The sequence below is a fragment of the Cellulosimicrobium cellulans genome (assembly GCF_024124905.1).
Classification (GTDB): Bacteria; Actinomycetota; Actinomycetes; order Actinomycetales; family Cellulomonadaceae; genus Cellulosimicrobium; species Cellulosimicrobium cellulans_G.
In genome coordinates this window covers 56,730-169,821 of sequence record NZ_JAMXST010000007.1, presented here as the reverse complement: position 1 = coordinate 169,821, position 113,092 = coordinate 56,730, and the positions used below count along the sequence as shown (strand labels likewise).

Annotated in this window: 102 protein-coding genes, 4 tRNA genes and 4 riboswitches (1 of these 110 running past the window's edge); of the genes, 40 read left to right on the top strand and 66 right to left on the bottom strand. The window is 74.0% G+C overall.

Features of this window, described 5'->3' with window-relative positions; translation table 11 throughout:
* The first annotated feature begins 164 nt into the window (after window positions 1-164).
* From mshD to NHH00_RS19965, 3 genes are read left to right on the top strand one after another with little or no spacing between them, the layout of a single operon-like run.
* Window positions 165-1,184 (top strand): mycothiol synthase, encoded by a 1,020-nt coding sequence (mshD, locus tag NHH00_RS19975; RefSeq protein WP_253055271.1) that lies wholly within the window; start codon window positions 165-167, stop codon window positions 1,182-1,184.
* 43 nt (window positions 1,185-1,227) lie between these two features.
* On the top strand, window positions 1,228-3,492 hold the full coding sequence (locus NHH00_RS19970; protein WP_253055270.1) for an RNA degradosome polyphosphate kinase: 2,265 nt from the start codon (window positions 1,228-1,230) through the stop codon (window positions 3,490-3,492).
* A 3-nt stretch (window positions 3,493-3,495) separates the two neighbouring features.
* Complete coding sequence (locus tag NHH00_RS19965) at window positions 3,496-4,533, top strand: NUDIX hydrolase (RefSeq protein WP_253055269.1); 1,038 nt, start codon at window positions 3,496-3,498, stop codon at window positions 4,531-4,533.
* Window positions 4,534-4,633: 100 nt separating this feature from the next.
* On the opposite strand, the gene NHH00_RS19960 is transcribed toward NHH00_RS19965, so the two are convergent.
* From NHH00_RS19960 to NHH00_RS19950, 3 genes are all read right to left on the bottom strand, one after another.
* Window positions 4,634-5,635, bottom strand: coding sequence for an inorganic phosphate transporter (locus tag NHH00_RS19960; protein WP_253055268.1), 1,002 nt, complete (start codon window positions 5,633-5,635; stop codon window positions 4,634-4,636).
* 5 nt (window positions 5,636-5,640) lie between these two features.
* Entirely contained in the window at window positions 5,641-6,261 is a 621-nt protein-coding gene (locus NHH00_RS19955) for a DUF47 domain-containing protein (protein ID WP_047231395.1), read from the bottom strand.
* A 1,051-nt stretch (window positions 6,262-7,312) separates the two neighbouring features.
* The gene (locus tag NHH00_RS19950) at window positions 7,313-7,912 is read right to left on the bottom strand and encodes a hypothetical protein (protein WP_253055328.1); all 600 of its coding nucleotides are present in this window, start codon (window positions 7,910-7,912) and stop codon (window positions 7,313-7,315) included.
* Between the two features lie 265 nt (window positions 7,913-8,177).
* Here NHH00_RS19950 and NHH00_RS19945 point away from each other — a divergent pair, with 265 nt between their 5' ends.
* The 5 genes from NHH00_RS19945 (at window position 8,178) to NHH00_RS19925 (ending at window position 13,308) form a co-directional block, all read left to right on the top strand.
* Complete coding sequence (locus tag NHH00_RS19945) at window positions 8,178-9,632, top strand: sugar porter family MFS transporter (RefSeq protein ID WP_253055267.1); 1,455 nt, start codon at window positions 8,178-8,180, stop codon at window positions 9,630-9,632.
* A 172-nt stretch (window positions 9,633-9,804) separates the two neighbouring features.
* Window positions 9,805-10,308 carry a MarR family winged helix-turn-helix transcriptional regulator gene (locus tag NHH00_RS19940; RefSeq protein WP_253055266.1) on the top strand — a complete coding sequence of 168 codons (504 nt, stop codon included), beginning with the start codon at window positions 9,805-9,807 and terminating at the stop codon, window positions 10,306-10,308.
* Window positions 10,309-10,459: 151 nt separating this feature from the next.
* Window positions 10,460-12,169: an MDR family MFS transporter gene (locus NHH00_RS19935; protein ID WP_253055265.1), complete on the top strand. Its 1,710-nt coding sequence runs from the start codon at window positions 10,460-10,462 to the stop codon at window positions 12,167-12,169.
* A gap of 151 nt (window positions 12,170-12,320) precedes the next feature.
* Entirely contained in the window at window positions 12,321-12,824 is a 504-nt protein-coding gene (locus NHH00_RS19930) for a MarR family winged helix-turn-helix transcriptional regulator (protein WP_253055264.1), read from the top strand.
* Between the two features lie 19 nt (window positions 12,825-12,843).
* On the top strand, window positions 12,844-13,308 hold the full coding sequence (locus NHH00_RS19925; protein ID WP_253055263.1) for a ribosomal maturation YjgA family protein: 465 nt from the start codon (window positions 12,844-12,846) through the stop codon (window positions 13,306-13,308).
* Here NHH00_RS19925 and msrB read toward each other — a convergent pair.
* Both msrB and NHH00_RS19915 read right to left on the bottom strand, forming a co-directional pair.
* Complete coding sequence (gene msrB / locus NHH00_RS19920) at window positions 13,277-13,705, bottom strand: peptide-methionine (R)-S-oxide reductase MsrB (RefSeq protein WP_253055262.1); 429 nt, start codon at window positions 13,703-13,705, stop codon at window positions 13,277-13,279. The two genes, NHH00_RS19925 and msrB, sit on opposite strands and share 32 nt — an antisense overlap.
* Before the next feature lie 138 nt (window positions 13,706-13,843).
* Complete coding sequence (locus NHH00_RS19915; protein ID WP_253055261.1) at window positions 13,844-15,355, bottom strand: DEAD/DEAH box helicase; 1,512 nt, start codon at window positions 15,353-15,355, stop codon at window positions 13,844-13,846.
* Between the two features lie 375 nt (window positions 15,356-15,730).
* On the opposite strand from NHH00_RS19915, the gene NHH00_RS19910 reads away from it, so the two are divergent.
* Window positions 15,731-16,447, top strand: a complete 717-nt coding sequence (locus NHH00_RS19910; RefSeq protein WP_253055327.1) for a M50 family metallopeptidase — start codon at window positions 15,731-15,733, stop codon at window positions 16,445-16,447.
* 150 nt (window positions 16,448-16,597) lie between these two features.
* Here NHH00_RS19910 and NHH00_RS19905 read toward each other — a convergent pair whose 3' ends face one another.
* Window positions 16,598-16,879: a HesB/IscA family protein gene (locus tag NHH00_RS19905; RefSeq protein ID WP_253055260.1), complete on the bottom strand. Its 282-nt coding sequence runs from the start codon at window positions 16,877-16,879 to the stop codon at window positions 16,598-16,600.
* Between the two features lie 368 nt (window positions 16,880-17,247).
* Between NHH00_RS19905 and NHH00_RS19900 the strand changes: the two genes are divergently transcribed.
* Window positions 17,248-17,320: transfer RNA gene (locus NHH00_RS19900), tRNA-Lys, on the top strand.
* 38 nt (window positions 17,321-17,358) lie between these two features.
* Here NHH00_RS19900 and NHH00_RS19895 read toward each other — a convergent pair.
* Window positions 17,359-17,709, bottom strand: a complete 351-nt coding sequence (locus NHH00_RS19895) for a hypothetical protein (protein WP_253055259.1) — start codon at window positions 17,707-17,709, stop codon at window positions 17,359-17,361.
* A gap of 114 nt (window positions 17,710-17,823) precedes the next feature.
* Between NHH00_RS19895 and NHH00_RS19890 the strand changes: the two genes are divergently transcribed.
* Window positions 17,824-18,063 (top strand): three-helix bundle dimerization domain-containing protein, encoded by a 240-nt coding sequence (locus NHH00_RS19890; RefSeq protein ID WP_253055258.1) that lies wholly within the window; start codon window positions 17,824-17,826, stop codon window positions 18,061-18,063.
* A 73-nt stretch (window positions 18,064-18,136) separates the two neighbouring features.
* Complete coding sequence (locus NHH00_RS19885) at window positions 18,137-18,424, top strand: DUF4287 domain-containing protein (protein WP_064316845.1); 288 nt, start codon at window positions 18,137-18,139, stop codon at window positions 18,422-18,424.
* A 172-nt stretch (window positions 18,425-18,596) separates the two neighbouring features.
* On the opposite strand, the gene NHH00_RS19880 is transcribed toward NHH00_RS19885, so the two are convergent.
* Window positions 18,597-20,246 (bottom strand): glycoside hydrolase family 64 protein, encoded by a 1,650-nt coding sequence (locus tag NHH00_RS19880; RefSeq protein WP_253055257.1) that lies wholly within the window; start codon window positions 20,244-20,246, stop codon window positions 18,597-18,599.
* Window positions 20,247-20,444: 198 nt separating this feature from the next.
* Between NHH00_RS19880 and rlmC the strand changes: the two genes are divergently transcribed.
* The gene (gene rlmC, locus NHH00_RS19875; protein ID WP_253055256.1) at window positions 20,445-21,569 is read left to right on the top strand and encodes a 23S rRNA (uracil(747)-C(5))-methyltransferase RlmC; all 1,125 of its coding nucleotides are present in this window, start codon (window positions 20,445-20,447) and stop codon (window positions 21,567-21,569) included.
* Window positions 21,570-21,673: 104 nt separating this feature from the next.
* Here rlmC and NHH00_RS19870 read toward each other — a convergent pair whose 3' ends face one another.
* Window positions 21,674-22,285 carry a DinB family protein gene (locus NHH00_RS19870; protein ID WP_253055255.1) on the bottom strand — a complete coding sequence of 204 codons (612 nt, stop codon included), beginning with the start codon at window positions 22,283-22,285 and terminating at the stop codon, window positions 21,674-21,676.
* Between the two features lie 48 nt (window positions 22,286-22,333).
* On the opposite strand from NHH00_RS19870, the gene NHH00_RS19865 reads away from it, so the two are divergent.
* Window positions 22,334-22,960 (top strand): pyridoxamine 5'-phosphate oxidase family protein, encoded by a 627-nt coding sequence (locus NHH00_RS19865; RefSeq protein WP_253055254.1) that lies wholly within the window; start codon window positions 22,334-22,336, stop codon window positions 22,958-22,960.
* 43 nt (window positions 22,961-23,003) lie between these two features.
* Here the strand turns inward: NHH00_RS19865 and NHH00_RS19860 are convergent, their stop codons facing one another.
* A complete protein-coding gene (locus NHH00_RS19860; RefSeq protein WP_253055253.1) occupies window positions 23,004-23,600 on the bottom strand; it encodes an ASCH domain-containing protein in 597 nt (198 codons plus the stop codon).
* A gap of 117 nt (window positions 23,601-23,717) precedes the next feature.
* Window positions 23,718-25,328 (bottom strand): methyltransferase, encoded by a 1,611-nt coding sequence (locus tag NHH00_RS19855; protein WP_253055252.1) that lies wholly within the window; start codon window positions 25,326-25,328, stop codon window positions 23,718-23,720.
* Window positions 25,329-25,539: 211 nt separating this feature from the next.
* Here NHH00_RS19855 and NHH00_RS19850 point away from each other — a divergent pair, with 211 nt between their 5' ends.
* Window positions 25,540-25,722, top strand: a complete 183-nt coding sequence (locus NHH00_RS19850; protein WP_253055251.1) for a hypothetical protein — start codon at window positions 25,540-25,542, stop codon at window positions 25,720-25,722.
* Here NHH00_RS19850 and NHH00_RS19845 read toward each other — a convergent pair.
* Window positions 25,709-26,854, bottom strand: coding sequence for a VanZ family protein (locus tag NHH00_RS19845; RefSeq protein WP_253055250.1), 1,146 nt, complete (start codon window positions 26,852-26,854; stop codon window positions 25,709-25,711). The two genes, NHH00_RS19850 and NHH00_RS19845, sit on opposite strands and share 14 nt — an antisense overlap.
* Window positions 26,855-27,161: 307 nt before the next feature.
* On the opposite strand from NHH00_RS19845, the gene NHH00_RS19840 reads away from it, so the two are divergent.
* From NHH00_RS19840 to surE, 5 genes are all read left to right on the top strand, one after another.
* On the top strand, window positions 27,162-28,220 hold the full coding sequence (locus NHH00_RS19840) for a 2,3-butanediol dehydrogenase (protein WP_253055249.1): 1,059 nt from the start codon (window positions 27,162-27,164) through the stop codon (window positions 28,218-28,220).
* A 140-nt stretch (window positions 28,221-28,360) separates the two neighbouring features.
* Window positions 28,361-28,924 (top strand): TIGR03086 family metal-binding protein, encoded by a 564-nt coding sequence (locus tag NHH00_RS19835; RefSeq protein WP_253055248.1) that lies wholly within the window; start codon window positions 28,361-28,363, stop codon window positions 28,922-28,924.
* Window positions 28,925-29,015: 91 nt separating this feature from the next.
* Window positions 29,016-29,879, top strand: a complete 864-nt coding sequence (locus NHH00_RS19830; RefSeq protein WP_253055247.1) for a glycerophosphodiester phosphodiesterase — start codon at window positions 29,016-29,018, stop codon at window positions 29,877-29,879.
* Window positions 29,880-29,888: 9 nt separating this feature from the next.
* Complete coding sequence (locus NHH00_RS19825; RefSeq protein WP_253055246.1) at window positions 29,889-30,899, top strand: 1-phosphofructokinase family hexose kinase; 1,011 nt, start codon at window positions 29,889-29,891, stop codon at window positions 30,897-30,899.
* 66 nt (window positions 30,900-30,965) lie between these two features.
* A complete protein-coding gene (gene surE / locus NHH00_RS19820) occupies window positions 30,966-31,733 on the top strand; it encodes a 5'/3'-nucleotidase SurE (RefSeq protein WP_253055245.1) in 768 nt (255 codons plus the stop codon).
* Between the two features lie 45 nt (window positions 31,734-31,778).
* Here the strand turns inward: surE and NHH00_RS19815 are convergent, their stop codons facing one another.
* A complete protein-coding gene (locus tag NHH00_RS19815; RefSeq protein ID WP_253055244.1) occupies window positions 31,779-33,437 on the bottom strand; it encodes a mechanosensitive ion channel domain-containing protein in 1,659 nt (552 codons plus the stop codon).
* Window positions 33,438-33,522: 85 nt separating this feature from the next.
* On the opposite strand from NHH00_RS19815, the gene NHH00_RS19810 reads away from it, so the two are divergent.
* From NHH00_RS19810 to NHH00_RS19800, 3 genes are all read left to right on the top strand, one after another.
* A complete protein-coding gene (locus tag NHH00_RS19810; RefSeq protein WP_253055243.1) occupies window positions 33,523-33,939 on the top strand; it encodes a hypothetical protein in 417 nt (138 codons plus the stop codon).
* A 32-nt stretch (window positions 33,940-33,971) separates the two neighbouring features.
* Window positions 33,972-35,273: a threonine/serine exporter family protein gene (locus NHH00_RS19805; protein ID WP_253055242.1), complete on the top strand. Its 1,302-nt coding sequence runs from the start codon at window positions 33,972-33,974 to the stop codon at window positions 35,271-35,273.
* Window positions 35,274-35,630: 357 nt separating this feature from the next.
* Window positions 35,631-37,094, top strand: coding sequence for a M15 family metallopeptidase (locus NHH00_RS19800; RefSeq protein ID WP_253055241.1), 1,464 nt, complete (start codon window positions 35,631-35,633; stop codon window positions 37,092-37,094).
* Between the two features lie 87 nt (window positions 37,095-37,181).
* On the opposite strand, the gene NHH00_RS19795 is transcribed toward NHH00_RS19800, so the two are convergent.
* From NHH00_RS19795 to NHH00_RS19755, 9 genes are all read right to left on the bottom strand, one after another.
* Entirely contained in the window at window positions 37,182-38,051 is an 870-nt protein-coding gene (locus NHH00_RS19795; RefSeq protein WP_253055240.1) for a prenyltransferase, read from the bottom strand.
* Window positions 38,048-38,374, bottom strand: a complete 327-nt coding sequence (locus tag NHH00_RS19790) for a lycopene cyclase domain-containing protein (protein WP_253055239.1) — start codon at window positions 38,372-38,374, stop codon at window positions 38,048-38,050. The genes NHH00_RS19795 and NHH00_RS19790 overlap by 4 nt, the downstream gene beginning before the upstream one ends.
* Window positions 38,371-38,712: a lycopene cyclase domain-containing protein gene (locus NHH00_RS19785; protein ID WP_253055238.1), complete on the bottom strand. Its 342-nt coding sequence runs from the start codon at window positions 38,710-38,712 to the stop codon at window positions 38,371-38,373. The genes NHH00_RS19790 and NHH00_RS19785 overlap by 4 nt, the downstream gene beginning before the upstream one ends.
* Window positions 38,709-40,385 carry a phytoene desaturase family protein gene (gene crtI / locus NHH00_RS19780; RefSeq protein WP_253055237.1) on the bottom strand — a complete coding sequence of 559 codons (1,677 nt, stop codon included), beginning with the start codon at window positions 40,383-40,385 and terminating at the stop codon, window positions 38,709-38,711. The genes NHH00_RS19785 and crtI overlap by 4 nt, the downstream gene beginning before the upstream one ends.
* Entirely contained in the window at window positions 40,382-41,296 is a 915-nt protein-coding gene (locus NHH00_RS19775) for a phytoene/squalene synthase family protein (protein ID WP_253055236.1), read from the bottom strand. The genes crtI and NHH00_RS19775 overlap by 4 nt, the downstream gene beginning before the upstream one ends.
* An 88-nt stretch (window positions 41,297-41,384) precedes the next feature.
* The gene (galE, locus tag NHH00_RS19770) at window positions 41,385-42,404 is read right to left on the bottom strand and encodes a UDP-glucose 4-epimerase GalE (protein WP_253055235.1); all 1,020 of its coding nucleotides are present in this window, start codon (window positions 42,402-42,404) and stop codon (window positions 41,385-41,387) included.
* 67 nt (window positions 42,405-42,471) lie between these two features.
* Window positions 42,472-43,395, bottom strand: a complete 924-nt coding sequence (locus NHH00_RS19765; protein WP_253055234.1) for a cation diffusion facilitator family transporter — start codon at window positions 43,393-43,395, stop codon at window positions 42,472-42,474.
* A 92-nt stretch (window positions 43,396-43,487) separates the two neighbouring features.
* Entirely contained in the window at window positions 43,488-43,805 is a 318-nt protein-coding gene (locus NHH00_RS19760; protein WP_204539642.1) for an ArsR/SmtB family transcription factor, read from the bottom strand.
* A gap of 40 nt (window positions 43,806-43,845) precedes the next feature.
* On the bottom strand, window positions 43,846-44,190 hold the full coding sequence (locus NHH00_RS19755; RefSeq protein ID WP_170227325.1) for a metallopeptidase family protein: 345 nt from the start codon (window positions 44,188-44,190) through the stop codon (window positions 43,846-43,848).
* Between the two features lie 186 nt (window positions 44,191-44,376).
* On the opposite strand from NHH00_RS19755, the gene NHH00_RS19750 reads away from it, so the two are divergent.
* From NHH00_RS19750 to NHH00_RS19730, 5 genes are all read left to right on the top strand, one after another.
* Window positions 44,377-44,449: transfer RNA gene (locus tag NHH00_RS19750), tRNA-Glu, on the top strand.
* A gap of 163 nt (window positions 44,450-44,612) precedes the next feature.
* A tRNA-Asp gene (locus tag NHH00_RS19745) sits at window positions 44,613-44,686 on the top strand.
* 50 nt (window positions 44,687-44,736) lie between these two features.
* Window positions 44,737-44,809: transfer RNA gene (locus NHH00_RS19740), tRNA-Phe, on the top strand.
* A 159-nt stretch (window positions 44,810-44,968) separates the two neighbouring features.
* On the top strand, window positions 44,969-45,391 hold the full coding sequence (locus tag NHH00_RS19735) for a phage holin family protein (protein ID WP_253055233.1): 423 nt from the start codon (window positions 44,969-44,971) through the stop codon (window positions 45,389-45,391).
* A complete protein-coding gene (locus NHH00_RS19730) occupies window positions 45,388-45,696 on the top strand; it encodes a DUF3618 domain-containing protein (RefSeq protein WP_253055232.1) in 309 nt (102 codons plus the stop codon). The genes NHH00_RS19735 and NHH00_RS19730 overlap by 4 nt, the downstream gene beginning before the upstream one ends.
* Before the next feature lie 100 nt (window positions 45,697-45,796).
* Here the strand turns inward: NHH00_RS19730 and NHH00_RS19725 are convergent, their stop codons facing one another.
* The gene (locus NHH00_RS19725) at window positions 45,797-46,009 is read right to left on the bottom strand and encodes a BldC family transcriptional regulator (protein ID WP_024839011.1); all 213 of its coding nucleotides are present in this window, start codon (window positions 46,007-46,009) and stop codon (window positions 45,797-45,799) included.
* Between the two features lie 397 nt (window positions 46,010-46,406).
* Between NHH00_RS19725 and NHH00_RS19720 the strand changes: the two genes are divergently transcribed.
* Window positions 46,407-46,616 (top strand): DUF3073 domain-containing protein, encoded by a 210-nt coding sequence (locus NHH00_RS19720; RefSeq protein WP_047231363.1) that lies wholly within the window; start codon window positions 46,407-46,409, stop codon window positions 46,614-46,616.
* 286 nt (window positions 46,617-46,902) lie between these two features.
* Here the strand turns inward: NHH00_RS19720 and purM are convergent, their stop codons facing one another.
* Window positions 46,903-48,036, bottom strand: coding sequence for a phosphoribosylformylglycinamidine cyclo-ligase (gene purM / locus NHH00_RS19715; RefSeq protein WP_253055231.1), 1,134 nt, complete (start codon window positions 48,034-48,036; stop codon window positions 46,903-46,905).
* A gap of 82 nt (window positions 48,037-48,118) precedes the next feature.
* On the bottom strand, window positions 48,119-49,666 hold the full coding sequence (gene purF, locus NHH00_RS19710) for an amidophosphoribosyltransferase (protein WP_253055230.1): 1,548 nt from the start codon (window positions 49,664-49,666) through the stop codon (window positions 48,119-48,121).
* Between the two features lie 322 nt (window positions 49,667-49,988).
* On the opposite strand from purF, the gene NHH00_RS19705 reads away from it, so the two are divergent.
* Genes NHH00_RS19705 through NHH00_RS19685 form a run of 5 tightly spaced genes read left to right on the top strand, consistent with a single transcriptional unit; the run spans window position 49,989 to window position 55,217 of the window.
* Window positions 49,989-51,050: a sulfate ABC transporter substrate-binding protein gene (locus NHH00_RS19705; RefSeq protein WP_253055229.1), complete on the top strand. Its 1,062-nt coding sequence runs from the start codon at window positions 49,989-49,991 to the stop codon at window positions 51,048-51,050.
* A 3-nt stretch (window positions 51,051-51,053) separates the two neighbouring features.
* A complete protein-coding gene (cysT, locus tag NHH00_RS19700; protein WP_253055228.1) occupies window positions 51,054-51,953 on the top strand; it encodes a sulfate ABC transporter permease subunit CysT in 900 nt (299 codons plus the stop codon).
* On the top strand, window positions 51,946-52,806 hold the full coding sequence (locus NHH00_RS19695; RefSeq protein WP_253055227.1) for a sulfate ABC transporter permease: 861 nt from the start codon (window positions 51,946-51,948) through the stop codon (window positions 52,804-52,806). Before cysT ends, NHH00_RS19695 begins: the two co-directional genes overlap by 8 nt.
* Window positions 52,803-53,834 (top strand): sulfate/molybdate ABC transporter ATP-binding protein, encoded by a 1,032-nt coding sequence (locus NHH00_RS19690; protein ID WP_253055226.1) that lies wholly within the window; start codon window positions 52,803-52,805, stop codon window positions 53,832-53,834. The genes NHH00_RS19695 and NHH00_RS19690 overlap by 4 nt, the downstream gene beginning before the upstream one ends.
* A 60-nt stretch (window positions 53,835-53,894) precedes the next feature.
* Window positions 53,895-55,217 (top strand): hypothetical protein, encoded by a 1,323-nt coding sequence (locus NHH00_RS19685; protein ID WP_253055225.1) that lies wholly within the window; start codon window positions 53,895-53,897, stop codon window positions 55,215-55,217.
* A gap of 32 nt (window positions 55,218-55,249) precedes the next feature.
* Here NHH00_RS19685 and NHH00_RS19680 read toward each other — a convergent pair whose 3' ends face one another.
* The 11 genes from NHH00_RS19680 to gdhA form a co-directional block, all read right to left on the bottom strand.
* Entirely contained in the window at window positions 55,250-55,735 is a 486-nt protein-coding gene (locus tag NHH00_RS19680; RefSeq protein WP_253055224.1) for a hypothetical protein, read from the bottom strand.
* A gap of 176 nt (window positions 55,736-55,911) precedes the next feature.
* Window positions 55,912-60,672 (bottom strand): ExeM/NucH family extracellular endonuclease, encoded by a 4,761-nt coding sequence (locus NHH00_RS19675; protein ID WP_253055223.1) that lies wholly within the window; start codon window positions 60,670-60,672, stop codon window positions 55,912-55,914.
* 300 nt (window positions 60,673-60,972) lie between these two features.
* The gene (locus NHH00_RS19670) at window positions 60,973-61,344 is read right to left on the bottom strand and encodes a sterol carrier family protein (protein ID WP_253055222.1); all 372 of its coding nucleotides are present in this window, start codon (window positions 61,342-61,344) and stop codon (window positions 60,973-60,975) included.
* 29 nt (window positions 61,345-61,373) lie between these two features.
* Complete coding sequence (locus NHH00_RS19665) at window positions 61,374-62,948, bottom strand: RNB domain-containing ribonuclease (protein WP_308202351.1); 1,575 nt, start codon at window positions 62,946-62,948, stop codon at window positions 61,374-61,376.
* 219 nt (window positions 62,949-63,167) lie between these two features.
* On the bottom strand, window positions 63,168-64,052 hold the full coding sequence (locus tag NHH00_RS19660) for an ABC transporter ATP-binding protein (RefSeq protein ID WP_253055221.1): 885 nt from the start codon (window positions 64,050-64,052) through the stop codon (window positions 63,168-63,170).
* A complete protein-coding gene (locus NHH00_RS19655) occupies window positions 64,049-64,978 on the bottom strand; it encodes an ABC transporter ATP-binding protein (protein ID WP_253055220.1) in 930 nt (309 codons plus the stop codon). The genes NHH00_RS19660 and NHH00_RS19655 overlap by 4 nt, the downstream gene beginning before the upstream one ends.
* On the bottom strand, window positions 64,975-66,141 hold the full coding sequence (locus NHH00_RS19650) for an ABC transporter permease (protein WP_253055219.1): 1,167 nt from the start codon (window positions 66,139-66,141) through the stop codon (window positions 64,975-64,977). The genes NHH00_RS19655 and NHH00_RS19650 overlap by 4 nt, the downstream gene beginning before the upstream one ends.
* Entirely contained in the window at window positions 66,134-67,132 is a 999-nt protein-coding gene (locus tag NHH00_RS19645) for an ABC transporter permease (protein ID WP_047231353.1), read from the bottom strand. Before NHH00_RS19645 ends, NHH00_RS19650 begins: the two co-directional genes overlap by 8 nt.
* Before the next feature lie 46 nt (window positions 67,133-67,178).
* A complete protein-coding gene (locus NHH00_RS19640) occupies window positions 67,179-68,858 on the bottom strand; it encodes an ABC transporter substrate-binding protein (RefSeq protein WP_253055218.1) in 1,680 nt (559 codons plus the stop codon).
* A 252-nt stretch (window positions 68,859-69,110) separates the two neighbouring features.
* Window positions 69,111-69,905 carry a copper homeostasis protein CutC gene (locus NHH00_RS19635; protein ID WP_253055217.1) on the bottom strand — a complete coding sequence of 265 codons (795 nt, stop codon included), beginning with the start codon at window positions 69,903-69,905 and terminating at the stop codon, window positions 69,111-69,113.
* 82 nt (window positions 69,906-69,987) lie between these two features.
* Complete coding sequence (gdhA, locus tag NHH00_RS19630) at window positions 69,988-71,325, bottom strand: NADP-specific glutamate dehydrogenase (RefSeq protein ID WP_253055216.1); 1,338 nt, start codon at window positions 71,323-71,325, stop codon at window positions 69,988-69,990.
* 284 nt (window positions 71,326-71,609) lie between these two features.
* Window positions 71,610-71,743: riboswitch (SAM riboswitch) on the top strand.
* Window positions 71,744-71,763: 20 nt separating this feature from the next.
* Between gdhA and NHH00_RS19625 the strand changes: the two genes are divergently transcribed.
* Window positions 71,764-72,354 carry an NADPH-dependent FMN reductase gene (locus NHH00_RS19625; protein ID WP_253055215.1) on the top strand — a complete coding sequence of 197 codons (591 nt, stop codon included), beginning with the start codon at window positions 71,764-71,766 and terminating at the stop codon, window positions 72,352-72,354.
* Window positions 72,351-72,923, top strand: coding sequence for a flavin reductase family protein (locus NHH00_RS19620; RefSeq protein ID WP_253055214.1), 573 nt, complete (start codon window positions 72,351-72,353; stop codon window positions 72,921-72,923). Before NHH00_RS19625 ends, NHH00_RS19620 begins: the two co-directional genes overlap by 4 nt.
* Window positions 72,924-73,022: 99 nt before the next feature.
* Here NHH00_RS19620 and NHH00_RS19615 read toward each other — a convergent pair whose 3' ends face one another.
* Window positions 73,023-73,427 (bottom strand): hypothetical protein, encoded by a 405-nt coding sequence (locus tag NHH00_RS19615; protein WP_253055213.1) that lies wholly within the window; start codon window positions 73,425-73,427, stop codon window positions 73,023-73,025.
* A 163-nt stretch (window positions 73,428-73,590) separates the two neighbouring features.
* Between NHH00_RS19615 and NHH00_RS19610 the strand changes: the two genes are divergently transcribed.
* Entirely contained in the window at window positions 73,591-74,052 is a 462-nt protein-coding gene (locus NHH00_RS19610) for a hypothetical protein (protein WP_253055212.1), read from the top strand.
* A gap of 28 nt (window positions 74,053-74,080) precedes the next feature.
* On the opposite strand, the gene NHH00_RS19605 is transcribed toward NHH00_RS19610, so the two are convergent.
* From NHH00_RS19605 to NHH00_RS19570, 8 genes are all read right to left on the bottom strand, one after another.
* The gene (locus NHH00_RS19605) at window positions 74,081-75,322 is read right to left on the bottom strand and encodes an aminotransferase-like domain-containing protein (protein WP_253055211.1); all 1,242 of its coding nucleotides are present in this window, start codon (window positions 75,320-75,322) and stop codon (window positions 74,081-74,083) included.
* Entirely contained in the window at window positions 75,319-76,098 is a 780-nt protein-coding gene (locus tag NHH00_RS19600; RefSeq protein ID WP_253055210.1) for a class II aldolase/adducin family protein, read from the bottom strand. Before NHH00_RS19600 ends, NHH00_RS19605 begins: the two co-directional genes overlap by 4 nt.
* A complete protein-coding gene (locus tag NHH00_RS19595) occupies window positions 76,095-77,429 on the bottom strand; it encodes an NtaA/DmoA family FMN-dependent monooxygenase (protein WP_253055209.1) in 1,335 nt (444 codons plus the stop codon). The genes NHH00_RS19600 and NHH00_RS19595 overlap by 4 nt, the downstream gene beginning before the upstream one ends.
* Window positions 77,430-77,465: 36 nt before the next feature.
* On the bottom strand, window positions 77,466-78,275 hold the full coding sequence (locus NHH00_RS19590) for an ABC transporter ATP-binding protein (protein WP_253055208.1): 810 nt from the start codon (window positions 78,273-78,275) through the stop codon (window positions 77,466-77,468).
* Entirely contained in the window at window positions 78,272-79,384 is a 1,113-nt protein-coding gene (locus NHH00_RS19585; protein WP_253055207.1) for a FecCD family ABC transporter permease, read from the bottom strand. Before NHH00_RS19585 ends, NHH00_RS19590 begins: the two co-directional genes overlap by 4 nt.
* Entirely contained in the window at window positions 79,381-80,538 is a 1,158-nt protein-coding gene (locus NHH00_RS19580; protein ID WP_253055206.1) for an ABC transporter substrate-binding protein, read from the bottom strand. Before NHH00_RS19580 ends, NHH00_RS19585 begins: the two co-directional genes overlap by 4 nt.
* 73 nt (window positions 80,539-80,611) lie before the next feature.
* Window positions 80,612-80,738, bottom strand: a riboswitch (SAM riboswitch).
* 176 nt (window positions 80,739-80,914) lie between these two features.
* Window positions 80,915-82,147 carry an LLM class flavin-dependent oxidoreductase gene (locus NHH00_RS19575; protein WP_253055205.1) on the bottom strand — a complete coding sequence of 411 codons (1,233 nt, stop codon included), beginning with the start codon at window positions 82,145-82,147 and terminating at the stop codon, window positions 80,915-80,917.
* Window positions 82,144-83,175, bottom strand: a complete 1,032-nt coding sequence (locus NHH00_RS19570) for an aldo/keto reductase (protein ID WP_253055204.1) — start codon at window positions 83,173-83,175, stop codon at window positions 82,144-82,146. Before NHH00_RS19570 ends, NHH00_RS19575 begins: the two co-directional genes overlap by 4 nt.
* A gap of 260 nt (window positions 83,176-83,435) precedes the next feature.
* On the opposite strand from NHH00_RS19570, the gene NHH00_RS19565 reads away from it, so the two are divergent.
* Complete coding sequence (locus NHH00_RS19565; protein WP_253055203.1) at window positions 83,436-83,921, top strand: Dps family protein; 486 nt, start codon at window positions 83,436-83,438, stop codon at window positions 83,919-83,921.
* A 76-nt stretch (window positions 83,922-83,997) separates the two neighbouring features.
* Here the strand turns inward: NHH00_RS19565 and NHH00_RS19560 are convergent, their stop codons facing one another.
* The 19 genes from NHH00_RS19560 to NHH00_RS19470 all read right to left on the bottom strand — a co-directional run bounded on the left by NHH00_RS19560 (window position 83,998) and on the right by NHH00_RS19470 (window position 106,675).
* Entirely contained in the window at window positions 83,998-85,536 is a 1,539-nt protein-coding gene (locus NHH00_RS19560; RefSeq protein WP_253055202.1) for an MFS transporter, read from the bottom strand.
* A gap of 25 nt (window positions 85,537-85,561) precedes the next feature.
* Complete coding sequence (locus NHH00_RS19555) at window positions 85,562-86,980, bottom strand: M20/M25/M40 family metallo-hydrolase (protein WP_253055201.1); 1,419 nt, start codon at window positions 86,978-86,980, stop codon at window positions 85,562-85,564.
* The gene (locus NHH00_RS19550; RefSeq protein WP_253055200.1) at window positions 86,977-88,794 is read right to left on the bottom strand and encodes a dipeptide ABC transporter ATP-binding protein; all 1,818 of its coding nucleotides are present in this window, start codon (window positions 88,792-88,794) and stop codon (window positions 86,977-86,979) included. Before NHH00_RS19550 ends, NHH00_RS19555 begins: the two co-directional genes overlap by 4 nt.
* The gene (locus NHH00_RS19545) at window positions 88,791-89,864 is read right to left on the bottom strand and encodes an ABC transporter permease (protein WP_253055199.1); all 1,074 of its coding nucleotides are present in this window, start codon (window positions 89,862-89,864) and stop codon (window positions 88,791-88,793) included. Before NHH00_RS19545 ends, NHH00_RS19550 begins: the two co-directional genes overlap by 4 nt.
* Window positions 89,861-90,814: an ABC transporter permease gene (locus NHH00_RS19540; protein WP_253055198.1), complete on the bottom strand. Its 954-nt coding sequence runs from the start codon at window positions 90,812-90,814 to the stop codon at window positions 89,861-89,863. Before NHH00_RS19540 ends, NHH00_RS19545 begins: the two co-directional genes overlap by 4 nt.
* Before the next feature lie 70 nt (window positions 90,815-90,884).
* Window positions 90,885-92,510 carry an ABC transporter substrate-binding protein gene (locus tag NHH00_RS19535; protein WP_253055197.1) on the bottom strand — a complete coding sequence of 542 codons (1,626 nt, stop codon included), beginning with the start codon at window positions 92,508-92,510 and terminating at the stop codon, window positions 90,885-90,887.
* 104 nt (window positions 92,511-92,614) lie between these two features.
* Window positions 92,615-92,728: riboswitch (SAM riboswitch) on the bottom strand.
* 180 nt (window positions 92,729-92,908) lie between these two features.
* Window positions 92,909-94,006, bottom strand: a complete 1,098-nt coding sequence (locus NHH00_RS19530; RefSeq protein WP_253055196.1) for an LLM class flavin-dependent oxidoreductase — start codon at window positions 94,004-94,006, stop codon at window positions 92,909-92,911.
* 151 nt (window positions 94,007-94,157) lie between these two features.
* Window positions 94,158-95,273, bottom strand: coding sequence for an LLM class flavin-dependent oxidoreductase (locus NHH00_RS19525; protein ID WP_253055195.1), 1,116 nt, complete (start codon window positions 95,271-95,273; stop codon window positions 94,158-94,160).
* A gap of 100 nt (window positions 95,274-95,373) precedes the next feature.
* The gene (locus NHH00_RS19520; protein ID WP_253055194.1) at window positions 95,374-95,781 is read right to left on the bottom strand and encodes a rhodanese-like domain-containing protein; all 408 of its coding nucleotides are present in this window, start codon (window positions 95,779-95,781) and stop codon (window positions 95,374-95,376) included.
* Between the two features lie 95 nt (window positions 95,782-95,876).
* Entirely contained in the window at window positions 95,877-97,130 is a 1,254-nt protein-coding gene (locus tag NHH00_RS19515) for an LLM class flavin-dependent oxidoreductase (protein WP_253055193.1), read from the bottom strand.
* Window positions 97,131-97,240: 110 nt separating this feature from the next.
* Complete coding sequence (locus NHH00_RS19510; protein WP_253055192.1) at window positions 97,241-98,266, bottom strand: NADPH-dependent oxidoreductase; 1,026 nt, start codon at window positions 98,264-98,266, stop codon at window positions 97,241-97,243.
* Complete coding sequence (locus tag NHH00_RS19505; protein ID WP_253055191.1) at window positions 98,263-99,444, bottom strand: FAD-dependent oxidoreductase; 1,182 nt, start codon at window positions 99,442-99,444, stop codon at window positions 98,263-98,265. Before NHH00_RS19505 ends, NHH00_RS19510 begins: the two co-directional genes overlap by 4 nt.
* Window positions 99,445-99,451: 7 nt before the next feature.
* The gene (locus NHH00_RS19500) at window positions 99,452-100,486 is read right to left on the bottom strand and encodes an ABC transporter substrate-binding protein (protein WP_253055190.1); all 1,035 of its coding nucleotides are present in this window, start codon (window positions 100,484-100,486) and stop codon (window positions 99,452-99,454) included.
* 151 nt (window positions 100,487-100,637) lie between these two features.
* Window positions 100,638-101,432 (bottom strand): amino acid ABC transporter ATP-binding protein, encoded by a 795-nt coding sequence (locus NHH00_RS19495; RefSeq protein WP_253055189.1) that lies wholly within the window; start codon window positions 101,430-101,432, stop codon window positions 100,638-100,640.
* The gene (locus tag NHH00_RS19490; protein ID WP_253055188.1) at window positions 101,429-102,520 is read right to left on the bottom strand and encodes an amino acid ABC transporter permease; all 1,092 of its coding nucleotides are present in this window, start codon (window positions 102,518-102,520) and stop codon (window positions 101,429-101,431) included. The genes NHH00_RS19495 and NHH00_RS19490 overlap by 4 nt, the downstream gene beginning before the upstream one ends.
* Complete coding sequence (locus NHH00_RS19485) at window positions 102,517-103,050, bottom strand: GNAT family N-acetyltransferase (RefSeq protein WP_253055325.1); 534 nt, start codon at window positions 103,048-103,050, stop codon at window positions 102,517-102,519. The genes NHH00_RS19490 and NHH00_RS19485 overlap by 4 nt, the downstream gene beginning before the upstream one ends.
* Before the next feature lie 86 nt (window positions 103,051-103,136).
* Window positions 103,137-104,039 (bottom strand): DUF1684 domain-containing protein, encoded by a 903-nt coding sequence (locus NHH00_RS19480; protein WP_253055187.1) that lies wholly within the window; start codon window positions 104,037-104,039, stop codon window positions 103,137-103,139.
* 55 nt (window positions 104,040-104,094) lie between these two features.
* Complete coding sequence (locus NHH00_RS19475; protein ID WP_253055186.1) at window positions 104,095-105,501, bottom strand: NtaA/DmoA family FMN-dependent monooxygenase; 1,407 nt, start codon at window positions 105,499-105,501, stop codon at window positions 104,095-104,097.
* Window positions 105,502-105,520: 19 nt separating this feature from the next.
* Window positions 105,521-106,675 (bottom strand): LLM class flavin-dependent oxidoreductase, encoded by a 1,155-nt coding sequence (locus tag NHH00_RS19470; protein WP_253055185.1) that lies wholly within the window; start codon window positions 106,673-106,675, stop codon window positions 105,521-105,523.
* A 344-nt stretch (window positions 106,676-107,019) separates the two neighbouring features.
* Window positions 107,020-107,129, bottom strand: a riboswitch (SAM riboswitch).
* A 170-nt stretch (window positions 107,130-107,299) separates the two neighbouring features.
* Between NHH00_RS19470 and NHH00_RS19465 the strand changes: the two genes are divergently transcribed.
* Both NHH00_RS19465 and NHH00_RS19460 read left to right on the top strand, forming a co-directional pair.
* The gene (locus NHH00_RS19465) at window positions 107,300-107,998 is read left to right on the top strand and encodes a TetR/AcrR family transcriptional regulator (RefSeq protein WP_253055184.1); all 699 of its coding nucleotides are present in this window, start codon (window positions 107,300-107,302) and stop codon (window positions 107,996-107,998) included.
* Window positions 107,999-108,087: 89 nt separating this feature from the next.
* The gene (locus NHH00_RS19460; protein ID WP_253055183.1) at window positions 108,088-110,712 is read left to right on the top strand and encodes an MMPL family transporter; all 2,625 of its coding nucleotides are present in this window, start codon (window positions 108,088-108,090) and stop codon (window positions 110,710-110,712) included.
* 82 nt (window positions 110,713-110,794) lie between these two features.
* On the opposite strand, the gene NHH00_RS19455 is transcribed toward NHH00_RS19460, so the two are convergent.
* Both NHH00_RS19455 and purL read right to left on the bottom strand, forming a co-directional pair.
* Window positions 110,795-111,802 carry an endonuclease/exonuclease/phosphatase family protein gene (locus NHH00_RS19455; protein WP_253055182.1) on the bottom strand — a complete coding sequence of 336 codons (1,008 nt, stop codon included), beginning with the start codon at window positions 111,800-111,802 and terminating at the stop codon, window positions 110,795-110,797.
* Window positions 111,803-112,047: 245 nt separating this feature from the next.
* Window positions 112,048-113,092, bottom strand: partial view of a phosphoribosylformylglycinamidine synthase subunit PurL gene (gene purL / locus NHH00_RS19450; protein ID WP_253055181.1) — the end only. 1,331 nt of this gene lie beyond the right edge of the window; 1,045 of the gene's 2,376 nt are visible here — the last part of the coding sequence; its start codon lies off the right edge, out of view; the stop codon is at window positions 112,048-112,050.

The following is a 113,092-nucleotide window of genomic DNA, read 5'->3' as shown; positions in this document are numbered from 1 at the left end:
CCGCCGAACCTTCCCCGCCACCCAGCAATGTGCCGAACACGACATGAGGGGCGTTGTCGAGCCGATGGCGTCCTCCATGTCGTGCTCGACGACGGGCAACGTCGGGTTCGGCACGGCACGGGCCGGGTTCGGCCGGTCGCGGGCGCCGGGGGCAAGATGGGGCGGTGGAGACCGCGATCCTCTGGCACACCGGGCCGCTCATCGACGACGTCGAGATCACGCAGGTCCACGAGCTCGCCGCCGCGGCCGAGAGCGCGGACGGCGTCGCCCCCCTCTCCGAGCAGCCGCTGCTCAACCTGCGCGAGGCGACCGACGACGTCGTGCACCTCCTCACGTGGCGCGCGGGCGAGCTCGCGGGCTACGCACAGGTGGACAAGCGTGGCGACGCACCGAGCGCTGAGCTCGTCGTCGCCCCCGCGCACCGCCGGCACGGGCTCGGGTTCCACCTGCTCGGCAGCGCCGCGGACCGCGCTGCCGAGCCGCGGCCGAGCGACCGGGGCGCCGACCACGACGGGCAGCCGCACCCCGGCGCGGAGACCGACGGCGAGCCCGCCCGCGCGCCGCGCCCCCCGCTGCGGGTGTGGGCCCACGGCGACCTCCCCGCGGCCCGCGGCCTGGCCGCGCGGGCGGGCTACGCCGTCGTGCGCGAGCTGCTGGTCCTCGAACGGCCGCTCGCCGGGCCGCAGGAGCGCCCCGCCGTCCCCGACGGCCTGCGGCTGCGCGCGTTCGTGCCCGGGGACGACGACGACGCGTGGGTCCGGGCGAACGCGCTCGCCTTCGCGCACCACCCGGAACAGGGCCGGCTCACGGTCGACGACCTACGCGCCCGGATGCGCGAGGACTGGTTCGACGCGGCCGGGCTCCTGCTCCTCGAGCGCGACCCGGCGCCCGGCGACGGGGCGCCCGAGCTCGTCGGGTTCGTCTGGACCAAGATCCCGACCGGCCAGCCCGACGGCGCGCGCGAGGGCGAGATCTACGTCGTCGGGGTCGTCCCGACCGCCCAGGGCGAGGGTCTCGGCCGGCTGCTGACCGCCGTCGGGCTCGCGCACCTCGCCGACCGGGCCGCCACGACCGCGGTCCTCTACGTGGACGGCGACAACGTGCCCGCCGTCCGCACGTACGAGCGCGCGGGCTTCACGCGGCGCGCCGTGCACGTGCAGTACGCGCGCCCGGCCGCGCGGTGACACGTGTCACGCACCGTTCACCAACTGGTGCCACCATGAACCCATGACCGACACGTCCACGCAGCGCACGCTCGACCCGGACCTGGCCGCGCACATCGCCGAGCACATCGCGGAGGAGCCGGAGATCGAGCCGGTCGGCACGGGGCTCGACCTCGGTCCGCTGCCCGACGACCGGTTCGCCGACCGCGAGCTGAGCTGGCTCGCGTTCAACCAGCGCGTGCTGGAGCTCGCGGAGGACCCGAGCCAGCCGCTCCTGGAGCGCGTGCGGTTCCTGGCGATCTTCGCGTCGAACCTGGACGAGTTCTTCATGGTCCGCGTGGCCGGCCTCAAGCGCCGCATGGCGACGGGCATCGCGGTCACCGCGGCGTCCGGCCTGTCGCCGCGCCAGGTGCTCGACGCGATCAGCGAGCGCGCGCACGACCTCATGGCGCGGCACGCGCGCGTCTTCGCCGACGAGGTCCAGCCCGCGCTCGCGGCGGAGGGCATCACGCTCGTGCACTGGGACGAGCTCGAGACCCGCGAGCAGGAGCGCCTGCACAAGTTCTTCCGCAAGCAGATCTTCCCCGTGCTCACGCCGCTCGCCGTCGACCCGGCGCACCCCTTCCCGTACATCTCGGGGCTGTCGCTCAACCTCGCGGTCGTCGTGGCGAACCCGACCACGGGCAAGGAGCACTTCGCCCGGGTCAAGGTGCCGCCGCTCCTGCCGCGGTTCATCGCCGTGGACGCGCGGGGCCGCCCGAGCGCACCGACGTCGCAGACGGCCGCCCCGGACCGCGGGCCGACGTCGTTCGTGCCGATCGAGGAGGTCATCGCCCAGCACCTCGACCACCTGTTCCCCGGCATGGAGGTGCGCGAGCACCACCTGTTCCGCGTCACGCGCAACGAGGACGTGGAGGTCGAGGAGGACGACGCCGAGAACCTGCTCCAGGCGATGGAGAAGGAGCTCCTGCGCCGGCGGTTCGGCCCGCCCGTGCGGCTCGAGCTCACGCCCGGGATCAGCCCGCGCATCCGGGCGCTGCTCGTGCGCGAGCTGGGCGTCGTCGAGGAGGAGGTGTACGAGATCCCCGAGCCGCTCGACCTCACGGGCCTCAACCTCATCGCCGACCTCGACCGCGCGGACCTGCACTTCCCGCCGTTCGTCCCGACGACGCACCGGCTCCTCGCAGAGGTCGAGAGCGCGTCGCCCACGGACGTGTTCGCCGCGATCCGCGAGCGCGACGTGCTGCTGCACCACCCCTACGACTCGTTCTCGACGTCGGTGCAGACGTTCCTCGAGCAGGCGGCGGCCGACCCGGCGGTGCTCGCGATCAAGCAGACCCTGTACCGGACGTCGGGCGACTCGCCGATCGTCGACGCGCTCATCGACGCCGCCGAGGCGGGCAAGCAGGTGCTCGCGCTCGTCGAGATCAAGGCCCGGTTCGACGAGCAGGCCAACATCTCCTGGGCGCGCAAGCTCGAGCAGGCGGGCGTGCACGTCGTGTACGGGATCGTCGGGCTCAAGACGCACTGCAAGCTCTCTCTCGTCGTGCGCCAGGAGTCGGACGGCCTGCGCCGCTACTGCCACGTCGGCACCGGGAACTACCACCCCAAGACGGCACGCCTCTACACCGACCACGGCCTGCTCACGTGCGACCCCGACGTCGGGCAGGACCTCACGCGCCTGTTCAACCAGCTCTCCGGGTACGCGCCGCAGTCGCGGTTCCACCGCCTGCTCGTCGCGCCGCGCACCGTCCGCTCCGGCCTCGTCGAGCGGATCGACCGCGAGGCGACCGCCGCGCGCGAGGGCCACGAGGCGTGGGTCAAGATCAAGGTCAACTCCGTGGTCGACGAGACGACGCTCGACGCGCTCTACCGCGCGTCGCAGGCGGGCGTGAAGGTCGACCTCGTCGTGCGGGGCATCTGCGCCGTGCGCCCCGGCGTCCCCGGCCTGAGCGAGAACATCCGGGTGCGCTCGATCCTCGGCCGCTTCCTCGAGCACTCGCGCATCTACGCGTTCGCGAACTCCGCGGGCCCAGCGATCGGCGAGGGCCCGGACAGCGGGCCCGAGGTGTTCATCGGGTCGGCCGACCTCATGCACCGCAACCTCGACCGCCGCGTCGAGGCGCTCGTGCGCATCACGGACCCCGACCAGGTCATCGAGCTGCTCGACCTGCTCGACGCGTCGATGTCCGAGCGCACCGCGTCGTGGCACCTCGACGCCGACGGCACGTGGCACCGGCCGGAGTCCGGACCCGACGGCACGCCCCTCGTCGACCTCCAGGCGAGCCTCGTGCAGCGACAGCGCCGCCGGCTCGTCGGGAGGCGGTAGCGGATGGGTGTGCCCTCCCCCGCCCTGCGCAGCGGTCTGCCCCTCGTGGACGCCCTCGGCCCGACGCACGTCTCGCACGCCCCGGTCATCGAGTCCGCCGGGGCCCTCGTGTGGCGCGTGCGCGACGACGACCTGCAGGTCCGCCTCGTCCACCGGCCCCGGTACGACGACTGGTCGTGGCCCAAGGGCAAGCTCGACCCCGGCGAGACGTTCCAGGCCGCCGCGGCGCGCGAGGTCGCCGAGGAGACCGGCAAGCCGGTCGTGCTGGGCGTCCCCCTGCCGGGCCTGCAGTACCTCACGCCCGAGGGCCGCGTGAAGCGCGTGCACTACTGGGCGGCGCGCAGGGCGTCGCGGAAGGCGGACGCCGGTGCGCTCGCCGCGCGCGCGCCCGTCCCGCCGGTGTCGCCGCAGGAGATCGACCGCGCGGCCTGGCTCTCGGCCGACGACGCCGCGCAGCGCCTCACGCGCCAGGCCGACCGTGCCCCGCTCGAGGCGCTCGTGCGCGAGCGCGAGGAGGGCCGGCTGGCGACGCACGTCGTCGTCATCGCGCGGCACGGCAAGGCCGTCGCACGCTCGGCGTGGCACGGCGACGAGCAGGACCGGCCGCTCACGCCGGCGGGGCACGCCCAGGCCGTCGCCCTGGTGCCGGTGCTCGCGGCGTACGGCGTCGAGACCGTCGTGACGAGCCGCTGGGACCGGTGCGCGCAGACGATCGCGCCCTACGCCGGCGCGTCGGGGCTGGAGACCGTGAGCATCGACCACCTCACGGAGGCGCAGCACGAGCGCTCCCCCGCGCGCGTCGCGCGGACCGTCCGCGAGCTCCTCGAGGCCGAGCGGTCCTCGGTGCTGTGCACGCACCGGCCCGTGCTGCCCACGGTGCTCGACGTGCTCGGCCAGCACTCGCGCCGACCCGTCGCGAACGCCCTGCCGACGCACGACCCGTTCCTCGAGCCGGGCGAGATGATCGTCGCCCACGTGGCCCGCACCCCCAAGGGACCGCGCGTCGTCGCGGCGGAGAAGGTCGCCCCGCCGCTGCACTGAGACCAGGACGAGGACGGCGCCCCGTCGATCCGGGCGGTACCCGGGTCGGCGGAGCGCCGTCTTCGTCGTCGTGTGCGGTGTGCGCGCCCGGCGCGCGGCGTCAGAGCAGGATCGGGCTGAGGATCCAGTAGACGACGGCCGCCACGAGCGCGGCCGCCGGGATGGTCAGGACCCACGCGACCCCGATGTTCTTCGCGACGCCCCAGCGGACCGCGGACAGCCGCTTGGTCGCACCGACGCCCATGATCGCGGAGGTGATCGTGTGGGTCGTCGACACCGGAGCGTGGAAGATGAACGCGTTGGCGTACAGCACGACGGCGGAGACCGACTCGGCGACGAAGCCGCGCGCCGGGTCGAGCTCGATGATCTTGCGGCCCAGCGTGCGCATGATGCGCCACCCGCCGGCGTACGTGCCGAGGGAGATCGCGGTCGCCGCGGACAGCTTGACCCACAGCGGGATCGTGTTGTCGTCCTGGAACCCGCCCGCGACGAGCGCGAGCACGATCACGCCCATCGTCTTCTGCGCGTCCTGGAGGCCGTGGCCCAGGGCCATCGCCGCCGCCGACGCCGTCTGCGCGATGCGGAAGCGACGGAACGCCCGGGCGGGCGCCGCGTTCCGGAACACCCACAGCAGCAGCACCATGATCGCGAACGCGAGCCCGAAGCCGATGAGCGGCGAGAAGACCATGGGCAGCACGACCTTGTCGAGGATCGCGTCCCAGTGGACCGTGATGCCCGACGCGATCCCGACGCCGGCGAGACCGCCGATGATCGCGTGCGTCGAGGACGACGGCAGCCCCAGCCACCACGTGATGAGGTTCCACGTGATCGCGCCGACGAGGCCGCACAGCACGATCACGAGTCCCTGATGGGGTGGGACGTCGTTGACCGCGACGATGTCCTCGGCGATGGTCTGCGCGACGGCCGTGCCCAGCAGGGCGCCGATGAGGTTGAACACCGCCGCCATGAGGAGCGCGGCGCGCGGCGTGAGGGCCCTGGTCGAGACCGAGGTCGCGATGGCGTTCGCGGCGTCGTGGAACCCGTTGGTGTAGTCGAACGCCAGGGCGAACGCCACGACGACGACGACGAGCACAGCCTCCACGGGGCTCAGGACTCCTTGAGCGCGATGGTCTCGACCGTGTTCGCGACCTTCTCGAAGGCGTCGGCCGCCTGCTCGAGGACCTCGACGATCTCCTTGAGCTTCATGAGGAGGACCGGGTCGGACACGTCGTCGAACAGCTCGGCGAGCAGCTTGCGGTGGACCTTGTCCGCCTGGTTCTCCAGGCGGTTGACCTCGACCCAGTACTCGGGGAGGTCGTCCATGGAGCGCAGGCGCGGCATCGCCTCGGCCGTGAGCTCCGACGCGCGCTGGAGCACCTGGACCTGCTCGGACACGCGGGCCGGGAGCTCGTCCACCTTGTAGAGGACGATGAGGTCGGCCGCCTCCTCCATGAAGTCCATGCAGTCGTCGAGCGCCGACGCGAGGGCGTAGATGTCGTCCCGGTCGAACGGGGTGACGAACGTCTGGTTGAGCCGCCGCATGATCGAGTGCGTCGCGTCGTCCGCGAGGTGCTCCGTCTCGCTGAGCTGCTTCGCGAGCTGCTTGCGCGTCGGGCGGTCCGCGCCCAGCAGCTCCGCCAGGAGCGTGGACCCTGTGACCAGGTGCTGCGCCGAGGCGGCGAGAAGGTCGAAGAACGAGGTGTCGCGCGGTGTCAGGCGCAGGCGCACGGGAGGCTCCGGAAGGGACGCGGGGTAGGGGCTGAGCTGGCGTCGGCCACAGGGGCCGCTCGGCCGCCGGACGGGGCCGGTCAGCCGGGGTGGTCACGATCTCGGGTCGGATGATCTCTGGATGAACGCACGTCGAACTCTCGTCAAATGTATCCGACGCACGGCGCGATGCTGGAATCGTCGGGGCGAAGGTCCCGGATCCTCAGGACACCCGCAGCCCGCGCCCGGCGTCCTCGCCGGGGCGACCACCCGTCCCGTGCGCGACGACGCGGGCGCGACGGGCGGGGAAGGCGGGAGAAGTTGGCGACGCCGGACCGGGAGCGCCTCTCGGCGCGTGGCCGCTCGTAGCGGCTGAGTGTGGAGCCCGGGGCTACCGCGGCCCGGCGTCGTGAACCATCGTACGTGCCGACCGCCCCCCGAGATACCTCGCCGACCCCGTGTTCGCGCTCCGCGAGAACCCCACCCCCCGACGTGCGCACCACCCCCGCACCCCGCACCCTCCGCCCAACCAGCCGAAGCAGACCCCCCGCCCCCCGGAGATAGTCCCCTGGTCGCGCGAGGTAGAGCCATGGTCGACCGAGGTAAAGCCATGGTCGGCGGAGGTAGAGCCATGGTCGCGCGAGGTAGAGCCCTGGTCGGCCGAGGTAGAACCGTGGTCACGACCCACGACGACGGCCCGCGCCCCGACCGCCTTCTCGACACGCCGGCGGCAACATCGAGACTCCGTCGGACAGCGGAACAGCGAACGCAACGACGACCGGCCGCACGGCAAGTCGTGAACGACCACCGCGGGCCGTCGCCCGGGCGAGGACTGACCAGGGCGAGACGACATAGGGCGGGGTGGGTGGTGGTGCCGCGTCGTGGTCGGGCCTGGCGGGAGCCGCGAGGAACGAGCGGCGGATGGTAGACGCGGCACCACCACCCACCCCGCCCACCCAAGGCAACCACTCGCCGTCGAACACAAGAACCACGGCTCTACCTTGTCCAACCAGGCCTCTACCTCGCGCGACCAGGGCTCTACCTCACGCGGTCGGCGGTCTCCCTCGGGGGTTCAGTCGAGGCGGTCGGCGCGCCAGAGCTCGGCGGCGTGCTCGAGCTCTTGGGCGGTGCGGAGGAGCGACCCGGCGCCGCGGGTCGTGCGGAGCGCGCCGTCGGGGTCAGCGACCTCGCGCGCGTCGGCGTCGAACGCGGCGCCGGTCGCGAGGATGCGGCAGAACGACCCGGCCCGCTCGAGCGCGACGGCGAGGTCGCCGGTGAACACGCCGGAGAGCACGGCATCGACGAGGTCGCGCACGTCCTGGGGGCCGGGTGGTCGGGGGACGCCGGCGATGGCCTCGTGGACGGGGGCGGCGTCGACCCCGAGGCGGTACCGCAGCGTCACCGTCTGCGGGTCGCGGCGGACCCACTCGCGCAGCACGTAGAGCCGCCAGAGCGCGCCCGGCAGGGAGTTCGGGGCGGCGTCGGACCACAGGCCGGCGACGACGTCGAGCCCCTCGGTCTCCACGAGGTGGACCAGGCGCTCGACGACCTCCGGGTCCTCGGTGTCGCGCGCGCGGTGGACGATCGCGTGCGCGGTCGTGTGCGCGACCTGGTCGCGGAGCGCGGGGTCGAGCTCGCCGGGGAGCTCGTCGGCGTCGCGGGGGTCGAGCATCGCCGGGCGGCGGGGTCGTTGCGTGCGGTCGGACCGACCGGGGTCGGGCCGGCCTGCGGGGGTGGCGGGGACGTCGTCGGGCACGCGCCCAGTGTCCACCCGGTGGGGGCCCGGTCGCACCGTCCCGGTACCCCCGCCGTGGCGGACGACCAGCGACCCGAGGCCCCGGCGAGGCGGCACCCCCGTTCGCCGCGCCGCCGAAAGCACCCCGCCCTACAGTGACGAGAGGGGCCTCGACCGGCTCCGGGACGGAGCGGAGGACGAGATGTCGAGCAGCGACGCAGCAGGTCACGCGACCGTGAGCGCACGCAGCGCGCACCGGAAGGCGATCGGTCTGGCCGTCGCCGCCGCCGTCGGCGGGTTCCTCTTCGGCTTCGACAGCTCGGTCATCAACGGGGCCGTCGCTGCGATCGAGGGCCAGTTCGACCTCGACTCGGCCGTCACGGGGCTCGTCGTCGCGATCGCGCTCCTCGGCTGCGCGCTCGGAGCGTGGTCGGGCGGCCGGCTGGCCGACCGCTGGGGCCGCACGCGCGTGATGGTGTTCGGCGCGATCCTGTTCTTCGCGTCCTCGATCCTGTCCGCGATCGCGTGGTCGGCGTTCGACCTCGCGATCTGGCGCTTCATGGCGGGTGTCGGCATCGGCATCGCGTCCGTCATCGCCCCGGCCTACATCGCGGAGATCGCGCCGGCGCGGCTGCGCGGTCGCATGGGGTCGCTGCAGCAGCTCGCGATCACGGTCGGCATCTTCGCGGCGCTGCTGTCCGACCAGCTCCTCGCCGAGACGGCGGGCGGCGCCTCCAACGAGCTGTGGTTCGGGTGGGAGGCGTGGCGGTGGATGTTCCTCCTCTGCGTGATCCCGGCCGCCGTGTACGGCATCCTCGCGATGCGCATCCCGGAGTCGCCGCGCTACCTGGTGGCGAAGGGTCGCGACGACGAGGCGCGCGCCGTGCTGGAGTCCGTCCTGGGCCCGGACGAGGACGTCGACGACCGCATCGCACAGATCCACCGTTCGATCGCGGTCGACGAGAAGAACGCCCAGGAGGGGACGCTCAAGGGCTCGACGTTCGGGCTCAAGCCGATCGTGTGGGTCGGCATCCTGCTGTCGGTGTTCCAGCAGTTCGTCGGGATCAACGTGATCTTCTACTACTCGACGACGCTGTGGCAGGCGGTCGGGTTCGACGAGAGCCAGTCGTTCCTCGTCTCGACGATCACGTCGGTGACGAACGTCGCGGTGACGTTCATCGCGATCGCGCTCGTGGACAAGGTGGGTCGTCGTCCGATCCTGCTCATCGGCTCGGCGGGCATGACGCTGTCGCTCGGCATCATGGCGCTCGCCTTCACGCAGTCGAGCGGGACCGGTGACAACATCACCCTGCCCGACCCGTGGGGCCCCATCGCCCTGGTCGCGGCGAACGCGTTCGTCGTGTTCTTCGGGGCGTCGTGGGGGCCGCTCGTCTGGGTGCTGCTCGGCGAGATGTTCCCGAACCGCATCCGTGCGGCCGCGCTCGGCGTCGCGGCCATGGCGCAGTGGCTCGCGAACTTCGCGATCACCCTCACGTTCCCGCCGATGCTGTCGGCGTTCGGTGCCTCGATCCCCTATCTCATGTACGCGGTCTTCGCGGCGCTGTCGTTCGTCTTCGTCTTCAGCAAGGTCCCGGAGACGAAGGGTGTCGAGCTCGAGGACATGGGCGACGAACGCGTAGGCCGCACGGCGCACTAGCCCTCCTGCCGAACCCGGGGTCGCTCCCCACGGCGTCCGCCACCTGAGGAGCGACCCCGGGTTCGGCCGTGTCCGGGTCCTGTGAGCCCGGTCGGGAATTCCTTGCTCCGCACAATGGTTGCTGAAAGCAACTGCGAGGAGTATGCTTGCCTGCAGCAACCAAGGAGTGCCCGTGCCCGTCATCACCCCCGCCGCGACCACCGCGGACCCCGAGCTCGCACCCGACCCGTCCCCCGCGGCGGGCCTCATCCGCGCGCTCGACGAGCTGGCCCGCGCCCAGCGCGAGTCGGCCGTCCGCATCGCGCGCGACCTCGACATCCCGCGTTCGTCGTTCGGCCTGCTCCGCATGCTCCAGCGGTGCGGTCCCGTCCAGCTCGGGGACATCGCCGCGAAGCTCCGCGTCGACCTCTCCGTGGCCAGCCGCCAGGTGAGCCACCTGGTCGACGAGGGCCTCGTCCGCCGCACGGTGGACGACGACGACCGGCGCGCCCGGACCGTCGAGCTCACCGACGCGGGGCGCGGGCTCGTCCTGCGGGCGTACGAGCACATCGACTCCCTCGCCGCCACGACGTTCGCCGAGTGGCGCGACGAGGAGATCGTCGAGGCCACGCGCCAGATCGAGCGCGTGGCCTCCGCGGTCGTCGCCGGCCACGCCGCACCCCGCACGACCGGGTGACCGACGGCGCCCGGCGGCACCACCGCCGTCGGGCACGTCCCCCGACCGCCGCCCGCGCCGCCGCGCGGACCGGCCACCAGACCACCTGACACCGCCCCACGACACGCCGGCCCTCCGACACGGCCCCGTGAGCAAGGAACCTCAGCGCCTCATGACCAGCACCACCCCAGAACGCACCGCCCCGCCCGGCGGCGCCGAGTCGTCCATGACCCGTCGCGAGGTCATGGAGTCCCTCTCCGGGATCCTCCTCGGCATGTTCGTCGCGATCCTCGCGAGCTCGATCGTCTCCAGCTCGCTCCCCAAGATCGTCAGCGACCTCGACGGATCGCAGTCGTCCTACACCTGGGTCGTCACCTCGACCCTGCTCGCCATGACGATCTCGACCCCGATCTGGGGCAAGCTCGCCGACCTCACCAACCGCAAGGTCCTCATTCAGGTCGCGCTCGTCGTCGCGGTCGTGTCCTCCGCCCTCGCCGGCCTGTCGCAGAACGTCGGGACGCTCATCGCGCTCCGCGCCTTCCAGGGCATCGGCGCGGGCGGCCTCATGGCCCTCGCCACCGTGCTCATCACGGACATCATCTCGCCGCGCGAGCGCGGCAAGTTCATGGGGCTCATGGGCGGCATCATGGCCGTGAGCCAGATCGGCGGACCGCTCCTGGGCGGCGTCCTCACCGACGCCGTGAGCTGGCGCCTCAACTTCTTCGTCGGCCTGCCGTTCGCGATCGCCGCGATCATCGTGCTCCAGCGCACGCTGCACCTGCCGAAGGTCGCGCGCCGCGTCGTCCGGATCGACTACTGGGGCGCGATCCTCATCAGCGCCGGCGTGTCCTCGCTCCTGCTGTGGGTGACGTTCGCCGGGCAGAACTTCGAGTGGCTCTCGTGGCAGACCTTCGCCATGGTCGGCGGCGCGGTCCTCGCGCTCGTCGGTGCCGTGCTCGTCGAGCGCGTGACCCCCGAGCCCCTCATCCCGCTGCACCTCTTCAAGAACCGCACGTTCGTCCTCGCGGTCGTCGCCTCGGTCGCGGTCGGCGTCGCGATGTTCGGCACCGCCGTGTTCCTCAGCCAGTACATGCAGGTGGCGCGCGGCAAGACGCCGACCGAGTCGGGTCTCCTGACGGTCCCGATGATCATCGGCACGTTCGTCGCGTCGACCCTGTTCGGCCAGCTCATCACGCGGTACGGCCGCTACAAGGCCTTCATGGTCACGGGTGGCGCGGTCCTCGTGGCGTCGCTGTTCGCCCTGTCGACGATCGACTACCACACGAGCTTCACGCTCATCAGCGTCTACCTGTTCTTCCTCGGCGTCAGCATGGGCATGCTCATGCAGAACCTCGTGCTGGCCGTGCAGAACACGCTCGACGTCGACGAGATGGGCGCCGGCACCTCGACGGTCGCGTTCTTCCGCAGCCTCGGCGGCGCGATCGGCGTGTCCGTGCTCGGCGCGGTGCTCGCGACCAAGGTCACGACGTCGATCCAGGACGGCCTGACCACGCTCGGCATCCCGGCCGACTCGATGGGCGGCGGCAACGCCGTGCCCGACGTCTCGACCCTGCCGGCGCCGATCAAGGACCTCGTCGAGAAGTCCTACGGCGACGGGATCGCCGAGATCTTCCTCGTCGCGGTGCCGCTCGCGCTGATCGCGCTGATCGCCGTGGCGTTCCTCAAGGAGGTGCCGCTCGGGACCAAGACCGGCCTGCAGGAGCGCCTCGAGAAGGAGGCTGCGCTCGCCGGCAGCGAGGCCCCCGTCGACGCGACCCCGGACCGCGTGACCCTCACCGAGGAGACGGAGTCCACCCTCCTCGAGGCGTTCGAGCCGGCGGGCGTGGTCGACGACGAGCGGACGGTCCGCTCGTCCCGCTGAGCCACCCCGCACGCTGGGTGCAGGGAATATGCGGTCTCGAATCGGTTCGGGGCCGCATATTTCCTGCACTCGGCGTGTTGGTCGGCCGTCCAGCGGGTGAGGTTTTCGGACGGGCGTGACCGTTGGCCGTCCCGGGCGTCATGATGGGCGTGTGCCCGCCGAGACCGCTCCCACCCGCACCGTTCCCGACGCCACGCGCGACGCAGAGCCGGACGTCGCGTACGTCGACCTCGAACGTGAGCTGCGGGTCCTCCTGCGCCGCGGCGGGGCGGCCGCGACCGCCATGGCACGCCGGATCCACCCGGACCTCGAGGCCAGCGCCTACCCGCTGCTCGCGCACATCGCCGACCACCCGGGTGTCCGCGGCTCGGAGCTCGCCGCGCACTTCGGCGTCGGGCGGGCGACGATCTCGCGCCAGCTCAGCCGGCTCCACGCCCTGGGCCTCGTCGCGCGCGAGGTCGACCCCGACGACTCGCGCGGACAGCTCATCACCCTCACGCCCGACGGCGAGACGCGGCTCCACGCCGCGCACAGCGGTCGGGTCACCTCGATCACCGAGGCGCTGGAGGGATGGGACCGGCGCGACGTCGCGACGCTCGCGTCGCTCCTGCACCGCTACTCCGAGGACGTCGTGCGCTGGTCCGCGAACCGGTGACGGCTCGCACCCCCGCGGCGTGACCGTGCCCGACGGCGACCGTCCGGCCCGCGGCCTCGTCGCGCCCGCGATCTCAGGGCCTCGGCGACGGCGTCGGATCCTCGTCGCCCTCGTCCTCGGGCTGGTCGTGCTCGCGGGGCTCGTCGTCGCGACGCGCGTGCCCGACCCGTGGGGGGACGTCGGCGGTGACGTCCTGTACGCCGTCGCGACGTACGTCCTGGTGGTCCTGGTCCTCGCGCGCGTCCGCCCCGTCGTCGCGGGCGCCGTCGCGCTCGGCTGGTGCTGGGCGGTCGAGGCGCTGCAGGCGACGGGCCTGGCCGCGGCCGTGAACGACGCGGTCCCGCCCGCGGCGTGGCTGCTGGGCAGCACGTTCGCGGTGCGGGACCTGGTCTGCTATCTGGTGGGCGTCGGGCTCGCGTGCGCGGTCGACACGGGGGCCAGCGCCCGGTCGGCTACTCCGACGCGGCCTGGAAGGTCAGGCTGACCGAGTTCATGCAGAACCGGTCGCCCGTCGGGGTCTGGGGCGCGTCGTCGAACACGTGGCCCAGGTGCGACCCGCAGCGCGCGCAGCGCACCTCCGTCCGCACCATGCCGAGGCTGCGGTCGGTGAGGAGCTCGACGCGGTCTCCCGCGAGCGGGCTGAAGAAGCTCGGCCACCCGCAGTGCGAGTCGAACTTGGTGTCCGACCGGAACAGCTCGTTGCCGCACGCCCGACACGCGTAGACGCCGACGCGCTTCTCGTCGAGCAGCTCGCCCGTCCAGGCGCGCTCCGTCCCCGCCTGCCGCAGCACGGCGAACTCCTGCGGTGACAGCTCGGCGCGCCACTCGTCGTCGGTCTTGACGACCTCGTAGGGCTGGTTCTCGTGGGTCTGGCTGGTCATGATCCACCTCCGACCATCCCAACCCCGCGCCCCGCCGCGCTGTTCCCGACCGTCACCCTCCGTTGTGGGCGTGAAATGGGCCCGGTCTCGACGAGGAGACCGGGCCCATCTCATGCCCACAACCGGGTGGGCGACGAGTCAGCGCGGGCTGGACGTCGAGTAGACGGTGCTCGAGCCGCCGGCCGGGCGCTGCGCGCGGCCGCGGCCGCCGCGGCGGCGACCTGCGGACTGGCCCGTCGAGCCGTTCCCGGTGCCCGAGGCGCCGCGTCCGTCCCGGCCGCCGCCCTCGGGGCGACCCGCACCCGACGCGCGCTGGCCGCCCTGGCCGCGCTGCGCCGTCGTGCCCTGGCCGGCGCCCTGGGCCGCGGGACGGCCGCCGCCCTGCCCGCCGCGGTTGCGGCGCGACGCGCGAGACCCGCCGTTGGTGGACGTGGTGCCGCGCTTCGCCTGCGTCTGCGGCGGTGTGATGTCCGCCGGGCGCACGTACTCCGCGACCTCGCCGACGAGGCCCTTGATCGTCGCGTCGCCGGGCGCGACCGGCTTCGGCTGGGCGGTGATCTTCGCCTTGCGCGTGAGGTCGCGCACGTCGCCGCGCTGCTCCGGGAGCATGACGGTGACGACGACCCCCTCCGACCCGGCGCGCGCGGTGCGGCCCGAGCGGTGCAGGTACGCCTTGTGCTCGGCCGGCGGGTCGACGTGCACGACGAGCTCCACGTCGTCGACGTGGATGCCGCGCGCCGCGATGTCCGTCGCGACGAGCACCTTGACCGCGCCCGAGGAGAACGCCTCGAGGTTGCGCTCGCGCGCGCCCTGGCCGAGGTTGCCGTGCAGGTCGACGGCCGGGACGCCGTTCGCGGTGAGCTGCTTCGCGAGCTTCTTCGCCTGGTGCTTGGTGCGCATGAACAGCACGCGGCGGCCCGTGCCGGACGCGAGCTCGTGCACGATCTGCTTCTTCGCGTCCGCGTCGCGCACCGCGAGGATGTGGTGCGTCATCTGCGGGGGCGCCGCCGCGGCGTCGTCCACCGAGTGGCGCACCGGGCTGCTGAGGTAGCGCTTGACGAGCTGGTCCACGCCGTTGTCGAGCGTCGCGGAGAACAGCATGCGCTGACCCTGCTTCGGCGTCTTGTCCATGATGCGCTTCACGCCGGGCAGGAACCCGAGGTCGGCCATGTGGTCGGCCTCGTCGAGCACCGTGATCTCGACGCCGTCGAGCGTGAGCAGGCGCTGGTTGAGGAGGTCCTCGAGGCGGCCGGGGCACGCGATGACGATGTCCACGCCCTTGTCGAGCGCGGCGACCTGCCGCGACTGCGCGACGCCGCCGAAGATCGTCGTCGTCACGAGGCCGAGCGCCTTCGCGACCGGCTCCATCGTGGCGTTGATCTGGTTGGCGAGCTCGCGCGTCGGGCACAGCACGAGGGCGCGCGGCCGGCGCGGCTGGCGCGACGACTTGGCCCACGACAGGCGCGAGACGGTCGGCAGCGAGAACGCGAGGGTCTTGCCGGAGCCCGTGCGGCCGCGGCCGAGGACGTCACGGCCCTTCAGCGAGTCGGGCAGCGTGGCGGTCTGGATGGGGAACGGGGAGTCGATGCCCTGGCGAGAGAGCTCGCGCACGACAGGGGTGGGCAGGCCGAAGTCGGCAAAGGAAGTCACAGGTGATGGGCCTCTCGGGGCTCAAGGTCGGGGTCCGCCGCACGCAATCCGGGGGGATCTCCACGACGCGGGGCGCGCGGGATCGCGCTGCCCTCGAACCTCCAGTGTCTCATGCCGGACGCCGGAGCACGGGTGAGGTGCGTCTCGTCGCCGGTGGCACGCGCCGGGTCCGCCGCCGAACACGACATGGAGGACGTCAACGGCGTCTTCGCGACCGCCATGTCGTGCTCGACCGCGCGCGGAGTCGTTCTCGGCGGGCTCCGAGCCGTCTGTGGTGGAATGGCGCGCGTGCACGCGCCGACGCCCTCCCTCGCCGTAGCCCGAGCCGTGCTGTCCGACGGCGGGACCACCTCCGGAGGCGACGTCGCCTCCTCCGTGGGGGACGTCGTCGGGCAGGTGTGGGAGGCCGCGACGACGCCCGTCGCTCCCCCGGCGACCGCCGTCGTCGTGGCGATGGGCGTGCTCGCCCTGGCGGTCGTGCTGGTCACGCCGGTCTGGCGCGTCGCGCGGCACGTCGTGACGATCGCGCACGAGGCCTCGCACGCGCTCGCCGCGCTGCTCACCGGACGGCGCCTCTCGGGCATCCGGCTGCACTCCGACACCTCCGGCCTCACCGTGTCGTCTGGCCGGCCGCGCGGGTTCGGCATGATCCTCACCGCGTTCCTGGGGTACGTCGGACCGGGCCTCATCGGGCTCGGGGCCGCCGCGCTCCTGCGCCAGGGCTACGCCGTCGGGCTGCTGTGGCTGCTCGTCGTGCTGCTCGCCCTCATGCTGCTGCAGATCCGCAACTGGTTCGGGCTGTGGTCCGTGCTCGTCACGGGAGCCGCGCTCGTCGGCGTGTCGTGGTGGGCGTCGCCCGACGTGCAGAGCGCCGTCGCCTACGCCGTCACGTGGTTCCTGCTGCTCGGGGCGGTCCGGCCCGTGCTGGAGCTGCAGAGCGAGCGGTCGCGCGGACGGGCGGCGACCTCCGACGCCGACATCCTCGCGCGCCTCACGCACCTGCCCGGGCTGTTCTGGGTCGGGGTGTTCCTCGTCGTCACGCTGGGCGCCGCCGTGCTCGGCGGCTCGTGGATCGTGGGGCGGGCGGCCTGAGGACGGCGCGAAGAGGCTGCCGCCGCCCGGCACGACGACGGGCCGCCCGCCGGAGCGGACGGCCCGTCGTGCGACCAGAGACGCGCCTGGAGGAGGAGGAGGACGCGTCGTCGAGATCGTCCGGCGCGGGCGCCGGGAGAACTGGTGGTGTCAGCCCTGAGGAGTCAGGACGAACGCCGGGCCCTGCGCGTTCGGGTCCGTGTCGAGCGTGAGGTTCGCGAGGGTCGGGGCCGTGGCGGACTCCACGAACACCTTCGCCTCACCGTCCTCGACCACCGTGTCGTCAGGCTGCGGGCCGGGCACGAGCGCGAGCTCGAAGCTGCCCGCCTGGTCCGCGGACTCGGCGATCCGCAGACCGCCTCCCTCCGGGACACCGGCCTGGGTCTGCAGGTCGTGGACAGCGGTACGGGCGTTGTCGGTCAGGGTGAGCACGAGAGCTCCTCTCGTCGCCGGGCGGGGCCTGCGGGACACGTCCGTGCGGCTCACGCCTGGCCGGCGTGACCTGCCGTCGGTGCACCCTCCCGCGGGCCCCTCGGTCCACTCCACCGAAACAAGAACGGGCTCGACTCGCAAGCGAATCGCCCGATTCTCACCGAATTTCTCACGGACCAAGACCGCGCGTGACAGCGCCCGACGACGCGCGTAGGGTCCGCGCCCGCGCGCCCGCTACACCCGCGGTCGGCAGCTCCTGCCGAGATCGGCGCTCCCGGTTGCCGATATCGGCAGGGACCGCCGACGTCGTGGCGAACTGCCGACCCGGGCGCGCGGGTAGCCTGTGCCTGGACGCCGCCGGGCGTCCAGGGCCTCTAGCTCAATTGGCAGAGCTGCGGACTTTTAATCCGTAGGTTGTGGGTTCGAACCCCACGGGGCCCACTCTCCGCGCGCGCCGCCCCGCGGGCGAGCGACCGCGGTCAGCGTGCACGACGGCGGACCACGACGTGCTCCGCTGCCACCAGTGCCGCGCACCCGAGCAGCACGACGGCGATCGTCGTCCAGCTCGCCTGGACGCACGCGTCGGTCGCGTCGGACGACAGCGGGTTCAGCCCGCCGAGCGGCTCCTCGATGCACGTGTACCGCTGTCCGTCGTCGGTGACGTCGCGAGGCGCCACGGTCACGAGCATCAGGCCCAGGACGAGCGTCGCGGTCGTGGCTGCGAGGACGGCACGGAACCGACGACCCGGGGCACCACGGCGCCGCACCGCCGGCCACACCGCGGCGGCCAGGAGTGCGAGGAACGCGCACAGCACGAGGATCGTCCACATCGGTTGCCCGAGCGTACCGGGATCCGAGGACCGCATGCGGGCGGCGCGGCGCGTGCGCCTCGTGTTCATCCGCTGTTGGTTGTGCCCCGCACCGTAGGGCCGGAACGTCGGGTCATGGCGATGGAGGACGAGGACCGCGAGATCGACGTCGTGGTCGAGCGGATCAGTGCGCGCTTCCCGGAGGTGCCGGTGGACGACGTCCGCGACCAGGTGCTCGCGGAGCTCGGGCGCTACCAGACAGCGCACGTGCGCGACTTCGTGCCGGTCCTGGTGGAGAACGCGGTGACGGACGTGCTGCGGTCGGGCAGCCGACCGCCCCGGCCCGCGCGGAGGACGCCGCCGCCCGGCCGATGAGTCCGGGTGTGGGCGGCCGTCGGTAGGTTCACCGGCGGGTCGAGCGGCCCCCCCCCGACGACGAGGAGCACGCATGTCCTTCCAGGCCTATCTCGACGCGGTCGAGGACAAGACCGGCCTCACCCCGCGCCAGCTCGTCGACCTGGCGCACGAGCGCGGGTTCGACGAGTCCACGAAGGCGACGCCGATCCTCGAGTGGCTCAAGGACGACTACGGGCTCGGGCGCGGGCACGGCATGGCGATCGTGCACGTCATCACCAAGGGCCCGCAGATCTCGTCGAAGCACGTGGGGTCCGACGGCACGCACCGCGACGAGTCCGACACCCTGTGGCTCGACGGCAAGGCGACCAAGCCCGCCTGACGCACCGCGGACACCGCCCGGGTCGCCCCGCGCACCGCGGGCAGGGAGACCTCGGGGTCGCCCGTCGCCGGCCCCGGTGCACGCTCGACGAAGCCCCGGGTGCCCGACGACGTCCCGCGAGCGGGCGGCGTCGGGCACCCGGGCGTGCTGCCAGGTCAGGGACGGGGCGGCGTCAGAACGACCAGCGCTGGGCCTCGGTCTGGTTGCAGGTCCAGAGCTGGACCTTCTGGCCGTCGTGGAGCGGCGCCCCACCCTGGGCGTCGAGGCACTTGCCGGACTGCGGGTTGCGCAGGGCCTGGGTGCCGGAGTCGTAGACCCACTGCTGGGCGCCCGTGCCGTTGCACGTGTAGATCCACACGACGGTGCCGTCCGCGGTCCCGCTGCGGGCGACGTCGAGGCACTTGCCCAGCGCGCGCACGGTCCCGTCGGACCCGCGCGTCCACTGCTGCGCCGCGTTGCCGCTGCAGTTCGCGAGCTGGACCTGGTTGGTGTCGGTCGGGTCGGCCCACGGCACGTCGAGGCACAGCGCGGCGCCGGCGCGGATCGTCCCGGTGCCGGTCGGCAGGCCGCCGCCGGGGTTCGGCTGCTCGGTGCTGCCACCGTTGTCGCCGATGGGCGTCGCGGCGCCCGTGAACGGGTCCAGCTTGATGAAGGCGGCCTGGGGGTTGCCGTCGTGGACGAGCGACTCGTGCGCGCCGACGTCGTCGAACGCGAAGGCGTACGCCCGGCCGTTCGCCATCTGCTGGTGCGCGAGCTTGGCGTAGACGTTGGTGCGCGCGTCCTGGTAGAAGCCGGCGTCGCTCGCGTCGGGCTGGTTCGGGTTCGTCAGCGCCGTGGTGCGGATGAGCGCCGCGCACAAGGTGCGGGCGATCGGCCCGACGACGTGGTCGTTGGGCGCCTGGAGGTCCTTGTGGCACCCGTACACGCTCGACGCGTCGGGCTTCTTGAAGGCTGCGACCTCCTGCCCGGACGCGTTCCTGAACCGGAACCAGTCGCCGTCGACCCGCCCGCGGAACTGCGTGCCGGGCTCGTGGGAGAACGGCGTGACGACCATGTCGCGCGTGCGGTAGGAGTTCCACACCTCGGTGACGTACGAGTCGATCGACGCCGAGGAGATCTTGCCGACGTCGATCCCGTGCGACGGGTTGAGCGCGCGCAGGCGGCTCCCGTCAGGGGCGCGCTGCACGAGCCCGCCCCACCCCGCGCTCTCGAGGGCCGTGTAGAACGCCTCGTAGCCGTTCGGCGTGAGCATGCCCGTGCTGAGGACCTGCCCGTCGGCGCGCTGGACGCCCACCTGGTACGGCGCGGACCAGTGGTCCACCTGCGTGCTGTTGATCCACAGCCCGCCGTCGTTGAGCGTGTACTCGGTCCAGTTGAAGAGGATGTTCCGGTTGGGGTCGGAGTCGTTCTGGACCGCGGGCTGGACGAGCCGCCCGTCGAGCACGATCTGGAACGTCATCTTCTGGCCGTACGAGTAGTAGACGCGCCCGGACAGCTTCGGGAGCCGGATCGTCACGGACTGGCCGGGGCCGGGGCCCGCGATCGACGCGTCGGGCGCCGGGACGGGCACGGGCCCCACCCCGCCGGGCCACGGGTGGAACGTGCCGCCCGCGTCGGCCCAGCCGGCGACGCCGTCGCGCTCGCCGAGGACGTACAGGTAGATCGGCCCCTTGCCCGAGTCGTTGGTGATCGTGAGCGGGATGGTCGCCGGGACCGCGCTCGCGGGGGCCGCCGCACCGACGACCGCCCCGCTCACCGCGAGGACCGCCGCGCACAGGGCGGCCCACGCTCGTCTGCTTCTTCTCCGCCTGTCGAGACTCATGCCAGGTCTGCTCCTTGTTCGGTTGCTCCGTCGAAACCGCACTCGCCGGACGGCCCGGCGACGGCACTGCCGCACGAGGTGTGGGAGCGCTGCCACGACCGTAGCGGACGCCACGCCAACGCGCCAGGGAGCGCTCCCACGACGTCGCCGCACGGCCCCCACCGCACCCGGGCCTGCCCGGCACCTAGACTCGAACGAGTGCAGTGCCACCACTACGACGCCGGCCGGTGCCGGTCGTGCAGCCTCCTCGAGCTCGCTTACCCGGCGCAGCTCACCGGCAAGCAGGAGCACTGCGCCGACCTCCTCGCGCCGCTCGCGCCCGACCTGACCTGGCTGCCCACGGTCGACTCGGCGGAGTCGGGCTTCCGCAACAAGGCGAAGATGGTCGTGACCGGCACGACGGACGCCCCGGTGCTCGGCATCCTCGGCGAGGGCGGCGGCGTCGACCTCACCGACTGCCCGCTCTACCCGGCCGCGCTCCAGGCGTCGTTCCCGGCGTTCGCGGACTTCGTGACCCGCGCGCGGCTCGTCCCCTACGACGTGCGCGCCCGTCGCGGCGAGCTCAAGTACGTGCTGGTGACGCTGTCCCCCGACGGCGACCTCATGGCACGGTTCGTCCTGCGGTCCACCGAGTCGCTCCCCCGGGTCCGCAAGCACCTGCCGAGCCTGCTCGACGCGCTGCCGGCGCTGCGCGTCGTCTCGGTGAACCTGCACCCGGAGCACAAGGCCGTGGTCGAGGGCGAGACGGAGATCCTCCTCACGGACGCCGAGACGCTGCGCATGCGCGTCAACGGGATCGACCTGCACCTGCGCCCTCAGAGCTTCTTCCAGACCAACACCGACGTCGCCGCCGCGCTCTACCGCCAGGGCCGCGAGTGGGTCGACGACGCCGCGCCCGCCACGGTCTGGGACCTCTACTGCGGGGTGGGCGGGTTCGCGCTGCACGTCGCGGGACCGGGCCGGGACGTCGTCGGCGTCGAGACGAGCGCCGAGGCCGTCGCGAGCGCGCGGCTCACCGCGCGCGACGCCGGCCTCGACCGCGCGACGTTCCTCGCGCAGGACGCGACGGCGTTCGCGCTGTCGCGGCACGTCGCGCCCGACCTCGTCGTCGTCAACCCGCCGCGGCGCGGCATCGGGGAGACGCTCAGCATGTGGCTCGAGGAGTCCGGCGTCGGGCACGTCGTCTACTCGAGCTGCAACGCGACGTCGCTCGCGCGCGACCTCGCGCGCATGCCGTCGCTGCACCCGCGCGCCGCCCGGGTGCTCGACATGTTCCCGCAGACGTCGCACTACGAGGTCGCGGTCCTGCTCGAGCGCGGCTGACCGCGCTCGTACGGGTGCCGTTCACCCCGGCGCCGAGATCGACCCGAGCGTCCGAGATCGACCCTCCGGAGGCCGATCTGGCGACGGGCGGGCCGATCTCGCGGTCAGGGGCGCTCGCCCGCGCGCCGCGCAGCCTCGACGGCGGACGCCTCCAGCCGCTCCCGGTAGGCCGCCCACTCGGCCTCGTCGAGCGCGGGCAGGTTGCCCCGGCCGTCCCCCGCAGCGCCGTCGACGAGCTCCCGCACGATGTCCGCGTGGCCGGCGTGGTGCGCCACCTCCGCGAGCACGTGCACGAGCACCTGGTGGAGCGTGACGTCGCGGTTCTCCGGGCGCCACCACGGCACGTGGCCGGGCGCGTCGAGGTCGAGCGACGCCACGGTCGCGTCGCACAGCTCCGACGACCGGCGGAAGAGCTCCAGGATCTCCTCCCGACTCTCGTCCGCCGTGGCCCACATGTCGGCGTTCACGTCCGCACCGTCGGCGAACCAGGGCAGCTCCAGGTCGTGCGTGCCGCCGAACGCCTCGTGGAGATAGCCGAGCTGCACGCTGCCCACGTGCTTCACGAGTCCCAGGACGTTCGTGCCGGTGCGCGTGAGCGGACGGCGGACGTCGTACTCGCTCAGCCCCTCCGCCTTGGCCAGCAGCGCGTCCCGCTCCCGCCCGAGGTACCGCAGCAGCGTCGCCTTGGGGTCGTCAGGTGCCGTCCTCGTGCTCATCCACCGGACACTACCGACGCCCTCCCACGCCGGTGCCAGACTCGCCCCATGGGCACCGTCCACGCAGAGATCACCGACCGGCTCGCGTCGTTCGTCCTCGCGCAGCCGGTGTTCTTCGTCGGGACCGCCCCGCTCGCGGCGGACGGCCACGTCAACGTCTCGCCCAAGGGCATGGCCGGCACGTTCGCCGTGCTCTCGCCGCACCGCGTCGCCTACCTCGACTACACCGGGTCGGGCGCGGAGGCTCCCGCGCACCTGCGGGAGAACGGGCGCATCGTCGTGATGTTCTGCGTGTTCTCCGGGCCGCCCACCATCGTCCGGTTCCACGGCACGGGCCGGTACGTCGAGGCCGGGAGCGCGGAGTTCGACGCGCTGCGCGGGCACTTCGCCAAGACGGAGACCGCCGGGCAGCGCGGCGTCGTCGTCGTGGACGTCACGCGCGTCTCCGACTCGTGCGGGTTCTCCGTCCCGCACCTCGAGCTCGTCGAGGACCGCGACCTGCTCGACCGCTGGGCGGGTCGCAAGACGCCCGAGCAGCTCGACGACTACCGGGTCACCAAGAACTCGACGAGCATCGACGGCCTCCCCGCGATCGGCGAGCCCGCCGATCCTGTCGGCCCGTCGTCGCCGTCGAGCGCGACCTCTCGCCGACCGGTCGAGGCGTCCGCCACCTGACGTCGCGCGACGGCGCGACGGAGGCTGACCGCCCACCGGCCCGTCAGGAGCCGGGCGAGGTCGCGTCGAGGTAGGCCCGGCCGCGCGGGGAGAGACGGTAGCCGACGTCCAGGCTCTCGGTGAGGCCGAGCTCCTTGAGCCGGCGCACGCGAACCTTGAAGTCGTCGCGCGCCATCCCGAGGCCGGCGGCGAGCTCGCGCGCGACGACGCCCTCGTTCGCCGCGACCAACTCGAGGTACTGCCGGGTCCACGGCGCGGCGGCGGCGCGGTCCTTGCGGTCCAGCGCCGCGCGGATCTGCTCGACGGCGGCCGCGTCCAGGTCGGCGTCCTCGCGCAGCGCGACGCGCGGGTCGGGACCCGCCAGGCGGATGCCCACGCGGTAGAGGTCGCCCTCGCGCGCGGCTCCCCGGGCGAGCACGCGCTCCAGTGAGGCCATCCCCGCGAGGCGCGCCTCGTCGTCGGACACGAGCGGTGCGCCGTCCGGCCCGACCGCGACGCGCTCGACGGACGTCACCTCGACGACCCCGATCCGCGTCCGCTGGAGCGTCCCCACCTTCACGCGCGGCGTCGTCCAGCGGCGGAACGCGAGCGTCACCGTCCCGTCCTGGAGGCCGCGCAGCGTGCGGGCGTCGAGGAGCACGTCTCCGAGCGTACGACGCCGCCGCCCCGATCTCCCGAGGTAGAGCCCTGGTCATGACCAGGGCTCTACCTGGGTGCACCAGGGCTCTCCCTCGGCGGGGTCGGGCCCGGGGCCGGGTCAGGCGAGCTCGGGGCGGCGGGCGACGGTGAGGACGTGGGTGTCGGGCCAGTCGACGGGCTCGCCGGTCGCGGCGTCGTGCAGCGCGGCGACGGGCGCGAGGGCGTGCTCGACGACCCACTCGTTGCGCCACGCGCCGCTGCCCGGCTCGAGCTCGAAGCCGGTGTCGGCGAGCAGGTCGGCCCACCGCGGGCCGCTGAGGTCGCAGAACCGCTCGTGGCACTCGGACAGCCAGTTGTCGACGTAGTCCTTGCGGGTCAGGAACTCCATCGCCTCGCGCAGCGTGAGCCGCCACGACCCCGGCGCCAGGCGCTCGGGCGCGAACGCAGCGCCGGACAGGCGCGGGAAGTCGTGCGCGAACTGGACCAGGCGCGCGTCGGTGGACAGCGCGCCGACCCACGCGGCGACGTCCGCGCGCGCGAGGCCGTCGAGGTCGGCCCGCGCCCCGCCCGGCCCGTCCCCGGTGGCGGCGGCGCCGTCGTCGGTCCGCAGGGTGAGCACGACGACGCGGTCCGGCTCGGCCGGGCCGCACACGTCGGAGTTGATCCACACCCCGCCGGGCCGGGTGTGGGCGTGGACGCGGCGCGCGAACGTCTCAACGTCGCGCACGCCGTCCCCGTACGACGAGACCTCGTGCGTGAGGGCGATCGTGAGGGTCGTGTCGACCGTCGCGTCGGGCATCACGGACCGGTCGAGGATGTTGGCCTGCACGAACCACACGTGCGGGTTCGCGAACGCGCCCTGGGCCTTCTTGTGCTCGGCCTCGGCCACGAGGTGCCGCGCGACGTCGACCCCGAACAGGTCGGACTCGTGCAGGCGCGGCTCGCGCGCGACGTGCTCCAGGAGGCCGCCGGTCGCGCAGCCGATGTCGACGATCCGCCCGGGCCGCACGTGCGGCGCCACCTGGGCCCACTTGCGCGCCGACGCATCCTCGAACGCGGCGGCGTACGTGCGGTAGTCGCGCGTCGAGGTGAGGTCGCCGTCGCCCGAGACGACGGGGTCGGCGAAGATCCGCCGCACGTCCTCCACGAACCGGTAGCGCGCGTAGAACTCCGGGACGGCCGGGTGCGCGACGTCGCGCCAGCGCTCGTCGCCCGCGGCGATCTGCTCGACGACGTCCCACGGGCGGGCGGGCAGCTCACCGCCCGGCTCGGCGGCGTCGAGCTCCACGCCCGCGACGCGGTAGCCGAGCGCGCGGTACGCGTCGACGAGCGCGGGCGTCGAGCACGCGACGACGGTGTCGGCGGGGTCGGGCGCGACGCCCGTCGCCGTGGCGACGCTCGTGACGACGAGGTGCGCGAACCGGTCGTCCGGCGCCACGTCGGGCACCGGCACGACGACGGACCGGAGCCCCTCCCGGGTCGTCACGTTCTCGACGAGCGCCTCGCGCCGGTGGCCCGGCAGCGGGTTGCGGCGCGTGCCCGCGTGGTTCGCGGACGTGACCACCCAGACCACCTCGACGTCGGGCGCGCACCGCACGCGGTGCCCGTCGAGGTCGCGCACGAGCCCGGCGCGCAGCGCCCGGAGGTAGTCGACCTGGTAGCGCGTGACGACGTGGTGACGCCCCGGGAAGAGGACGCGACGGACCGGCGGGGACGCAGGAGGGTGCACGCGCACACCGTGCGGGGCGTCACCCCCTCGACGCAACCCGTCTCACCGCTCGGTCCCCCTCGGCGACCGCGTGTTCGCTCTCCGTGAAGGCCGCCGAGCGGGGAAACCCGCTGGTCGCCGGGGCGCCCGCCCCTGAGCGCTCCCCGATCCGGCTGGCCTGGACGCCCGTCCACGATGCGGAGCACAGGGGACGTATGGGACGGTGTTCGCGATGTTCTGGATCGTGGCAGGGGCTGTGCTCGTCGTGTCCGGCCTCGCGATCGCCGCGACGGCCGCCCGCGGCGCGCGCCGAGCCGGGTCGACCGGGGCGAACGGGATGGCGATCGCCGTCGGCGGCGGGCTCGTGATCTGGGGCGCGATCGCCCTGACCGTCGGGCTCCTCACGCAGGACTGAGCGCCGCCTCCCGCGCGTCGACGACCTCCGCCCCGGTCACCGCCCCGGAGAGCCCGCGCCGTCCGCGCGTGAACGGGACCGCGGCGACCGACACCACGGCGAACAGCCACGCGACCGGCGCGGCCACGTCGCCCACCACCGCGAGCGCCGCCGGGACGTCCGTCGGCAGGTCGGCGAGCAGGCCCAGCGCCCCCCACAGCGCGCCCCCGGCCGCCGCGCGGGCGACGCGCTGCGCCGTCGTGCCGGGCCGGCCCGCCCAGCGCGGCGCGAGCCACACGGTCCGCTGCCCCCAGGACGCGCCGCTGCCGAGGAACGTCGGCACGACGAACACGAGCGCGAACGGGACGAGCGTGCCGAGCAGCCACTGCGGCCAGTCCGTCCCGTCGGGCAGCGGACGCCCGAGCAGGAGGAGCACCGTGCGGTAGCCCACCTGGAGCACCACCCCGAGCGCGGTGACGAGCAGCGCGTCGAGCAGCATCCCGAGCCAGCGGCGCCACACCGTCACGGGTCGCGCCTCGTCCCGGCGCGCCTCGAGCTCCGCGGCGCGCGGCATCCACCGCAGCACGAGCGGCGCTGCGAGCGCCCCGAGGAACGCGCCGAGCGTGTTGGTCAGGACGTCGTCGACGTCCGCGACGCGGTACGAGCACGGGATGAGCCCGAAGATCCCCGTGTACTGGGTGGTCTCGACGAGCACCGACGCGGCCAGCCCGGAGAGCGTCGCGACGACGACGCCGCGCCCCAGGTAGCGCCGCACGAGCAGCCCCCACGGGACGAACAGGACGACGTTGAACACGACCTGGAGCACGGCCGCGCTGCGCAGGGTCGCGCCGGCGCCGAGGCCGGCGGTGTCACGCCGGATGTCGACCAGGGAGTGGAACGGCACGAGCTCCGCCCCCGCGACGCCGTACCGGGCGCACCACGCGGCGAGGTCGCCGCCGGGCAGCGGTAGGAGCGTGTACGCGACGAGCGCCACCCCGTAGACGGCGACGGCCGCGGCCCCGACCAGGCGGCGGCCGCTCAGGCCGCCGTACCGGCGCGACTGCCACGCGAGGGCGGGCACGAGGAACGCCGCGAAGACCAGCGCGCCGCCGATGACGCCGACGTACGCCGGCCACGTCCACCTGTCGATCACGCGCGGCTCCCGCCGTGCTGAGGGGCGGGTCGGCGTGCGCGGGTGCGGGTCGTGGTCACGGGCTCCAGTATCGCGGCGGCGCCCGCGGCGCCGCCCTCCGGCGCCCGCTGCCCGCCTCCCGGACGAGCGCCGACGACGACCGGCCTCGTCCCCGAGGACCTTCGGCGCGGCGTGCGGGCCGGACCGCGGCCTAGCGTGGAGGTGCGGTCGGTCGCCACGGCCCGCCGAGGGCTCACCGAGGACCGGTCCGGGGACCGCCCGCCGCGCACCGACCGGTGCGCGCGGCCCGACGGACGAGGTGAGGACGATGAAGGCGGCGCGGTACCACGGCAAGGAAGACCTCCGGATCGAGGACGTCCCGGAGCCCGAGACCAGGCCGGGCACCGTGAAGATCCGGCCCGCGTGGACGGGCATCTGCGGGTCCGACCTGCACCTGTACCTCGAGGGCCCCTTCCCGCCCGCGCCGTCGGAGACCGAGCCGCACCCGCTGTCGGGCGAGACGCTGCCCGTCGTGTTCGGCCACGAGTTCTCCGGGGTCGTGGAGGAGCTCGGCGAGGGCGTCGACGGGCTCGCGGTCGGGGATGCCGTGGTGGTCGAGCCGTTCATGGTGTGCGGCGAGTGCCCGCCGTGCCGCGACGGCCTGTACAACGCGTGCGTGAAGATGGGGTTCATCGGGATCTCCGGCCGCGGCGGCGGGCTGTCCGAGCACATCGTCGTCGAGCGCCGGTGGGTGCACCCGGTGGGCGACGTCCCGCTGGACCAGGCCGCGCTGATCGAGCCGCTGGCCGTCGCGTACCACGGCGTGCGGCTGTCCGGGGCTCAGGCGGGCGACACCGTCCTCGTGGGCGGGGCGGGGCCGATCGGCCTGCTGACGTGCGCCGTCCTGCACGCGATCGGGGCGCGGACGATCGTCACGGAGGTGAGTGGGGCGCGCAAGGCCAAGGCGCTGGAGACGGGCGTGGCCGACGTCGTGCTCGACCCGCGCGAGGTCGACGTCGCCGCGCGCGTGCTCGAGCTCACCGACGGCCGCGGCGCGGACGTCGCGATCGAGTGCTCGGGCGCACAGCCGGTGCTCGACACCCTGACCCACGCGCTCAAGGCGGGCGGCACGCTCCAGATCGTGGCGCTGTTCTCCGCGCGGCCGACGCTCGACGTCATGACGGTGCTGCTGCGCGAGCTCACGATCAAGGGCGCCATCGGGTACGCCGACGACCACCCGGCGGTCATCCGGCTCGTGCAGGAGGGCAAGGTCGACCTCGCCCCGTTCGTCACGAGCCGCATCGCCGTCGAGGACGTCGTGGAGAAGGGGTACCGCGAGCTCATCGACCACAAGGACGACCACGTGAAGATCGTCGTGTCGGTGTGAGACGGCGGCCCGCGGCCCTCCCCGTCCCCGGGGGCCGCGGGCCGCGCTCGACCCGTGCTCGTCGACGCGCCGCGCTCGACCTGCGGCGCGCCGCCCGGCGTGCCACGGTGGAGGCTCACGAGGCCCCCGGGAGGTGCCGCATGGACGTCCTCGCCGCCCACGGCGACGCGATCGGCGCGTTCGACGCGCTCGTCCGCCCGCTGCGCGACGACCAGTGGGCGCTGCCCACCCCGGACGCCGACTGGACGGTGCGCGACCTCGTCAACCACCTCACCGCCGAGCAGCTCTGGGCCCCGGAGCTGCTCGCCGGGCGCTGGATCGAGGACGTGGGCACCGTCTTCGAGGGCGACGTGCTCGGCGACGACCCGGTGGACCGGTGGGTCGACGCGTCCGTCCAGGCCCGCGAGGCGTTCCTCGCTCCCGACGCCCTGGACCGCCGCGTGCACCTGTCCTACGGCGACGAGTCGGGCGCGGAGTACTGCGCCCAGATGACGTTCGACCTCGTGGTGCACGCGTGGGACCTGGCCCGCGCCGTCGGGGCGGACGAGGCGGGCGAGCCCGCCCTGGTCGCGTGGGCGCTGCACTACGCGGAGTCGCGCTCGACGTTCCTCGAGCCGGGCCCGCTGTTCCGCGGCCCGCTCGACGTCGACGACGGCGCCGACGACCTCACGCACCTCCTCGCGCTCACGGGCCGCCGCCGCTGACGGTCGCACGCCGGGTGAACGTTCGCGGAACGGTCTGCCCGGAGGCGGCCCCGGCAGGACGGGCGCGCGGGTCGCGCGCGAGACTGACCCCATGCCACCCACCGCTCCGGGTCGCACCCCGGACCAGCGCACGACGCACGCGCCGCCCCTGCTCCGGGCCGCGGCCGACCGCGGGGGCCGACCCCTCGTCGTCGGGCACCGCGGCAACTCGTCCGTCGCGCCGCAGAACACGCTCGCGGCGTTCGAGGCCGCGGTGCGCGCGGGCGCCGACGCGATCGAGCTCGACGTGCACCTCACGGCCGACCGGCAGGTCGTCGTGCTGCACGACGACGTCGTGGACGAGACGACGGACGGGACCGGCCGCGTGGACGGGCTCACGCTGGCCGAGGTGCGCGCTCTCGACGCCGGGTCGTCGTTCTCGCGCGCGTTCGCGGGCCAGCGCGTCCCGACGTTCGCGGAGGTCGCGCGGTTCGCCGTCGCGCACCCGGGTGTCGGGCTCCTCGTCGAGCTCAAGGGCGTCTGGTCGGTCGAGGACGTCCTGCTCGTGACCAAGCAGGTCGACGACGCCGGGCTTGCGGACCGGGTGCTCGTCCAGTCGTTCTGGCCCCCCACGGTCGCCGCGCTGCGCGACGCCGCCGGGCACCTCGACCGCGCGCTCCTGCTCGCGCTGCACCCCGACAGCCTCGCCGAGCTCGTCAGCGTGTGCGCGGACCTGGGGGTCGTGGCCTGCAACCCGGAGGTCGCGCTCCTCGCGCACGAGCCGGGCCTCGTGGACACGCTCCGCGGCGCGGGGCTGCGCGTGCACGCCTGGACCGCGAACACGACGGACGAGTGGGACGACCTCCTCGCGCAGGGCGTCGACGGCATCATGACCGACCGGCCGGACCGGCTCGCCGGCTGGCTCGACGCGCGGTTCGAGGATCCTCGGCGGGTGAACCGGCCGCCGCGCCCCTAGCGTGGACGGATGAGCGCCACCCCGACGCCCTCGCCCGGTCCGCTCCCCACCCCGCCCGACCCGTCCGACCCCTCCGGCCCGGGAGCCGCGCGCGCCCCGGCGGTGTGCGTGCTCGCGCTGACACCGCTGCTCACCGTGGAGATCGAGCCCGCCGGGCCGTACGAGACCTCGCCCGAGGTGCACGTCCACCCCGGCGGCCAGGGGCTGTGGCTCGCGCGCATGGCGTACTCGCTCGGCGCGCAGGTCGTGGTGTGCGGCCCGTTCGGCGGGGAGACGGGCACGGTCGCGGCGCACCTCGCGCGCGCCGAGCACCTCGACCTGCGCGCGACGACGACCGGCGGCAACGGCGCGTACGTCCACGACCGGCGCAGCGGCCACCGGGAGGAGGTCGTGACGATGGACCCGTTCCCGCTCAACCGCCACGAGGTCGACGACCTGTACGGCACCGTCCTCGTCTCCGGGCTCGACGCCGCGGTGACCATCCTCACCGGGTCGGAGACCGCGATCGGGGTCCCGGCGTCGTTCTTCGGGCGGCTCGCGCGCGACCTGCACGCCTCGGAGCGCCAGGTGGTCGCCGACCTCTCCGGGGAGCAGGCGCGCGCCGTGGCCGACGCGCCCGGCGCGGTGCTCAAGATCAGCCACGAGGAGATGGTCGACGGCGGGTTCGCCGACGACGACACCGAGGCGGCCCTGCTCGCCGCCGCGCGCGGCATGGTCGACGCCGGGCCGCGCGCGGTCGTCGTGTCGCGCGCGCACGACCCCTCGCTGCTCGTGACGCGCGAGCACACGTACACCGTGCGCACTCCGCGCATCACGACCGTCGACCACCGTGGCGCGGGCGACTCCATGACGGCCGGCATCGCCGTCGGGCTGGGCCGCGGCCTCGAGCTCCCGGACGCCGTGCGCCTGGGCGCCGCGGCGGGCGCGCTCAACGTCACGCGGCGCGGGCTCGGCACGGGCCGCCGCGACCAGATCGAGCGCCTCGCGCGCCGCATCACGGTGCGCGAGGCCCGCACCTGAACCCGGCCGCCGGGCCGGCTACCCCCACCCCCCGACCCCGACCCCCGACGACAGAGGAGAACCACCGTGCGCGCCCTCGTGACCAACGACGACGGGATCGACTCCCCCGGCCTGGCGGTCCTCGCCGGGGCGGCGCTCGACGCCGGCTACGAGGTCGTCGTCGCGGCCCCCGCCCGCGAGTCGTCGGGCGCCAGCGCGTCCCTGCTCGGCGCCGAGCGCGACGGGCGGCTCGCCGTCGAGCCGCGCCGCGCGCCGGGCCTGCCCGACGACGTGACCTCCTACGCCGTCCGCGCCGCCCCCGCGCTCATCGCCTTCGTCGCCGCCTACGGCGGGTTCGGACCCCGGCCGGACCTCCTGCTCTCGGGGGCGAACAAGGGCGCCAACACCGGCAACGCGATCCTGCACTCCGGGACGGTCGGCGCGGCGCTGTCGGCGATGACGCACGGGATCCGGTCGCTCGCCGTCTCGGTGGACGCGGCGGAGCCGCAGCACTGGGACACCGCGCGCCTCGTCACCGACCACGTGCTCGCGTGGATGGACGACGCCGCGTCGCGGGACGTCCCGCTCGACCGCCGCACGCTCAACGTCAACGTCCCCGACGTCCCGCCGGACCGGCTGCGCGGTCTGCGCCAGGCGCCGCTCGCGACGTTCGGGCTCGTCCAGGCGAACATCCACGAGGACGGCGACCGGCACCTGGTGCTCCAGTACTCCGGCACGGAGCGGCACTCCGAGCCCGACTCCGACACCGGCCTGCTCACGCGCGGGTGGGCGACCACGACCCTCCTCGTCGCGCCGTACGCCGACGTGACGGTCGAGGTCCCCGGCCTGACCTGATCCGCTCGCCGTCGGGCGCGCCGGGGACGCGTCCGGGTCCCGTCCTCAGGTACCGGGTCGGCGGTCGTCGTCCTCGCGGACGCCGTCCCCGTCGTCGGCGGGGTCGCGCGGCGCCCCCGCGTCGGGTGCGTCGCCCGGCGCGTCGTGGTCCGGCACGGCGCCGTGCTCGGCCGTGCGCTCGCGCTCGTCGATGACGTCCTGACCCGGCCCGGCGAACGCGCGCGACCGTTCCTCCCCCTCGGGCGTCCCGCTGAAGAAGGCGGACTCCGCGGCCTCGGGAGTCGCGTCGCCGTGCACGTCGTGCCCGACGGCGGGGAGCGGCCGGGTCCCGCCCGGCACCTCGGCGTCGTGGCCGGCGCGGTCGTGACCGGCGCCGGCGTCCACGTCCCGCTCGTCCGGGCGCCCCGCCGGGCCGGGCACGACCCCGACGAGCCGCGTCGGGTCCTCGCTCGGCGCCGCGCCGGCGCCCTTCCCCGCGCGCCGGATCGTCCCGAGGACCACGGGCGCGTCGGCCCGCCGCGACCCGCGCTCCGCGGGGAGGCGCGGCGGTCGCGCCGGGGCCACGGGGACCCCGTCGCCGCCCGTGCCGGTCCCGTCGGGCCGCTCGGCGTCCGCCGCGGCGGGCTCGCCCGGCTCCCCCGGCAGGAGGTCGGCGGCGTCCGCAGCGCGCTCGAGCCGGGTCCGGGGCAGGCCCTGCGGGGCGGCGCGCTGCAGCCAGTCGACCAGGCCCTCCCGGACGAAGCACCGCAGGTCGAACAGCGTCGGGGCGTCGTGCGCGCTGACGAGGGCGCGGACCCGCACGAGGCCCCCGACAGCGTCGGTCACCTGGAGGATGCCGACGCGCTCGTCCCACAGGTCGGTGAGCGCGAGGAGACGCCGCAGCTCGGCCCGCATCGGCCCGACCGGCACCTCGAAGTCGAGGTCGAGCTCGACCGTGCCCAGCAGGTCGGCGGCGCGGCGGGTCCAGTTCTGGAACGGCGTCGTCGTGAAGTACGTGGACGGCATGATGAGGCGGCGGTCGTCCCAGAGGTGCACCACGACGTACGTCATGGTGATCTCCTCGATCCGCCCCCACTCGCCCTCGAGCACCACGACGTCGTCCACGCGGATGGCGTCGGTGAACGCGATCTGCATGCCCGCGAACACGTTCGCGAGCGACGTCTGCGCGGCGAGGCCCGCGACGATCGAGATGAGCCCCGCCGACGCGAGCAGGCTCGCCCCGGCGGCGCGCGCGGCGGGGAACGTGAGCAGGATGCCCGCGACCGCGCACACGACGATCACCGCGACGGTGAGCCGGCGCAGCACCGTGATCTGCGTCCGGACGCGGCGCGCGTGCCGGTTGTCCGCGGTGTCCATGCGGTAGCGCTGCAGCGCGGAGTCCTCGAGCACGAACGCGATGGCGCCCACCCACCACGCACCGGCCAGGATGAGCGCGATGAGCAGGAGGTGCTCGACCGCCGGGCGCCAGGGCGTCGAGGCGTCGGTCGTCAGACGGACCGCCACCCACACCGCGACGACGGTCAGGACCGCGCGGTCCGGTCGGCGCAGCCGCCGCGACAGGTCGCGCGCGAGCTCGCTGCGCCGGCCGGCCCGCCGCACGACGGCGGAGATCACGGTCCCCAGGACGAACGCGACGACGACTCCCGCCGCGACCGCGCCCAGCGTGACGAGCACGTCGGTCGTGTTCTCCAGCTCCGTGTCCATCACCTCAGGCTAGGCAGGGCGACCGGGGGTCACCTCCGGGCGGTCGCTCGTGCGGGCCGCGCGGGCCGGGCCTACCGTGGCAGGCATGATCTCGTGGGAGCTCGCGCTCGCGCTGCGCGACGCGGGCGTGCGGTGGTCGCCGGCGTCGGGCGACCGCTTCCGCCTCCTCGCCACGGGCGGCGACGGCGACGTCTTCACCGTGAGCGACATGACGATCGAGCCGCACGAGTTCGACACCGGCGTCGTGCTCGGCTTCAACGGGACGACCGAGTGGGCGCTCGACTCGGTCGCGCTCGAGGACGCGCTGTGGCACCCGCTCGAAGAGCAGCTCCGGGAGCTGCTCGGGGGCACCTTCCGCGCGCTCGAACGGTCGGACGCCGGGTACGTCGTCCGCACCGAGGTGCTCGACGACCTCGGCACGTTCGCCGCGGCGGACGCCGCCGACGCGTACGCGCGGGCCCTGCTCGCGCTCGTCGCCGCGAGCACCGGGGACCCGCCCTGACCCGCGGGCGCAGGGCGAGCTGGCTCGACGACGTGCGACGCGCCCCGTCCGTCGTGCGCCGCGTGCTGCGCGCGCTGGGCGACGAGCCGCCCCCCGCGGTCGATCCCGAGCCGCCCGAGGTGTCCCCCGACCTCGTCCCGCTCCTGCGCGAGCTGGGGACGGCGCTGCTCGACTCCGGACGCTCCGTGACCGACGTCGAGGACGACCTGGAGGCCGTCGCGCGACGCTCGGGCGCGTCCACCGTGGGCACGCTCGTCCTCCCCACGGGTGTCTTCGTCCGGGTGAGCACGGCGGGCGGCACGGTCGCCGACTTCGCGGGTGCTGCCGCGAGCGGTCTCAACCTCGACCAGATCGGGGCGCTCACGACCCTCGTGCGCCGCCTGCGCACGACCGACGTCCCGCTCGCCGACGCGCGGGCCGAGCTGCGCGCGATCGTGGAGCGGCCGCCCCGCTTCGGCGCGGTGCTCACGATCGTCGGCCACGGGCTGCTCACGGTCGGGTTCGGCCTCGTGCTCAACCCCACCGCCCGGCTCCTGCCGGTCTACCTCGCGCTCGGGATCCTCGTCGGCGCCCTCCGCTGGCTCGGGACGCGGTGGCCGACGCTCGCCACCGCCCTGCCCGTCGTCGCGGCGTTCGTCGTGACGCTCCTGGCGGTCGACGTCGTCCACCCCTGGCTCGGCGACGACCCGCTGAGCGTGCTCGTGCCGCCCCTCGTGTCGTTCCTGCCCGGCTCGGTGCTCACGGTCGCCGCGATCGAGCTGACGGGCAACCAGATCGTCGCCGGCGCGAGCCGGCTCGTCTACGGGGTCGCGCAGCTCCTGCTGCTCGTGTTCGGCGTCGTCGCGGGGGCCGCGGTCGCGGGCCCGCTCGTCGCCGCCCCCGCCGCGGACCAGCTCGGGTGGTGGGCGCCGTGGGTGGGGATCCTCGCCGTCGGGCTCGGGCAGATGTACTTCGCCTCGTCGCCGCGGGGCTCGCTCCCCTGGGTGCTGCTCGTCCTGCTCGGCGCGTACGCGGCCCAGCTCGCCGGGGCGCTCGCCGCCGCCCCGCTCGCGGGGTTCGTGGGTGCCCTCGTCATCGCGCCGCTCGCCGCGCTGGTCGAGCGGACGCCGCACGGACCGCCCGCCGCCGTCACGACCCTCCCGGCGTTCTGGCTCCTCGTGCCCGGGGCGCTCAGCCTGCTGGGCCTCTCGGACCTGGTGAACGGCGGCCCGGAGGCGGCCCAGGAGATCGCCAACGCGGTCGTCGCCGTGTTCGGGATCGCCCTCGGCACGCTCGTCGGGTCGGCCGTCACGCGGGACGCAGGACGGGTGACACGTACCCTCTTCACATCCTGACCACACGGTCGGCACCCCATTCCCGAGGCTTCCCCCCGTCAGGGGGTCCCGCTGGACGCACGTCTAGTTGAAGATGGAACAGCCGACCGGTCTCCGTGGTCCACCCTGCGACCAGACCAGCCGGCGTCGTGGTGAGAGGGCGCACGCGTCCCGCCCCGACCGCACGCCGTCGTGGTCACCCAGCGCTCCGTCCTGCGCAGGTGCACCAGGGATGGGAGCGCTTCCGCGCTCGACCGCCCGCGACCACGACCCGATGATCGGATCGCTCGCTTGACCACTGCACAGCACCAGAAGACCGCACCGCACACGTCCAGCACCACCGGCGCGTGCCCCGCCGCCCCCGGCGAGGCACGCTAGATGGGCCGCCACACCGCGAGCCGGGCCTCGCTCCCCGCAGCCCTCGCCTCCGCCGCGCGCCGCGGCGCGCAGGGCGCTGCCCGCGTCGCTCCCGGCCGTCGCCGGACCCTCGGGACCGGTGCCGCCGTGGCGGCCGTCGCGCTCACCGCGAGCACCGCCGCGGCCGCCTTCGCCGACGGCGGTGCGCCGTCGGCGGACGTGCCCGCCGACTCCTCGTCCGCGGCACCGACCACGTCGACCGCTGCCGGCACGGCGCCGGTGACCCTGGGCGCGATCGCGGCCGACCCCGCCACCGTCGACGCGGCGAGCGACGCCCTCGTGCGGGCACAGTTCCTCACCGGGGAGGGCGCCGCCGGGCTGACGCCCGAGCAGATCGCCCAGATCGAGGACGCGCGCACCCGGCTCAGCACGGCCGTCACCGCGGCCTCCCCGACCGACGGCTCGTCGGCGTTCGCCGGCCTGCCCTCGCTCGCCGACTCCGGGCTGGGCGGGACCGCCGACGACACGGCAGCCGACACCGCCGACGACGGGTCCGCCGACGACAACGCCGCGGTCGACACCGAGGGCGACGCGCTGCTGACCGCGTCCGACACCCTCGAAGCGAGCGTGCCTCACCTCGCCGAACGCGGCTCCGACCGTGCGAGCCGATCCTCGGCCCGCACGTCCCTCGAGGACCTCGCCGCCCTCCCGACGCTCGAGCCGACCGTGCCGGACCTGGCCACGGCGTCGGACGAGTCGTCGGACGAGGCGGAGACCGCGGCGGCACCCGACGCCGCGACGAGCGCTGACACCTCGACCGAGTCCCCCGAGGAGGACGCGGCGGCCTCCGAGGCGGCGACCGCGTCGCCCGACCTCACCACCGGGACGGCGACGGACGCCACCACCGACGCCGCCGAGACGCCGGCGCCCGCGGGGTCCACCGAGGAGATCGCCGCGCTGACGGCCGAGCTCTCCACGCTGCTCGACGCGGCCGGCTCGGGCGTGACCGTGCAGGTCGTGCCCGGTCCGCCGTCGGCCGAGGAGATCGCGGCACAGCTCGACCAGTGGGCCGCCTCCACGGCGGGCTTCGGCAACGGGCAGATCCCCGCGAGCGCCCTGTGCGAGCTGTCGTTCGCGCCGGGCGAGCAGCTCCGCTGCGACGCCGCCCACCAGATCGAGGCGCTCAACCAGAAGTTCCGCGAGACGTTCGGCGCGGACCTCTCCGTGACGGACTCGTACCGCTCCTACGCCTCGCAGGTCGCGGTCAAGGCGTCGCGCGGCTACTTCGCCGCGCCCCCGGGCATGTCGAACCACGGCTGGGCGCTCGCGCTCGACCTCGGCGGCGGCATCCAGGGCTACGGCACCGCGCAGTACGAGTGGATGCGCGCCAACGCGCCGGCCTACGGCTGGGACAACCCCGAGTGGGCCCGCGCCGGCGGCTCGAAGAACGAGCCCTGGCACTGGGAGTACGGCGACCTCTCCTGACGAGCCGCTCCCCCGACGACGGCCCCGGCACCGCGACGACCTCGCGGACCGGGGCCTCGTCGTCCGTGCCCGGCGACGCGGGGCGCGTCAGGTGAGGGCGTCCGCGAGGAGCAGCATCGTCACGAGGAACCCGGTGACGAGGTTGAGCCACAGGAACGCGCGCCAGCCCGCGTTGGCGCGCTCGCAGTCGTCGTCGCGCACGTCGCGGAACCGCAGCACATTGACGGCGTACGGCAGCGGGAGCAGCGCGGCGAGGACGCCGGGCCACGGGAGCACCGCGAGCACGACGGCCGCCGCGACGTACGCCGCTGCGGCGGCGAGCACGGTCGCGTGTGCGCCGATCGCCGTCGCGACGGACGCGATGCCGCCCTCGCGGTCCGCGCGCACGTCCTGCACCGCGCCGAACGCGTGCGACGCCATGCCCCAGAGCACGAAGCCGGCGAGCACGGGCCAGACGGACCGCGCGGAGAGGTCCGCGTCGACGAGCACGAGCGCGTACAGCAACGGCCCGACGAAGTGCATCGCCGACGTGAACGAGTCGAGGAACGGGCGCTCCTTGAACCGCAGCCGCGGCGCCGAGTACGCGACGACGCCGAACACCACGAGCGCGAGGACCGCGCCCGCGAGCGGGTCGCCGAGGAGCAGGAGCGCGACGAGGAACGGCACGTTGGTCGCGACGCACGCGCGCAGGATGCGGCGGTGCGTGACGCGGGCCGTCGCCGGGTCGGCCAGCGCGCCCTCGATCCCGCCCTTGCGCGGGTTGCGCAGGTCGCTCGCGTAGTCGAAGACGTCGTTCACGCCGTACATGAGCAGGTTGTACGGGACGAGGAAGTACAGCGTCCCGACCACGAGCGCGAGGTCGGCGCGCCCGCCGGTCGCGACGAGGTACCCCGCGGCGAACGGGTACGCGGTGTTGATCCAGGAGAAGGGCCGCGACGCGGCGAGCACGTCCTTCACCGCTCGTCCTCCGCGGCACGACCGTGCTCGGACCCGGTGCGCTCGCGACCGAGCACCGTCCACAGCCCCGGCATCCCGAGCGCGGCGGCGAGCGCGTACGCGAAGTCCTCGAGCGGCGCCCCCCACAGGTAGACGCCGAGGATCTTGTCCGGGTGGTAGACGTACAGGTCGGCGGCGATCATCAGCGTGTCGAACACGAGGGTGAGCACGCACATCACGACGGCCGTCCACACGAGCGGCCCGGGTCGCAGCCGGCGCAGCACGCGCCACGACACCGCGACGAGCACCGCGAGGACGACGACGTTGAGCACGAGGTTCGTCACGCGTCGCCCTCCGCCCGGCTCCGTCGCGCGGCGAGCACGCGCTCGGCGCCGCGCCAGCCCAGCAGCGCGGTGTAGCACAGCAGCGTCAGGAAGACCGCCTCCTCGACGGGGAGGTCGGGCGCGAGCAGGAGCCCCGTCATCCACGGGCTCTCCCCGCGCGCGAAGATCCCGAGCGCGAGGCCTGCGACGTCCCACGCGAGGAAGCCGACGACGCCGAGACCGACCGTGAGCGCGGCACGGCGCCGCTCCGCCCAGAACGCGAGGCGGAAGCGCCGGTCGAGCACGGCGAGGCCGCCGAGCGAGACCGCGAGCGCGCCGAGGTAGACCAGACCCGTCACCGGCGGACCTCGACCGGTCGCGCACCCGACGGCCGGATCCGCTCGGGCCGACGGCTCGCCGCGAGGTAGCCGGGGCGCAACGGCGTCGGCAGCGGGCGTGCCGACGTCTCGCCGAGCAGGCGCTTCGCGACGAGCTCGGCGCTGATGAGGCACATCGGCAGTCCCACGCCCGGGATGCTCCCACCCCCGGCGTGGTAGAGCCCGTCGACACGGCGGGCCGCCGTGCCGGGCCGCCACAGAGCCGACTGCCGGAGGGTGTGCTCCATGCCGAGCGCGCCGCCGCGCCACGACGAGAGCTCGGTCGCGAAGTGGGCGGGCCCGAGCACGCGCCGCGTGACGACCCGACCCGGGAGGTCCTCGATCCCGGCCCAGCGCCCGACCTGCGCGAGGTAGCGGTCCGCGAGCGCGTCGAGCGCGCGGCGCGACGCGGCGTCGGCGCCGAGCGTCGGGTCGGCGGGGAACGGGACGAGGAGGAAGAGGTTCTCGTGCCCGGGCGGGGCCGCGGGCGCGGACGACGACGGCCCGTCGGTCGCGGAGGTGCGCGACACGTAGAGCGAGGCGGGGTCGGGGACGCGCAGCCCCGCGGGGTCGCTGCGCCGGTCGGCGCCGAGCACGGCGTCGAAGTTCGCGGGCCAGTCGCGCGTGAAGAAGAGGGAGTGGTGCGCGAGCTCGGGCAGCGCGCCCCGCACTCCCGCGAGCACGAGCAGGGCCGAGATCCCCGGCCCCTTGTCGTCCCACGCCGCGGCGGGCAGGTCCGCCCACCGCGGGGCGAGGAGCGCGGTCTCCGTGTGGTGCCGGTCGGCGGCCGACACGACGAGGTCCGCCTCGACGAGCTCGCCCGAGGCGAGGCGGACGCCCGTGACGCGCCCGCGCCGTCGGGCACCGGGGGCCACCTCGATCCCGGCGACGTCCGCGCCGGTCCGGAGCTCGGCCCCCTCCGCGCGCGCGAGCCGCGCCACGGCCTCGATCAGCGTGTGCATCCCGCCGCGGGGGTACCGGACGCCGTCGACGAGGTCGAGGTGGCTCATGAGGGAGTACAGCGCGGGCGCGCGGTAGGGCGAGGAGCCGAGGAAGACGGCGTGGTACCCGAGGAGCTGGCGGAGCCGCGGGTCCTCCACCGCGCGCGCGGCACGGTCGGCGAGCGGCTCGCGCAGCAGCGCGGCGAGGCGCGGGAGACGGCGCAGCACCTCCGGCGCGAGCGCGCGGTCGGGCCGCTCGAACGTGGTGTAGAGGAAGTGGTCGAGCGCGAGCCCGTAGGCCTCGCTCGCCGTGGCCGCGTACGCGGCCACGCGGTCGCCGGCCCCGGGCTCGATCGCGTCGAGCCGGGCGCGGTTCACGCCCGGGCTCGCCGAGAGCTCGAACGTGGACGCCGCGCCGCCCGGTCCGTCGGGCTCGAAGAACACGCGGTAGGCCGGGTCGAGCGGCACGAGGTCGAGGTGGTCCTCGACGCGCGCGCCGAGGAGCGCGAAGAAGTGCTCGACCACCTCCGGCATGAAGTACCAGGACGGCCCGGTGTCGAAGCGGAACCCGTCCAGCTCGAGCGTGCCGGCTCGGCCGCCCAAGTCCGCGTGGCGCTCCAGCAGCGTGACGGCCGCGCCCCCGCGCGCGAGCAGCGCCGCGGTGGCGAGCCCGGAGATCCCGCCTCCGACCACGACGACGCGCGGTGCCCTCACGCGAGCACCTTCCGCGGGCGCGCGGGTCGGCCCGACGCCATCTGCCCGAGGAGCTGGCCGCCCGCCGCCCGCGCGGCCAGCGCGACCTTCACGGTGTCGGGGACGCGCACGCGCGCCCGCAGGATGTCCTCGGGCGGCGTCGCCGCGAGCCGGGCGAGCAGCCGCTCGTACACGGCGACGGTCGCGGCGACCGCGACGCGGGGTCGCACCGGGAGCCCCGGGAGCGCCGCCCGCGCCGCCGCGAGGTCCTCCTCGACCTCCCGGCAGAACGCCTCGACGTCGCGACGGCGCAACCGGCCCGGGACGACGCCGGGCAGGTAGGCGCGCCCGAGCTCGTCGTGGTCGGTGCGCAGGTCGCGCAGGAAGTTGATCTTCTGGAACGCGGCGCCGAGCGCTCGTGCCCCGCGGACGAGGACCGGGTCCGCGACCCGCAGGGGCTCCCCGGGGCGACGGCGCGCGTTGAGGAAGACCGCGAGGCACATGAGGCCGACGACCTCCGCCGAGCCGTACACGTACCGCTCGTAGCTCTCGCGGTCGTGCACGCGCACCGTGAGGTCCGTGCGCATCGACGCGAAGAAGGGGTCGACCTCGCCGTGGCCGATGCCGCACCGGCGGGCGGTCAGGGCGAACGAGTGCACGACGAGGTTCGTCGACCACCCGCGGTCGAGCGCCTTCGCCGTCTCCGCCTCCAGCTCGTCGAGGAGGTCGGCCGCACCGTCGCCGCGGCGCGTGTCCACGACCTCGTCGGCGATGCGGACGAGTCCGTAGACGGCGTCGATCCCGTCGCGCGTCGGCACGTCGAGCAGGCGCGCGCCCAGCCCGAACGAGGTCGAGTAGGACGCGAGCACGACCCGGCTCGTGCGCGCGGCGGTCAGGTCGTACAGCCGTGCCGGGTCGTTCTGGTCGCCCACGTCCTCGTCCCGTCTCCCGTCGCCGGGGCACCTCCCCGGACATTCCTCAGCATGCTGAGGAATGTAGGGTCGCACGGGACGCGCAGACTCACACCTCGGGAGCGCCCTCCGCCGCGTCGTGCGCCGCGACCTCGATGCGCCGCGGGCCCGCCTGCCAGGCCTCCCACGCCGACGCGATGATCTCGGGCAGCCCGTTCGTCGCCGTCCAGCCGAAGAGCTCGTTGATCCGGCGCGGGTCGCCGACGAGCTGCGGCGGGTCGCCCGCGCGCCGCGGCAGGACCTCCGGCGTGACGTCGAGCCCGCTCACGCGCCCGATCTCGTCGATGACCTCGCGCACCGACGACCCCTGCCCCGTCCCGACGTTGAACACGTCGAAGGGGCGCTCCGCGACGTCGAGGTACCCGAGCGCCGCGAGGTGCGCGTGCGCGAGGTCCAGGACGTGGATGTAGTCACGGATGCACGTGCCGTCCGGCGTCGGGTAGTCGTCGCCGAAGATCTTGGGCTGCTCGCCGCGCTCCAGGCGGTCGAGCACCATGGGGACGAGGTTGAGCACGGCGGGGTCGCCGAGGTCGGGCCAGCCGGCGCCGGCGACGTTGAAGTAGCGCAGCGCGACGAACCGCAGGCCCCAGGCGCGGCCGGCCGCGCGACCCAGCCACTCGCCGACGAGCTTGGTCTCGCCGTAGGGGTTGATCGGCTCGGCGTGCAGCTTCTCCTCGACGAGCGAGACCGAGGGCATCCCGTACGTCGCCGCCGAGGACGAGAACACGAGGCGGTCGACGCCGGCCGCCTGCATCGCGGTCACGAGGTTCGTGAACCCGCCGACGTTCTGCTGGTAGTACCAGGCCGGCTTCTCGACCGACTCCCCCACCTGCTTGCGCGCCGCGAAGTGGATCACCGCGCGGACGTCGTGCTCGGTGAGGGCGCGCGTCAGCACGTCCACCGCCTCCGGGGACGCGACGTCGACCTCGACGAGCGTCGCGTCGCCGACACGGTCCGCGCGACCGGTGCTGAGGTCGTCGACCACGACCACCTTCTCGCCGCGCTCCTGCAGGAGGCGCACCACGTGCGCGCCGATGTACCCGGCTCCGCCGGTCACGAGGATCGTCATGGCACCCACCCTAGTGGGGCCGCCCCGCTCCCCCCGCCGAGCTGCCGGACCCGTGGTGGCCGCCGCCCTACGCGTGGCCGTGGGCCTCGCGGTCGCGCAGGGCCGCCGTCTCGAGCTGGAACGTCGAGTGCTCGACGGAGACCGGGAAGTGGTGCGCGACGCACGCACGGACGCGCTCCGTGATCTCGAGCGCGTGACCGTCCCGGAAGCACGCGGCGTCGACGACGACGTGCGCGGAGATGGTCGGCAGCCCCGTCGCGACGGTCGACGCGTGGAGGTCGTGCACGTCCTCGACGTGGTCGAGCGAGAGGATGTGCGCCCGGACGTCGTCGAGGTCCAGCCCCTCCGGCGTGAACTCCATGAGCACGGCCGTCGCCTCGCGCAGGAGGCGGAAGGCGCGCGGGACGATGAGCAGCGCGATGAAGAGCCCGGCGATCGCGTCGGCCTGCTGGTACCCGGTCGTCGCGATGACGACGGCGGCCACGATCACCCCGACCGACCCCAGGGCGTCGTTGACGACCTCCAGGAACGCCGCGCGCAGGTTGAGGTTGGCGCGGCGCCCGGACGCGAGGACGGCGATCGCGACGACGTTGCCGACGAGGCCGACGATCCCGAAGACCAGCAACTCGGACGAGGGGACCTCCGGCGGCGAGAACAGCCGTCGGACGCCCTCGACGACGGCGTACGCGCCGACCGCGAGGAGGAGCGCCGCCTGCGCGAGGGCGGCGAGCACCTCGACGCGGCGGAATCCCCAGGTCCGGCGCTTGGTCGCGGGCCGCAGCACGAGCGACGCCGCGACGAGCGCCACGGCCAGCCCCGTCGTGTCGGTGAGCATGTGCGCCGTGTCCGTGAGGAGCGCGAGGCTCCCCGTGAGGACCGCGCCGACGGCCTGCGCGACGAGGATCGTCGCGGTGATCCCGAAGGCGACCGCGAGCCGCGCGCGGTGGTCGGGCGCGGCACCCCCCGCGCCGTGGTCGTGTCCGGCTCCCATGAACCCTCCATTCATCGTCAGTTACCGATGATATCGGTGATCGACGATGAATACCAGACCGGCTGCGCCGTGAGGCGCGTCACCGCGCGGGGTCAGGGAGCGAGCGCGACGTGCTCCGCGTCGGCGAGCAGGTGCGCCACCTCGGGCCGCACGAGCCGGTACCAGGACGAGCGCCCCTCGCGGCGGACCGCCACGACCCCGACGTCGCGCAGGGTGGTCAGGTGCGCAGAGACCGTGGACTGCGCGAGCCCCAGCTCGCGCGTGAGGTCGACGACGCGCCGCTCCGCGCCGGTGAGCAGGTGCACGATGGCGAGCCGGCTCGGGTCCGCGAGCGCGTGGAGCAGGCGCGCGACCGCCTCGTGGTCGTGCGCGCCGTCGTGCCGGGGGTCGCTCGCGGCGCTCGTCGTCACCAGCCGATCGTAGCGATCGGCGCCCCCGCGCTGTGCGACCTCAGTCCCAGCCGAGCTCGTGCAGGCGGTCGTCGTCGATGCCGAAGTGGTGCGCGATCTCGTGGACGACCGTCACCGCGACCTCCTCCACCACGTCCTCGCGCGTCTCGCAGATCGCGAGGGTGGGGTTGCGGAAGATCGTGATGCGGTCGGGCAGCGCCCCCGCCGCCCACATGTGGTCCCGCTCGGTGAGGGGGACGCCCTCGTAGAGCCCGAGGAGGTCGGGGTCGTCGGCGGGCGCGTCGTCCTCGACGAGCACCACCACGTTGTCCATCTGCGCCGCGAGGTCCTCGGGGACGAGGTCCAGCCCGTCGCGCACGGCGTCCTCGAACTCGGCCCGCGTCATCTCCACCACGCGACCATCCTCCCCCGTCGCGGGCACCGCCCGTGGCGTCGTCCCGCTGCACCGTCCCGCTGCACCGTCCCGCGGCACCGTCCGCGGGCAGGCCCGGCCGAGGAGGCGACCACGGGTCGACCACGACCCGACCAGGAGGTCACGGTCCCGCCGCTGTACACTGGCGCACGTTCCTGAGCCCCCATCGTCTAGCGGCCTAGGACCCCGCCCTTTCACGGCGGTAGCACGGGTTCGAATCCCGTTGGGGGTACGCGAGATCGCGCCGGGACCGGTGGCCACCAGCGGATTTACGGATCGGCTCATCGGTACGGTACGATCCTCTCGGTTCGAAAGCGGGCCACCACACCACCAGGTTCACTGGTGAAAACCACCGGGTCCCCTGGTGTTAAGGTGTGTCTCGCGAAGAACAGCAAGGCCCTGTAGCGCAGTTGGTTAGCGCGCCGCCCTGTCACGGCGGAGGTCGCGGGTTCAAGTCCCGTCAGGGTCGCGTGAGGCGAAGAGCCCGGTCGGCATCGGCCGGCCGGGCTCTTCCCCCATGGCTCTGTAGCTCAGTTGGTAGAGCGTTCGACTGAAAATCGAAAGGTCACCGGATCGACGCCGGTCGGAGCCACCGAAGAGACCCCCGCCCGGGATCCAGGCGGGGGTCTTTCTCGTCGCGGCGGCGGTGCCGCCCGGCCCTCCCTCTCCGGCGCCTCCCAGGCCCGCGGGGAGTTGCGCACCGCCCCGGGTGCCGGTTGAGTGGTGGGGTCACCTGCGGAAAGGCGGAGAGATGAGCGACTGGATCGACGGGCGCATCCCGCCCGAGGAGCAGAAGCCGACGGTCGGGCAGCTCGTCGAGCGGCTGTCCGAGCAGGCGACCCGCCTCGTCCGGTCCGAGATCGCGCTCGCGAAGGCCGAGCTCACGACGAAGGCCAAGCACGCCGGCATCGGCATCGGCCTGCTCGTCGTGGGCGGGGTGCTCGTCCTCTACGGGCTGGGCTTCCTCTTCCACTCCGCCATGGAGGGGCTCGCGACCGTGATGCCGCTGTGGCTCGCCGCGCTGATCGTCGGCCTGGCCCTCGTGCTCGTCGCCGGTACGCTCGCGTTCGTCGGCGTCAAGCAGCTCCAGCGCGGCGTCCCGCCGACCCCGACCGGGGCGGTCGACAGCATCAAGGAAGACGTCGCGACGATCAAGGAAGGACTGCGCCCGTGAGCGGAACCGACGGGGCCCCGGTGCCCCCGCTGTCCCAGTCCCAGCTCGAGGACGAGATCGCGCGCACGCGCGCCGAGCTCGCGGGGACGATCGACGAGCTCACGACCCGCCTGGACCCGCGCGTCCAGGCGAAGGCCGCGGCGCAGCAGGCGAAGCAGGCGGCCTCGGACACGGGCGCGTTCCTGACCGGTGGCGGGTTGCCGGAGGAGGACCCCGACCGGTCGCGCAACGTCAAGCTGCTGCTGGGTGCCGTGGTGGCCGGCGTCGCGCTCGTCACGGCGGCGATCCTGCGCCGGCGCTCGTAGTCTCCGACGAGCGCTCGCCCCGGCGCGTTCTCGCCGGGGCGTTTTTTCTGCCTGCCGATCCGACGCGCCGACCGTGCCGGCGGCGCGGCGCGCGGTCGGCTCAGGACTTGTCGGTGCCCTCCGCGGGCTCGCTGGCGGCGCCGAGCAGCGCCCGGACCTCGGACTCGCGGTAGCGGCGGTGCCCCCCGAGCGTGCGGATCGACGAGAGCTTGCCCGCCTTCGCCCACCGGGTGACCGTCTTGGGATCGACGCGGAACAGGCTGGCGACCTCGGCGGGCGTGAGCAGAACCTCGGACTCTCCGTGCATGGACATCACGACACCTCCTCCTGGTACGCGCTGGTCCGGCAGATACCCCGGATCACGACGACAGCACGACGCCAGTACTCTCCATTGTCGCAGCATGCGGATTTCGGGCGACTTGACGGACGGGTGAATTAGGCCGCCTATGGTCGTATCGGCCGGATAGGCGCTCGTGCGGCTTACGGGGCGTGCTCCCCGTGCCCTGCCCGGCCTCGCCTGAGGCGGGCCCGCTCCCCCGCTCGTGGAGAGTGTGTGACGGTAGGCACGTCCGCGGTCCGTCACGGCCTTCTGAGTGGATGGAATAGGCCCCGAGCATGTACCGTTGGACCCTGAACAGACGAAACTACACCCCGGGGCCGCACGTCTGAGCACGTAGCCGCCCCGCTTCTACGTTGAGGGGGTCGGAGCCATGGGCCGCGGCCGTCAGAAGGCAAAGCAGACCAAGGTCGCTCGCGCGCTGAAGTACTACAGCCCCGAGACGAACTACAGTGCGCTCGAGCAAGAGCTCACCGGTCACAGCCACACGGATGTCGTGACGGACTCGCGCTTCGGCGCCGAGTCGTCGGACGACCTCGAGCGCTACGACCAGCGCTACAACGACTGGTCCGACGACCGCTGACGGTCGTCGACCTCCTTTGATCGCCGCGGTCTTCCGCGGAAGCGTCTCGACCTCGACTGCGCCGTCGCCTGCCCCCCGGTAGGCGACGGCGCGGTCGTTCGTGATCTGTGCACCCTGGCGCACCGGCCCACCGCGCCTCGTTCGCCCGAGGCCTCCGCCGGGCCCCGTTGGCCCCGAGGCCTCGGCACCCATGACCGCCGCCGCACCCTGACGTCGTCGTGCCCGCCGCGAGAGCGGCCTCCCCCGAGCGGATCGGCAGGAGCCCACCCGCCCGGGGCACCGTCGGTCAGGCGCGGTAGTCGCCGACGAGCCGCACGGCGCCCGCCTGGACGCCCTTGGTACCCGCGACGAGGTCGCCGTCCGCGACGTCCCGGGCCGCCGCCGGGTCGAAGGCCTCGACCGAGCCGAGCACCCACGCGGGGACGCCGAGCGCGGCGCAGCGAGCGAGCGCGGCATCGACGCCGTCCGCGCCGACCACCGCGACCATGCCGACGCCGAGGTTGAGCGTGTTCTCGAGATCGCCGCGCGGGACGCCGCCCAGCTCGCGCACGAGCCGGAAGACCGGCGGGACGTCCCAGCTCGCGCGGTCCACGACCCCGACGAGCCCGGCGGGCAGGACGCGCGCGAGGTTCGCGGCGAGCCCGCCGCCCGTGACGTGCGTGAACGCGTGGACCTGCGCGGCGTCGTCGGCGGCCAGCGCGAGGCAGTCGCTCGCGTAGACGCGCGTCGGCTCCAGGAGCTCCTCGCCGACCGTGCGCCCGAGCTCGTCGACGTGCCGCTCGAGGCCCCAGCCCGCGTGCTTGAGCACGGCACGCACGAGCGAGTAGCCGTTCGAGTGCAGGCCCGACGAGGCCATGGCGACGAGCACGTCGCCCTCGCGCACCCGCTCGGGGCCGAGCAGCCGGTCGGCCTCGACGACGCCCGTCGCCGCGCCGGCGACGTCGTACTCGTCCGCGCCGAGAAGACCCGGGTGCTCGGCGGTCTCGCCGCCCACGAGCGCGGTGCCCGCGACCTCGCAGGCCGCCGCGATGCCGCGGACGATGCCCGCGATGCGCTCGGGCACGACCTTGCCGCACGCGATGTAGTCCGTCATGAACAGCGGCTTGGCGCCGACCACGACGATGTCGTCCACGACCATGCCGACGAGGTCGAACCCGATCGTGTCGTGGACGTCGAGCGCCTGGGCGATCGCGACCTTGGTGCCCACGCCGTCGGTCGACGTCGCGAGCAGAGGGCGGCGGTACGTCGCGACCTCGGAGAAGTCGTAGAGCCCCGCGAAGCCGCCCACGCCGCCGAGGACCTGCGGCCCGTGGGTCCGGCGCACCGCGTCCTTCATGAGCTCGACGGCCTTGTCACCGGCCTCGGTGTCGACGCCCGCGGCGGCGTAGGTGAGGCCCGTCTGGGGCGAGTCGGCAGTCACGGTGTCGGCTCCAAGGAGGTCGTGCGGCGCACGCGCCGGTGGTGCGGGTGCTGGGGTCTCGGGTTCGGGCGCAGGGGTGGTCTCACGGGTGCTGCAGCGCGCCGGCACCGCCGGCGGTCACCGACAGGCTGCGCAGCCCGTCCTCGGGCGCGCCGAGCGGGAGCTCGGCCTGCTCGAGAAGGTGCTTGCCGAGCTGGTCGTCCGGCGGCAGCTCGATGGGGTACTTCCCCGTGAAGCACGCCGTGCAGAGCTGCGACGACGGCTGCTCGGTCGCCGCGATCATCCCCTCGGTCGAGATGTAGCCCAGGCTGTCGGCGCCGAGCGACTGCCCGATCTCGTCCGGCGAGAGGCCGTTCGCGATGAGCTCGGCGCGGGACGCGAAGTCGATGCCGTAGAAGCACGGCCACTTCACGGGCGGGGAGCTGATGCGCACGTGCACCTCGGCCGCGCCGGCCTCGCGCAGCATGCGGATGAGCGCGCGCTGCGTGTTGCCGCGCACGATCGAGTCGTCGACGACGACGAGGCGCTTGCCCCGGATGACGTCGCGCAGCGGGTTGAGCTTGAGCCGGATGCCGAGCTGGCGCAGCGTGTCGGACGGCTGGATGAACGTGCGTCCCACGTAGGCGTTCTTGGTCAGGCCCTGGCCGAACGGGATGCCGGACTCGGCGGCGTAGCCGACCGCCGCGGGCGTGCCGGACTCGGGGACCGGGATGACGAGGTCGGCCTCGACGGAGTGCTCGCGCGCGAGCTGGCGGCCCATCTCGACGCGGGCGGCGTGCACCGAGCGGCCGTTGATCGAGGTGTCCGGGCGCGCGAGGTAGACGTACTCGAAGACGCAGCCCGCACGCTCGGCCGGCGCGAAGCGCTGCGAGCGCAAGCCGTCCGCGTCGATCGCGATGAGCTCGCCCGGCTCGACCTCGCGCACGAACGACGCGCCGACGATGTCGAGCGCCGGCGTCTCGCTCGCGACGACCCAGCCCCGCTCGAGACGGCCGAGGACGAGCGGGCGCACGCCCTGCGGGTCGCGCGCGGCGTAGAGGGTGCGCTCGTCCATGAAGACGAGCGAGAACGCACCGCGCAGCCGCGGGAGCACCTCGAGCGCCGTGGCCTCGAGCGTGTGGTCGGCGTCCCCGGCGAGGAGCGCGGTGACGAGCGCGGTGTCCGTGGTGTTGCCGCGCGCGAGCTCGCCGCGGCGCTGGCTGCCGTAGCGCTCCGCGACGAGGTTGACGAGCTCGGCCGAGTTGGTGAGGTTGCCGTTGTGCCCGAGCGCGACGGTCCCGGACGCGGTGGCGCCGAGCGTCGGCTGGGCGTTCTCCCACGTCACGCCACCGGTGGTCGAGTACCGGCAGTGCCCGACGGCGATGTGCCCCGTCAGGGCGTTGAGGGCCGTCTCGTCGAACACCTGGGAGACGAGTCCCATGTCCTTGTAGACCAGGATCTGCTCACCGTTGCTGGTGGCGATGCCGGCCGACTCCTGGCCTCGGTGCTGCAGCGCGTACAGCCCGAAGTAGGCGAGCTTGGCGACCTCTTCGCCGGGCGCCCAGACACCGAAGACGCCGCAGGCGTCCTGGGGGCCTTTCTCGCCGGGCATGAGGTCGTGGTTGAGAAGTCCATCTCCGCGGGGGGCCACGTACCTCAGTGTCCCACAGCAGGCGCGTCGGGACCGAAGCGCGAGGTCATGCGGACGACCTGGGCGGCGCAGGCCGCGCGGCGACGCACGGACCGTCGTTCACGGTGGCGTTACGTCGTCCCACCTGTCGGGCAGGGGTTTCGCTGCGTGGGAACGGCGCGCTTGAATCTCGACTTACTCGACCGCGGCAGTCGAGTATCACACCGGCCGTGCCGGCCGTGCCGCTCGGTCACCTGATCGACCACCCGCTCGACCTCCTGCTCGACCTCCTGCTCGACCACCCGCTCCCGGTCTCCCCGGGACCCCGACGAAGGACGACACCATGCGACGCCTCCGGACGACGATCACCCTCGCGGCTGCCGCGGCAGCCACCGCCCTGGTCCTCACCGCCTGCGCGCCGACCGCCGTCGACGGGTCGGGCGGCGGCGACGCGAGCGGCGACGGGAGCTCCGACGTCGAGCCCACGACGCTCTCCCTCGTCGGATTCGCCGTCCCGAAGGCGGGCAACGACGCCGCGCAGGAGCTGTGGGGCCAGACCGAGGACGGCCAGGGCGTCACGTGGGAGACGTCGTACGGCGCCTCCGGCGACCAGAGCCGCGCCGTCGCCGACGGGCTGAAGGCCGACTACGTGCACTTCTCGCTCGAGGGCGACGTGACGCGCCTCGTCGACGCGGGCCTCGTGGCGGACGACTGGAACGCGGGCGAGAACAAGGGCATCGTCAGCCAGTCGGTCGTCGTGCTCGTGGTCCGCGAGGGCAACCCGAAGAACATCCAGAGCTGGGAGGACATCGTCCAGCCCGGCGTCGAGATCGTGACCCCGAACCCCGGATCGTCGGGCTCGGCGCGCTGGAACATCCTTGCCGGCTGGGGCAGCGTCATCGCGAACGGCGGCTCCGAGGAGGACGCGACGGAGTACCTGCGGAAGTTCTTCACCAACGCCGTCGCGCTCCCGGGGAGCGGCCGCGACGCGACGACCGCCTTCACGTCCGGGACCGGCGACGTCCTCCTCTCCTACGAGAACGAGGCGATCCTCGCGCGGCAGAACGGCGAGACGTTCGACTACGTGGTCCCCGACCAGACGCTCCTCATCGAGAACCCGGCCGCGGTGACGGTCGACGCCGACCCCAAGGCGCAGAGCTACCTCGACTTCGTCCTCACGCCCGAGGGCCAGGAGGCGTTCGCGCACGTGGGCTTCCGGCCCCTGACCGGCGACGACGTCGACTTCGAGGTCGAGGGCGCGAACGACCCGAGCGACCCGTTCCCGGCCGTCCCGACGCTCCTCACCATCGCCGACGACTTCGGCGGGTGGTCGGCCACGAACGACAAGTTCTTCGGCGACGAGGGCCTCGTGACGAAGATCCAGGCCGAGACCGGGAAGCAGTGACCCGTGGCCTCGACCCTCGCTGAACGACCGGGCCGGGCGGCGCGCGAGCGCCGCCCGGCCCCGGCCGCGTCCCGGCCGCCCCGGGTCCGCCGGGCACGTCGGACGCCCAACGGCCCCTACCGCCTGACCGCGGCCTCGGGGCTCGGCCTCGGCGTCGCGCTCGTGTGGTTCTCGGCGCTCGCCCTCGTGCCGCTGATCGCGGTGCTCGTCGAGACGTCCGCCGGCGGGTGGCCCGCGTTCGTCGCCGCGATCACCCAGCCGCAGACGGCGGCGGCGCTCACGCTCACGGTCACGCAGGCGCTCGCCGTGACCGCCGTCAACGTCGTCATGGGCACGCTGATCGCGTGGGTCCTCGTGCGCGACCGGTTCCCCGGCAAGCGGCTCCTCGAGGTGCTCATCGACATCCCGTTCGCGCTCCCCACGATCGTCGCCGGACTCGTGCTGCTCGCGCTGTACGGGCCGTCGGGGCCGCTGGGGATCGACGTCGCGAACACGCGCGCCGCCGTCTTCCTCGCGTTCCTCTTCGTCACGCTGCCCTTCGTGGTCCGCAGCGTGCAGCCCGTGCTCGCCGAGCTCGACCGCGACGTCGAGGAGGCCGCCGCGTCCCTCGGCGCGACACGGTCCACGACGTTCCGCCGCGTGGTCCTCCCCGCGCTCGCGCCCGCGATCACCGCGGGAGCGGCGCTGTCGTTCGCGCGCGCGATCAGCGAGTACGGCGCGCTCGTGCTGCTCTCCGGCAACCTGCCGATGCGCACCGAGGTCGGCTCCGTGCGGATCCTGGCCTACCTGGAGAACGGCCAGCCCGAGCAGGCCGCGGCCGTGGCCTCGGTGCTCCTGCTCGTGTCCCTCCTCGTCATCGCGACGATCCAGCTCCTCCAGCGAAGGGTGGCCCGTCGTGGATAGCTCCCCCTGGGTACGGCGCACGCTGCGCGCCGTCGTGGTCGTCTACCTGGTGCTGCTCGTCGGGTGGCCCGTCTCCCTCGTCGTGCGGGGCGCGTTCGCGGACGGCCTCGAGACGTTCCAGCGCGCGCTCGCCGACCCGTCCGTCGTCTTCGCCCTCCAGCTCACCGCCGCCGTCGCGGTGCAGGTCGTGCTGATCAACACGGTCTTCGGCGTCGGGATCTCGATGCTCATCGTGCGGTACGACTTCCCCGGCAAGGCCCTCCTCAACGCCCTGCTCGACCTCCCGCTGTCGGTCTCCCCCATCGTCGTCGGGCTCTCGCTCGTCCTCGTGTACGGCAAGAACGGCTGGTTCGGCGGAGCGCTCGAGGACGCCGGGCTCCAGGTCATCTTCGCGCCACCGGGCATCGTCCTCGCGACGGCGTTCGTGTGCCTCCCGCTCGTCATCCGGGAGGTCGTACCCGTCCTCACGGAGCTCGGCACGGACGAGGAGCTCGCCGCGACGAGCCTCGGGGCGAGCTGGTTCCAGACCTTCCGGCGCATCACCCTGCCCGCGATCAAGTGGGCGGTCGTCTACGGCGTCGTGCTCACGCTCGCCCGGGCGCTCGGCGAGTTCGGTGCCGTCAAGGTCGTGTCCGGCAACTTCGAGGGCCGCACCCAGACCTCCACGCTCCTCGTCGAGCAGCGCTACCAGGACTTCGAGCAGGGCACGGCCTACGCGGTCGCCTTCCTGCTCGCGTCGGTGTCCGTCGCGTGCATCGTCGCGGTGACCTTCCTCCGTTCCGACGACGCCGCCGGCACCCGCACCCGCCGCACCGCCCCCCGAACCGCCGCCCCCACGGAGGCCGACGCATGAGCATCGAGATCCGCAACGTCCGCAAGACCTTCGGCGACTTCGTCGCGCTCAACGACGTCTCCGTCTCCGTGCCGACCGGTCGCCTCACCGCGCTGCTCGGCCCGAGCGGCGGGGGCAAGTCCACGCTCCTGCGCGTCGTCGCCGGCCTCGAGGTCCCCGACTCCGGCGAGATCGAGATCGAGGGTCGCGACGCCACGAACCTCCCGGCCCGACGACGCAACGTGGGCTTCGTCTTCCAGCACTACGCGGCGTTCAAGCACCTGAGCGTCGCGCGGAACGTCGCGTTCGGGCTCGAGATCCGCCGCACCCCGAAGGCCGAGATCGCCGAGCGCGTCGACGAGCTCCTGCGCCTCGTGCACCTGGAGAGCTTCGCGCACCGCCTGCCCTCGCAGCTCTCGGGCGGGCAGCGACAGCGCATGGCGCTCGCGCGCGCCCTCGCGATCCGGCCGAGCGTGCTGCTGCTCGACGAGCCGTTCGGCGCGCTCGACGCCAAGGTTCGCAAGGAGCTCCGCGACTGGCTGCGCCGCCTGCACGACGAGATCCCCGTGACCACGGTGTTCGTCACGCACGACCAGGAGGAGGCGCTGGAGGTCGCGGACGAGATCGTCGTCGTCAACGAGGGCCGCATCGAGCAGGTCGGCACGCCCGACGACCTCTACGACCGCCCCGCGAACGACTTCGTCATGGGCTTCCTCGGGCCGGTGACCCGGCTCGGCGGCGTCCTCGTGCGCCCGCACGACGTCCACGTCGAGGTGCTGGGCAACGGCACGCCGGACGGCAGCGCCGACGACGCCGCGCCCTCCCGCCCCGGCGGCCCCGTGCCGGGCGTCGTGACCCGCACGACGCGCGTCGGCTTCGAGGTGCGTGCCGAGGTGGCGACCGCGGACGAGGTGGTGTCCGTCGTCGTGACCCGCGCGGAGGCCCGGACGCTGGGTCTCGCGCCGGGGGTCGCCGTGCGGCTCGCCCCGGCCGAGGGCGCGCCGACGTCCGCCGCTCCCCGGCCGGTCGGCGCGCCGGTCCCCGGCTGACCCGGCACCGCCGCGACCGGGCTGTCCCGACCACGGGACACCGCTCGCTATCCTGCCCGCGTGCCTCCCTCCCGCGTCGACCGCTCCCCCCGAGGCCGTGGCGACCGGGGCCGCGACGACCGGCCACGGCACCGCCGCGAGCGAGCGGCCTACCGGTTCGTGGAGGTCCGCGCCGCCGCGGGCCCGGCCCGGCTCGATGCCCTCACGGCGGGCGGCGGGGCGTTCCTCGTCGGCGCGGTCCTCGGCTTCCTCGTCCTCCTCGGTCTCGCGCTCGTCGGCGGTGAGCTCGTCCCCGACGTGCGGTACGAGGCCGACGAGGTCCTGCGCTCGACGACGGGCTGGTGGATCCTGACCCTCGCGGTCGCCGTGCCGGTCTTCGTGCCGGTGCACGCCGCGGCGACGCTCGCGGTCACCCGCGCCCTGCTGGGCGAGGGCCGCGCCCGCACCGACGTCCCGCCGCACTCGGTGCGCAAGCGCGTGGCGGAGTCGAGCCCGGCGGGCGCGCTCACCGGGCTCGCCTGGACGTACCTCGTGCTCGCGCTCCTCGCCGGGGCGGTCGGGCTCTTCGCGATGGACCGTGACGACGCGGAGCGCACGCCGACCGTCGCGGTCTCCGCGGTCGTCGGGGTGGTGGCCGCGGTCGGCCTGCTGCTCCTGCCCGGGCTGCGCGCGCGCTGGTCCGCGTGGCAGGACGTCGTGCGGACGACGTGGGGACCGAACGAGGTCCGCTACGCCGAGGAGGCCGAGCGGCGGCGGCGCGCAGCGCTCGGGCCGCCGGCCCCCGCGCGCCCCGACGGGCGGGTCGCGCGCCGGAACGACCGAGCCGCCGCCGTGCTGGGCGGCGCCGGCATGGTCGGCTTCGTCCTGTTCCTGATCGGTCTGTGGATGCGGCACCCGGGCAAGTTCAGCCCGGACCGGCACTACGGACCGGTGGGCGAGGTGTCGATCGACGTCCTCGTCGGCGTGGGCGGCACGCTGGTCGGGGCGACGCTCCTCCTCGGCGCGACGTGGCTCCTGCTCCCGGTGTCACGACAGGGACGCCAGCGCCGTGCGGGGCTCGCCCTCCTGCGCTCCCCGGAGCCGTCCGCGCCGCCCGCCGACGACGTCGTCCGGGAGCTCCTGTCCCCCTGGTCGGCGTCCACGACGGTCGCCCTCGTGCTCCTGGCCGGTTCCGGGATGCTCGTGCCCTCCGTCCTGGCCGGTCTGGCGGGCGGCGGCGTCGCGCTCCTGGTCGACGGGGTGCCGGTCGCCGCCACGGCGGCGGCCCTGGCCGCCGCGACCCTCGCGGCGCTGTGCGTCGTGGTGGTCGGTGTGACCAGGGCCGCGCGATACCGCGCCCTGGTGCGCGAGCGCTGGCACGTGGGCGACGACGGACCCGGCTGACGCCGAGCCGGCGTCAGCTCCGGCGAGGTCGCTCAGCGACGCCCGCGCAGGCTCCGCCGGTCCGCGAGGACCGCCCACAGGCCGGCGACGGCCGCGCCGAGCGCGGCGCACGTGACGACGATGACGGTGAAGTAGACGCCCGGCTTGAAGACCGGGGCGGCGGCCGGCGACTGCAGCCAGGCGCCGCCGATCCCGAGGCCGAGCACCGTGCCCAGCACCACGCCGACGGCGAAGAACGCCCCGTAGCGCGGCGCGCGGCGGACCGTCGCCGGATCCACGACGGTCTCGATCTCGACCTCGTCCCCCGCCTCGGTCGCGTCCTCGGCCTCGGCCTCGCGCTCGGCGCGGCCCGTCCCGGCCGCACCCGCGGGCACGGCGCCGTCGGCACCTGCGGACGCGAGGGGCGCCGACGGCGCTGCGTCGGGCTCCACGTCGGGCGCTGTGCCGCGCACCGCGTCGGGTGCCGCCGACCCGTCGGGGGCGTCGGCGTCGGGCACGGGGGACTGCTCGGGGCTCACGACCACGACCCTACCCGCGGTTGCTGAGAGCCCCGTGCGCCCGAGCACGGGCGGGCGGGCTCGAGCGTCTCGCCCGCCGGGCCCGGACGCACCGCGACCCGGGCCCGTCGGACGGGACCCGGGTCGCGGGACGCGGCGCCGCCTCGTCGGCGGCGCCGCACGGCGTCAGCGAACCGTCAGCCGCAGGTCTGGCCCTCGAACGGGACCTCGTACTCCTGCGTCACGCCGTCCAGCGTGGCGGTGAAGGTCACCGTCCCACCCTCGACCGACGTGGCCCGGGTGTTGAACGACTGGTACGCGTTCTTGCCCGGCTGGAGGTTCGGGAACCGCTTGGACCCGTAGGGCGTCTCGACGACGACCTCGACCGGGACGTCCTCGCCGTTGGTCGCCCGGACCGCGACGTGGACGAACTTCCCCATGCAGCGGGCAGAGGCCTCGACGTTCTCGAGCACCACGGTCGGGGCCGCGGCCTCGACCGTGACCGGGATCCGGGCGGTCGTGCCGCTCGGCGACGCGACGACCCACAGGTCGTACTCCCCCGCCGCGGCGTCGGCCGGGACCGTCGCCGTCAGCGTGGCCGCCCCGCCCGTCACCGCGGCGGTACCCGCCGGGGTGCCCGGGTTCGCCGGGTCGAACGTGGCGTCCGCCGCGACGAGGTAGCCGTCCACCGAGGTGTTCAGCGGGGAGCCGAGCGAGGTGAGGTCGAGATGCGAGAGGGCCACGCTCACGTCGTCGCCTGCGGTCACCGTGCCGGGCAGCTCGTCCACCACCACGCGCGAGCGGTCGAACGACGGCGACACCGGCGAGCTGTCCTTCAGGTAGGCGATCCACGCGTCCCGGTCGACCAGACCGGAGTCGCGCGGGTCCGTGCCCTCGGTGAACACCCGGAAGTTGTCGCCGCCGGTGGCGAGGAACGAGAACGTCGCCACGCGGTACTCGCCCGCGAGGTCGATCGGCTCGCCGTTGATCGTCACGGACGAGACGTTGCTCCCGGGCGTCGCGAGCAGGTCGGCGGTGCTCGCCGTCCACGACACGTTGTCCGAGAGCCCCAGGGCGAGGTACGGACGGGACGGCCGGTTGCCGTCCTTGTCCGTCTGCCACTGCTGCTCGAGCATCTCGACGACCTGCTCGCCCGTGAGGGTCACGGTCCACAGGTTGTTGACGAACGGCAGCACCGCGTTGGCCTCGGCGTAGGTGATGACGCCGTCACCGTCGTGGAAGAGCTCGCTGCGGAGCCCGCCCGGGTTGACGACGCCGATGTCTGCACCGCCGCGCGCGGGGTCGGACAGCGTCGCGAGGAGCGAGTCGGCGACGAGGTTGCCGAGCGTCGACTCCGACGCGCGGTCGTCACGACCGGACGTCGGGTTCGGGCCGGGGCCCACGTACGTCCCGCCGGGACCCGTGTACGAGCCGCCCGCGAACGCGGTCGTGATGTCCGCGGTCACCTCGCCGATCGGCTGCGCGCCGATGATCTCGGCCTGCTGGAGCGCCGCGTCGACGATCGTCTTGACCGCCGCGACCCGCGGGTACGTCGCGACGAGCGTCGCGTCGTCCGTCGTCGTGCGGGCCACGTTCTGCGCCGTGTACGCCGTGACCTCGTGGGTCGTGGTGTCCACGGTGAGGGAGACGTGCCCGATGAACTCGCCGTAGTTGCCGGTCTGGACGATCGGGCGGGTCTTGCCCGGGACGCCCGGGACGGGCGCGTCCCACGCGTACTGCTTGTGGGTGTGGCCCGTGAAGATCGCCGCGACCCGCGCGTCGGTCTCGTTGACGATGTCCGCGAAGGCGCCGCCCGCGGCGACCTCCTCCTCGAGCGTCGCGCCGTCGGGCGTGCCCGCGGACGCACCCTCGTGGACGAGACCCACGACCACGTCGGCCTCGCCGTTCGCCGGGTCGCCGTCCTGGAGCTGGGCGGTGACGCGGTTGAGCGCCTCGACCGGGTCCCCGAAGTCGAGGTCCGCGATGCCGGACGGCGTGACGAGCGTCGGGGTCTCCTCCGTCACGACGCCCACGAACCCGACGTCGAGCCCGTCGATCTCGACGACCTGGTACTCCGGCAGCGCCGGGTTCGTCGTGCCCTTGTCGTACACGTTCGCGCCCAGGTAGGCCCAGTCGGCCTCGTCGCTGACACGGCCCGTGAGGTCCGCGAAGCCCTGGTCGAACTCGTGGTTGCCCACGGCGGAGGCCGCGAGGTCGAGCGCGTTCAGCACGTCGATCGTCGGCTGGTCCTGCTGGAGCGCCGACGCGAACAGCGACGCGCCGATGTTGTCGCCCGCCGACACGAAGGCCGTCCCGTCGGGGTTCGCGGCGCGCAGCTGCTCGATCGTGCCCGCGAACTTCACGGTGTTGGCGTCGACCCGACCGTGGAAGTCGTTGATCGCCAGCAGGTCGAGCTGCGTCGTGCCCGGCGCGGCGTCGCCGAGCTGGAGGCCGACGAGCACCGGGTCGTGGTCGGACGACCGGAACGGCGTCGTGTCGTAGAGGATCGACGCGTTGTAGTTGTACCGGCTGTACTCGTTGGCGATCGGCTCGACCGAGTTGATGTTCCACACGTCCGTGCCGGTGACGGCGCTGGCCGCGCCAGCCGAGGCGAACACGTGGTCGAGCGAGCCGACGTACCCGTCGAAAAGGTACGTGTGCTCGCCGGTCGTCTCGCCGAGGTCCGTGTAGCCCGCGTCCTTGAGGACCTCGAGCGGGTCCTCCTGCGAGTACGAGTTGAAGTCGCCCGCGAGCAGGATCGTGTCCGTGCCCGCGTCCGCCGCGACGTCCTCGGCGAAGCCGACGAGCGCCGTCGCCTGCGCGACGCGCGACGCGTTGAACGAGCCCTGACCGTCGCCCGAGTCCTCGTCGCCGGGCAGCACGGGCGTGCCGGAGCCCTTCGACTTGAAGTGGTTCGCGACGACGAGCACGTCGTCGCTGGCGGCGTCGTCGCCCTCGGAGATCCCGCCGACCGGCTGGAACACCTGCGCGAGCGGCTCGCGCGCGTTGACGAACGCCGCGTCGTCGAGCAGGATCCGAGACTCCCCGACCGGCTCGGCCGCGTCCACCTGGTAGATGTACGCGAGCCGGATCACGTCCTCGTCGTCCGGCAGCGCGGCCGGCGACGGCACGAACGCCCACTCGTCGGCGCCCGCGGCGTCGTTGAGCGCGTCGACGAGGTCGGAGAGCGCCTGGTCGCGGTCCTTGCCGAACGGCGTCGAGTTCTCGATCTCCATGAGCGCGACGACGTCGGCGTCGAGCGCGTCGATCGCCGCGACGATCTTGGTCTCCTGGCGCTCGAGGTTCTCCGCGTTCGCGGCGCCCCGGGCGTCGCAGCCACGGTTGACCGTGATGGGGTTGCCGGCGCGGTCCGTGTAGTAGGTGCAGCCCGTGAGCTGGTCGCCGGTCGTCGTGAAGTAGTTGAGCACGTTGAACGTCGCGACCGACAGGTCGCCCCCGACCTCGGCCGGGGCGTCCTCGCGCGTGTTCGCGAACGTGGCCGGCTGCACGGTGGCGGCGTTCCCGCCGTCACCGGCGGTGAGCTGCGTCAGCGGCTGGAACGTCCACGCGTCGAACCGGTAGTCGAGGATGACGGGCGTCGTGAAGGACACGCCCGCGCCGACGCGCGCCGGCGCCCCGCCCGTGAGGTACGGGAGCGGGATGCCCTTGTTCGCCGTGTTGTTGAAGTTGGTCGTCGCCCCGTCGTCGAGCACGACGGCCCGCGCCGCGCGGTCCGCGACGGCGGCCGCGGCCTCCGCGCTGCCCGGGCGCCCGGCCGACGTCGGCTGGACGAACGGGTCCGTGCCCGCGGCGAGCAGGAACGAGCCGTAGAAGTTCGTGTCGTAGTTGTCCGCGACGACGTAGTCGCCCGCGGGCTGCACGAGCATGCCCTCGAGCACCTCGCGCGCCGCGTCGGTCGCGGGGAACGCGACGTTCGCGGGCTTGACCGCCTCGGCCGCCTCGTCGAGGACCGTCCAGCCGCCCGCGGCGGGCGTGATCTGGGTCAGCGTGAAGTACTCGGACACCGCGCCCGTGACCTCGACGTGGTCGCCGACCTGCACGGCCGCGGCACCGGCCTTGGAGTAGACGAAGATCGCGTCCGACGCCGTGTGCGACGCGTCGAGGTCGCCGCCCGTGCCCTCGGTCTGCAGGTAGAAGCCGTCGTAGCCGCCGGTGGGGTAGGTGGCGGTGACGACGCCGCGCGTCGTGACGGTCTGGCCGACGAGCGGGCTCGCCGCGCCCGTCCCCTGGATCTCCGCGATCGGGACGACCTCGCCCGGCTCGGGGCCGGGGCCGCCGCCGTCGTCGCCGCTGTTCTGCGGGGTGACGGTGCTGGAGAGCGTGAAGTCCTTGCTGTTGTCGTCGGTGTCCGCGAAGCCGGTCCGGTTGATCGACGCGGGCACGTTGTTGGCCGACGGCGCGGGGCTCACGGCGGTCTCGAACGTGTTCGACGTCCCGTACCCGACGAGGTCCACGACGTTCGCGGCGCCCGCGGCGTTCCCCGCGGGCAGCGTGACCGCCGACGTGGAGCGCACGAGCGCGAGGGTGCCCGTCGTGCCCGACGGGTTGAGGCCCCCGGTCGCGTCCGGCGTCGGCAGGGCCGCACCGTTCGAGCCGTTGGAGCCGCCCTGCACGAGGAAGTAGCCCCCGGGCGCGACCGTCCCCGTCAGCGGCGTGACGCCGGTGAAGGCGCCCGTCCCCGTCGCCGAGCGGTACTGGAGCGACATGCCGGAGAGGTCGATCGCCGCCTGCGTGGGGTTGTACAGCTCGACGAACTTGTGGGTGTAGGGGGCGTTGGCGCTGCCGCCGCTCAGGTAGGCCTCGTTGATGACGAGGCCCGACCCGTCGGGCGCCGCGCTCGCGGCGGTGGCCGCGGCGACGGACAGCGGTGCGGCGAGCGCCACGGTCAACGTGCCCGCCACCACCCTCCGTCGCCGCAGGTGCTGGTGGTCGGTCACGCTGACTCCTTCATCTCGTGCGGACGGCCGGGCAGCAGTCGCGCGTCCATCGATCGAGTCCACGACTCGGGACGGGTCGACGCCCTGCCTCCGCAGGACATCGCACCCCACCTGGATGAACGGGCGGTTGCTGCCACGTCACCGCCGCGAGAACGTCGCCGCACGTCGTCGTGCTGCGAGCGCCCGCGCGGACGGCGGCCGATCATCATCGGACGCTAGCCCTCCACGTCCCGCGCCGCCAGACCTGGAGCCGAGAACGTTACGCAGCAGTAACACGCGCCGCCGGGCAGCGCGACGCGCTCAGCGCGGGCGGGCCGCCTGGAGCGGCAGGAGCCACGAGATGTCGGACCGCTCGCCGGAGGCACGGACGCGCCCGTCGGCGACCGCGTCGGCCCACGCGACCGCGCCGGTCACCAGGCCGAGCCACGTCTGCGGGTCCGTCTCCACGACGTTGGGCGGCGTCCCCCGGGTGTGCCGGGGGCCCTCGACCGCCTGGACCGCGCCGGCCGGGGGGACCCGCACCTCCACGGTGTGCCCGGGCGCGACGTCCGCGAGCTCCTCGAGCGTGAACCGCACCGCGGTCGTCACGGCCGCGCGGTCGGCGGGGTCGGCGCGCCACGCCGCCAGGGCGAGGCGGCCGGCGGCGGGGTCGGTGCGTCGTCGGGCAGGCACGAGGACAGCCTAGGACGGCGCGCGCGTCCTCAGCCGACGGTGAACCGGACCCGACGCTCGGCCACCGACGCCTCGCGCAGCGTCGCGCGCACCGGGTCGCCGAGCGGGAGGTCCGCACCCTCGACCGGAGCCCGGACCGCGGGGTCGGAGAGGACGACCTGCCCGCGCCGCGCACCCGCAGCGTCGCCGCCCTCCCGCTCGACGCGCCGCCCGCGCTCCCGGTCGTCCTCGACGTCGACGACGACGCCGTCGAACTGCTCCCCCTCGCGCCCGCTGAGCAGCGCCGCCTCGACGACGTCCACGATCGCGCGCTCGTACGAGCCCGCGCGCTGGCCCGTCCGCGCCATCGTGCGGGGCAGGCCGGGCAGCGCGTCGAGCACCCAGCGCGGCACGTCCTCGCCCGCGCACAGGGCGAGGCAGACCTCCGTGCCGTAGCGGTCCACGAGCCGGCGCAGCGGCGCCGTGACGTGGGCGTACTCCGCGCCGATCGCGGCGTGCGCGGCGTCGTCGGGCACTCCGGGCTCCTGCCCCGTCCCTCCGAACGCCTCGTACGACGCGCCGCGGAAGAGCGACGTCGCCTCGTTGAGGAAGGCCGCGTGGCGCGGCACGCGCGAGTCGAGGGTCGGCACGAGGTCGGCGTACGCCGTCTCGCGCGGCCAGTCGATGCCGAGCGCGCGCGCCGTGCGGCGCAGGCGCGCGAGGTCGCGCGGGTCGGCCTCGGGCAGCGCCCGGAAGACGCCGACCCCGCCCGCGCGCATGAGGCGCGCCGCCGCGATCCCCGTGAGCAGCGAGATCTGGGCGTTCCACCCCTCCGCCGGGAGGGTCGAGCGGAACTCGAGGCCGAACGACCCGTCGTCGCGCGTGACGATCTCCTGCTCCGGGACCTCGAGCGACACTCCCCCGCGCTCCCGCTCGCGCGCGAGCCGCAGCTCGCCCACCTCGCGGAGCAGCAGGAGCGCGGCACCCACCGCGTCCTCGGCCCCGCCCGCGTCGATCGCGGCCTGGGCCTCGTCGTAGGTGAGGCGTCGCGTCGACCGCACGACGGCGCGGCGCACCGTCGCGTCGAGGATCTCGCCGCGCGCGTCGAGCACGACGCGCCACGCCGCCGCGGGGCGCTCCTGGTCCGGCAGGAGGCTCGCCGCGCCCTCGGAGAGCACGGCGGGGTGAAGCGGGGTGCGGCCGTCGGGCGCGTAGAGCGTCGTCCCGCGCTCGTGCACCTCGGCGTCGATCGCCCCGCCCGGCGCGACGAACGCGCCGACGTCGGCGATGGCGTAGTGCACGACGAACGCCGCGCCGGCGGGATCCGCCGGGTCGTCCCCGGCGCGCTCGAGGTGGAGCGCCTGGTCGAGGTCCATCGACCCGGGCGGGTCGATCGTCACGAACGGGACGTCGCGCAGGTCGACGCGGCCGTCGCCGAGGACGGCGCCGCCGTCCCGGACGACCGCCTCCGCCTCGGCGAGCACCTCGACGGGGAACGACTCCGGGACCTCCATCTCACGGCGCAGCGCCGCGAGCGCGTCGGTCACCGTGGCGACCGGGTCCACGGGGGGCATCGGGGCGGGGGGCTCGGCGGGGCGCACCAGGCGCAGCTGACGGGCGGGCACGAGCCCGACCCTACCCACCCGCGACTTGGCCGTCTCCCGCCCGATCGCCTACGGGGCCGTCACGACCTCCGGGTCGGAGACGACGGCGCGCGCAGGAGGGCGCGCGGGCCAGGGCGTCCGACAGACCTGGCCCGCGCGGCGGGTACGCGTCACCACCGACGCGTACGGCTGGAGGCGGCACCCGCCGCCCGGATCGAGCGGGCGACGGGTGCGCCGGTCTCACATCCCGCGCGTCCCGAACCGGTCGCGCGCGGCGTCGTCGCCCGAGCCCGCCGCGGCCGCCGCGAGCTCGCGGCGCACCTCCTCACGGAGCTTCCCGTGGTTCCGGGGTTCCGGCGCCGCACCGAGGAGCAGCTTGGTGTAGTCGTGCTGCGGGTCGAGGATCACCTGGTCCGACGGCCCGCGCTCGACGACGTTCCCCCGGAACATCACGAGGATCTCGTCGCTGAAGTGCCGCGCGGTCGCGAGGTCGTGCGTGATGTAGAGGACCCCCAGGTTCTCCTCGCGCTGCAGCCGCGCAAGCAGGTTGAGCACCCCGAGCCGGATCGACACGTCGAGCATCGACACCGGCTCGTCCGCCACGAGGAACCGTGCACCCGGCGCGAGGGCCCGGGCGATCGCGACGCGCTGGCGCTGCCCGCCCGACATCTCGTGCGGCTGCTTGGCCGCGAACACCGGCGCCGGGGTGAGGTTCACGCGCTCCAGGAGCTCGTGGACCCGCGCGTCGATCGCCTGACGCCCGCGGGCGACCTTGTGCAGGCGCAGCGGCCGCTCGAGGTGGTGGGCCACCGTGTGGAACGGGTTGAGCGAGGCGAACGGGTCCTGGAACACCATCTGCACGTCGTGCCGGTAGGCGTCGAGCCCGCGTCCGCGGGTCGCGGACGGCGTGCCGTCCAGCAGGATCTCGCCCGACGTCGGCGTCTCGAGCTGGGCGATCATGCGCGCCACCGTCGACTTGCCCGAGCCGGACTCGCCGACGACCGCGATCGTCTTGCCGGGCTCCAGCGTGAACGACACGTCGTTCACCGCGCGCAGGCGCGTGCGGCGCAGCCCCTTGCGGATCGAGAAGTCCTTGACCAGGTTGCGGACCTCGAGGGTGCTCATGCGTGCGGTCCTTCCTGGTTCTCGCCGGTGCCCTCGCCCGTGCGGACGAACGAGCCACGGTCGCCCGTGAGGCTCGGGAACGAGCCCAGCAGGCGCCGCGTGTAGGGGTGCTGGGCGTCCTCGTAGATCGACTCCGCCGTGTCGATCTCGACGATCTCGCCGCGCAGCATCACCGCGATGCGGTCGCTGATCTCCAGCAGGAGCGGGAGGTCGTGCGTGATGAAGACGACGGCGAACCCGAGCTGCTCGCGCAGCCGCATGATCTCCCGCAGGATCCCGCGCTGGACCACGACGTCGAGCGCCGTCGTCGGCTCGTCCATGATCATGACCTGCGGGTTGAGCGCGAGCGCCATCGCGATCATGACGCGCTGCCGCATGCCGCCCGAGAGCTCGTGCGCGTAGCTGTCGAGACGCAGGGGGTCGACGCCCACGAGCTCGAGGAGCTCGGCGGAACGGGTCGCCCGCTCCTTGCGCGCCATCTCCGGCCGGTGGGTCTTGAGCACGTCCCCGAGCTGGTCGCGCACGCTGATGACCGGGTTGAGCGAGTTCATCGCGCCCTGGAACACCATCGAGACCTTGTCCCAGCGGAACGCGCGCAACGCGTCCCCCGAGAGCGCGACGACGTCGACGTCGTCGCCGCCCTGGTCGTGGAACGTCACCGACCCGGACGTGAGGAGGGCCGGGGGCTTGAGGAGGCGGTTGAGTCCGTAGGCGAGCGTGGTCTTGCCGCAGCCCGACTCCCCGGCGAGACCGAGGATCTCGCCACGGTGCAGCGTGAGCGACACGTCCTTCACGGCATGGACGACCGGCTCGACCTCGTAGTCGATCGAGACGTTCCGCGCGGTGAGCACCGGCTCCTTGCCGACGAGGTAGGCGGTGTGGCGCTCGCTGGTGAGCGGCTCGGCGGCCGTGGTCGTGGCGGTCATGCGCCCACCGTCTCCTTCGCGTCGTCGGTGTCGGTGTCCGTGCCGTCAGGGTCGCTGTCGGTGCCGCCGGCGGTGTCCGGTCCGGTGCCGGCGGGGTCCGCGTCCACGGCGAGGCCGGCCTTGCGGGCCTTGCGCACGCTCTTCACGGCCGCCGGCCCCAGGCGCAGGCGGGGGTTGATGATCTCGTCGAGGCTGAAGTTGATGAGCGCGAGCCCGCAGCCGAAGAGGGCGATGAGCAGGCCGGGCGGGACGAACCACCACCACATGCCGAGGCTCAGCGCGTTGTTGGCGCTCGCCTGGTTGAGGATCGTGCCCCACGTGATCGAGCCGGAGGGTCCCAGCCCGAGGAACGAGAGCCCCGCCTCCGCGAGGATCGCGAGCAGCACCGCGCCGAGGAACTGGGCCGTGAGGAGCGGCAGGAGGTTGGGGAAGATCTCCACGAGGATGATCCGCGGCGTCTTCTCCCCCGCGACGCGTGCCGCGGACACGTAGTCGCGGGCACGCAGCGACTTCGCCTGCATCCGGAGCACGATCGCCGCACCCGGCCACGCCGTCAGCCCGAGGATCACCGCGACGATGAGGAGCGAGCGCGTCTGCAGGTACGCCGAGATGACGATGATCAGCGGCAGGCCCGGGATGACGAGCATGATGTTCGTGACGAGCGAGAGGGCCTCGTCGGTGAACCGCCCGCGGTACCCCGCGACGATGCCGAACACGATCGACAGCACGAGCGCGATCGCGCCGGCGACGAGGCCGACCATGAGCGAGCCCTGCCCGCCGTACGCCACCTGGGCGAAGATGTCGTTGCCGATGTGGTTGGTGCCGAGCAGGTGCTCGGCGCTCGGCGGCAGGAACCGCGCGTTCGCCGTCGAGCGCGGGTCCTGCGTGAAGAACGGCGCGACGAACGTGAACAGCAGGATGCCGGCCACGAGGACGATCCCCGCGGTGAGCTTGCCGGACCGGCGCGGGAGCATCGCGCGCAGGCCACGGCGGGCGGGCGCGGCAGGGGCGTCCTGGTCGAGCGCCGCGGGGACGTCCCGCACGTCCGGGACGATCCCCTCGGTCGTCGTCGCCGGCGCGAGGCCGTCGGCGACGACCGTGGCCACGGGTGCCGCGTCGGCGGCGGGGGTCACGATCTCCGTGTCGCGGGTGTTGTCAGACATTGGCGCGCGCCCTCGGGTCGATGAATCCGTAGATGATGTCCATGAGGAAGTTCGCGGCGAGCACGGCGAGCGTGATGACGAGGAACGTGCCCTGCATGAGTGCGAAGTCGCTCGCCTGGACCGCGTTGAACAGGAGCTTGCCCAGGCCCGGGTAGCTGAAGACCTGCTCCATGACGACCGACCCGGCCACGACGAACCCGAGCGCGACGCCGAACCCGGCGAACGACGGGAGCGCGGCGTTGCGGGTCGCGTAGGTGATCGCCACGCGCATGCGGCGCAGGCCCTTGGCCTCGGCCGTCGTGACGTAGTCCTCGGACAGCGTGGACACCATCATGTTGCGCATCCCGAGCAGCCAGCCCCCCACCGACGAGAGCACGATCGTCAGCGCGGGCAGGAACCCGTGGTAGATCACGCTGCCGACGAACGCCCACGACCACTCCGGTCCGTTGTCGAAGCCGAAGATGTCGTAGCTGCCGATCCGCGGGAACCATCCGGTCGAGACCGAGAAGACCGAGACGAGGATGAGGGCGAGCCAGAAGTAGGGCACCGCCTGGAGCAGGGTCGACGCGGGGATGATGCTGTCCACCCACGTGCCGCGCTTCCAGCCGGCCCACGCCCCCAGCCCGACACCCAGGACGAACGAGATGATCGTCGCGAGTCCCACGAGCCCGACCGTCCAGGGGAGGGCCTGGCCGATCAGCTCGGTGACGGGCTGGGGGTAGTACGTGATGGAGATCCCGAGATCTCCCTGGAACAGGCGCCCCCAGTAGTCCACGTACTGGTCCCACAGGGAGGCGTCGCCGTCCGCGCCGAAGAGGAGGTCGATGCTGTTCTGCATCTGGGGCGTCAGCTCGCCGCCCTTGCGCAGGAACTTGTCGATGAAGATCTGCTTGGGGTCACCAGGCATGAGCTTCGGGATGAGGAAGTTCAGCGAGACCGCTGCCCAGAGGGTGATCACGTAGAACGTGATCCGTCGTGCGTAGTACCTCATGATGCGTGTCCCTCGTTCCCCGTTCCTCCTCCTCGGCGCGGCCGCATCAGCTCGCCGGCTCGAGCTTCGAGAGCACGACGCCCAGCGAGACCGTGCTCCACGACGGCGGGAAGGCGTAGAGGTCGTCCTCGGTCGGCCAGCCCGTGAAGTCCTTCGTGTCCATGAACGTCTGCGAGGCGTTCACGACCACCGGGATGTAGGGCAGGTCACGGACGATCTCCTCCTGGATGATCGCGTACTGCTCCTGCTTCGCGGCCTCGTCGTTCGTCGAGGCGGCCGCCTCGACCGCGGCGTCGACCGTGGGGTTGGTGTAGCGCACGTAGTTGAAGAGGCCGGACTCCATGACCTCGCCGACCGGACGCGTGTAGTCCGTCGTCATCCACTGGCGGTAGATGCTGAACGGGTCGTCCAGCGACGGGCCCGTGATGCCCCCGACCATGAGCTGGTAGGTGCCCGCGACGCGCGCGTCCGACATCTCCTGCTGCGTGATCTTGTTGTGGACGATCGAGATGCCGGCGGCCTTCGCCTGCTCGACGAGCAGGTCGCCGACCGCGTTGTAGTCGTTCCAGCCGTCGACCGTGATGAGGGTCATCTCGACCTTCTGGCCGTCCTTCTCGTAGATGCCGTCCGCGCCCTTGGTGTAGCCGGCGTCCTCGAGGACCTTCGACGCGGCCGCGGCGTCGGCCGACTGCGGGCTCTCCGCCTCGACGTCGGGCGAGATCCAGCGGTCGTCGCGGCCGAGCAGCGCGAACGTCGGGGACGCGGTCGCGGCGAGGCCGGCGAACGCCTTCTCGTTGATCTCGGTGCGGTCCATGGCGAGGTTGATCGCCTGGCGCACCGCGACGTCGGTCTGCGGGCCGGTGCAGCCGAGGTCGACCGACACGCAGGTGTAGATCGTCGTCGGGTCCTGCGGCGTGTTGATCATGCTGAGGCGCCCGTCCGCGGTGATGCGGTCGGGGTCGGCCACGAACATGGCCGTCCAGTCGACCTTGCCCGTCGTCATGAGGTCCTCGGCGCTCTGGTTCTGGTCGATGCCGAGGTAGCGGACCTTCTTGACCTTGGGCGCGCCGGCCCAGTAGTCCTCGTTCGCGACGACCGTGTAGGCCGCCTCGGTGACCGCGTCGGCCTTGTACGGGCCGGTGCCGACCGGGTTCTCGTTGGCGAACGTCACGAGGTCGTCGACCTCGGACCAGATGTGCTCCGGCACGACGAGCGACGTACCGAGGAGCTGGACCTCGGACGTGAACTGCGGGGAGTCGAACGTCCACTTCACGGTGTACGGGTCGACGGCCTCGACCGAGACGACGAAGTCGCGCTTGGCGGCCTCGTTGGTGTGCGAGAACACGACGTCGTCGGCGTCGAAGTCCTCGCCGTCGGTCCACTTGACGCCCTCGCGGAGCTTCACCGTGAGCTCGGTGCCGTCCTCGGACCACTCGAAAGACTCGCCGAGACGGGGCTCGGGGTCGCTGGCCTGCGCCTTGTTGTAGTAGAAGAGCGGCTCGTAGATCGCGCCGTTGGCCGCGTGCAGCGGGTTCGGCGAGTACGGGTTGAAGTTCGCGACGATCGGCGTCTGCGTACCGGCCCACACGTTGAGCGTGCGCCCACCGTCGGCGGTCTCGTCGCCGTCGCCGTTCCCGGAGCCGGAGCAGCCCGTCGCCATCAGGGTCACGCCGGTCACGAGCGCAACCGCCGTGAGCAGACGCTTGCGCGCCGTGCTTCGAATCATCATCGGTCCTTTCGCGTGGACGACGCGTCGTCGCGTCGTTCGTCGTGGCGCCCGGAGGCGTGTGGCAGGAACACTAACTAATCGATCCCGGGTCGCCCGCTAATACGACAGGAAAGTTACCTAACTGAGACATGAGCCGTCGACGCGCACCTGAGACGACGACGGCCGACCCCCGCGTGGGCAGGGCCGGCCGTCGAGACGCCGTACCGTGGACGGCTTGCGCGCGCCGGAGCGCGGGGGCGAGCCGGGCCGTCAGCGCGTGGCGTCGAGCGCCGCGCGCGCGGCCGCGGCGACCTCCGGGTCCGTGACCTCGTAGCCGGCGTCCCCGCCGCCCCCGGGCCCGGCGTCGTCCGCGACGACCCGCTTCGCGGAGAGGTGCACGGCGTCCACGCCGGCGGCCACGAGCGCGCCGACGTCCTGGGGCCGCACGCCCCCACCCGCCATGACCTCGACGCGGCCGCCCAGGGGTCCGCGGGCGTGCACCGACATGGCGCGCAGGCGGTCGACGCCGTCGATGCTGCGAGAGGCGCCGCCCGACGTGAGCACGCGCCGCACGCCGACGCCCGCGAGCGCGTCGAGCGCTGCGAGCGGGTCGGCCACGACGTCGACCGCGCGGTGGAACGTCACCTCGCGGCCGTCGGCGGCCTCGACGAGGGTGCGCACGGCGGCGACGTCCACGACGCCGTCCGGGGTCAGGGCGCCCACCACGACGCCCGCCGCACCCGCCGCGACCGCGGCCCGGACGTCGCGGACCTGCACGTCGAGGTCGGCTGCCGAGAGGACGAACCCTCCCGGGCGCGGACGCACGAGGACGTGCACCTCCACGGGTGCACGTCCTGCGGCGTCGGCGGCCGCCACGACGGCCGCCTCGACGAGGCCGGCGCTCGGCGTGAGCCCGCCGGTCGCGCCCAGTCCGACGCACAGCTCGACCCGCCGAGCGCCCACGGACGCGGCAACCCGCACGCCCTCGGGATCCTGCACCGCGAGCTCGAGCACGACGTCACGGCTCGCGCGCACGGCGGGGCCCTCGGGGTCGGTGGTCGTCACTGCGTTCTCCCGTCGTCCGGTCCGACGGCCGTCGCGTCGCGCGGCGTGCGCGACGGCGGCCGTCGGCCAGGGTAGACGACGGTCAGATGACGCCGAGCGCGAGGATCGCGTCGGCGACCTTGGTGAAGCCCGCGATGTTGGCGCCGAGCACGTAGTTGCCGGGCGCGCCGTGCTCGTCGGCCGTCTCGACGCACCGGTCGTGGATGCCCGCCATGATCTGCGCGAGCCGCTCCTCCGTGTACTCGAACGACCACGCGTCGCGCGACGCGTTCTGCTGCATCTCGAGCGCCGAGGTCGCGACGCCGCCCGCGTTCGCGGCCTTGCCGGGCGCGAACAGCACGCCCGCCTCCTGGAGGAGCGCGACGGCGGAGGGCGTCGTCGGCATGTTGGCGCCCTCGGCGACCGCGACGACGCCGTTCGCGACGAGCTGCTTGGCCGCACCCTCGTCGAGCTCGTTCTGCGTCGCGCACGGCAGCGCGACGTCGCACGGCACGTCCCAGATGGACCCGTCGGTGACGACGCGCGCCCCGGGTCGACGAGCCGCGTAGTCGGCGACGCGGCCGCGCTCGACCTCCTTGATCTGGCGCAGCAGGTCGAGGTCGACACCCGCCTCGTCGACGACGTAGCCGGAGGAGTCGGAGAAGGCGACGACGTTCGCGCCGAGCTGCTGCGCCTTGGCGGTCGCGTAGATCGCGACGTTGCCCGAGCCCGAGACCACGACGCGCCGGCCGTCGAGGTCCTGCCCGCGCGTCTCCAGCATGCTCTGCGCGAAGAGCACGGTGCCGTAGCCCGTCGCCTCGGTGCGCACGAGCGAACCGCCCCAGGAGATGCCCTTGCCCGTGAGGACGCCGGACTCGTAGCGGTTGGTGATGCGCTTGTACTGCCCGAACAGGTACCCGATCTCACGACCGCCCACGCCGATGTCGCCGGCCGGGACGTCGGTGTTCTCGCCGATGTGCCGGTAGAGCTCGGTCATGAACGACTGGCAGAACCGCATGACCTCGCCGTCGGAGCGGCCGCGGGGGTCGAAGTCCGACCCGCCCTTGCCGCCGCCGATCGGCATGCCCGTGAGCGAGTTCTTGAAGATCTGCTCGAAGCCGAGGAACTTCACGATCCCGAGGTAGACCGACGGGTGGAACCGCAGGCCGCCCTTGTACGGGCCGAGCGCGGAGTTGAACTCGACGCGGAAGCCGCGGTTGATCTGCACGCGGCCCGTGTCGTCCACCCACGGGACCCGGAAGATGATCTGGCGCTCGGGCTCGCAGACACGCTCGAGGACGGCCGCCTCGACGTAGCGCGGGTGCTTGCGCAGCACGGGGCCGAGCGAGTCGAAGACCTCGCGCACGGCCTGGTGGAACTCGGCCTCGCCGGGGTTGCGACGCAGGACCTCGTCGTAGACGGACTGCAGTCGGCTGTCCATGGGCTCTCCTCGTCTGGGCGGACGGAAACTCCTGCTGACGGTACGCCTGTGCCAGAAGTTCCCGTACCGCCGTCTCACTCCCTGCGCATCTCGTCGGGCCTCGCACGGGCCTCGCACCGGCCTCGCACCCGTCGTGCCCGGGCTCCGGCACGGCTCCCCGGGCACGTCGTGGGCCCGTCGTGGGCACGGCCGCAGGTACCCCCGGACGACACAACCGTCCACCCACTGAGAAACCCGACTACTTCGGTGCGGTTTTCGCGGGGCCGTTGCTATACCCGTCCCCAGGTCACGAGCACCAGCGCCAAGCCCCGGCTCGCTGGTCGGCAACCCCCTGTCACGGCGGGGTGCTCCGGGAGATGACCAGGCCGCGCGCGACCGGCCCCGCACCCGCGGGACGGCCGCGCGGCAAGCGTGATCGACGACTACTGCGAGGTACACATGACCCACCGCTCCCCCTCCTCGACGGTCCTCGCCGTCTCCGGCAACCCGCGCCCCGGCTCACGGACGCTGGACGCGGCCGAGACCGTGGCGCACCGTGTCGCGAGCCTCCTCGGCACGACCGACGTCGCGACGATCGACCTCGCGGCCTTCGCCGCCGAGATCCTCGGTCCCGAGCGCCCCGCGGCGGACGCCGCGCGCGACCGGCTGGCCACGGCGACCGTCGCCGTCGTGGCGACGCCGGTCTACAAGGCGTCGTACACCGGGCTCCTCAAGGCGTTCCTCGACCTCTACGGCCCGGACGGGCTCGCGGGCGTCGTCGTCGTGCCGCTCGTCGTGTCGGGCAACCCCGCCCACGCGCTCGTCGGCGAGGTGCACCTGCGGCCCGTGCTCGTCGAGCTCGGCGCCGTCGTCCCGACCCGCTCCCTCACGGTCACCGAGCCACAGCTCGCGGACCTGGGCCCGGTCGTGGACGCGTGGCTCGCCCGCGAGGGCGACACCCTCCGTCGCGCCGCGACGCCCCTCCCCGCGGACGGCCCGGCGCCCGCCGACCACGCCGTCGCCGACGCGTTCGCGGGGGTGGCCCGATGACCGCCGAGCTCACCCACCTGGAGGCCCTCCTGGCGGAGCAGGACGAGCCGCAGCTCTCCCCCGACGAGTACAAGGCCGTGTTCCGCGGCCACCCCGCGGGGGTCGCCGTGATCGCGCTCGAGCACGACGGCCGCCTCGTCGGGTTCACCGCGACGTCGGTCATCTCCGTCTCGGCCGCACCGCCGCTGCTCGCGTTCTCGCTCGCGTCGACGTCGTCGTCGTGGCCCGCCGTGTCGGCGGCACGGACGCTCGCGGTGAGCTTCCTCGCCGACCACCAGGACGACGTCTCGGCGCGCTTCGCCACGAGCGGCATCGACCGGTTCGCCGACGGCGGCTGGTCCCGCCTCGGCACCGGGGAACCCGTCATCGACGGGGCCCTCTCGTGGGTCCGGGGCCGCGTGGTACAGCGCACGCCGGTGGGCGACTCCTACCTCGTCTCGCTGCGAGCGCTCGCGTCGAGCGTCGGCACGGGTGCGGGCCCCCGGCGCGACGAGGTGGCCGGCACCCCGTCGCCGCTCGTCTACCACGACCGCACGTACCACCGGATCGGGGACCACTCGGCGCTCTGAGAGCGAACCCAGCAGCCCCACGGGGCGAGGGGCCCGACGGCGGTACGACCGCCGTCGGGCCCCTCGCCCGTCCCGTGCCGCCCCTCACGGGCGGACCGGTCACCAGCTCCAGCCGCGCGCGCTCAGCTCGAGCTCCTCGCGGAACCGCTCGTCGTCGCCCGTGCGGAAGCCGGCCCGCAGCGGAGCGTCCTCGACCGAGAGACCCGTGAGCCGGCACGCCTCCCGGAGCAAGGCGTCGTAGGCGCCCTGGACCGCGAGGTAGTGGTGGGCACGGGCGTAGACGTCCGGGTCCGCCTCGATGCGCCGCATCTCCGCCGCGAGCTCGCTCAGCCGCACCTGGAGCGCGAGCGTGGCGAGCGGGTCGGGGGGCGTCGGGCGGCGGCGCAGCAGGTGCGGTCGGCCGGTCGTCCGGTGGCTCGGGGGTCGGCCGGCGCGGCGCAGCACCCACCACACGGCGGCGACCGTGCACGCCGTCGCGCACCAGACCATCAGCAGCCACGACATCGGAGCCGACCTCTGCGCGAGAGACCACGAGACACCTCCAGTCTAGGTCCGCACGCCGCCGCGAGCCATGGGTCGCGCGCACCATCCCCTGGACGACCGCGCCGCCGTACGATGCCGACGACGGCGCGCGACGACGCGGGTCAGGGCGACGGGGGGGCGACCGATGGCGACAGCACGACGGCTGCGGAGGACCGCGTTCCGCGGCCAGCTCTGGGCAGCGCTCGTGCTCCCGCTGTGCTTCGTGGCCGGGGCCGTCGCCGCGGGCGGCGGACTGCTCCTGGCAGGGTTCGTGGTCGCGGCGATCCCGGTCGCCGGCCTGCTCGCGCTCGCTCCCCTGCTAGGGACGTGGGTCGGGCGCATGCGATCCGCCGACGACGTCCCGCTCCCCTACGCCGTCGTGACCGTCGCGCTGTGGATCGTGGCGATCCCCGTCGGGTTCCTCCTGACGTACACCCAGCCGATACCGGTGGCCGTCCCGGTCCCGCGCGGCTATCACGCCGCCGAGGTCGCGAGCGCCGTCGTCGTGCCCGCGGTCCTCGTGCTCTGGGTCGCGCAGCTGACCCTGGCGCTCACCGGCGTGCGAGCACGCCGGAGGGCCGCGGCGCCGACTCCTGCGCGGGCGTGACCCGCGGTCCTGGGCCCTGGCGTCGCCCTCAGACCCTCGTCGCCGCACGGTACGCGACGGACAACCGCCCGACGGCGGCGCGCAGCTCGGCGTCGGTGCGGTCCCCGTAGGCCAGGCGCAGGCGCCGGGCCGAGTCGGTCCCCGGGCCCGTCGCGAAGAACTCGCCCTGCTGGTAGTCGACCCCTTCAGCCGTCGCGTGCCGGTGCAGCTCGTGCGTGTCCACGGAGTCGTCGACCAGGCGTGGCCACAGGAAGAACCCTCCCTCCGGCGCGGTGATCTCGAACGCGCCGGGGAGCTGGTTCTCGAGCTCGTCGACGAGCACTCGGGCCCGGTGCTCGTAGAGCGCGTTCGCCCGGGCGAGGGTGTCGTCGAACCAGCCGGCGCGGGAGAGGAGGAGGTGCTCGACGAGCGTCTGGACGAACGTCGACGAATGGGAGTCCTGCCTGTTGCGCAACCGGACGACCGGCGTGACGAGCGACTCCGGGAGGACGAGCCACCCGAGCCGCAGGCCCGGGCCCAGCGTCTTGGTGAACGTGTTGACGTGCACCACGTGCTCCGAGTCGAAGAAGGTGCGGCGGCCCTGGTCCACCCCGGCGAAGCGCAGCTCGCGGTAGGGGTCGTCCGCGATGACCACGAAGCCGTACCGCTCCGCGAGCGCCACGAGGGCAGCTCGCTTGTCCGCGGAGAGGGTGCCCTGGGTCGGGTTGTGGAAGTCGGGAACCGTGTACACGGCCGCGACGCGTTCACCCTCGGCGAGACGCCGCGCGAGATGCGCGACGTCGAGCCCGTCCGCCTCGACCGGGACGGGGAGCGTCCGGGCGTCCACGAGCTCGAGCACCCGGAGGAAGATCGGGAAGACGGGGTTGTCGACGGCAACCGTCGCGCCCCGCTCGACCAGCGCCTGCACGGTGAGCGACAGGCCGTGCAGCCCGCCGCTCGTGATGACGACCCGCGACGCGTCGACGCCCTCGCGCTCCGCGATCCATTCCCGGAGCCCGGCGAGACCCTGGGTCCCGGAGTACTGCAGCGAGGCGACGCCGCCGCCCGCGTCCCACACCTCGCCGAGCGCGTCGCGCAGCTCGTCGACCGGCAGCGCGCCGGGATCGGGGATTCCTCCCAGGAGACGGATCGAGTCCGGCCGCGGCGAGAGCAGGCTCTGGTCCCCGAAGCCCCGGGGTGCCGTCAGCGCGGCGGCGAGCGTGGACAGGGTGAGCGGCTCGGCCGGACCGGTCCCGGCCGCGCGACCGCGCACGAGCTCGGTGGCGGTCATCGCAGCCCCTCCGCCTCGACGAGGGTGAAGGCGTTCTCGAAGTGCGCCCGCGCGAGCTCCGGGCGAAGGGTCCACCGCTCGACCACCTCCGGTGGGAGCACGCCCTTGTCAGGCACCCCCACGAGGGCGAGGTTCGCCGCGGCCGCGCGCTCCGCGGCGAGGAGGTAGAACGCCGCCTCGCCGACGGAGCGACCGAGCGTGACGAAGCCGTGCCCGCGCTGCAGGATCACCCGGGCACCTGCCCGCGCGTGCTCGACGGCCGACGGCGAGGTGGCCCCGTCCCAGATCGACGTCGTCAGGCCCTGGAGGCCCGCGACGAGCGCCGCGTCGGTGGTCACCGGCTCGAGCGGCCGTCCGAGAGACGACCACGCGAAACCGCTCGGCGTGTGCAGGTGGACGACGACCGCGGCGTCGTCGATCTCGCGGTGCAGCCGGAGGTTCCCCGCGAAGCCGTTGATGGCGGCCGAGACCCGGGGGTCCACGACCTGCCCGTCCTCGTCCACGAGGACGAGGTCGCGAGGCGTGACCGACGAGATGGAGAGACCGAACGGATTGACCCAGTAGTGGCCCGGCGCCTCGGGCGCGCGTGCGGACACGTGTCCGTTGAAGCCGAACTCGTAGCCGGCACGCCCGAAGATGCGCAGAGCCGCAGCCAGCTCCCAGCGCACGTCGCGCGCCGGCGGCTCGGGGACGTCCGGCAGGGGGTCGAGGCTTCCCGTCGTGCGTGCCGAGGGCTCCGCGCCGACCTGCGGTGAGGTGCTCGTGGTGATGCTCATGCCGTCTCCTCGTCGATGGGCGCGAGACCGAGGTTCTCGCGCAGCGTCTCGTGCTCGTACTCGGTGTGGAAGAGTCCGCGGCGCTGCAGCTCCGGGACGAGGCCCTCCGTCACGGCGTCCAGACCGCCGGGATACTCGAGGAAGAAGGGCAGGATGTTGAAGCCGTCCGCCGCACCGCTCTCGTAGCGCTCCTGGAGCGCGTCCGCGACACGCTCGACCGATCCCACCGGGAACCAGTGCCCCGCGGCGCTCGCGTGATACAGCACCAGGTCGCGGAGCGTCGTGAGCTCCCCGGTAGCCAGCAGCCTCCGCAGGACGCCGTAGCGCGAGCGTCGGCCCTCGACGGCCTCTTCCTCGGGCAGCTCCGAGACCAGGACCGGCTGGTCCCACTCGTACCCCGAGAGATCGATGCCGCCGAACTGCTTCGACAAGGACTCACGGGCCCGCACGAGGTCGAGGTGCTCGTGCGACTCCTCCCAGATGCGTCGCGCCTCCGCGTCGGAGGACCCGATGACGGGGGCGACGCCCGGGAGGATCTTGATGCTCCCGGGGTGCCGCCCCGCGTCGGCGGCGCGCTTGCGCACGTCGTCGTACAGCTCCTGCGACTCCGCGAGGTCGACGAGCCCGGTCGTGAAGATCAGGTCTGCGTGCCGCGCGCCGAAGGCCTTGCCGGCCTCGGACGAGCCCGCCTGCGCGAGGATCGGACGCCCCTGCGGCGTGCGCGGCACGTTGAGGGGACCACGGACCGAGAAGTGCTCGGACGTCCAGTCGATCTGCCGGACCTTCGCGGGGTCGACGAAGAGGTTGCGTTCGAGGTCTCGCACGATCGCGCCCGGCTCCCAGGAGGACCACAGCTCCTCGACGACCCGCGTGAACTCCTCGGCGATCGCGTAGCGCTCGTCGTGCGGCGGCAGCTCGATGCCGAAGTTCTCCCCGCCCCACGCGGACGTCACGATGTTCCACCCTGCGCGACCACGGGAGATGTGGTCGAGCGAGGCGATCTGCCGCGCCACGTTGTACGGCGCGGAGAACGACGTCGACACCGAGCCGACCAGCCCGATCCGCTCCGTCCGGGCGGCCAGCGCGCTGAGCAACGTCACGGGCTCGAGCCCGGGCTGCGGGTCGGCGACGTCGGTCGCGACGCCGTCCGCCAGGAAGATCGTGTGGAGCTTCGCCGCCTCGGCCTGCTGCGTGAGGTCGGAGTACAGGGCGAGGTCGACGACCTCGTCCGCTCTGCTCCACGGTTTGCGCCACGCGCGGGCTGCGCCGCCGAGCAGGAGCCCGAGCAGGAGCCCTCCGCCTCGGCTCCCCGTCGTCCGTCCGGTCGTCATGTGTCTCTCCTCGTGTCCGGGTTGGTCATGCGAGTCTCAGGAGCGTCCGGCGACCGCCGGGGCCGCGAGGACCAGGCGTTCCGCCCGCAGACGGGGGCGCACCTCGACGATGCCGTCGTGCTCGGTGAGGTCCACGTCGACGTCGTAGACGCGTCGGATGAGCTCGGGGTCGTAGACCTCGTGCGCGGTGCCGTGCCGCAGGATGCGCCCGTCGAGCAGGAAGGCGACCTCGTCGCAGAACCGCGCCGCGTGGTTCAGGTCGTGGATCGAGACCACGACCGCGATCCCACGGGAACGAGCCACCTGGTGCGCGAGGTGCAGGGTCTGCAGCTGGTAGCGCAGGTCGAGCGCCGACGTGGGCTCGTCGAGAAGCAGCACCTGCGGCTCCTGCGCGAGCGCTCGTGCGATGAGGACCCGCTGGGCCTGGCCGCCGGAGAGCTCCGTGACGCTCCGGTCGGCGATCTCGGTCAGCCCGAGGCGCACGATCGCCTCCTCGACGCGCTCCCAGTCGGCTCGCCGCGGACGCGACCCGAAGTGCGGCGTCCGGCCGAGCAGGACCGCCTCGCGCACCGAGAGCGAGAACGAGAGCTCGATGGACTGGGGGACGTACGCGACGACGCGCGCGAGGTCCCGCCGCGACAGCGCCGCCAGATCGGCGTCGTCCCACGTGATCTGCCCGCCCGACGGCCGGACGATCCGGCTGACCGACTTGATGAGCGTCGACTTGCCCGAGCCGTTCGGGCCGAGCAGACCGAGGACGCTGCCCCGGGCGACCGACAGGTCCAGGCCGCTGAGCACCTGTCGTCGCCCGTAGCCGACGTCCAGGCCGGTGATCTCGAGGCTCATCCGAACGACCTCTTCCGCGCGAGGATCAGGTAGAGGAACACGGGAGCACCGACGAGAGCGTCGACGATGCCGACCGGCACGAGAGCCGGCGCGAGGACGATCCGGCCCACGGCGTCGGCCACGACGAGCAGGAGTCCCCCGACGAGCGCGGAGAACGGCAGGAGGAACCGGTGGTCCGCGCCGATCACGAGACGCGCGATGTGCGGTCCGACGAGACCGACGAAGCCGATGATGCCCGTGAAGCTGATCGTCACCGAGGTGATGAGCACGGCGACGAAGATCAGCTCGATCCGCACCCGGCTGACGGGGACGCCGAGGCTCCGAGCGGCGTCGTCTCCGGCGAACGCGATCGCGTTCACCGCGGAGCTGCGCCACTGCACGTACGGAACGGCGACGACCAGCAGGACCGCGAGCGTCACGACCTGGTACCAGACCGCCCCGTTCACCGTTCCCCAGGTCCAGCGCACGATCGCCGCCAGCGTCTCCTCGTTCGCGATGTACTGGAGCCCGGCGGTGAGCGCGGTGAAGAGCTGGGTGAGCGCGATGCCCAGGAGGATCAGGGTCGTGGGCTGCATCTTCTTCGTCGCCGCCAGGCCCAGGACGATCGCCGCGCAGCCGAGCCCGGTCACGAGCGCACCGCCGACGAGCGCCGACGTCGTCGAGGCGCCCTGTCCCTGGACGAAGAGGAGCGCGAGCGCGGCGCCGAACGCGGCAGCAGGGGCGATGCCCAGCGTGAAGGGGCTGACGAGCGGGTTGCGCAGAAGACCCTGGAACAGGACGCCGGCGATCGCCAGCGCACCACCGCCGAGCAGAGCGAGGCCCGCGCGGGGGACGCGCAGCTCCCACACGGTCGTGAACAGCCGCAGCTCCTGCGCGTCGGACGGCGCGACACCGGTCGTCTTGGCGACGAGGGCGTCGACGACGTCCTGCGGGGTGATGCCTCCGGCACCGATCTGGAGGGTGAGGACCGTGACCACGAGGGTCACCGCCACCGCGCCTCCCAGCACGAGCAGCTTTCCCAGCCCGTGCCGACGACGTCCTCGGGCGAGGCCCCGCTCGATCTCCGCGATCTGCGCGATCTCCGCGTCGTCGAGTGCGGGCGCGCTCATCGGTGGTCACCCCATCGGTAGACGTACTTGTCCGCGGTGTGCTCGTACGGCGTCTGCTGGAAGTCCTCCACCCAGCGACGGAAGAACTCCTCCGTGTCCACGTCCTCGAAGAGCTCGGGGTGCAGCCAGGTGGCGAGCCCCAGGGCGCCGATCTCCTTCGCGAGAGCGCTCGTCCAGAAGTTGTTCGCGACGAAGACGTCGCCGTTGCGCACGGCGGTCAGCTCGGACCAGCCGGGGCGGGCGACGAGCTCGTCGGCGAGAGTCGCGGCGGCGTCCTCGGGGAACGGCTCGTAGCCGGCGACGAGCCCGTCGATGCCGTGCCGCAGGACCAGGTCGGGATCCCGTTCGAGGACGTCGGCGGGGTCGACAGGAGTCGTGTGGACCGTGCCCCCGCGGTTGGGGTCGGAGGCGAAGTCGATGTCCCCGAAGACGTTGGTGCCTCCGGCGAGCTCGATGATGTCGTGCCAGCCCGACCCGGGGACGCCCGTGACGTTCGCCTCGCCGTTCTCGAAGTAGACGCTCTTGCGCTGGTCGTCGGGGAGGTGGGCGGTCCGCTCGTCGAGGAGGTCGGCCACTTCGCGGTACAGCCCTGCGAACTCCGCGGCACGCTCCTCGGTGCCGAACACCGTGCCGAGCAGCTCGACGTTCTTCTCGAAGAGCCGCGGCTCCCACGCCGTCACGACGAGGACGGGGATGCCGAACGGCTCGAGCTTCTCGATCGCCTCCTCGTAGGGAGAGTTGCTGAGCGTGATGAAGAGCTCGGGCCCGGCGGCGATGATCTCGTCGTAGTTGAACTCGGCGGCCCGCGAGACGATGGCCTCGGTACCCGGAACGGACTCCCAGTAGGGAGCGTTGCCCGGGGTGTCCTCGACGCCCTCGGCGCTCACGCCGACGACACGGTCACCGGCCCCGACACCGCGGACGAGCTCGATGTTGTACCAGTTGTAGCCGATGGCGACCGACTGGACCGGGACGGTGAGCTCCACCTCGCGCCCGAGCTCGTCCGTGACGGTGACGGTCTTCCGTTCTCCGCCCGACGCCGTGCTGTCAGGATCTGGTGGTGTCGCGTCCGCGGTCCCCGCGCACGCGGACAACACGAGCGCGGCGAGCACGAGGCCCGCGGCAGCGAGAGATCGAAGCTTCGACGAAGCCATGGGGAAACGCTCCTTGTTTCTCGGTGCCCGGACGCGGGCGCTCTGAGGCGCACCGGGTCGCCGGGCGGAAGGTCGTACACGCTTGCCGTTCCGGCAGGACGTCTCCGTGCCGGTGGGGCCAGGTCATCTCCCGGAGCACCCCGCCGTGACGAGGGGGTTGCTGACCAGCGAGCCGGAACTTGGCGCTGGTGCTCTTGACCGTGCGAGATGTCTACCGAGGCCCGCCGACGGGCGGGAACGGTCCGCGCAGAAATCTCTCATCCCGAGACAATGTGTCTCAGGGATACGTCGCCGAGAGGGCGCGCGGCAGCGCCGCCCGTACGCGTCGTGCGGCGTGGGCGAGCGTCGGCCGCAGAGGCCTTCGGGCGAGCGCCCGTCAGAAGGGCACGGCGTGCGTGCGAGCCGTGCTCGCGCCGTGGCGGGCGGCGGGCGCCGTGAGCCCCCGCGCGTCGAGGAGCGGGCGGACGCCCTCCGCGAACCAGTACGCCTCCTCGAGGTGCGGGTAGCCCGAGAGGACGAGCTCGTCGAACCCGGCCGCGCGGTACTCCTCGATCAGGTCGGCGACCTCTTCGTGGCTGCCGACGAGCGCCGTCCCGGCGCCGCCGCGCACGAGCCCGACGCCTGCCCACAGCCCGGGGTGGATCTCGAGGTCCCGCGCGCGCCGGGTGGCCGCGAGGTCACCGCCGCCGTGGAGCGCGACCATGCGCTGCTGCCCGACCGACCCGGACGAGCCCAGGAGCCGCTGGGCGCCCGCGATCTGCTCGGGCGTGAGGTCGTCGAGGAACCGCTGCGCGACGTCCCACGCGTCGGCCGACCGGTCGCGCGTGATGACGTGCAGGCGCACCCCGAAGCGGATCGTGCGTCCCTGCGCGACGGCGAGCTCGCGCACGCGCTCGATCTTCTCGCGCGCCTGCGCGGGCGGCTCGCCCCACGTGAGGTAGACGTCGGCCTGGGCCGCCGCGACGGGCAGCGCGGCCTCCGACGATCCGCCGAAGAAGATCTCGGGGCGCGGGTCCGGCGGCGCGGACGTCCGGGCGTCGGCGATCCGGTAGTGCGTGCCCTCGTACGAGAGCGGCGCCTCCTCCCACACGCCGCGCACGACCTCGAGGAACTCGCGCGTGCGGTCGTACCGCTCGTCGTGCTCGAGCCAGTCGCCGAACCTGCGCATCTCGTTCTCGTCGCCGCCCGTGACGACGTTGAGGAGCAGCCGTCCACCGGACAGGCGCTGGAAGGTCGCGGCCATCTGCGCCGCGAGCGTCGGCGAGACGAGGCCCGGGCGGAACGCGACGAGGAACTTCAGCCGCTCCGTGCTGCGGATCAGCGCGGACGTGACGAGCCACGCGTCCTCGCACCACGTCCCCGTCGGTGTGAGCACGCCCTCGTAGCCGAGGCGGTCGGCAGCGACCGCGACCTGCTCCAGGTAGTCGAGCGACGGCGCGCGGAACCCGGTCGCCCGGCCGGGCGTGTCCTTCGCGTGCGCGCCGTCGACGATCCCGCGTGCGTCGCCCGACGTCGGCAGGAACCAGTGCACGGCGAGCGGGCGGCGGGCGGCCGCCTCGTCGGGCGGGGACGCGGGTGTCGCGGGCTCGGCCGCTGCGTCGGCGCTCATCCCGCGAGCAGGTCCGGCTGCGGGTGGCGGACGCCCTGCACGGCCCCGCGCGGGATGGCCGCTCCGATCGCCGCGACGTCGTCCGGGGTGAGCTCGACCGAGGCGGCCGCGACGTTCTGCTCGAGGTACGCGAGGCGCTTGGTGCCGGGGATCGGGACGATGTCGTCACCTTGGGCGAGGAGCCACGCGAGCGCGAGCTGCGCCGTCGTGACGCCACGCTCGGCGGCGAGCTGCTCGAGCGAGCGGACCAGGCCGCGGTTGTGCTCGAACGCCTCGCCGGCGTAGCGCGCGTGGGAACGGCGCACGTCGTCCTCGGCGAAGCCGTCGGTCGCGTCCACGGTGCCCGTGAGGATGCCGCGGCCCAAGGGCGAGAAGGGCACGAACCCGATCCCGAGCTCGCGCAGCACGGGCAGCACCTCGTCCTCCGGGTCGCGCGTCCACAGGGAGTACTCGCTCTGCACGGCGGTGATCGGGTGCACCGTGTGCGCGCGGCGCACGGTGGCCGCCGAGGGCTCCGAGAGCCCGATCGTCCGGACCTTGCCCGCCTCGACGAGCTCCGCGAGCGCCCCGACGGTCTCCTCGATCGGGACCTGCGGGTCGATGCGGTGCAGGTAGTACAGGTCGAGCCGGTCGGTGCCGAGGCGGCGCAGGCTCGCGTCGACCGCCGAGCGCACGTACTCGGGGCGCCCGTCGACCCGGCGGCCGTCGGGGTGGCCGCCCGCGGGCGGGAGCCCGAACTTCGACGCGAGGACGATCTCGTCCCGGTGAGCGCTCAGCACGCGACCGATGAGCTCCTCGTTGCGCCCGTGGCCGTAGACGTCGGCCGTGTCGACGAGCGTGACGCCGAGCTCGACCGCCCGGCGCAGCACGGCCTCCGCCTCGCCGACGTCCGCGGGTCCGTACGCGTCCGTGACGGACATGCCGCCGAACCCGAGGGCGGAGACGGTGAGCGCGGCGTCGCCCGTACCGAGCGTGCGTGCGGTCGGGCGTGCGGGGGCGGGAGCGGCGGGGTGACGGTCGTCGGTCATGCCGCCAGCGGACCACCGCGAGCGCCCCGCGGCAAGAGCGAGGGCCGGTCCTCTCACCTGGCGAGAGAACGTGACGGGTCTCGTCGCGGCGGGTGCCGCCGACGTGTCACCGCAGGTCAGGCACGCCTGTCCTTGCTGGCGGGGACGGGGAATGGTGCCTAGTCTGGAATCGTTCAAGAGAACGAGTCACGAGTCGGCACCGACGGAAGCCGGGTGACCGCCGCACGTTCCGGGAGACCCCCGAGAGAGCGAGGAGCACCATGTCCGCACCCACCATCCACCGCGCCACCGCCCGCTTCGAGGCGTCGGAGGCGCTCCGCTCCCACCTGCAGCGCGTGCTCGTCGCGCTCGTCGACCTGCACGTCCAGGGCAAGCAGGCCCACTGGAACGTCACGGGCCGCGGGTTCCGCGACCTGCACCTCCAGCTCGACGACGTCGTGGACGTCGCGCGCGAGCACAGCGACACCGTCGCCGAGCGCATGCGCGCGCTCCAGGTCGTGCCCGACGGCCGCACCGAGACCGTCGCGACCACGACGGACCTCTCCCCGTACCCGGCCGGCCTCGTGTCCGTCGGCGACACGGTCGACGCGATCGTCGAGCGCATCGCCCAGACCGTCGAGGTCGTGCGCGAGGTGCACGACGCCGTCGACGCCGAGGACCCGACGACCGCCGACATCCTGCACGAGATCATCGCCGACCTGGAGAAGCAGGCCTGGTTCCTCTCGTCGGAGAACCGCGAGGCCTGATCCAGCCCGGCCCCGCGAGGGAGAGCCGCAGGTCGCGAGGTAGAACCCCTGGTGTTCTACCTCGCGACCTGCGGCTCTACCTCGCGGCGGGGCGGGCGAGCCGTCCGTCGAGCAGGGACGCCGCCCACGCGACGAGCGCCAGTGCCGCGACGGCGGCGCTCACGACGACGAGTCCGTCGCGATGGGCGTCGAGGACGCCCGGGACCGCGCCGTCGGTCCGGCCCACGAACGTGCCCGTCATCGCGGCGATGCAGACCGTCGCGGCGACGCGCTGCACGAGCTGGAGCGCCGCGCCGGCGACGCCGCGCTCCGTGCCGGGGGCACCCTCGAGCGTCAGCGTCTGGTTGGGCGAGATCGTCAGCCCCCCGACGACGCCCGTCAGCACCTGCGACAGGACGAGCACGGCGACCACCGTGGCCGTGGGCGCGACCGCCACCGCGAGCGCCGTGCCGGCGGCGACGAGCGCCTTCGCGCCGACGGCCACGGACACGCCGCGGCGGCCGAACCGGCGGAACAGCCGCCACGAGAGGTTCGCCGCCACGACCGACGCGATCGCGCCCGGCGTCGTGACCAGGCCTGCCTGGACCGGGCTGAGGCCCGCGCCGTCCTGGAGGAACAGCATGAGGACGGCGGAGTACCCGAGCGCGGCCCCGAAGCTGAACGCCGCGACGACGCAGCCCAGCACGTAGGTCGGGGAACGCAGGAGGACGGGTGCGAGAACCGGTGTCCGACCGCGCCGTGCGTAGCGCGGCTCCCACACGACGAGCGCCCCGACGGCGGCCGCGAGCACCCCGAGCGACAGCGGCAGCACGACGGCTCGCGGCCCCTCGGCGACGAACGGGACGAGCAGCCCGAGCGTCACGAGCGTGACGAGCACCAGCCCGACGGCGTCGAACCCGCCGCCGACGCGGCCACCGCGGGCGCGGCTCGCGGACAGGCCCTCGCCGGCCGGACGGCCTGCTGCCCGGCCCTCCCCGGCACCGCCGTCGCGACCGGGCGCGCCGCGCGGGGTCAGGCCACCCGCTCGCGTCGAGCCGCGACGCAGCACGCGCAGGGCGACGACGGCCACGGCGAGCCCCAGGGGCGCGGCGAGCCCGACGGCGGCGCGCCACCCCGCCGCCGGTCCGAGCCCGGACAGGATGCCGCCACCGACGAGCGGGGACAGGACCATGGCGAACGCCCCCGTCGAGGCGTACGCGCCGAGCGCACGTGCGCGGGCCGGCCCGGCGTAGTGGTCCTGGAGCAGCCCGATGACCTGCGGGTTCGCGGTCCCGGCGCCGACGCCCTGGAGCAGTCGCGCGGCGACGAGCACGTCGGCGTCGGACGCCGTCGCGCCGACGAGGCTCCCCGCGGCGAACAAGGCCAGCCCGACGGCCAGGGGTCGGCCGCGCCCGAGCCGGTCGCCGAGGCGGCCCGCCGGGACGAGCGCGAGCCCGAAGGTCAGGGAGTACCCGGCGAGGATCCACTGGAGCTGCGCGGTCGTCGCCCCGAGCTCGCTGCGCAGCGCCGGTGCCGCGACGGTGAGGATCGCCGAGTCCAGCAGCGTGACGAACCCGGTCGCGAGGCAGACCCGCAGCACGGCCCGCGACGCCCGACCGTCCGTCGTCACCGCCACGGCAGGCCGTCATCCGGATGACCGTTCACCCGAGGTAGCTCGTCACGACGTCGTGCAGCGCGGTGGCGGTGAGCCCGAGCGACTCGACGTCGACGCGCTCGTCGTTCCCGTGGAACAGCGAACGGAACACCCCCGGGTCCCACTGCTCGCTGAGCAGGCCGAACCCGTAGGCCGGCACGCCGCGGCGACGGAAGAAGCGCCCGTCCGTGCCGCCGGTCCCGAGGACCGGCACGACGTCGGCGCCCGCGTGCGCGCGCACTGCCCGCTCGATCGCCGCGTACGCCGCGCCGTCGGTGGGCGACTGCGACGCCTCGCCGAACCAGTCACCCTCGACGTGCACGTGCTCGCGCAGGTCGCCGAGCGCGTCGTCGAGCAGGTCGGCCACGTCCTGCGGGGTCGCGCCCGGGAGGACGCGGATGTCGAGCGTGACCTCCGCGAGCCCGGGGATGACGTTGGGCTTCGACCCGGCGTGCAGCACGGTCGGCGCGACGGTCGTGTGCGTCGTGGCGTGCGCGACGGACGCGAGCGCGCCGAGCGCGGGCAGCGCGTCGTCGATCCGGGCGGGGTCGAGCAGCGCGGCCCGCACGTCGGGCGCGAGGTCGAGCGCGTCGACGTAGCGGCGCCACAGGTCCCTGATGACGACGGGGCCTCGGTGCGCGGTGATCCGCCGCACGGCCTCCGCCGCGAGCACGATCGCGTTGAGCGACCCGTACGGCCCCGACCCGTGCCCCGGGCGCCCGACGACGCGCAGCCGGCGCCCCGCGCCGCCCTTCTCCCCCACCGCGATCGTGCGGCTCCCCCGAGGCCCGAGCGGCACCCCGCCCGACTCCGTGAGGACCGCGTCGACGTCCACGAGGTCGTACCGGTGCTGCGTGATCCAGTCGACGCCCCACGTGCTGCCGTGCTCCTCGTCGGCGACGGCAGCGAGCACGAGGTCGCCGCGCAGCCGCCGCCCGCTCTCCGCGATCGCGCGCGTGACGACCGTGAACGCGGACGTGAGCCCCAGCATGTCGATCGCGCCACGACCCCACACCCAGCCGTCGACGAGCTCGCCGCCGAACGGGTCGCGCGTCCACCCCTCCGGCTCGACGGGCACGACGTCGGTGTGCCCGACGAGCGCGAGCGAGGGCGCCTCCGGGTCCGTGCCGCGCAGGCGCGCGACGAGCGACGTGCGGCCGGGGCGCGGCTCGACCCACTCGACCTCGAGGTCGAGGCCGTCGAGCGCGTCGGCGACGGCGCGCGCGTTGCGCACTTCCTGCCCCGAGCCGACGGTGCCGTCGTTGACGCACGCGTTGCGGATCATCGCCTGGAGCAGCTCGGTGGTGCGGCCCGCGAGCTCGGTGCGCGACGGCGCGGGGGCGGGCTCCGCGAGCACGCGCGGCCCGGGCGTCGCCCTGGTCCCGGGCCGGACGCCGGGTGCTGCGGGTCGTGCGGTGACGGTCATCGTGCCCTCCCTGCTGTCGTGGACGACGCCCGGGGCGCGTCCTGGAGCGCGCGGCGGCCGGGGATGGCCGCGACGAGCTCGCGCGTGTACTCCTCCTGCGGGTCGAGCAGGATCTGCTCGGCCGGGCCCTGCTCGACGACGCGCCCGCGGTGCATGACGCCGACGTGGTCGGACACCTGCCGCACGACCGCGAGGTCGTGCGAGATGAACAGGTACGCGAGCCCGTGCTCGGCCTGGAGCCGCACGAGCAGCTCGAGGATCTGCGCCTGCACGGACACGTCGAGCGCCGAGACGGGCTCGTCGAGCACGACGAGCGCGGGGTTCAGCGCGAGCGCCCGCGCGATGGCGACGCGCTGGCGCTGCCCGCCCGAGAGCTCGCGCGGTCCCCGTCGGAGCACGTCGGGCGGGAGCGCGACGTCCTCGACGAGCGCACGTGCCCGGTCCGCCCGCTCGGACGGCGACCCGACCCGGTACGCCCGGAGCGGCTCGGTGACGATCTGCTCGACGGTGAACCGCGGGTCGAGCGACGCGTACGGGGACTGGTAGACCACCTGGAAGCCGCGACGCAGCGACCGCAGCCGCTCGCCGCGCGCCGTCGTGATGTCCTCGCCCGCGAACTCCACCGTGCCCGCGGTGGGCCGCTCGAGCCGGAGGGCGAGACGCGCCGTCGTGCTCTTGCCCGACCCCGACTCCCCCACGAGCGCGTACGTCTCGCCGCGCCCGACGGCGAAGCTCACGCCGTCCACGGCGACGAGCGTCCGGTGCGCCGACCCGCGCGGCAGCGTGAACTCCTTGCGCAGGTCCCGCACCGCGAGGACAGGCACGCTCGCGGTGTCCGGGCCGGCGCCGTCGGGCACCGCGGTCCCCTGACCGTCGGCGCGGCTCACGACCGCGGCGCGGCTCGCGTCGGCGCGCGGGACGACGCCGTCGTCCGGCGCCGTCTCCGGCGTGCCGCCCCCGACGAGGCGCGAGCTCGCGAGGCTCGGCGCCGCGGCGATGAGCTGCTGGGTGTAGGGGTGGCGCGGGTCGTGCAGCACCTGGTCCGCGGTGCCCTCCTCGACGACGACCCCGCGCTCGAGCACGACGATCCGGTCGGCGCGGTCCGCCGCGACGCCGAGGTCGTGCGTGATGAGCAGGACCGCGGTGCCCAGGTCGCGCACGAGGCCGTCGAGGTGGTCGAGGATGCGGCGCTGGACGGTCACGTCGAGCGCGCTCGTGGGCTCGTCCGCGACGACGAGGCGCGGCCGGGCCGCGACGGCGATCGCGATGAGCACGCGCTGGCGCATCCCGCCGGAGAGCTGCGACGGGTACTGCCGTGCGCGGGCCTCCGGGTCGTCGATCCCGGCCTGGCGCAGCAGCTCGACCGCGCGCTCGCGCGCCTCCTTGCGCCGCGCGAGCCCGTGGATGACGAGCACCTCCGCGACCTGGTCGCCCACGCGCGTGACGGGGTTGAGGGACACCGTCGGGTCCTGCGGCACGAGCCCGACGTCGCGGCCCCGCACCTGCTGCCACTCCTTCTCGGAGAGCCGTCCGACGTCGCGCCCACCGAGGCGGATGGTCCCGCCCGTCACCGCTCCCCCGCGCGAGAGCAGGTGCAGGGCCGCGTGCGCCGTCGTGCTCTTGCCCGACCCGGACTCGCCCACGAGCGCGACGACCTCGCCCGCCCCGACCGTGAGGTCGACGCCGCGGACGGCGGCGTACGAGCCGCCGTCGCGCGTGCGGTAGGCGACCTCGAGCCCGCGGATCTCGAGCGCGGGCGCCTCGCCCGACGTCGGGCCGGGACGCTCCTGGGTGGTCGGCGTCGTGGCGGTCATGCGTCCCCTCCGGTCCGTTCCAGGGCCCGCGCGATGCGGTTCGCCGACAGCACGACGGCGACGATCACGAGGCCCGGCATGGTCGTGAGCCACCACGCGGTGGCCAGGTAGTCGCGCCCGCCCGAGACGAGCGACCCCCACTCGGGCGCGGGCGGCGGCGTCCCGTAGCCGAGGAAGCTCAGCGCCGAGATGGCGAGCACGGCCGTCCCGAGCTCGAGCGCGACGAGCGCGAGCACCGGTCCCGTCGAGTTGGGCAGCACGTGGCGTCCGAGCACGCCGTACCAGCGCACGCCCGACGCACGGGCCGCCTCGACGTACACCGACGTCGAGGTCCGCAGGACCTCGGCCCGCATGACGCGTGCGAACGTCGCGACGCTCGTGATGCCGACGGCGATCGCGACCTTGACCGTCCCGAACCCGAGCGCCGTGATGATCGCGAGCGAGAGCAGGATGCTCGGGATCGCGAGCAGCACGTCGACGAACCGGCCGACGACGTCGTCCACCCACCCGCGCACGAACCCCGCGAGCAGGCCGAGCAACGACCCGGCGACGAGCCCGACCGCGACCGCGATGACGGTCGCGCTGAGCGACGCCGACGCGCCGTGGACGACGCGCGCGTACACGTCGCGCCCCAGGTGGTCGGTGCCGAACAGGTGCGCGCCGGACGGCGGCTGGAGCCGGTCCGCGGGCACGCCCGTCAGCGGGTCGTACGCCGTGAAGAGCTGCGGGACGACCGCCCACGCCGTGACGAGCAGGACGACGAGCACGGCGACGACCAGCCCGGGACGCCGCACGGCGTACCGCACCCCGCGCCGCCACCGGCCCGCCGTGCCCTGGGTCCGCACGCGGCCGTGCCGGAGGATCGCGCGCGCGTCCTCGCGGTCCTCGACCTCGATCTCCTCGGGCGCCCGCGGCTCGGGGACCTCCGGGCTCCCCGGCCGCGCGTCGCCCGACGGCGGGACGTCCGTCCGCGGGACGTCTCGCGTCGGAGCGGTCGCGCGGTCGCTCGCGGTCGTCGGGACCTCGACCGCGTCGCGGAGCACGATGCGCACCCCTGGCCTGGTGCTCATGCAGCCACCGCCTTCTGTCGTGCGTCGATCCGGGGGTCGAGCAGGGGGTAGAGCAGGTCGACCACGAGCGTGACGACCACGAACACGAGCGCGGAGAGCACGACGACCGCCTGCACGACGGGGATGTCCTGCGCGTCCACGGACGTGACCGTGAGTCGCCCGAGGCCCGCGCGCGAGAACACCGTCTCCGTGACGACCGTGCCGCCGAGCAGCCCGCCCACGACGACCCCCAGGACGGTCAGCGCGGGGATCGCGGCGTTGCGCAGCGCGTGGCCGAAGTGCACGCGCGCCCGGCTCGCGCCCTTCGCGCGCGCCGTCTCGACGTACGGCTCACCGAGCGTCCCGCGCAGGCTCCGCGCGAGCACCTGGGCGAGCGCGGCGCTCGCCGGGACGGCGAGCGTGATCGCCGGCAGCACGAGGCTGATCGCGCCCTCGTTGCCGATCGCGGGGAACAGCGGGAGCTGGAAGGAGAACCACTGCAGCAGGAGCAGGCCCAGCCAGAACGGCGGCAGGGCGACGCCGAGCGGCGGGAGCGACGCGAGCGCGTGGCGCAGCCACGCCGCGCGCGGGAACGTGCTCGCGATCGCGATGCCGGCGCCCGCCACGACGGCGAGGACGAGCGCCGCGGCCGTGAGCCGGAGCGTCTCGGGGAGCGCCTGGAGCACGAGCTGGGTCGCAGGCGCGCCCGACGCGTACGACGTCCCGAAGTCGAGCCGCAGCGCGTGCCACAGCGCGTCGGCGTACTGCACGAGCACGGGCCGGTCGAGGCCGTACTGGGCGCGCAGGGCGTCGAGCAGCGCGGGGTCCACCTGGTCCGCCTCGCCCCCGCCGCTCGCCATGAGCGCGGCCGGGTCGCTGGGCAGCAGGTAGAGGACGAAGAACGAGATGGTGAACGCCGCCCAGAGCACGAACAGGCCCTGCCCGGCGCGACGCAGGACGTACCGGCCCATGGTCGGCCTCCTTCCGTGGGGGATGCCCGCCTGCCCGACGCCGCGACGTCGGGCAGGCGGGCCCGGCGGGTCAGCCCTGGGTGACCCAGGCGTCGTAGAAGTCGAGGCGCGACGACGCCTCGAACGTCAGGCCGTGGACCGTGTCGGCGGCCGCGATGGTCGTCGAGAGCTCGTAAACCGGGATCGCGTGCCCCTTCTGCACGAGCAGGCGCGACGCCTCCGTGACGAGCTCCTGGCGCTCGGCCGGGTCGGTCGCCGCGGCCGACGCGTCGAGCAGGTCGTCGACCTCCTCCGCGTCGCGCTGGTTGATGTTGCGCGCATTCGCCGAGAAGATCGTGCGCAGCACGTCCGGGTCGGAGCGCGTGAGGTTGTAGTAGTCGAAGTCGAAGTCGCCGCTCTCCTTGATCGCCTGCGACTCGGCGACGGTCACGTGCTGGAGCTGGAGGTCCACGCCGATCTGCGCGAGCTGCTGCTGGACCAGCTCGAGCGGCTCCGGCACCTGCCAGAACGTCACGGTCGTGGAGAGCTTCTGGCCGTCCTTCTCCCGCACGCCGTCGGCGCCCTCGACCCAGCCCGCGTCGTCGAGGATCTTCTTCGCGCCCTCGGGGTCGTAGGCGAGCTCGTCCGCGACGCTCTCGTAGAGCGGCGTCGAGTGCGAGAGCACGCTCGTGGCCGGCTCGTCCTGCTCGCTGAGCACGGTGTCCGCGATCTGCTCGCGGTCGATGCCCTTGAGGATCGCCGTCCGCACGGCCTCGTCGCCCGCGAGCGGGCTCGACTCGTTGGGGAAGAGGTTGAACACGACGCCCGGGTTGGCGCGGTACTCGAGCCAGAACCCGTTCCCGTCGAACTGCGGGAGGTCGACGGTCGAGATCGCGGCCGTGGCGTCGATCTGCCCGGACTGCAGGCTGCCGCTGCGCACGCTCGCCTCGGGGATGACCTTGAACGTCACCGTGTCGAGGTAGGCCTCGCCCTGGTGGTCGTTGGCCTCCGAGCCCCACGCGTAGCCCGCGACCTTCTCGAGCACGATCTCCTGGTCCTGCGTGTAGGACTTGACGGAGAACGGGCCGGAGCCGACGAACTTGCCCGCGCAGCGGTCCTCGACGCTCAGGTCGGCCGACGACGGCGCGAGGAGGCCGAGCGAGAACGTCGAGGTCGCCTGGAGGAACTGGGCGCTCGGCGCCGCGAAGTCGACCGTGAGGGTCTGCGGGTCCGTGACCGTCGTGCCCTCGTAGCCGACGAGGTACTGCGACCCGAGCGACGCCGTCGCGCCGAGCGCGACGATCGCGTCGAAGTTCGTCTTGACCGACTCGGCGTCGATCGGCGTGCCGTCGGCGTAGGTCGCGTCGTCGCGCAGGTGGAACGTGTAGCTCGACGCGTCCTCGTTCACCTCCCAGCTCTCCGCGAGCCACGGCAGGATCTCGCCCGTCTCCGGGTCCTGCGCGGTGAGGGAGGCGACGGTCTGGCGGGCCGCCGCGATGGCGTCGTTGTTGCCGACCTGCTGCGGGTCGATGCAGTGCGAGTCGACGGTGATCGCGAAGGTCAGGTCGCCGCCCGCGACCGGCTCGCCGGACGGGCTGGGCGACCCGTCGTCGTCGGAGGTGCCGGCGCCGCCACCGCACGCGGCGAGCAGGAGACCCGTCGCGGCGGCGGCCGCGGCGGCGGTCAGGGACCGGCGTCGGTGAGGTGTGGGGATCATGTCGTGCTGCTCTCCTCGTGTGCCGGCTGAGGACCGGCGGTCGTCCGGCGCCGGTGGTCGTCCGCGCCGGGCCGAGGGCCGGCGCGGCGGGGGAACCCACCGGGGTGCCGTGCTTACCGCGCGGCGGGAGCCACGCGGTCAGGTCGTTCCCGGAGCACCCCGTCACGTCGAAGGGTTGCTGGTCAGCGAGCCGGGCCTGCGTGCTGACGCTCGTCACCTGGGAGCAGGAAAGACAATCTCGACCGGTTGAGTCAAGTATCGAGACGGTCGTCCCGCCAGGCGGACGGTTGTTTCCTGCTCCGCGACGTCGTGACCCGTCGGCGGGGCTGCCACGAGCACGGCGAGGGCCCGCCTCGCCGGGCGAGACGGGCCCCTCCCCTCCGGTCCGGCGGGATCGCTCAGGCCGCGGTGAACCCCGCCGCGCGGCGGGCGTCGGCCGGGCTCCACAGGTCGGTCTTCACCTCGGCCTGCACGACGGGCACGACCTCCTCCGCGAACCGGCGCAGCACGTCCTCCTGCTGCGCCGCGGGGATCAGATGGTTGACCGAGACGGACTGGAGGTCGTGCCCGTAGGACGCGTGATAGTCGAGGATCTTCTCCGCGACGCGCTCCGGCGAGCCCACCAGCGCCGGACCGCGCTCGACGGCGTCCTCGACCGTCCGGAAGCTCGGCGCCTTCCCGACGGCGTCCGGCCCGTAGCCCCGACGCGCCGCCGCCGCGACCTGGCCCTCGTAGATCGGGCGGTACTGCTCGATCGCCTCCTCCGTCGTGTCGGCGAGGAACAGCCCGCCCGAGCCCGACCCGACGAACCCGTACGCCGGGTCGTGCCCGTGCGCCGCGTACTGCTCGCGGTACCGGTCGATGAGCACCTGGTAGTTCTCGCGCGGCTGCAACGCGTTGGCGCTGACGATCGGGTCCCCGTACCGGGCCGCGAGGTCCACCGCGAAGCGCGACGTCGCCGACCCGTGCCAGATCCGGAACGGCCCCGCGAACGGACGCGGCAGCGTCGTCGCGTGCTCCAGCGCGTGGCGGTGCCGCCCGCTCCAGCTCACGTCCTCCTCCGACAGCAGCAGGCGCAGCAGCTCGTAGTTCTCCTGGAGGTACTCGTACTGCTTGTCGATGTCGAGCCCCAGCAGCGGGTACTGGAGCACCTCGTTGCCCTTGCCGATGACGATCTCCAGCCGCCCGCGGCTGAGCTGGTCCACCGTCGCGAGGTCCTCGGCGACCCGGATCGGGTCGAGCAGCGACAGCACGGTGACGCCCGTGCTCAGCAGGATGCGCGACGTCCGCGCCGCGACCGCACCGAGGATCACCGTCGGCGCCGACGACAGCACCTCCCCCGCGTGCCGCTCCCCCACCGCGAACGAGTCGAAGCCGAGCTCCTCCGCCAGCACCGCCGTCTCGACGACCCGGTTCAACCGGTCGGACGGCGCGACGGCCGCCCCGGTCACGGGGTGGGGCGGGTTGAACACGATGTCGAGTACCTGGAACCGCACGGTCCTGCTCCTTGCTGTCGTCGTCCGTGGTCGGGCCGGGCGGGCCCGCCAGCGAGATCGGCAGCGCCGGCCGAGGTCGGCACCTGCACGCGCCGATCTCGGCCGGGGCTGCCGATCTCGTCCTTCTCTGCCGATCTCGGTCCCGGGCCCGTCAGGCCGCGGCGGCCTCCGCGGTCGCGGCGTCGCGCTTCGCGACCTCCTCGCGGACGATCGGGATGACGTACCGGCCGAAGTCGATCGCGTCGTCGAGCAGGTCGTAGCCGCGGGCCGAGATGACGCGGACGCCGAGGTCGTAGTACGCGAGCAGCGCCTCGGCGACCTGCTCGGGCGTGCCGACGAGCGCGTTGGAGTTGCCGGCGCCGCCGGTCGCCTTCGCGGTCGCTGTCCACAGGGCGGTGTCGAAGCGCTCGCCCTGGGCGGCGATCTCGAGCAGGCGCTGGGAACCCGCGTTCTCGGGCTTGTCGATCGGGTGCCGACGGCTGAGCTGTCCCCCCGCGGCGGCCTTGCGCGCCTCGATCCGGTCGAGGATGCGGTGCGCCTTCTCCCAGGCGAGCTCCTCGGTCGGCGCGACGATCGGCCGGAACGCGGCGTGGATGCGCGGCGGGGTGGCCCGGCCCGCGGCGGCGGCCTCGGCGTGCACGCGCGCGATCTGCTCGGCCGTGCGGTCGAGCGGCTCGCCCCAGACGGCGTAGATGTCGGCCTCGGCCGCGCCGACGCGGAACGCGGCGTCCGACGACCCGCCGAACGAGATGGTCGGGGTGCGGCCCTCGAACGGCTTGGCGTCGAGCACGAAGTCGTCGAAGTCGTAGAACGGCCCGTGGTGGTCGAACGGCTCGGCGCTCGACCAGGCCTGCTTGACGATCTGGATGTACTCGTGGGTGCGCGCGTACCGCTCGTCCTTGGTCAGCGTGTCGCCTTCGCGGCCCTGCTCGTGGTCGTTGCCACCGGTGATGAAGTGCACGGAGAACCGCCCGCCGGAGAGCTGGTCGAGCGTCGCGAACGTCTTGGCGGCGTACGTCGGGTAGGACACGTTGGGCCGGTGCGCGAGCAGCAGCTCGATCGACTGCAGGCGAGCCGCGGTGTAGGCGGCGAGCGCCGCGGGCTCCGGGCCGGAGGAGCCGTAGGCGAAGAGGATGCGCGTCCAGCCGTTGTCCTCGTGCGCACGCACGAGGCGCTCGAGGTAGGCAGGGTCGAACGCGGCGGTCGTGCGCTCGGTGGTCTCCGACGCGTCGTTGGTCGTGGCGATGCCGAGGAACTCGACGGGCATGAGGATCTCCGTAGGTGTCGTCGTGGGTGGTGCGCGGGTGCGGGTTCGCGGTGCCGGTGCTGCGCGAGCCGGGCAGACGTGGTGCGGTCCGGTCGGCCGCTCAGGACCGGGCGGGCGCCGTCGGGTCCGGGGACGCCGTCGACTCCGGAGACGTCGCGGGCGACGCCTCGACCGGCTCCGACGCCGGGAGGCCGGCGTCCTTCCAGGCCGGGAAGCCGCCGTCGACGTGCGAGACGTTCGTGTACCCGCGCTCGGCGAGCGCCTCGGCGACGGGTCCGGAGCCGTTCGGCGACCCGCACACGACGACGACGGGCGTGTCGAGCGAGATCGCCGGGTTCTCGGCGGGACCGAACAGGGCGTCGAGGTCGTGGCGGTCGGCGAGCGTGGCGCCGGGGATCTCGCCGTGCGCGGCGCGGCCGCCGGCGGAGCGCACGTCGATGAGCAGCGCGCCGTCGGCGACCTTGGCCGCGGCGTCGGTCGCGGCCTGGAGGGGTGGGGTGGTCGTCATGGGTTTCTCCTTCGAGGGGTCGTCGCGAGATCGACCCGCACGTCCGAGATCGACCCTCAGGAGGTCGATCTGGCGACGCGCGGGTCGATCTCGCGTTAGGGGGTGGTGGCGAGTGCGGGTGTGGCGGGGGCGGGGCTTCCCGCGAACCAGTGCTCGGCGAGCAGCTCGAACGAGCGACGGGCGTCGTCGGCGTCGTGGGTCGCGGTGGTGACGAGCAGCTCGTCGGCACCCGTCGCGCGGCGCAGCGTCTCGAGCCGCTGCACGACCGTCTCCGGGTCGCCGACGATGCGCGTGTCGACGCGGTCCGCGACGAGCGCGCGCTCAGCCTCCGGGCGGTCCTCCCACGCGGGCGACGTACCCGGCTCGGGGTACGCGATCGCGCCGTCGGCGCCGCGGCGGATGGAGAGCACCCAGTCCGCGAACGGTGTCGCGAGCTCCCGGGCGCGCTCGATCGTGTCGGCGACGAGCACGTCGGCGGACACGACGACGTACGGCTCGTCGAGCACGCCCGGCCGGAACGCCGCGCGGTAGGCGGCGACGGTGTCGATCGTCGCCGACGGCGCCACGTGGTAGTTCGCGGCGATCGGCAGCCCGAGCTCGCCCGCGACGCGCGCGCTCTCGCCGGGGCTCGACGCGAGGACCCACAGGTCCCAGTCGGCACCCTCGACGGGCGGGCTCACGTACGGCGTCCCGTGCTCGTCGCGGTACGTCCCGGCACGCAGGCCGAGCACGAGGTCCAGCTCCTCGCGGAAGCTGACGGGCGTGCGCGACGCCCCGACGATCCGCTTCTGCGCGAGGATCCGCTCGCGCAGCACGGAGTCGTTGAGGTTCGACGGCGGCGCGCCGGGGACGTAGAGCCCCTCGACGACGCGCGGCCCGGTCGCGCCGGACCGCGCGGCGCGCAGCGGGCCGTCCGTGCCCTGCGTGCTGCCCTGCGAACCCGTCGCGTCCTTCGGCGGGGTGAAGGCCCGGCCCAGCCCGAGGTCGACCCGGCCCGGGTGCAGCGCGGCGATCGTCCCGAACTGCTCGGCGGCGACGAGCGGGCTCGTCGTGCTCAGCAGCACCGCGCCGCTGCCGACGCGGATGCGCTCGGTCCGGGCCGCGACGGCCGCGGCGAGCACGGCGGGCGACGCGGAGCCGACACCGGGCGACAGGTGGTGCTCGGCGTACCAGACGCGGTGGTAACCGAGCCGGTCGAGGTCGCGCGCGAGCCCGACGGCGCGGCGCACCGCGTCCTGGCCCGTCGCCCCCTCGGGAACGATCGCGAGGTCGAGGACGGACAGCGGGACGCGGCCGGACGCCGGTCGCGGACCGCCGGGGGTGGCGGTCGGGTGCGGGTGGGAGGACATGGCTTCCTTCGGTGGTGCGGCTGGTCGTGGTGCGGCGGCCGGTGGCGGCGCAGCGGCCGGTGGAGCGGTGGGTCCCGACTGCTCCCGGCGGCGGGACGGGACCGGGGCTCCTACTTGGACGGGAACCCGAGCGCAGCGAGCGTGGGTCGCAGGTGGGCGCGCCCGCGCAGCGCGCCGGGGACGCGCAGGCGGTCGACGACGCGGTCGCGCCAGCCGCCGTCGAGCCCCTCCTCGCGGTAGAAGGGCGCGATGCGCTGCTCGTACGCCGCGACGTGCTCCGCCTGGTCGCCGTGGTAGCGCTCGGGGTGCAGCACCGCCGCCTGCGGCAGCCGGGGCTTGACGCGCTCGCCGCCCGCAGGGTCGGGGTGCCCGACGACGAGCCCCACGACCGCGACGACGCCCTCGGGCAGGCCGAGCTCGGCCGCGACCTGGGCCGGGTGGTTGCGCAGCGCGCCGATGTACACGGTGCCGAGCCCGAGCGACTCGGCGGCGACGACCGCGTTCTGCGCGGCGAGCGCGGCGTCGAGGAACGCCACGACCGTCGTCTCGAGGTAGTCGGTCGCCTCGAGCCGGACGCCCTCGCGCTCCCCGAGGGCGCGCGCCCGGGCGACGTCGGCGAGCCAGACGAGCAGCAGCGGCGCGGTGCGGACGTGCTCCTGGTCGCCCGCGAGCGCCGCGAGCCGGTCCTTGCGCGCGGCGTCGGTGACGGCGACGACGCTCCAGAGCTGGAGGTTCGACGACGTCGGTGCGGACTGCGCGGCGGCGACGAGCGTCGGGACGACGTGGTCGGCGAGCGGATCGGTGCGGTAGCGACGCACGCTGCGGTGCCCGAGCACGGTGCCGAGCACGTCCGCGGGGCGGACCGCGTCGCGCGCCCGGCCGACTGCGGCACGGCGTGCCAGCCCGACGACGGCACCGGGCGCCGCGACGTCCGCGACGTCCGGCGCGACGCCGTAGCGCGCCCCGACCGCGGCGCGCGCGCCGTCGAGCACCGCACCGTCGGGCACGCCGGCGTCGGGCCGGGCACCGGTGGGCACGTCGGTCAGGTCGCTCTCCAGGTCGCGCGGGCCGCCGTCGCGGCGGTCGCGGCGGGCCGGACGCACGACGGCCGGGACGGTGACGGGTGTGGACGTCATGAGGCGGTCCTCTCGGGGAGTGCGGAGAGGCGGGCGAGCGCGAACCGCTCGGCCGCGAGCGCGTCGTCGGGACGGGTGGCGAGGTCGGCGAGCACGCGGCCGACCGCCGGGGCGAACTTGAAGCCGTGGCCGGAGAACCCGGCGCCGACGACGACCGGACCGCGCCGGTCGAGCACGAAGTCGTGGTCCGGCGTCGTCGTGTAGGTGCAGCTCACGGGGACGTAGGCGTCGGGGTCGAGGCCGGGCAGCCACGTGCGGACGTAGTCGCGCAGCACGGCGAGCTGACCCGGCTCGGGCCGGTAGGAGCGCCGGTCGGGGTCGACGACGGGCCCGACCCCGTGGAAGCCGACCTTGACGCCCTCGCCCGGGGTCGCGAGGCCGTAGACGCCGCTCGGCCACGCGGTGCCGGGACCGACGTCGTGCGTGAACGCCGGCCACCCCTGCGGGGACGCGCCCGGGGCGAGCGCGAAGTGCGCGGGCTGCTCCTGGGTCACGACGAGCGGGAGCTCCTGCCCCAGCAGCCCGCCGGCGGGACCGCCGAGGAGGCCGGCGCTCCACGCCCCGACGGTCACGACGACGACCCGCGCGACGACGTCGCCGCCGTCGGTGACGACGCGCACGCCCTCCGGGACGCGCTCGACGTGCCGGACGGCGGTCTCGTGGCGGACGTCGGCGCCGCTCGCGGCGGCCGCGCCCTGGAGGGCCGCGACGGCGCGGTCGGCGTGGAGCCGCCCGGCCGTCGCGACCTCGTGCAGCACCCGGCCCTCGAACCGCAGCCCCGGCCAGCGCTCGGCCGCGGCCGCGGGGTCGAGCCACTCGTGCTCGATCCCGCGGGCCGCGAACGCCGCACCGATCGCGTCCGCGCGGCGCTCGGCCGCGCCGTCGCGCCGCCCGTGGCTGACGCCGCCCGTGACCGTGAGCAGCTCGGTCCCGGTCTCGTCCTCGACCTCGCGCCACAGGCGGAGCGCCTCCTGCGCGAGGTCGAGGTACTCGGGCTCGGCGTACGTCGTGCGGTAGATGCGCGACGTCCCGTGGGAGGCACCGTGCGCGTGCCCGGGGGCGAAGCGCTCGAGCAGCAGGACGTCGCGCCCGCGCCGGGCGAGCTGCCACGCGGCGGCCGAGCCCATGACGCCGCCCCCGACCACGAGGTGGTCGACGTGCTGGGTGCTGGTGGTCATGCGCGGGTCACTCCGTCTTCGGGAGGCCGGGCGGGTTGGTCTGCGACTCCTCGACGGCCTCGGACTCCAGGCCCCACCGCTGCAGCACCTGGAGGTACGTGCCGTCCTCGATGGCGTGGTTGATCGCGGCGGTGATGGCCGGGGCCACCTCGTTGCCCTTCTTCGTGGCGACGGCGATCTGCGCGGTGTCGGGCCAGCCGCCGTTGAGCGTGCCGACGACCCTGAAGTCCTGCGGGGAGATCGCCGCCTGGTACGCGAGCGACGCGTTGGGCCCGACGTACGTCTCGATGCGCCCGGACTGGAGCGCGAGCAGGACGTCGGAGAACTGCTCGTAGTACTCGGGGCCCTGGATGGGCTCGAGGCCGTCCTCCTGGTTGAGGCGGTCCCACTCGAGCACGATCTTCTCCTGGTTCGTCCCGGAGCCGACGGCGACGACCTTGCCCGCGATGTCCTCGCGCTTCGTGATCGACGTGATGTCGGAGTCGGCGCCCACGAGCCAGCCGAGCTCGTCGTTGCGGTACGTGGAGAAGTCGATGGTCTCCTTGCGCTCCTCGGTCACCGTGACGTTGGAGATCACGGCGTCGACGTCGCCCGAGCCGAGCGCGAGCGGCCAGTCGGCCCAGGCCTTGACCTCGAGGCGCAGGTCCTTGCCGAGCGCGTCGGCGACGAGCTGCGCGATGTCGGTCTCGTTGCCGATGGGGGTCTCGTCGTCGTCGGCGAGGAAGCCGAGCGGCGGCGCGGCGCCCGCGGAGATCGCGACGACGAGCTCGTCCTTGTCCTTCCAGGCGTCCGGGAGGAGCGCGACGGCCTCCGCCGACTCGGTGGTGCGGATGCGGTCCTGGTCGGGGCTCGTGCTCACGTCGAGGGCGTCCGAGACGGACGTCGTGCTCTCCGTCGTGCCGTCGGAGGAGGCCGCGCCCTCGTCCGCGGCCGCCGGGGCCTCGGTGCTCACCCCGGAGCAGGCCGCGAGCGCCAGCAGGGGCACGACGGCGAGGGCGGCGAGCGCGCGGGGGGCGCGGGCGCGGGTGGTCGTTGCGGTCACGGGTGTCCTACCTCTCGGGTGGTGCGTCGGGGTGACGCGGGAGTGCGGTGCGGGACGGCCGGGCGGCCGGTCGCGGGTGACGACGTCGGGAAGCGGTGGTGGGCGCGGTACGCGGGGCGGCTGCGGGTCGAGGACCCCGGCTCGCCCCGGGTCAGAGGACCTTCTGGAGGAAGGCCCGGGTGCGGTCGTGGCGCGGGTGGTCGAGCACCTCGGCGGGCGTGCCCTGCTCCACGACGACGCCGTCGTCCATGAACACGACGGTGTCGGCGACCTCGCGGGCGAAGCCGATCTCGTGCGTGACGACGACGAGCGTCGTGCCGGTGCTCGCGACGTCCTTGATGACCTCGAGCACCTCCCCCACGAGCTCGGGGTCGAGCGCCGAGGTCGGCTCGTCGAACAGCAGCACCTTGGGCCGCAGCGCGAGCGCGCGGGCGATGGCGACGCGCTGCTGCTGCCCGCCGGAGAGCTGGCGCGGCCGCGCGTCGGCCTTGTCCGCGAGCCCGACGCGCTCGAGCAGCGCGCGGGCCTCCGGCTCGACGTCCTCGCGGCGGCGACGCTGCGCCGAGACCGGCGCCTCGACGACGTTCTCGAGCGCGGTGAGGTGCGGGAACAGGTTGAAGCTCTGGAAGACGAACCCGATCTGGGTGCGCTGGCCGAGGATCTCGCGCTCCTTGAGCTCGCGCAGGGTGTTGCCCTTGCGGCGGTACCCGATGAGCTCGCCGTCGAGCGAGATGAACCCCTTGTCGACCTTCTCCAGGTGGTTGATCGCGCGCAGCAGCGTCGACTTCCCGGAGCCGGACGGGCCGAGCACGACCGTCACGGACCCGGGCGGGACGGTGAGCGACACGTCGCGCAGCACCTCGAGGGTGCCGAAGCTCTTGTGGACGCCGTGGATCTCGACGAGCCCGGCGGTCGCGACGTCGGTGGTCGCGACGACGGCGCTCACGCCGCACCTCCCGCCGTGCGCGCGGTGCGCGTCAGCACGCCCACGCGGGCGCGGGCCGCGTACGCGGGCGGGACGGAGTCGGGCACGGGCCGGCCGGAGAGCCGCGACGCCCAGACCAGGACGGTCCAGCGCGCCTTCTGCAGCGGCGTCGGCGGCAGCGTGCGTACGGCACCCTTCGCGTAGTGCCGCTCGACGTAGTACTGGACGACCGTGATGAGCGTGGTGAGCACGAGGTACCAGATCGACGCGACGATGAGCAGCGGCACGACGCGGCCGTTGCGGCCGTAGATGACGCTGACGATGTAGAACAGCTCGCCGTACGCGAGCACGTAGACGATCGACGTGCCCTTGAGGAGCCCGATCACCTCGTTGACGGCCGTCGGGATGATGGAGCGCATCGCCTGCGGCAGGATGATGCGGCTCACCTCGCGCCGCTTGGGGATGCCGAGCGACGCGGCGGCCTCCTGCTGCCCCTGGTCGACCGAGAGGATCCCGGCCCGCACGATCTCCGCCGAGTACGCGGCCTGCGAGAGCCCGAGCCCGAGGATCGCGGCCCAGAACTTGTCGATCACGGACAGCGTGTCGAAGTACAGGAACTCGGGCCCGAAGGGGATGCCGACGCTGAGGTACGGGTAGAGGTACGCGAGGTTGTACCAGAGCAGGAGCTGCAGCAGCAGCGGCACCGACCGGAACACCCACGTGTACGTCCACGACACCGACTGGAGGAGCGGCGAGCGCGAGAGGCGCATGAGCGCGAGGACCGTGCCGAGCGCGAACCCGACGACCGACGCGACGAGCGTCAGGCGGATCGTCGCCCACGCGCCCTCGAGGATCGACGGCCACGTGAGGTACTGCGCGACGACGCCCCACTCCCAGCGGTCGTTCGTCACGAGCGAGCTGACGACCATGGCGAGCAGCACCGCGACGCCGGCCGTCGCGGCCCAGCGGCCCGGGTGTCGCGCGGGGACGATGCGCAGGCTCTCGAGCGGCAGCGCGTCCTCGACACCGCCGCTCCGGTCGGCGGGGTGCCGGCCCGACGGCGGCGCGAGCTGCCGGGACTCGTCCTGCGGGAGCGACACGGTGCTCATGACGCGACCTCCAACCACTTCTCGAAGGCGAGCGGGCCGATCTCCTCGGGATCGGTCCCGGTGTCGAACAGGGGCGTGTAGCCGGTCGCGAGGTACAGGCCGGCGGCCTCGGGCTGGCGCGGGCCCGTCGTGAGGTACACGCGCCGGTAGCCGCGCTCGACGGCGCGGCGCTCCAGCTCCGCCAGCACGAGGCGCGCCAGCCCGCGGCGCCGGTGCGCCGAGTGCGTCCAGATCCGCTTGAGCTCGGCGGTGCGCACGGCGGGCGTCCCGTCGGTGCAGCGCGCGGACGGCCGGGCGAGGCGTGCCGGGTCGCCGAGCTCCGGCTCGGTCCGACGGCGGAACGCGCCGCCCGCGACCGGCTCGCCGTCCTCCAGCACCAGCACGAGCTCGCCGTGCGGCGCCGCGAAGTCCTGCGCGGGGTAGTGCTCCATCTCGGCGCGGAGCTCCTCGGCGCTCAGCACGCGCTGGTACCGCGTCCAGTACTCGTGGGACAGCTCGTCGAGCAGCGGCCGCACGAGCGGGTCGTGCATCGCGACGGACCGGACCTCGCGCACCGCAGCGCTCGACCCCGTCGCCCCGGACGGTCCCGCCGTGGCCGGGACGGCCGCGAGCGCGGTCACCGCGGTGCCCTCTCGCCCGCGGTGACGGCGAACGGCACGTGGTTGCCCTCGACCGGCGCCGGGCACGTCCCGACGTCGCTGAACGCGTACGGGAGGTTGATCGCCCGGTTGAGGTCGAGCCGCACGCGCCCCTCGGTGCCGGGCGCCACGTCGGCGTCCACCCACAGGACGCGCCAGGGCGCGACGTCGTCCGCCTCGTCGCTGAACAGCAGCGTCACCGCGCCGCCGGCCGTGCCCGTGAGGACGAGCGTCGCCCGGTGGACGACGCCGTCGCGCTCGACCGCGAGGTCGACCTCGCCGACCGTGCTCACGTGGTGCACGAGCCCGGGGCGCGCGGCGCCGACGACGACGGGCCGCGGCGCGTCGTACCAGCGCACCGCCGCGTCCACGACCCAGGCGGGGTCGTAGGCGAACGTCGGGACGCCGTCGAACCCCGTCCGGGCCGGAGCGAGCGGGTCGCGCAGCCGGACGGCGTACCGGCCCGTGCGGCGCACGACCTCCACCGCGACCTCGCGCGTCTCGCCCCCGTCCGCCGGGTCGCCCGCGTCCCGGCCGTCCGGCAGGAACGTGCCCGCGACCGAGGACCCACCCTCCGTGACGACCACGGTCCCGACGGAGTCGCCCGTCGTCGCCCGGACGGCGCCGCCCTCGTCCGCGCGGTGGTGCGCGCCGTCGGCGTCGGCCCACCAGAGCCCGGGCACGCCGGGCAGCGCGGCGGGCTCGGCCGGGAGCCAGTGGTACGCGACGAGGCTCAGCCAGCCGTGCGGCGGCCGGAGCCCCTCCTCGCGCTCGGCGTGCCATGCCGCCCACGCGGCGGCGTCGTGCGCCTCGTCGGCCGTCCCGGGGGCGGCGGGGTCGTCGGCCACGGTGCCCGTGGCGGTCAGCGTGCTCTGGCTCATGGGTCCTCCGAGGTCGGTACGGTGCAGGTCTGCGGTGCGGGTGCGTGCGGGACGGCTACGGTCGGCCGACGAGCTCGGCGGAGGCCGCCGAGGGCTCGGGGTCGGCGGCGCGCGGCGCGGTGCCGGGCCGCGCGAGGCCGAGGTGCTCGCGCAGGGTCGTGCCCTCGTACTCGGTGCGGAACGAGCCGCGCTCCTGGAGCAGCGGAACGACCTGGTCGAAGACGTCGTCGAGCCCGCCCGGCGTGAGGTGCGGGACGAGGATGAAGCCGTCGGACGCGTCCTCCTGGACGTGGCGGTCGATGTCGTCCGCGACCTGCTGCGGCGTGCCGACGAAGCCGCCGCGCGACGTCACCTGGATGACGAGCTCGCGGATCGACCAGCCGTTCGCCTCGGCCTGCTCGCGCCACGCCGCGGCGACCGCCGCCGGGTCCTTCGCGTGCCGCACGCGGCCCCGCGTGATCGACAGGTTCTCCGTGTCGGGCTCGACGTCGGGCAGCGGTCCCTCGGGGTCGTACGCCTCGAGGTCGCGGCCCCAGACCTGCTCGAGGAACGCGATGGCCGTCGGCCCGGAGACCTGCTGGAGCCGGATCTCGCGAGCGCGCTCCTCGGCCTCGGCGGGCGTGTCGCCCAGCACGACGACGGTCGCGGGCAGGATCTTCAGGGAGTCGCGCTCGCGCCCGTGGGCCGCGAGCCGTCCCTTGACGTCCTCGTAGAACGCGCGCCCGGCGTCGAACGTCGAGTGCGCGGAGAACACGACGTCGGCGGTCGCGGCGGCGAAGTCGCGCCCGTCGGCGGAGTCGCCGGCCTGGAACAGGACGGGGTGCCCCTGCGGTCCGCGCGGCGTCTCGAACAGCCCGACGACGTCCGCGTACGTCCCGTGGTGCGCGACCGGCCGCACCGACCCGGGGCGCAAGAACTCGCCCGCGATCCGGTCGGCCAGCACGGCGTCGTCGTCCCACGAGTCCCACAGGGCGCGCGCGACCTCGACGACCTCGGCCGCCCGGGCGTAGCGCTCGGGGTAGGGCAGGTACCCGCCGCGGCGGAAGTTGGCGCCCGTGAAGGCGTCGGGGCTCGTCACGAGGTTCCAGGCCGCGCGGCCCTCGGAGAGCAGGTCGAGCGTCGCGAACTGCTTCGCGAGCTCCCACGGCTCGTTGAACGTCGTGTTGATCGTGCCCGCGAGGCCGAGGCGGTCCGTGACCGCCGCGAGCGCGGCGAGCACGGGCAGCGTGTCGGGGCGACCCACGACGTCGAGGTCGTGGATGCGGCCCTTGTGCTCGCGCAGGCGCAGGCCCTCGGCGAGGAAGAAGAAGTCGAGCTTGGCGTCCTCGGCGCGGCGGGCGAGGTGCTCGAACGAGGCGAAGTCGATCTGGCTGCGCGAGCGGGGGTCGCTCCAGACGGTGGTGTTGTTGACGCCCGGGAAGTGGGCGCCGAGGTGGATCTGCTTGCGGGGGCGCGTGCTCATGTCGTCGGTCCGTCCGGGGTCAGGCGATCGCCGCGTAGCGGTTGGCGGGGAGCGGGAGGCCGAGCGTGTCGCGCAGCGTCGTCCCGGGGTAGGCGGTGCGGAACAGGCCCGCGCCCTGGAGCAGCGGCACCACGCCGTCGACGATCGCGTCGAGGTCCGTGCTCAGCGACGACGGCCGCAGCAGGAAGCCGTCGGCGGCACCGGCGTGCACCCACTCCTCGACCGTGACGGCGAGGTCGCGCGCCGTGCCGACGTGCGTGAGCGAGTCGGTGTCCCACGAGACGCCCTCGAGGTCCTCGAGCAGGTCGAGGCGGGCCTGCGCGCTCGCGCGCGTGTCGCCGACGACGACGTAGGCGTCGACGAGGACCCGCAGCGCGTCGGGGTCGCGCCCGGCGTCCGCGGCCGCGTCGCGCACCTGCGACCGGAGCGTGACGGCCTCGTCGCGGGTCGCGGCGCGGACCCGGACGACGTCGGCCCGGCGGGCCGCGAGGTCGAGCGACGCAGGCGTGTCCGCCCGGACGACGACGGGCGGCTGGCCCTGCGGCGGGCGCGGCGTGATCGACGGCCCCTTGACGGCGAACCGGATGCCCTCGTGGTCGACGTAGTGGAGCTTCTCGCGGTCCACGAACCGGCCCGTCGCGACGTCGCGGATCTCGGCGTCGTCCTCCCACGAGTCCCAGAGCCGCGTGACGACCTCGACCGCCTCGTCCGCCTCGGCCACGGCGTCGGGCTCGTCCTGGGCGCCCTTGCGCCCGAAGGCCGCGGCCTCGGCCGGGGTCGTGGACCACCCGACCTGCCATCCCGCGCGCCCGGAGCTCACGTGGTCGATCGTCGCGATCGCCTTGGACACGTGGAACGGCTCGGTGTGCGTGGTGGTGACGGTCGGGACGAGGCCGATGCCCGCGCTGCGGGGCGCGAGCCGGGACGCGACGAGCGCGGCGTCGAGCCGGCCGCGCACGGACCCGTTGCGGCCCGGCTGGAGCGTGAACGCGTCGTCGAGCGTGACGAGGTCGAGCAGGCCGCGCTGGGCGGTGGCCACGAGCTCCACGAGGCGCTTGGCGTCGAAGAGCCGCTGGGCCTGGGAGCCCACGGTCCGCCAGGCGGCGGGGTGCGCGCCGGCGTCGGTGAGGTCGACGCCGAGGTGGAGGGTGCGGGCGGGGCGGGGGTCGGACATCGCGAGGATCCGTTCTCAGTTGAGCCGACGGCGCGCTCAGGGCGCGGCGGGGTGCCGGAGGGTGGGCAGGGGGGTCCGGCCGCGCGCGGCGGCAGGACGGGCTGGGGAAGCCGGGAGGGACCCGGACCGCGCGCGGGTGGCGCGGGGTGTCAGAGACGGGTCGTCGTCAGCGACAACAGGCGACGGGCGCGGGACCCGTGGCCCCGAGGGCGGGGGCGCCGGGGGCGCCCGCGAACGGACAGGGGCACGTCGACACGTGCGCGGTGCTCACCGCGGTGCTCGACATTCGCCGATCCATCGTCCGTCTCCTTCGTGCCCGTCGCCGGGCTCCGCGTCGTTGCCCCGCGCCGCGCGTGGTCCGCGCGACGCGGGACCTGGTCCTCACCCGGGGCACCCCACCGCGCGGGAGGGTTGCCGTCCGACGAGCCGGGGCTTGGCGTCGGAGCTCATGACCATGTCCTGTGACCGGGGTACGTCGACCTCGGTTGCGCGGGAACTTACGAGCGGCCACCGCGGGGTGTCAACGCACCGAGGAGACCTTCCCACATACTGGACTCAATCGGTCAACTTTGAGCACCACGACGCTGTTTGCACCGAGTGCATCGATGCACTTAGTGTCATGACGTGCCCCTCCCCTCCGCGACCGAGCCGTCGGGCGTGCCCGCGCCCGACCTGGCGGCCGACCCCGCGACCGGCCCCGCGACCGATCGCCGCGCCGCGCTGCGCGCGCGGCACCGCCGCGCGATCGTCGATGCCGCCGCGTCGCTCATGGAGGAGAACGGGGGCGCCCGGTTCACGGTCGACGACCTGGCCGCACGCGCCGACGTCGCGCGGCGCACGATCTTCAACCACTTCGCGGCGCTCGACGACGTGGTGGTCGAGGTGTGCGAGGACGTGCTGGGCACCGTGGTCGACGCGCTCGGGGCGAGCGCCGCGGACCCCGGCACCGACCGCACGACCCCGCTCGACGACCTCACCGCCGCGCTCCGCGGCACCGACCTCGTCGGCCCGATGGCCTACCTCACGCGTGCCCTCGGCGGCACCGCGACCGAGCCCACCCCCCGCGTCACGACGATGGTCGTGCGCACGTTCACCCACCTCGCCGAGCGCCTGGTCGCCGAGACCACGCGGCGGCACCCCGACGTCGACCCGCTCGAGATCGAGATGCTCGTCGGCGCGCTCATGGCCGGGGTCCTGGTGATCCAGCGCCGCTGGTGGGCCGCGACCGGCGCCGCCGACGACGACGCCTCGCGCCGCGTGTGGGCGAACCTCCTCGACCGTCTCGTCGCGCGCATGCGCTCAGGCTGGGAGCTCCCCGCCTGACGCCTCCCGCCCTCACCTCCCCGACCGCCACCGGACCGCACGCCGCACCGCCCACCGGACCACCCCGGACTCCCCACCGAAGGACCCTCATGGCTGAACTCCTCTACCGCCTCGGGCGTGCCAGCGCGCGCCGCGCGCGGACCGTCCTCGCCGCATGGCTCGCGGTGCTCGTGCTCGCCGGGGCGGCGTTCGTCGCGTTCGGCGGCTCGCTCGCGAGCAGCTTCTCCATCCCGGGCACCCCGACCGCCGAGGTGACGGAGCGCCTGCAGACGGCGCTCCCGGAGGCATCGGGCGGGAGCGGCACCGTCGTCTTCGCCACGGAGGACGGCTCGGCGTTCACGCCCGAGCAGGAGGCGGCGATCTCCGACCGCCTCGCCGCGGCCGAGGAGGTCGACGGCGTCGAGACGGCCGTCGACCCGTTCGCCACGCAGGCCGAGCTCGCGGACCAGCGTCAGCAGGTCGAGGACGGCCGCACCCAGATCGAGGCCGGGCGCACGCAGCTCGAGGACGGTCGCACGCAGCTCGCCGCGGGCCAGGAGCAGCTCGACGCCGCGCGGACCCAGCTCGACGAGGGCCAGGCCCAGCTCGACGCGGCACGCGCGCAGGCCCAGGCCGCGGGCGCGCTCGACCAGGTGGCGCCCCAGCTCGACGCGCAGCAGGCCGAGCTCGACGCCGGGCGCGCCGAGCTCGACGCCCAGGCCGCGGCGCTCGACAAGCAAATGACCGCGCTGGAGGACCAGAGCACGACGCTCGAGGAGCAGTCCGCCCAGCTCGAGGCCTCCGCGCCGCTGCTCGAGATGGCGTCGGAGATCCGCATGGTGTCCGAGGACGGGAGCGCCGCCGTCGCGAGCGTCGCGTTCACCGAGCCGAACATGAGCATCGAGCAGCAGACCAAGGACGACCTCGTCGCGGTCTTCACCGACGACCCGGTCGAGGGTGTCCAGACGGACTTCTCGTCCGACATCACGCAGGGCGTCCCCCAGGTCTTCGGCGTCGGCGAGGCGATCGGCCTCGTCGTCGCGGCGATCGTGCTGGTCGTCATGCTCGGCACGCTCGTCGGCGCGGGGCTGCCGATCCTCACCGCGCTCATCGGTGTCGGCATCGGTGCGCTCGCCGCGATGTCGCTCTCCGGCGTGGTCGAGATGTCGTCGGTGACCCCCGTGCTCGGCCTCATGCTCGGGCTCGCGGTCGGGATCGACTACTCGCTGTTCATCGTCAACCGGCACCGCCGCCAGCTCAAGCAGGGCGACGACGTCCAGGAGTCGATCGCGCTCGCGAACGGCACGTCGGGCAACGCCGTGGTGTTCGCCGGCGCCACGGTGCTCATCGCGCTCCTCGCGCTCAACGTCACCGGCATCCCGTTCCTCGGCCTCATGGGGACCGTCGGCGCGCTCTGCGTCGCGATCGCCGTGCTCATCGCCGTCACCCTCACGCCCGCCCTGCTGAGCATGATCGGGACGCGCATCCTCAGCCGCCGTGAGCGCGCCGCGCTCGCCGGGACCCAGACTCCGGGCGAGCCGGGCGCCGCGACCGACGCCGCGCCGTCGGGCACGACCGCTCTGGACGGGACGAAGCCCGTCCGCCCGATGTCCACGCTGCGCGCCGTGGGCACGGCGATCCTCGCCGTCGTGGCGCTCGGGGTGATCGCGCTCCCCGCGCTCGACCTGCGGACCAACCTGCCCGACGGGTCGTCGGAGGCGCACGACTCCACGCAGTACCGCGCGTACTCGACGATCGCCGAGCAGTTCGGCGAGGGCACCAACGGCCCGCTGCTCGTCGTCGCCGACCTCCCGGGCGAGCCCACCGAGGCGGAGGCGCTGGAGTACCAGGTGCAGGTCGCGCGGTCGCTCTTCGCGCTCGACGACGTCGTCGCGGTCGCCCCGGTCGGGACCTCCGCGGACCGCACCGTCGCCGCGTTCCAGGTGATCCCCGCCGAGGGGCCCACGAGCGAGTCCACCGAGGAGCTCGTGCACGACCTGCGCGCGCTCGAGCCCCTCGATGGGGACGTGACGCTGGGCGTCGCCGGCTCGGCCAGCGGCAACATCGACATCTCCGACAAGCTCGCGCAGGCGCTGCCGATCTACCTCGCGGTCGTCGTCGGGCTGTCGCTCGTCATCCTCGTGCTGGTGTTCCGGTCGATCTTCGTGCCGGTCGTCGCGACGCTCGGGTTCATCCTGTCCTACTTCGCCGCGCTCGGCGGGGTCGTCGCGATCTACCAGTGGGGCTGGCTCTCGGGGGTGTTCGGCGTCGAGACGCCGGGCCCGATCCTCAACTTCCTGCCCACGATCCTCGTCGGCATCCTGTTCGGCCTCGCGATGGACTACCAGCTCTTCCTCGGCTCGGGGATGCGCGAGGCGTACGCGCACGGCGCCCCGGCGCGCGTCGCGATCGTCCAGGGCGTGCGCGCGGGCCGGGCCGTGGTGACGGCCGCGGCGATCATCATGATCTCCGTCTTCGGCGGGTTCGTCTTCTCGCACAGCGCGATGATCCGGCCCATCGGGTTCGCGCTCGCGTTCGGCGTGCTGGTCGACGCGTTCGTCGTGCGGATGCTGCTCGTCCCGGCGCTCATGCACCTCGTCGGCGACAAGGCGTGGTGGCTCCCCCGCTGGCTCGACCGCGTCCTGCCCGACGTCGACGTCGAGGGCGCCGCCCTGGAGCGCCGCCACCCGCACCACGAGACCCCCGTCGATTCCCCGGAGCCCGCGCGCAGCTGACCGCACACACCACCCCCGTGCGCCGAACCCGGGGTTGCTCCCGGGTTCGGCGCCGAACCGGGGAGCAACCCCGGGTTCGGCGTCAGGGGCGGGGCACGTGGACCGTCGCGACGATCGCGCGGTGGTCGCTGCCGGGCACGGGCAGGGAGGCGACGTCGGTCACGACGTTCTCCCGGTCCGTCACCACGTGGTCGAGGTTCAGGACCGGCGGCACCGTGCCCGGGCGCGGCGACCACGACAGGTCCAGACCGCTTCCCGACGCGCGGCTCGCGTCGTGGAACCGCTCGCCCAGCAGTCGCCGGAACGTCGCGTGGTCGTGGGTCGCGTTGAAGTCGCCGACGAGCACCTGCGGGAGCGGGTTCGCGGCCGCGCGCTCGGCGAGCGCGGCCGTCTCCTCGCCCCAGACCCGCACGTACTCCGGGATCGGCGGGATCGGGTGCACGGCGGTGACCCGCACGGGCACGCCGTCGACCTCCACGGTCGCGGACGGCATCGCGTCGTTGGAGAACGGCTCGAGGTCGACGTCGTCGAGCGGCAGCGCGCTCCACAGCCCGCTGCCGAGCGCCCCGGACCCGACCTTGGCATCGACGCCGTACGGGAGCACGTCCTCGATGCCCGCCGCGACGAGCCGCTCGCGCAGGTCGGTCGTCAGCTCCAGCACCGCGAGCACCTGGACGTCCTGCTCGCGGACGAGGCGGACCAGCGCGTCCGCGTCCGCCGACCCGAGCCACGCGTTGGCACCCATCACGCGCAGCGACGCCGCGTCGTCGGGCGGCGCCGGGCCGGGCACGAACGCGGGCACGAGCCACACCGCCTGGGCGGCGACGCAGACCGCGAGCAGCGCCGCGAGGACCCACCGGCGCGCGACGAGCGTGACCACGAGGCCGCCGACGGCCGCCGCCGCGACGAACGGCGTGAACCCGACGACCTGCGCGAGCGGCGTCACCGCGTCGTACGGCACCGCCCGCGCGAGCGTCAGCAGGACGACCACGACCGTCCCCGCCGCCAGCAGGACGGTGAGGACCGGACCGCCCGGCCGCCGTCGGGCCGTGACGCGCGCGGACGGGAGGCTCGTGGTCGCCGGGGTCATGCCCGGACTCTGACACCGTCGCGGCGCACGCGGCGACCCCCCGCGCCGCCTCGCCCGCCGACCTCCACGAAACCCGCCCAGCATGGCGCCCCCGGTCCGCCGAGCACGACATGAGGGTCGTTCTCGGGCGGAGAACGACCCTCATGTCGTGCTCGACAGCGGGCTGTGTCGTGGTCGGGCAGGGTCCACGGACGACGACGCCCCGGTCACCTGGGCGGTGACCGGGGCGTCGGGGGTGCGGGGTTTCAGCCGAAGATGGCCGGGAGCGTGCCGCGGAAGGCCGCGTCCGCCTCGCTGAGCGGGATGGTGAACAGGCCCGCGACCTCGAGCGCCTCGCCCGACTCGGCGACGGCGCCGGGCTCGGTGCCCGTCTCGCCGATCTTCAGCACGGGGACGCCGCGCGCGACGCACGCGTCGACGAGCTTGGACTCCTCGCCCCGCGGCACCGCGACGAGCGCGCGGGCCGTCGACTCGGAGAACAGCGCCTCGAACGGGGTGACGCCGTCGCGCTCGGTCAGCGCGTCGAGCGACACGGTGGCCCCGACGCCGAAGCGCAGCGACGCCTCGAGGAGCGCCTGCGCGAGCCCGCCCTCGGAGAGGTCGTGCGCGGCCGACACGAGGTCGTCGCGGCTCGCGTTGACGAGGACGCCGGCGAGCGCCTTCTCGGCCGCGAGGTCCACCCGCGGGGGCACGCCGCCCAGGTGGCCGTGCTCGACGTCGGCCCACGCCGACCCGTCGAGCTCCGCACGCGTGGTGCCGAGGAGGTAGATGCTCTCCCCCGTCTCGCGCCAGCCCGACGGCGTCGCGTGCGCGACGTCGTCGAGCACGCCGAGCACGCCCACGACCGGGGTCGGGTGGATCGACGAGTCGATCTGCCCCGGCTCGCCGGTCCCGTTGTAGAGCGACACGTTGCCGCCCGTCACCGGCACGCCGAGCTCGCGGCACGCGTCCGCGAGGCCCTCGATCGCCTCGACGAGCTGCCACATCGAGTCGGGGTCCTCGGGCGAGCCGAAGTTGAGGCAGTCGGTCACGGCGAGCGGGCGGGCGCCCGTCGTCGCGACGTTGCGGTACGCCTCGGCGAGCGCGAGGCGTGCGCCCGTACGCGGGTCAAGCTTGCCGTAGCGGCCGTTCGCGTCCGTCGCGAGCGCGACGCCGAGGCCGGTGGACTCGTCGACGCGGACCACGCCCGAGTCGTCGGGCTGCGCGAGCGCGGTGTTGCCCTGGACGAACCGGTCGTACTGGTTCGTCACCCACTCCTTGGACGCGAGGTTGGGCGACGCGAGGAGGCGC

Excerpts from the sequence above, each read along its gene's own strand:
- NHH00_RS19650 (WP_253055219.1), bottom strand. The coding sequence starts at position 66,141 with ATGTCTGACAACACCCGCGACACGGAGATCGTGACCCCCGCCGCCGAC.
- NHH00_RS19935 (WP_253055265.1), top strand. The coding sequence starts at position 10,460 with ATGACCAGCACCACCCCAGAACGCACCGCCCCGCCCGGCGGCGCCGAG.
- NHH00_RS19600 (WP_253055210.1), bottom strand. The coding sequence starts at position 76,098 with ATGAGCATCACCACGAGCACCTCACCGCAGGTCGGCGCGGAGCCCTCG.
- NHH00_RS19895 (WP_253055259.1), bottom strand. The coding sequence starts at position 17,709 with ATGTGGACGATCCTCGTGCTGTGCGCGTTCCTCGCACTCCTGGCCGCC.
- NHH00_RS19525 (WP_253055195.1), bottom strand. The coding sequence starts at position 95,273 with ATGCCCGTCGAGTTCCTCGGCATCGCCACGACCAACGACGCGTCGGAG.
- NHH00_RS19505 (WP_253055191.1), bottom strand. The coding sequence starts at position 99,444 with ATGACCACCAGCACCCAGCACGTCGACCACCTCGTGGTCGGGGGCGGC.
- NHH00_RS19510 (WP_253055192.1), bottom strand. The coding sequence starts at position 98,266 with ATGACGTCCACACCCGTCACCGTCCCGGCCGTCGTGCGTCCGGCCCGC.
- NHH00_RS19615 (WP_253055213.1), bottom strand. The coding sequence starts at position 73,427 with ATGTCGTGGCTGCTGATGGTCTGGTGCGCGACGGCGTGCACGGTCGCC.
- NHH00_RS19585 (WP_253055207.1), bottom strand. The coding sequence starts at position 79,384 with ATGAGCGCGCCCGCACTCGACGACGCGGAGATCGCGCAGATCGCGGAG.
- NHH00_RS19575 (WP_253055205.1), bottom strand. The coding sequence starts at position 82,147 with ATGAGCGCCGACGCAGCGGCCGAGCCCGCGACACCCGCGTCCCCGCCC.
- NHH00_RS19800 (WP_253055241.1), top strand. The coding sequence starts at position 35,631 with ATGGGCCGCCACACCGCGAGCCGGGCCTCGCTCCCCGCAGCCCTCGCC.
- NHH00_RS19565 (WP_253055203.1), top strand. The coding sequence starts at position 83,436 with ATGTCCGCACCCACCATCCACCGCGCCACCGCCCGCTTCGAGGCGTCG.
- NHH00_RS19620 (WP_253055214.1), top strand. The coding sequence starts at position 72,351 with ATGACCGCCGAGCTCACCCACCTGGAGGCCCTCCTGGCGGAGCAGGAC.
- NHH00_RS19725 (WP_024839011.1), bottom strand. The coding sequence starts at position 46,009 with ATGTCCATGCACGGAGAGTCCGAGGTTCTGCTCACGCCCGCCGAGGTC.
- NHH00_RS19880 (WP_253055257.1), bottom strand. The coding sequence starts at position 20,246 with ATGAGTCTCGACAGGCGGAGAAGAAGCAGACGAGCGTGGGCCGCCCTG.
- NHH00_RS19835 (WP_253055248.1), top strand. The coding sequence starts at position 28,361 with ATGGACGTCCTCGCCGCCCACGGCGACGCGATCGGCGCGTTCGACGCG.
- NHH00_RS19865 (WP_253055254.1), top strand. The coding sequence starts at position 22,334 with ATGGGCACCGTCCACGCAGAGATCACCGACCGGCTCGCGTCGTTCGTC.
- NHH00_RS19755 (WP_170227325.1), bottom strand. The coding sequence starts at position 44,190 with ATGACGCGGGCCGAGTTCGAGGACGCCGTGCGCGACGGGCTGGACCTC.
- NHH00_RS19550 (WP_253055200.1), bottom strand. The coding sequence starts at position 88,794 with ATGACCGCCACGACGCCGACCACCCAGGAGCGTCCCGGCCCGACGTCG.
- NHH00_RS19885 (WP_064316845.1), top strand. The coding sequence starts at position 18,137 with ATGTCCTTCCAGGCCTATCTCGACGCGGTCGAGGACAAGACCGGCCTC.
- NHH00_RS19690 (WP_253055226.1), top strand. The coding sequence starts at position 52,803 with ATGAGCATCGAGATCCGCAACGTCCGCAAGACCTTCGGCGACTTCGTC.
- NHH00_RS19545 (WP_253055199.1), bottom strand. The coding sequence starts at position 89,864 with ATGAGCACCAGGCCAGGGGTGCGCATCGTGCTCCGCGACGCGGTCGAG.
- NHH00_RS19470 (WP_253055185.1), bottom strand. The coding sequence starts at position 106,675 with ATGTCCGACCCCCGCCCCGCCCGCACCCTCCACCTCGGCGTCGACCTC.
- NHH00_RS19590 (WP_253055208.1), bottom strand. The coding sequence starts at position 78,275 with ATGAGCCTCGAGATCACCGGCCTGGACGTCGGCTACGGGCGACGACAG.
- NHH00_RS19720 (WP_047231363.1), top strand. The coding sequence starts at position 46,407 with ATGGGCCGCGGCCGTCAGAAGGCAAAGCAGACCAAGGTCGCTCGCGCG.
- gdhA (WP_253055216.1), bottom strand. The coding sequence starts at position 71,325 with ATGGACAGCCGACTGCAGTCCGTCTACGACGAGGTCCTGCGTCGCAAC.
- NHH00_RS19735 (WP_253055233.1), top strand. The coding sequence starts at position 44,969 with ATGAGCGACTGGATCGACGGGCGCATCCCGCCCGAGGAGCAGAAGCCG.
- NHH00_RS19595 (WP_253055209.1), bottom strand. The coding sequence starts at position 77,429 with ATGACGACCGGACGGACGACGGGGAGCCGAGGCGGAGGGCTCCTGCTC.
- msrB (WP_253055262.1), bottom strand. The coding sequence starts at position 13,705 with ATGACCAGCCAGACCCACGAGAACCAGCCCTACGAGGTCGTCAAGACC.
- NHH00_RS19870 (WP_253055255.1), bottom strand. The coding sequence starts at position 22,285 with ATGAGCACGAGGACGGCACCTGACGACCCCAAGGCGACGCTGCTGCGG.
- NHH00_RS19580 (WP_253055206.1), bottom strand. The coding sequence starts at position 80,538 with ATGGCTTCGTCGAAGCTTCGATCTCTCGCTGCCGCGGGCCTCGTGCTC.
- NHH00_RS19490 (WP_253055188.1), bottom strand. The coding sequence starts at position 102,520 with ATGAGCACCGTGTCGCTCCCGCAGGACGAGTCCCGGCAGCTCGCGCCG.
- NHH00_RS19950 (WP_253055328.1), bottom strand. The coding sequence starts at position 7,912 with ATGCTCGACCCCCGCGACGCCGACGAGCTCCCCGGCGAGCTCGACCCC.
- NHH00_RS19460 (WP_253055183.1), top strand. The coding sequence starts at position 108,088 with ATGGCTGAACTCCTCTACCGCCTCGGGCGTGCCAGCGCGCGCCGCGCG.
- NHH00_RS19475 (WP_253055186.1), bottom strand. The coding sequence starts at position 105,501 with ATGAGCACGCGCCCCCGCAAGCAGATCCACCTCGGCGCCCACTTCCCG.
- NHH00_RS19515 (WP_253055193.1), bottom strand. The coding sequence starts at position 97,130 with ATGTCCTCCCACCCGCACCCGACCGCCACCCCCGGCGGTCCGCGACCG.
- NHH00_RS19705 (WP_253055229.1), top strand. The coding sequence starts at position 49,989 with ATGCGACGCCTCCGGACGACGATCACCCTCGCGGCTGCCGCGGCAGCC.
- NHH00_RS19520 (WP_253055194.1), bottom strand. The coding sequence starts at position 95,781 with ATGACGACCACCCCACCCCTCCAGGCCGCGACCGACGCCGCGGCCAAG.
- NHH00_RS19830 (WP_253055247.1), top strand. The coding sequence starts at position 29,016 with ATGCCACCCACCGCTCCGGGTCGCACCCCGGACCAGCGCACGACGCAC.
- NHH00_RS19485 (WP_253055325.1), bottom strand. The coding sequence starts at position 103,050 with ATGCACGACCCGCTCGTGCGGCCGCTGCTCGACGAGCTGTCCCACGAG.
- NHH00_RS19625 (WP_253055215.1), top strand. The coding sequence starts at position 71,764 with ATGACCCACCGCTCCCCCTCCTCGACGGTCCTCGCCGTCTCCGGCAAC.
- NHH00_RS19850 (WP_253055251.1), top strand. The coding sequence starts at position 25,540 with ATGTTCTGGATCGTGGCAGGGGCTGTGCTCGTCGTGTCCGGCCTCGCG.
- NHH00_RS19570 (WP_253055204.1), bottom strand. The coding sequence starts at position 83,175 with ATGACCGACGACCGTCACCCCGCCGCTCCCGCCCCCGCACGCCCGACC.
- NHH00_RS19765 (WP_253055234.1), bottom strand. The coding sequence starts at position 43,395 with ATGGGAGCCGGACACGACCACGGCGCGGGGGGTGCCGCGCCCGACCAC.
- NHH00_RS19840 (WP_253055249.1), top strand. The coding sequence starts at position 27,162 with ATGAAGGCGGCGCGGTACCACGGCAAGGAAGACCTCCGGATCGAGGAC.
- NHH00_RS19965 (WP_253055269.1), top strand. The coding sequence starts at position 3,496 with ATGGGTGTGCCCTCCCCCGCCCTGCGCAGCGGTCTGCCCCTCGTGGAC.
- NHH00_RS19970 (WP_253055270.1), top strand. The coding sequence starts at position 1,228 with ATGACCGACACGTCCACGCAGCGCACGCTCGACCCGGACCTGGCCGCG.
- NHH00_RS19640 (WP_253055218.1), bottom strand. The coding sequence starts at position 68,858 with ATGATTCGAAGCACGGCGCGCAAGCGTCTGCTCACGGCGGTTGCGCTC.
- NHH00_RS19610 (WP_253055212.1), top strand. The coding sequence starts at position 73,591 with ATGGCGACAGCACGACGGCTGCGGAGGACCGCGTTCCGCGGCCAGCTC.
- NHH00_RS19660 (WP_253055221.1), bottom strand. The coding sequence starts at position 64,052 with ATGAGCACCCTCGAGGTCCGCAACCTGGTCAAGGACTTCTCGATCCGC.
- NHH00_RS19810 (WP_253055243.1), top strand. The coding sequence starts at position 33,523 with ATGATCTCGTGGGAGCTCGCGCTCGCGCTGCGCGACGCGGGCGTGCGG.
- galE (WP_253055235.1), bottom strand. The coding sequence starts at position 42,404 with ATGACGATCCTCGTGACCGGCGGAGCCGGGTACATCGGCGCGCACGTG.
- NHH00_RS19825 (WP_253055246.1), top strand. The coding sequence starts at position 29,889 with ATGAGCGCCACCCCGACGCCCTCGCCCGGTCCGCTCCCCACCCCGCCC.
- NHH00_RS19540 (WP_253055198.1), bottom strand. The coding sequence starts at position 90,814 with ATGGGCCGGTACGTCCTGCGTCGCGCCGGGCAGGGCCTGTTCGTGCTC.
- NHH00_RS19605 (WP_253055211.1), bottom strand. The coding sequence starts at position 75,322 with ATGACCGCCACCGAGCTCGTGCGCGGTCGCGCGGCCGGGACCGGTCCG.
- NHH00_RS19455 (WP_253055182.1), bottom strand. The coding sequence starts at position 111,802 with ATGACCCCGGCGACCACGAGCCTCCCGTCCGCGCGCGTCACGGCCCGA.
- NHH00_RS19655 (WP_253055220.1), bottom strand. The coding sequence starts at position 64,978 with ATGACCGCCACGACCACGGCCGCCGAGCCGCTCACCAGCGAGCGCCAC.
- NHH00_RS19555 (WP_253055201.1), bottom strand. The coding sequence starts at position 86,980 with ATGACCGTCACCGCACGACCCGCAGCACCCGGCGTCCGGCCCGGGACC.
- NHH00_RS19480 (WP_253055187.1), bottom strand. The coding sequence starts at position 104,039 with ATGAGCCAGAGCACGCTGACCGCCACGGGCACCGTGGCCGACGACCCC.
- NHH00_RS19535 (WP_253055197.1), bottom strand. The coding sequence starts at position 92,510 with ATGATCCCCACACCTCACCGACGCCGGTCCCTGACCGCCGCCGCGGCC.
- NHH00_RS19815 (WP_253055244.1), bottom strand. The coding sequence starts at position 33,437 with ATGGACACGGAGCTGGAGAACACGACCGACGTGCTCGTCACGCTGGGC.
- NHH00_RS19645 (WP_047231353.1), bottom strand. The coding sequence starts at position 67,132 with ATGAGGTACTACGCACGACGGATCACGTTCTACGTGATCACCCTCTGG.
- NHH00_RS19945 (WP_253055267.1), top strand. The coding sequence starts at position 8,178 with ATGTCGAGCAGCGACGCAGCAGGTCACGCGACCGTGAGCGCACGCAGC.
- NHH00_RS19890 (WP_253055258.1), top strand. The coding sequence starts at position 17,824 with ATGGCGATGGAGGACGAGGACCGCGAGATCGACGTCGTGGTCGAGCGG.